Consider the following 110999-nt stretch of genomic DNA (forward strand, 5'->3'; position numbering starts at 1 on the left):
CCGACGTCAATCCGCTGCGCATCATCGGCGACAGCAAGGTCAAGAACAAAACCGTCTACCTCAACGGCGACATGCCGCTCGGTGAATCCAGCGAGGCCTATCTCACCGCCGGCATCCAGAGCCGCGCCGCGTCCTCGGCGGCGTTCGCGCGTGGCGGTATCGGTTCCGACGACATTCCTTCGCGCAACTCGGCGGCGATGTATCCTGATGGCTTCGTGCCCTTCATCGACGGTGACCTGGAGGACCGCTACGCCATCCTCGGCGCGCGCGGTGACGCCGGTGCCTGGCATTGGGATCTGTCGCATACCTACGGCTACAACGAGCTGCGCTACACCATCAACCACACGATCAACGCTTCCATCGCCAATCTCGATCTGCAGAACGGCGGTCGCGGCGTCAGCCCCGACAGTTTCGACGCGGGCGGGTTTTCGTTCGAGCAGAACACCACCAACTTCGATGTCTCGCGCTATTTCGATGGCGTGATGAAAGGATTGAACGTGGCCTTCGGCGTCGAGCGTCGCGAGGAGAATTACCGCATTCGCGCCGGCGTTCCGGGTTCCTATGCCGATTACGACGGTGCCGGCGGTGGCAATCCGGGAAGCCAGGGATTTCCTGGGTTCCAGCCGGGCGACGTCACGGACAAGAGCCGCGACAGCTGGGCGGGATATGTCGACGTCGAACTCGACGCCACCGAACGTTTGCTGATCGCCGCCGCGGTGCGCTACGAGGACTACAGCGACTTCGGCTCCACGGTCAACGGCAAGCTGGCGCTGGCGTTTCGTGCCACCGACAATTTGTTGCTACGCGGCTCGGTGAGCACCGGTTTCCGCGCGCCGTCGCTGCAGCAGAAGTATTTCTCCTCGACGATCACCGAGTTCGCCAGCGGCACGCCTGAGGACATCGTGATCGCGGCCAATGACAGCGAACTGGTGCGGTTGGCCGGCCTTCCGCAGCTCAAGGAGGAAACCTCCGAGAGCGCCACGCTCGGCTTCACCTGGACGCCGAACGACAACCTGTCGCTGACACTGGACGCCTATCGCATCGACATCGACGATCGCGTGGTGCTGGGTGGCGATTTCAGGGCGGATGACCCGGACAATCCGATTGCGCCGATCCTGCAGGAATTGCAGGTCGGCTCGGCGCGCTTCTTCGCCAATGCCGTGGACACCAAGACGCAAGGCGTGGACCTGACGCTGACGCACGATGCCGAGCTGTGGGGCGGCAAACTCAATAGCTACCTTGGCGCCAGCTACAACAAGACCGAGGTGACCAAGGTGAACCTGCCGGCGGCACTGGCTGGACGCGAGGACACCTTCCTGCCGGAGCGCGATCGTCTCTTCATCGAGAACGGTGCGCCGCGCACGAAGGCCGTGATCGGATTCGACTACACCTACGGTGCGTGGAATCCGAACCTGAAGGTGATCTATTTCGGATCGCAGACGCTGGGCACGTTCTCGGGCACGGCGGGTGGTGTGCCGAACCAGCACTACAAGGCCAAGACCTCGGCCGATCTCAGCCTCACCTATGCCTTCAACGAGCGGGCCAAGCTGACGGTGGGTGCGACCAACATCTTCGACGTGTTCCCGACCAAGCAGGATCCGAACGAGACCGACAACGGGCATGTCTACGAGAGCGTGCAATTCGGTCTCAATGGCCGGGCTTACTTCGCGCGCTTCTGGTACAAGTTCTGACGGTCTTGGCAAGACGTTTCATCGGGAGACTCGGGTGAAGCGGATGAAACTTCTCGTGGTGGCGATGCTTTCGTGCATCGCCACCACGGGATCGCTGCATGCGGAGAAGAAAACGTCCGCCGCCGCGCAACGGTGGACGCCGCCGGCGATTTCGACATCGGACTACGAATCCTCGCCGACGTTCACGCCGGATGGGCGCGAGATGTATTTCTTTCGAGCGGATCGCAATTTCGGCAATTACCATCTGTTGTGGTCGCGCTGTGTCGACGGTGCCTGGTCGACGCCAGTGGCACCGCCTTTCGCCGCGAAACCGCCGATCCTCGAATCCGATCCGTTCGTGACCGCGGACGGTAAGCGGCTCTACTACGTCTCGTCGCGACACAATCATGCGGCGAGCGGCGGCGAGGATCTGGATATCTGGTATGTCGAGCGCGAACGCAATGGCGCCTGGGGCGAGCCGCGGCGTCTGCCGGAGCCGGTGAACTCGCCGGGTTCCGAACTGTTGCCACGCGCGCTCGCAGATGGCCGTCTGGTGTTTGGTTCCAATCGTGCGGGCGGGTTGGGGCAGGGCGACATCTACTTCGCCATACCGAAGTCCGACGGAACATGGATGGTGGCCAACGCAGGCGCGCCGGTCAGCACATCCGCCTATGAATACGAAGCCGAAATCTCGCGTGACGGACGCGCAATGGTGGTCGTGGCCGATCGTGGCGATCGTTCGCACCTGTATCGCTTCGCGTTGCGCAAGGGCAAGTGGGTGGAACAGGGGCGCGTGCCCGCGCGAGGCGATGTTTTCCAGGTCGGGCCGCTGTTGTCGCCGAAAGGCGACCGGCTTCTGTTCGCGCAGGCTGACGGGGAGCGGTCAGGCGAGTTCTTCCTCGTCGATCTCGTACCGAACCCGCGAAAGGACTGGCCTCCGAACTGCCGCCGCTGAACGGCACGGCATTCTCCAAGCCGTCACAGCATTGCGCTAGAGTAGCGGACATGAGCAAGACCACTGCTCCGAAGATTTCACTGCGGCCGCTGGAACGCGGCGATCTGCACTTCGTGCACGAGCTCAACAACAATCGCAGCGCGATGGGCTACTGGTTCGAGGAACCGTACGAATCCTTCGTCGAGCTGGAACAGCTCTATAGCAAGCACATCCACGATCAGAGCGAACGCCGCTTCATCGTCGAGCTCGAGCCGCGCAGTCAGCGCGGCGAGGGCATGGGCGGCGAGGGCGAGCGTGCCGGCATGGTCGAGCTGGTGGAGATCGATCATCTGCATCGGCGTGCCGAATTCCTGGTGATGATCGCGCCCGAGCGTCAAGGCCGCGGCTACGGCAGTGTGGCGACACGGCTGGCGATCAACTATGCGTTCCGTGTGCTCAATCTCTACAAGTTGTATCTGCTCGTCGACATCGACAACGTCGCCGCGATCCGCATCTATGAGAAATGCGGTTTCCAGCGGGAAGGCGTGCTGATCGACGAATTCTTCAGCGACGGCCGCTACCACAGCGTGATCCGCATGTGCCTGTTCCAGCACCAGGTGCTCAACGGAACAGGCGACAAGCGCGGCGCCTGAGGCGCCGACGATTCCTCACGCGGGCGGCTTGCGTACCGGGGCACGCACGGGAATGGGCACGTTGCACAGGTCGATATGGCCGGCCGGGCGCTTGTACCAGTCGTCGCGGCGGTTGCGGCGGGATTCGACCACGCTGTCGAAGAAAGGCGTGTCGGTGCGCAGCACTTCGAGGGCGGTGCGCTCGGATTCCGGCACTTCGGAGGCCAGTTTGACCGCCTTGATCGGCGCGCGCTGCTCGGCCTTCTCGTAGAAGCCCAGCGGGCCGGTGCCGCGCGGCATCACGCTGAGCAGTTCCATGCCCTGCACGACGCGGCCGACGAGGGTGATGTTGCGATCGAGCGCGCGTGGTGATTGCCCCGTCACCACATAAAGTTCCGCGCCGGTGCTCGAATCGGCGGCGACGTCGCGGCCGGCGCCGACCGCGCCGTAGCAGTGAGCCAGCCAGATCTTCTTTTCCTTCGGATCGCGTGCCGCGGGGAAGCCTTCGGAGAATCCGACCTGGGCCGCCCATCCGTCCTTGTCTGGCAACGCGTGGAAGGCGATGCCGTCGCTGGCGCGTTCAAACTCGGCCGGCAGATGCGATTTGGCGCCACCAAGCGGTTTGTGCGGCTGTCCTTCCTCGGCGGGATCGCCCCATTGCACGACGTAGTTGTCCTGCGAGCGCAGGATGCTCAGGCCGTCCCAGTAGTGTTCCTTCGCCAGTGTGCGGATGTTGGCGACGTGTTCCGGCGCGAAATCGGATGCCAGCTCGATGATCACGCGGCCGCTGTCGAGTTCCAGGTACAGCGTGCGCGCCGGGTCGAGCGTGCGCCAGTCGCCGGGCTTCGAGGCTTCGAGCAGTTCCTGCATTGTCTTTGGCTTGGGCGGCGTTTCCTCCCGGGAAAGCGCGAGCACCGAGGTGGTGGTCAGCAGGGAAGCGATCAGCAAAGCGAGCGGGGCGAAACGCATCGACGGCACCTCGGACTGCGGGTGGTGAGAACTGGCGAGTGTAAACGCCGCGCCAGCGCCCGGTGAAACGCATCGCCCCGGCTTGTCGGGGCCGAATTGGGGCTTGAGGCCCGGAATCGACGGCTAAGTCGCTGATATGACTACCGGCACATTCGCTATACCGAAGTTAGCAATAGCATCCTCCCCAAGCCTGACAGGGGCAGGCTGGGTGAGGGACATGGGCGAAGCCGACGGCCAGTTGAAGAAGTTCCAGAAGGAGTTGAGCGCCGGCACCGTGTCGTTGGCCTTGCTCGCGGTACTGGGCACGGCGCGCGAGCCGATGTACGGCTACCAGATCGCCAAGCGGCTGGAACGTTTCGGTGATGGGGTGCTGAGCGGCAAGCAGAGCGCGTTGTATCCGGTGTTGCGCAATCTGGGCGCGGCCGGTCTGCTGGACAGCTTCGTCGAACCGTCCTTGTCCGGCCCGCCGCGCCGCTATTACCGCATCACCGACGCAGGACGCAGCACCTTGCATGATTGGGCCGAAGCCTGGCGCGCGACCCGTGATTCCGTCGATTCCATTCTTGGGGAACTGATTCCATGAACACCGCCAACTCAACACCTTCCGGCGAATCACTGCCGAGGAGCATCCCCGAATATCTCGAACAGCTGCGCCATGCACTGACGGGGGCCGATCCGGCACTGCTGCAGGACGCGCTGTACGACGCGGAGGAATATCTGCGCTCGGAACTGGCCGAGAACCCGGGCAAGTCGGAAGCCGAAGTGATCGCGGCGGTGGCCTCGAGCTATGGCGCGCCGGAGGAAGTGGCCGACATCTATCGCGACACCGAGGTGAAGGTGCAGGCGGCGCTGCGTCCGCCGCGGCCGCCGAAACAGCGTTCGCTGCTCGGGCGCTTCTTCGGCGTGGTGGCCGATCCGCGCGCCTATGCCGCGTTGTTCTACATGCTGTTGTCGCTGGTGACCGGCATTTTCTACTTCACCTGGGTGACGACGGGCGCCGCGCTGTCCCTGGGATTGGCGATCCTGATTATCGGCATTCCGTTCGTGATCCTGTTCTTCGCCTCGGTGCGGGTGCTGTCGCTGGTGGAAGGACGCATCGTCGAGGTGATGCTGGGCGAACGCATGCCGAGGCGCCCAGTCTACGTGGATCGCGAGAAGTCCTTATTAAGCCGCATCGGCGAGATGTTCACCGACCCGCGCACCTGGACGACGATGCTGTATTTCCTGTTGATGCAGCCGCTGGGCACGTTCTATTTCAGCGTCGCGATCATCCTGATCGCCCTGTCGCTGGCCTGCGTCGCGGTGCCGGTGCTGGTCTGGATCGGTTTCGGCTCCATTGATACCAGCGGCGGCTGGCCGCTGGCGCTCTTCTCGGGCGACGGTGTGACCACGACCTTGGCGGCCTGGATGCTGCCGCTGTGCCTGATCGTGGGCGTGTTGTTGTTCTTCCTCACGCTGCATCTGTCGCGCGGCATCGGCAAGGTGCATGGCTTGATCGCCAAGCATTTGCTGGTGCGCGCGTGAGCGAGCGGTTTCGGGTGCGCGGCATGAAGTTTGTTCTCATGTCGCTGCTGATCTCGTGCGCGATGGCGGCTGGTGCCAAAGAGCCGGCCGACGCGTCCCTCGCGCGAAAAAGTTTCGCCGAGACACGGCGCATCGTCACCGAGGATGGCCTCGACGAGCGGCGCATGGTGGAGATCGGCGGCATCCCGCAGGCGATCACGGTGCGTGGGCGCCATCGCGACGCCCCGATCCTGTTGTTCCTGCACGGCGGTCCGGGCTTCGTGATGTCACCGGTCGCCTACCGCTACACGGACACGTGGGAGGAGTTTTTCACCGTCGTGCATTGGGACCAGCGCGGCGCCGGTCGCACCTACGCGGCCAACGACGCCGCGGCGGTGACGCCGACGTTGACCATGCCGCGCATGATCACCGACGCAGAGGAAGTGGTGACGTACCTGCGACGCACCTATCATCGCGACCGCATCGTGCTACTGGGGCATTCCTGGGGCAGTGTGCTGGGTGCGGAACTCGCGCTGCGGCATCCGGAGTGGTTCAGCGTTTACGTCGGCATGGGGCAGGTGGTGGATATGCAGGCCAGCGAATCGCTGGGCTATCGCCAGCTGCTGGACATGGCGCGGCAGCGCAAGAATGCCGATGCCGTGCGCGAGCTGGAAGCGCTCGCGCCGTATCCCGGCGATGATCCGAAGCACGCACTGGAGAAACTGCGGTTGCAGCGCAAGCATCTGGAGAGCTGGGCGAACGGATTCTTTTGGCGCGGCCGCAGCAACGACTACATGGACACGGTCGCGCTCAGTCCCGATTACACGCTGGCGGAAGTGAAGGCGCTCGATGCCGGTCTCGAATCCAGCCTGGCGGCGCTATGGCCGCAACTGATGCAGTACTCGCTTCGCGACAAGACGACGCTGAAGGTGCCGCTGGTGCTTTTCGAAGGGCGGCACGACATGAGCGTATCGTCGGAGCTGGCCGCCGAATGGTTCAAGACGGTGCGCGCGCCGTTCAAGAAGCTGGTCTGGTTCGAGGATTCGGCGCATATGCCGCTGATGGAGGAGCCCGGGCGGGTGCTCATGCATCTGGTGCAGGATGTGTTGCCGCTGTCGCGTGACGATACGAAGCCGGTGGAGACGGTGAAGCCCTGAGGATTCCGGCTTGGCGGTAGTCTCGACCGTTCCAGAATCCGTCGTCCCAGCGAAAGCTGGGATCCATGTTGTTTTTCCTGCACCCAACATCCTCCAGGGGCATGAAGAAGCAACAGCAACGGCAAAATGGGTCCCAGCTTTCGCTGGGATGACGGGGGAAGGGACCCGGCTCAGCCCGTAGACTTGCGCTTGATCGGCGTCACCTTGCCATCGTCACTCGCGGCCTGCCGCTTGGCGGGCTGCGAAGAATGCGCGGCGATGAATTCCCGCACCTGCGGATAGACCTGCTCGCGCCAGCGGCGGCCGCTGAAGATGCCGTAATGTCCGGCGCCCTTCGCGGTGAGATGCAGGCGATCGCTTTCGGCGATGCCGGTGCAGAGCTTGTGCGCGGCGCGCGTCTGGCCCTGGCCGGAGATGTCGTCGAGTTCACCCTCGATGGTCATCAACGCGGTGCCGCGGATCGCCGACGGCTTCACGCGTTCGCCGTTCACGTCCCAGGCGCCGCGCGGCAGCTTGAATTCCTGGAACACGGTCTGGATGGTGTCGAGGTAATAGCGCGCCGGCATGTCGAGCACGGCGTTGTATTCGTCGTAGAAGCGGCGATGCGAAGCGGCGTCCTCGAGATCGCCCTTCACCAGATCCTGGTAGAAGTCCCAGTGCGACTGGAAGTGGCGTTCCGGGTTCATCGCCATGAAGCCGGCATGCTGCAGGAAGCCGGGATAGACGCGTCGTCCGCGGCCGGGATAGTTGGCCGGGACGGTGTGGATGACATTGGTCTCGAACCACCACAGCGGTTTCTCGGTGGCAAGGTTGTTCACCGCGGTCGGGTTCTCGCGCGGATCGATCGGGCCGCCCATCATCACCAGCGAATTCGGCGTCGGTTCGCCGCGCGCGGCCATCAGCGACACCGCGGCGAGCACCGGCACGGTCGGCTGGCACACGCTCATTACATGCAGGTCGTCGGTGCCGATGAAGCGGATGAATTCCTCGATGTAGGCGACGTAGTCGTCGAGCGAGAACGTGCCGTGTTCCTTCGGCACCATGCGCGCGTCGACCCAATCGGTGATGTAGACCTTGTGCTCCGGCAGCAGCGTGCGCACGGTGTCGCGCAGCAGGGTGGAGTGGTGGCCGGACAGCGGCGCGACCACCAGCACCGTGGGATCGTTCTTCATGTCCTTGATGTTGGACACATCGTCGGTGTAGCGCTTGAAGCGCAGCAGACGGCAGAACGGTTTCTCCAGCGCCACCTTTTCCATCACCGGCACGTCGAACTCGTCGACCTTGACGGCGTGGATGCCGAACTCCGGCTTCTCGTAATCCTTGCCCAGCCGGTACAGCAGCTCGTTGCCGGCGGCGATGCGCGAGGCGCCGGGCAGGGCCGAGAGCCAGCTGTCGGGTGCCGAGAACACGCGTGCGTTGGCTTCGGCCCAGTAGGTAAGCGGGGCCATCCAGGCGCGGTTGAGTTCATGCAGCTGATAGAGCATGGGCAACTCTTTGGTGGATGCTGCATCGCAGCATAACGGATCGGGTCCGGGATGTCGCGGATACGAGGAGGCGTATTCAGGTTGGTGGGACGCCGACAGGATCGCACTATTCATGCTTTCAAGAACCTGTCAGGACTTTCAGCCCGGCACTTCCAGCGCCGTGGCGCCCTCCGCCAGGGTCGGGGAGAGCCAGCAATGGGAGCCGAGCGGCTTGAACCCGAGCGCGGCGAAATGCCTCCGATAGAAAGAAGCCGGGCGCGGCTGGTAGTCGTGGTTGTCGCCCTCGGTCTCGTCCTCGCGCGCGAAGATTTCGAGGAAGGCGACGCCGCCGCACAGCTCGGCCAGGCCGGGCAGGCCGCGGGCCAGTTCGCGCGTGTCGAGGTAATGCATGACGTCGCTGCAGATCAGCAGGTCGACCGGCGCGCACGGACGCAGTTGCGCGAAGTCGCCGAACTGCGCGAAGCGCAGGTTGCGGCGGCGCCCGTAGCGCGTGATCGCGTATTCGCTGCTGTCGAAGCCGAGGTAGCTCGCCTTCGGCCGCAGCTTGAGCAGCGGCGCGCGCCAGGCGCCTTCGCCGCAACCGATGTCGAGCACGGTGCGCAGCGGCCGTTCGAGATGGTATTCGGCGGTGGCGACGGCCACGGCCACCTTGCGCGCGAGGCGTTGTTTTCCGCCGATGCCGCCGCGGCGGTACCAGCGATCGAAGTAGTTGCGGTCGTAGCGTTTGGTCATCGCGACAAGATACCTTGTCGCGCGGGTTCGTTATCGCGCGACCTGATTATCGCGAGCCTTGCGTGCCCGTGAACGAGCGCCGCAATCCGAAGGCGGCCGCCACCCCGACCACCGCCGCCGCGACGACGGGAATCGATGCCGCCGGCCAGCCCGTGCTCTGCACGATGCTGCCGAACAGCGCGGGGCCACTGACCTGGCCGAGATAGTTGCCTTGCAATGCCAGCCCCGTGGCGACCGCGACCATAGCCGGGCTCGGCATCAACTGCGCCACGCCGCCCATCACATTGGACGGCAGCATTCCGCCGACCGCCATGAACAGCACGGCCAGTGCGAACAGGGTGATTGGTGGCAGGCCGGAGGCAAAGACGCCGATCGCGCACACAGCCATCGTCGCGCTCGCGATGGCCATCAGCGACCAGCGCGGCACGCCGCGACGCAGCAGCAATCCGCTGGCGAGATTGCCGATCACGTTGGAGCCGACGGCGATCGCGCTCAGCAGTCCCGCCGTGAACGTCGAGGCCTGCATGCGCTCCATCAGCAGCGTCGGCAGGAAGCTCAGCATCGCGTAGAACTGCAGCGCGTACATCGCGAACGCCAGCGCCAGCAGCAGCGGGCCACGCGCGGTGGCGACGGTGAGGGTGTCGCGCGCGATCGCACGCCACCGTGGCGGCTTGATCGTAGCCTGTTGCGCGCGCACACCGAAGGCGAGCAGCACGGCGGCGGCGGCGCACAGCGCCGCGTTGATGATCCAGAAACCGCGCCAGCCGTCGAGCAGGGCGCCGGTGGCGAGCGCGATCGCCATGCCGGCCGGCATGTAGCAACTCCAGATCGAGAACACGAGGTTGCGATCCTCCGGTCGCGACAGCCGTTGCAGCACGCTGGCGCCGGCCACCGCGAACAGCAGGAAGCCCGCGCCTTCGAGCACTCGCGAGGCGAGCAGCATCGGCAACGTGTGCGCGAAACTGCCGAGCAGGCTGCCGAAGGCCATCGCCAACAGGCCGACGACCTGCAGCGTCTTGTCGCCCAGGCGCGCCGCCAGCGAGCCCGCAGGCACGCTGGCGACGAGGCCGAGCACGCCGAACACCGCCATCACCCAGCCGCCGGCGCGCAGATCCAGGCCGAGATCGGCACTGAGCGCGGGCAATGCGATCGCGGTCTTGCCGACCTGCAGCGCGGCGACGAGGCCGGCGGTGAACACCGTGGCGACAGCCGTCCAGTCGGTGCGCGCGACGATCACAGACGCGGGCCCGGCAGCACGTGCTGTGGGGGCGGCGGGGATTGGGGCGTTGTTGCGCAAATTCATGGCGATGGGATTCATGGCGAAAGACGCGGCGTCGTAACGATGCGCGGCATTCTGCGACCTCAAGTGCGCTTGAGGTAAAGGACGATCCCTGGAACGATCCGATCCGCAGGCCTCCCGATTTCAGAGCGGCTGCAGTACGGCCGCAATGCGGCGCGATGCGGATGGCGTGCACGACCGCATCGATCGGCTCATGTCATGCTAATGCATGCACTATTGTGGAAAACCGCCATGCAACACGCCTATTTCCTCGTCAAGACCTTCCACATGCTGTTCGTGATCGCCTGGATGTCGGCGGTGTTCTATCTGCCGCGCATCCTGGTCAATCTGGCCGAGGTCGGCGATTCGGCCGCGGTGCGCGAACGTCTGCTGCTGATGGGGCAGCGGTTGTACCGCTTCGGCCACATGATGTTCGGCTTCGCCGTCGTGCTGGGGCTGGTGTTGTGGCTGTATTTCCACATCACCGGCGGATGGCTGCATGCCAAGCTCGCGGTGGTGGTGTTGCTGCTGGGGCATTACATTTTCGCCGGACGCTGGTTGAAAGGCGCGGCGGCGGGCAAGTCGCTGCCGTCGTCGAAGACGCTGCGGTGGTTCAACGAGCTGCCGGTGGTGCTGGTGCTGGTCGTGATCTATCTGGTGCTCGCCAAACCGTTCTGAGCACTATTACGGCAGGCAAAAAGAAACCCGCGCCGAAATGACGGCGCGGGCCCGGAAAGAAAGCATCAATCGAACGGATTGACGAAGTCGATGACGGCTTCGGCACCATCCCCGATCTTGTCGGCGATATTGCTGATCAGGTCGCCAGCGGAATCGAAGGCGTCCTGGATCGTGTCGCCGCCGGGAATGTTGAGATAGTCGAACGCGGTATCGATGCCGCTGCCGAGACCGTCGACGCCGAAGTTGGCCAGCTCGCCGACCACATCGACGCCGACATCCGCGGCATTGCCCGGGTCCTTGATCACGTTGCCCAGGGCCTGGCCCCAGGATTCGAGCAGGTTGCCCGGCGAGAAATCGGTGCCGATGCCCTTGAAGTCGGGATCGCCGTTGAACTGTCCGTAGATTTCCTGATGCGCGTTCTGCCAGGCGATGTGCTGGCCGGTGGCGATGGGCGTGATCTGCTGCAGTTCCTCCGGCAGGCGCGAACTGGCCTGGAAGCGGGCGTCCTGCGTCAGCACCGCGCCGCCGTTGCCGTCATCGGTGAAGGTGAAGGTCTGTTCGCCGCGCAGCACGTGGCCGTCGAGCGTCTGGATGCTGATCGCGTTGCTGGCCGGATCGAGATTGATCTGCACCGGCAGCCACGTCGGCACCGGCGTGCCGATCTCCAGCATGTAGCGTCCGCCATCCTCGAGGCGATCGGTCGGCGGACGGATTTCCATGCCGCCGGCATTGAAGACTTCGTTGGGATTGTTGACGAAGTGGTCGTAGCCTTCCGCGGCGGTCGCGTTCGGAATCTGGCTCTGATAGACCGCATGGGTGACTTCCTCGCCATCGGTGCCGATCGGCGGGTTCGGATTGAGTCCGTTGAGGATGTCCTCGACCTGCCCATCGTTGGGCACGCGCGGCGTGGCGGGTGTGTGGCCGGTGGTGTAGCTGCCTAGCGCCAGCGTCGCCAGCGCCAGCAGTTTGTCGCGCTGGCCTTCCTGCTGATCATGGCTGCCGCCGACGGCCAGATTCGGGTCCGGCCCTTCGATGCCGAGCTGGAACTGGTTGTCGCCGCGCTGCACGTCGTCGCTGGGGCTGAGCCCGGGCGCGTAGGGGCTGGTGGGCGGATCTTCGCGCGGGGGCGGCGGAGGTGGGGGCGGAGGTGGCTGCTGCGGGAAATAACTCGGAGGGACGGACATGGCGGGCACCCGGAGGCATTGGATGCCATGAACCTACCGCGATCCTTTACCCCACGTAATCTGGGGCCGACCCTAGTGAAATGACTGGAGAAACGGCTTGGCGGCGGCGCATCAGCCGCCGTCCGCAAAGGCCGATCCGTTCTGCTCCAGGCGGTCCATCACGCGATGGACGTCGTGCGTGGCGACGCCGCGCCTGCGATCGGGCAGGGCGAAGAACGCCGGATGCTCGAGCGTCCGCGTCATGTCCTGCAGGCCGCTGTCCCAGTGCTGGCGCATGGTGGTGGTCGCGAAGGCGTAGTCCTTGAACTGCTCCTCGAGCGGCTTGGCCTGATAGATCAGCTGGATGATGTTGTAGACGCGGTCGTCGAGATAGGGCGCGAGCGTGTTCTGCAGGTGTTCCGGCACCTTGCCGTCGGGCAGGGTCTGGATCAGTTCCGTCAACGCTGCGCGCAATTGCTGGATGCGTGCGACCAGATCGGTGCCGCGACGGGTGCGGCTGGAGTACTGGATGTCCTTCACGCGTTCCAGCACGTCCATGACGGTTTGCGGTCGTGAGCCGCGTGCGCTCCACAGATCGACCTGCAGCGCGAGCGTGTCCTGCCGCGGCCATTCGCCGAGGATGCGTTCCAGCGGCGTGTTCGAGACCAGGCCGCCGTCCCAGTAGCGCTTGCCGTCGATCTCGATGGCGGCGAAGGCGGGCGGCAACGCGCCGGACGCCATGATGTGTTCGGGCCGGATACGCGTGCGGGCGCTGTCGAAATATTCGAAATTGCCGGTGTCGGATTCGGTGGCGCCGACGGTCAGGCGCACGGACTTGTCGGCGTGGATGCGGTCGAAATCGACCAGGCGCTCGAGCGTTTCGCGCAACGGCGTGGTGTCGTAGAAACTCACCGCGGCATCGCTGCCATCCTGATAGAGGAAGGGCGATAGATGGCGCGCGACGAAGAATCCGCGCTGCCCTTGCAGCAGCGCCGCCATCGCGCTCATCCAGCCGACCCAGGCATCGCGCTGCGCATTGTTCGGCGACGTACTGTTTGGCAGCAGGCCCAGCGCGAGGCGAATGACATCGGCGGGCAGGCCGAGCGCGCCCGTGGGCCGGCAGATCAGTTCCCAGAATTCGCGCAGCCGGTCCAGACGATGCTCGGGCGCGTTGCCGGCGAGGATCGCCGCGTTGATCGCGCCGATAGAGATGCCGGCGAACCAGTTGGGACGGATGCCGGCGGTGTGCAGGCCTTCGTAGACGCCGCACTGATAGGCGCCGAGCGCGCCACCGCCCTGCAGGACGAGGGCGACGGAAGGATACTTCGCGACGGATGCACGGACCGCTGCGAGCGGATCGCGCGCGGAGGTGATATTCACCGTCGTGCGCCCCGCAACTTTGGCTTTCACTTTTTTGTTTTTCACTGCGTTCCGGAGAAAAGCCCCCTTTGGTAAAGGGGGCGCCGCGAAGCGGCGGGGATTCGGGGGTAAAGTGCCTGGGGCCCGAAGTTTGCGTAGCAAACTTTGGGGCTTTAGCTGGCGCAAGCGCCGGCTAAAGCAGTTTCATTGCATGTACCAGCCGTGGCTGACCACCAGGCTCTGCCCGGTCAATGCATTGGTCTCGAACGCGGCCAGGAACAGCGCGGTATTGGCGACGTCGTCGACGGTGGTGAATTCACCATCCACGGTGTCCTTGAGCATCACGTTCTTCACCACTTCCTGCTCGGTGATGCCGAACTCCTTGGCCTGTTCGGGAATCTGCTTCTCCACCAGCGGCGTACGCACGAAGCCGGGGCAGATGACATTGGCGCGAACACCATATTCGGCGGCTTCCTTGGCCACCACGCGGGCGAGGCCGAGCAGGCCGTGCTTCGCGGTGACGTAGGGCGCCTTCAGCTTGGAGGCTTCGTGCGAATGCACCGAACCCATGTAGATGATCGCGCCGCCCCCGCCGTTGCCTTGCGCGTGGCGCTTCTGCATGTCCTTCAGGCACTCGCGCGTGGTGAGAAAGGCGCCGTCGAGATGGATGGCGAGCATCTTCTTCCAGTCGGCGAGACTGAAGTCGGTGATGCGGTTGACGATCTGGATGCCGGCGTTGGACACCAGCACATCGACGCGGCCGTAGTGCGCGACCGCCTTGGCGACGCCGTCCACGACCTGCTGCTCGTCGGTGACGTCCATCGCCACCGCGAGCGCGTCGCCGCCGGCGTTGCGGATTTCGGTGGCCGTGGCTTCGGCGGCGTCGAGTTTGAGATCGGCGATCACCACCTTGCCGCCGTTGGCGGCGTACACCTCGGCGATGCGCTTGCCGATGCCGCTGGCGGCGCCGGTGACTAGGCAGACTTTGTTGTCGAGACGGGACATGGGGGTTCTCCGGGTAGTCCTGCGGTTGTTTTTGCTCGTCATTCCTGCGAAAGCAGGAATCCAGCGCCTCTTGCTCCACGATTGGCAGTTAACGATAAAGTCACTGGATTCCTGCTTTCGCAGGAATGACGAACCGAGAGTTCAAAGGCCGTAATGTAGGGGCATAGACGTTCAAGCACGGTCGCGGTTGCAAGCAAGGCCGCAACGATCCGTTTCACTTGCCCTCGCGCACGAAGCTGGAAGGGTCCGGCAATTCCACCGGCACGCCGTCGCCATTGCAGCCGCCGGCCGCGCACAGGCGCGCGCGCAGCGTCGGCATGGCCTGCACGATGAAGTGGTAGATCGTGTTCTGTTCCACCGAACCACGCACCGCGTCGCTGCCCGGGCCGCGCGCCCAGATGCCGACGTCGTCGCCGCCGTGCGATTCGGCCTTCGTCGGTACCAGCGCTTCCTGCAGGTAGTCGGGATCTTCAGTGTTGACGTTGGTGAGATCGGGGCGGCCTTGCACGGGTTCGAAGCTGCTGGCGACGTGATCGTAGCGCTTGGGCCCGGCCGGCTGCTGGTTGCTGGCGCCGGTGTTGCCGGGACCGTTGCTGTAGTTGAGCGTGGTGTAGGGCAAGCCGGTGGCATCGCGTGCGTAGTCGCCCGCGTTGTCGTCCTCTCCGCTGCTGCCGCGCACCTTGCCGAGGATGGGATTGCCGCGCACCGGATAGCCGACGAAGCTCAGCGTGTGCGAATGATCGGCGGTGACGATGATCAGCGTGTCGTCGTTCGAAGTCGCATCCACCGCTGCCTGCACCGCTTCGGACATCGCGATCGTGTCGGTGAGCGCGCGGTAGGCGTTGCCGTAGTGGTTGGCGTGGTCGATGCGGCCCCCTTCGACCATCAGCACGTAGCCGTTCGGATTGCGCGACAGGATGCGGATGGCATCGCGCGTCATCTCGGCGAGGCTGGGTTCGCCGCCCTTGTCCTGCGGACGATCGTATTCGAACTGCATGTGATCGTAGTTGAACAGGCCGAGCAGCGATGACGCGTTTTGCACGGCCTGCAACTGCTTCGCGTTCCAGACGTACTGGCCTTGCGGATGCGCGCGCTGCCATTCCTCGATCAGGTCACGACCGTCGAGGCGCTGACCGACCTTGTCGTCGTCTTCGGCATCCTGTCGCGTCGCGGGCGCGAATTCGCCGCGGCCGCCGCCCATGGCCACGGTCGGGCCTGAGCCGAAGCGCGGTGCCAGCAACTGCTGCGCGATGTCCTTGCAGCCTTGCTCGATGGCGGCCGCGGGCATCTCGGCGTCGTTCTCCCAGTTGCGCTCCGGTACGTGCGCATAGGTGGCAGCGGGCGTGGCGTGAGTAAGGCGCGCGGTGGTGACGACGCCGGTGCTGAGGCCGGCGCTGTCGGCCAGTTCCAGCCAGGTGAGCCTGGGATGCTGCAACGCCGTCGCGCAGTCGCCGCGCTTGCCGGTGCCGTCGACGCTGATCACGCCGGCGCGCGTTTTCACGCCTGTCATGATCGCGCTCATGGTGCCGGCCGAATCCGGCGTCTGCGCGTCGGTGTTGTAGGTGTGGCTAAATGCCGTCGCGGGGAAGCGCTCCCACGAGAGCTGGTTCTCCTCGCCCGACTGGCCCTTGCGCTGGCCGTCGAGGATGCGCGCGGCGGCGACCGTGGTGAGGCTCATGCCGTCGCCGAGGAACAGGATCACGTTCTTGGCGCGAGCGCGCATGGCGCCGTTGGCCGCCGCGCGCGCCGCGCCGTTGCGATACCACCAGGCCGGGGTTTCGCCTTGCGGGTGTTTCACGGCGGGGACTTCGATTGCCGCCACGTTGGCCGTGGCCGGCGTGGGGCCATTTTCGCGTACGTTGCCGCTGCAGGCGGCCAGCAGGGTGGTGAGACAGGCGATCGGCAGCGTGCGCATGCAAGGGTCCTGGATTGCGAGCACGCCATTATGCCGCCTGGAGATGACATTCCAGCCTTTTGGACGCTGTGTCGCGCCGGCAACGCTGCGCCGCGGCCGGGGCTGCGCTATCGTGCAGCGTCCCCGTCTGCGGCGTGCGGAAACAAGAATGATGAAGCTGGTCTCGGCCTGGTTGAGGATCCCGTTCTGGCAGCGCGTGGTCGGCGGTTTCGTGCTCGGTGCGCTGGCCGGGTGGCTGCTCGGGCCGGCGGCGAAGACCTGGCTGGAGCCGCTCGGCGATCTCTACGTCACGCTGATCAAGATGATCGCGATCCCGCTGGTGTTCTTCGCGGTGATCAATGCCGTGTCGTCGCTGCACGGGCAGAAGTCGGTGGCGGCGCTGGGCGGACGCACCTTCCTGTGGTTCGTCATCACCGCCGTCTTCGCCGTTGCCGTGGGATTGGCGATCGGCACACTGCTGCAGCCGGGCGTCGGTGTGATGAATCTGAGCGTCGACGCCAACTACACGCCGCGCGATGTTCCGAGCATCGCGAAGGTGTTGCTGGATGTGGTGCCCTCGAACCCGTTCTACGCCCTGGCCGGCATCGGCACCAAGACCAATGCCGCGGGCGAGACCGTGCTGGCGGCGGGCCGCGGTTCGATCCTGCCGGTGATCTTCTTCGCCGCACTGCTCGGTTTCGCCATGGTCAAGCTCGGCGATCGCGTGGCCGGCGCGCGCAAGCTCACCGCGGAGATGAGCGAGATCATGGTGCAGGTCACGCGCTTCGTGCTCGAAGTGACGCCGATCGGCACCTTCGGCCTGATCGCGGGGCTGGTGGGCGCCTACGGCTTCGGCAAGCTGCTGCCGCTCGGCAATTTCGTGTTCGCGCTGTATCTGGCCTGCGCGCTGCACATCATCGTGGTGTACAGCGGTTTGCTGCTCGCGCATGGATTGAATCCGCTGAAGTTCTTCCGTGGCGCGGCGCCGGCGATGCAGGTGGGTTTCGTCGCTTCGTCGAGTTTCGCGGCGATGCCGGCGGCGATCCGCTCGGTCACCCACAACCTCGGCGTCAACAAGGATTACGCGTCCTTCGCCGTGCCGCTCGGCGCCAGCATCAAGATGGATGGCTGCGGCGCGATCTATCCGGCGCTGTGCGCGGTCTTCATCTCGCAGTACACGGGCACGCCTCTGACCGCTGATCAATACCTGATCGTGCTGATTGCCTCGGTACTGGGCAGTTTCGGCACCGCCGGCGTTCCGGGCACGGCGGTGGTGATGGCGACCGTGGTGCTGAGCGCGGCTGGATTGCCGCTGGAAACGATCGGTTATCTGTACGCGATCGATCGTGTCCTCGACATGATGCGCACGATGACGAACGTGACAGGTCAGATGCTGGTACCGGTGCTGGTGGCGAAGGAGACCGGATTGCTCGACCGGCAGGTCTACGATGCGGCGTCGAGCAACATCGGTCTGGTCGAGGGCGACCAGGCCGATCCGGATAGGAAAACGTCGTGAGTCTGGAAGAGATCGTGCTGATCGAACAGTTTCCCGATGCGGAGACCTATTGCCGCATGCGCGTCGCGGCTGGACTGTCACCCAAAACCTTGGAAGCGGCGCGACGCGGGCTTCCCAACACGCTCTACGGCGTGAGCCTGTTGCGCGAGGACGAAGTGGTCGGCATGGGCCGGATCATCGGCGACAACGGCACCGTGTTCACGGTGGCGGATATCGCGGTGCAGCCCGCGTTGCAGGGCAAAGGGTTGGGGAAACGCATCCTCGCGGCGCTGGATGCGTGGTTGCGGGCCAACGTGCCCGAATCGGCATACGTGACCCTGGTCGCCGACGGCGATGCGAAACATCTCTACGCCAAGTTCGGCTTCGTCGAGTCCGCGCCGTATTCGGTGAACATGGAATACGTGATGGGTGCGGGCGGGAAGCGCCTCAGCGGCCCCGGGTATACCTGACGGGACAGCCGGCTTCTGTCAGAGGCGGGAATAGCGCCACGACACCATGCGCCTGTCGCGATACGGCATCGCGCGTGGAAGAAAGCAAAGCGAAACCCGGAGGGTAGCCGTCGGCGCAGCCCGATCTGCGTTTGACCTCTCGAATTGCAGACGCTTGCCTACTGACCGGCACCGTGGGAAGTCGTTGGCTCGTCGTACATCGTTTCGCCGATGGCCTTGAGCAGGAACCAGTCGTAGTCCGTCTTCGCCAGCGTCTCGTGGAGTTGCGCGGTGAACGTGGCGATATGGGGTTCCTTCACATGCTGGTCGAACGCCGCTTGATCGACAAAGCCCTGGAAAATGACGAATTGCAAGGGATTGTCCGCCGAGCGATAGATGTTGTAGCCAAGATTGCCGGGCTCGCCGCGCGTGCCTTTGCGGATGGCGCGCAGCTGGTCCAGCAGGGCCTCGGCTTTGCCTTCTTTGGCGAGCAGAATGGCTTGGGCATAGACGCGTTTGGCCCTGTCGGCGGCATTGGTTTTGCCTGTTGGCCGGAGGGTATCGAAGACGAGATCGTCGATCGGTTGCAGCACGATGGCGTCGAAGCGGCCACCCTGTAACGTCTCGTGCGACTCGCGACCGACGAAGTCGGTGATCAGCGGAGTCCTGATATGCCGCTGCAGCGCTCCCGCATCGCGCCAGGCTTCGATGACGATGAAGGTGTCCGGAGTTTTGACCGCGCGGAAGATGTCGTAGGCAAGATTTCCTTCCTCGGCACGAGTGGCGTGTTGAATGGATTGCAGTCGCGCCGAGAGTTGCTCGGCCTTGCCCGATTGCGCGCGCAGGAGGGGCGTGGCGAATACGGTGGCGCTGTCAGTTCTTTTCGTTTGATGCATCGAGGTGTTCTCCGCTCGCGCTGTCGTATGGGCCGCTGCCGTACACAGGGAGAGCACGATGGCTGCTGTGGCAAGACAAGTCAGGTTCCGCATGTCGGAGGGCTCCTATCGCGTCCTGGGAGGCGTCGCCGCCTTGATTCATCGAGTTCCGCTGGATATTTCGAGGTGGCCTGGCTTGCATGGTCTCGAACGGAATGCACTATAGTTGAATGAAAGGCAGTGATAACCTAGGATTTTCCCCATAGATTGATGCCAATAGGCCATTAATGCGCGGATTCGAGTTCGCGGAGCTGACAGCCTTCGTGGCGATTGCCGAAGAGCGCAGCTTTCGGCGCGCGGCGGCGCGGCTTGGCCTGATGCCGTCGACGCTGAGCCATGCTTTGCGGGATCTGGAGGAGCGCCTGGGCGTCCGACTCATCAACCGCACCACGCGCAGCGTGTCGCCGACCGAGGCCGGGGAGCGCCTGCTACTGACATTGGCACCCGCGCTCCGTGACGTCAGGCATGCGGTCGAGACCGTCAACGATTTTCGCGAGACCCCGGCGGGCACTGTGCGCCTGAGCGTGCCGCGCATGGCCGCGATGATGATTCTTGCTCCGGCCTTTGAGCGCTTCGCCCGCAATTATCCGGACGTTGTTTTGGAAGTGGCCCTTGAGGAAGGTTTCGTCGACATCGTCGAGCGCGGATTCGATGCAGGTATCCGGCTGCGCGAAAGTGTCGCGGCCAATATGATCGCGGTTCCGGTCTCGCCCGATCAGCGCATTGCCGTGGTGGCATCGCCGGCGTATCTCGCCGATCATCCGCCGCCGCAGACTCCCTTCGATCTCGCGCATCACCGCTGCATCGGCTATCGCCAGGTCGCCAGCGGCGCGCTCTATCGCTGGGAGTTCGAGAAGCAACGGGAGGAAATCGCCGTCCCCGTGCCGGGTGCTTTCATCCTCGACGATCCCGAATTGATGGTCGCGGCGGCGTTGGCCGGAGCGGGGCTCACCTATACCACGCAGGCATATGTGGCCCAGCACTTGCAGGATGGCCGTCTCGTGCGCGTGCTTGAGGACTGGTGTCCGTTCTTTCCGGGCTTCGTGCTCTATTACCCCAGCCGTCGGCAGGTGCCGGGGGCATTGCGAGCGCTGATCGAAGTGCTGCGGATCTGATCGCCGGAGCGAATATCGGGCGTCACGCCCGCGAGTACCGCCACGACACCATGCGCCCATTGTGATACGGCATCACGCCGTGGAACGGGCGCGGATCGTCGTCGAAGACCAGTGGCAGGAAATTGCGGTCGCCTTCCCACATCGGCAGGGTGGAGAGTTCTTCGATCGCGACCCACTCCAGCGTGCCTTCCGGATTGCGCTCGAACGGCGTGCCGGAGAAATGCGTCACCACGAACACGAAGCCCAGCCAGTCCTCGCCGTGCTTGCCGAAGCCCGGCCAGCTGATCGTGCCGCGCAGCGACATCGCCTCGCATTCGATGCCGGCCTCTTCCAGGATTTCGCGACGCATGCCGGCGAGCACGTCCTCGTCCGGCTCGATCTTGCCGCCGAGGCCGTTGTATTTGCCGAGATGGTGATCGTCGACGCGCGTGTTGCGATGGAGCATCAACACGCGCTTGCCATCGGGCGAGAGCACATAACCGAGGGTGGCGACGATCGGGGTATAGGGCATCAGGGCTTGTTTTGCTTGCGTTGTTCGGACAGTTGCGCGTCGAACTTGCGCTCGGCATTGTCGACGAGAGTGCGACAGGATATCGGAGACGGATGTGGATGGGCGGTGTTGGTGAAATCCCAGCCGCTGAGATCGGCATGCGGCGTGATCAAGATGTCGCAGGGCAGGTCGCGCACGGTGGCGAAGCTGCGGCGGAAGTCGTCGACGATGTGCGGATAGCGCGGGTTGCCGATCAGCTGGTAGCCGGGGGCGCTGAGGCTGTCGATGTACGCAATGCGTGTCGGCTTGCCGTCCTGGGTGTCGGTCCAAGTCCAGCTCATGCTGCCCGGTGTGTGTCCCGGTGTGAAATGCACGGTGAAGGTGATGGTGCCGAGCGTGACGGTTTCGCCGTCCTGGAGGAGGCGATCAGGTTGTGCCGGCGGATAGAGAATGCCATCACCGTAGTGGATGTCGTCGGTTCCGCCGTGCGTGAGCAGGACGGCGGACTCGGCATTGGTGAGCAGCCGTGCGCCGGTCGCGCGTTTGATCGCGGCCAACGGTCCGACGTGATCGCCGTGCGCGTGGCTGTGCAGGATCAGCTTGAGATCGCCGGGTTCGACGCCGAGTTCGCGCATGTGCGCGAGCAGCATGTCGGATGCCTGCGTCAGGCCGCCGTCGATCAGGACGGCGCCCGCATCGGTCTTCACCAGCAGCGAAGTGATCGCGGCCGTGCCGATCTGCCAAGTATGGTCGGCGATGCGCACCGGTGCGACCGGCTGTCGCCAGGATTCATCCGTTTCGTAGCGCTGGCCCTGCGGCAAGGGCGCTTCGGCGGCGAGGGAGAACGAGGAAACCAACAACAGGCCGCATGCGGCGAGGAACGAGGGCAGTCTGGGCATGTGCGACGGAGACGTGTGCGCGAAGAGGAGCGCTAGTGTCGACGGTCGTGAGGCTCAGAAACCAGTGGCGATGTCCCTTTGCGTCGCATCCGCGACGTAACCGCCGTCACCTGCATCACGCGCGGAAACGATGCGAACAATGAAAGTGTTGCGTGATGCGCGAGGCGATCAGAACTCGCGTCGCGGCATCGCCAGTCGGCCGCCGAGCAATGCGAACGGCATCGGCAGCAACAGGCCGAGGACGGTGACCCAGGGCGGTCCGGGAATCAGCATGCCGTACACGATCACGAGCACGGTGAGCAGCGCGCCGATCAGGGTCGCCGTGCTGCCGCGATGCGGTTTGGCGATGGCCGCGCCGAGCCAGCCGCCGAGCAGAGCCGCCAGTGCCCAGCCGGCGAGAAGACTGGAGAGGGCTTCCGTCGGCGCCGTGTTGACGTAATTCAGCACGTCGCCCGGTCTCCCGTTCGTGATGAACGAGGCCACCGCTTCAGGGGTGCCCGGCGCCGTTCCGGGCGGGGAGGGATGGAAATAGGCGTAACCGTACTGCGCGCCGTACAAAGCCAGCGCGGCCAGGATGACGCCGGCCAGAATCCCCAGGGTGGTGCGTAGCATCGCGCTTCCTCTGCGTTGATTGCTTTATAAGCATGGCGCGCACGGGTCGAACTGGCAACTATTTAGTGTCGTCCCGATCCGCATGCCGGCGGCGCGATGGGCGAGGCTGTCCGCAATTGCGTGCATCCGTCACAATGACAGCACAGCTATCCCCCGCCGCATTCCGGAGCCCGCATGAGCGGTCGTCAGCGCGAACTCAATTTCCGTTTCCTCGCCGAACCGGCCGACGTCAACTACGGTGGCAAGGTGCACGGCGGCGTGGTGATGAAGTGGATCGACCAGGCCGGCTACGCCGCAGCCGTGGGCTGGAGTGGGCATTACAGCGTCACCGTCGCCGTCGGCGGCATCCGCTTCGTGGCGCCGATCCGCATCGGCGATCTGGTGACGGTCTCGGCCAAGCTGGTGCACACCGGCACGACCAGCATGCATTTCGCCATCGACGTGCGCGCCCGCGATCCGATGCACGAAGGCAGCGACCGCCTGTGCACGCATTGCGTGATCGTGTTCGTCGCGATGGATGCGGTCGAGGGCAAGCCGACGCCGGTTCCGGCCTGGGCGCCGCAGAACGACGAGGATCGGCGTCTGGCCGAATACGCCACCCAGGTGATGGCGCTGAGCAAGGACATCGAGGAAACCGTCGCCCGCTATCGCAACGTCGGCGAATAAGAAAACAGGGCCGCCGTTTTAGGCGACCCTGTCGGATCTCACGGCTTCATCCGTGATTACTCGACCGGCGGCTCTCCGTTGGTGTTCGGGCAGTCCAGCACCTCAACGGTGCTATAGGGAGCGCTCTGCGCGCCCCAGGTGAGGTGATAGATCTGGCACTGCGAGCCCTTCGCCACGTTCCTGACGCCGATGACGTTCGTGCGCGCGGCATCGCTGTAGTACGTGACGATCGTTTCCTGCCCCGGCCCGGGCATCGGATATGCCCAGCAGGCCAGCGACACCAGGATCCCCCCTGCGAAGGTGCTCAATGCGACAACCTTCTTCGTTCGACTCATGCTGCTTCTCCTTCGGTTAGATGATTCAACGATTTGTTTCACCTACACCTCGGCGCGCCCATGGAAAGCAGGAGCGGCCGGGCTGCGTCCATCGCACAGCAGCCGGAGCATAAAAGGGCGGAAAAAAGAAAACCGCCACATAGGGCGGTTTTTTCAATGCTGCGGTAGCAGCGAAACTCAGATGCCGGACACGCGTCGCGCCTGCATGAACTTGCGGCTCCAGTAGCCCTCGGTGAGGCTGGAGATCGTCACGTCCTTGCCGGTGCGCGGGGCGTGCAAGAAGTTGCCGTTGCCGACGTAGATGCCGACGTGGTCGACGCGGCGGCCACGGCGGCTGAAGAACACGAGGTCGCCGGCGCTGAGCGAATCGCGGTCGATCTTCTCGCCGCTGGTCGCCATCTCGCGCGAGACGCGCGGTAGCTCGATGCCGAGCGCGCTGCGGAACACGTAGCCGACCAGTCCGCTGCAGTCGAAGCCTTCGGTCGAGGTGCCGCCCCAGCGATAGGGTGTGCCGAGCAGGGCGAGGGCGCGCTTGAGCACGTTCTGCACACGACCGCCGGTTTCGGCCGGTCCGGCCAGGGCGGGGGTGACGGCGCTGGACTGGGTGGCGGCGATCTGACGGCTGACGTCGTTCGCGAACAGACCACGGTCGGGCGCAGCGGCTTGCAGCACCGGAACCGGTGTGGTGGCCGTCTGGCTGAGGGAGGTATCGGGGGTCGGCTGATCGGCCGAGTCACCAGTCAGGCCGGTGCTGGCCATAGCCGGCGCGGCGGCCAGAAGACCGATGAGAAGAAGGGGAAATGTTCTCGCGAGGGGGGGAGTCGAGACGGCGCGGCGGCCTGAGGATGGGTCGTTAGTCGTCACGCGCAATTAATGAATGAATCGATGAGCAGGGATAGTGCCTTAGCAAACCGTTGATTTGGTTCAAAATTCGTTAGAAATACGTAAAGCGGGGCGTCAATTTGTAATAAAATTACTTCAGCACCCGTTTAGCTCCGCTGTAATGGTCGCGCCAGTAATAGCCGTCCAGGTAGTCCAGCCGGACGGTGCCGCCGGTGCTCGGGGCGTGCACGAAGCGCCCCTCGCCGACGTAGATTCCGACGTGGCTGACCTGACCGCCGCTGCCGAAGAACACCAGATCGCCACTGGCCAGCCGCTCGGGCGGGATGCGGGGCCCCTGATAGGCGGCGAGCTCGCGCGAGGTGCGGGGCAGGCGCAGGTCGAGCATGTCGCGATAGACGTAGTTGACCAGCCCGCTGCAGTCGAAGCCGCCTTCCGGCGTGTTGCCGCCGTAGCGATAGGGCGTGCCCACCAGTCCCAGCGCCCGCATCAGCACGGCGTTCGCGGCGACCGGATTGTCTGGCTGCACGGTCGCCCACGTGCGCGAGGGCGGCGGGGGCGCGTGCGGCCGCGCCTTGCGGACCTGCTTGTGCCCGCCGCAGCCGGCCAGTGCCAACAGAACGGCGCCGACAAGCAGCCACCTGAGAAGTCGAGACGGGGACACGCGGAAGCGGCGTGCGGGAGCCCCTTGCATGCCGCCTTGGTCGCCGAGGATTGGCGTCGGGTCGGCGGAGCCGGGATAATGCGCGGCATGATTCGTCACGGCCGCATCTTGGCCGAATCCCCTTCACGTTCACAAGCGGCGGTCGCGCCGCCTCAGCGAGTTGCCTGCCCATGAAAATAGCGAAAGACAGCGTCGTCCGTTTCCACTACACCGTGTCCGAGCAAGGGCAGGAGCCACTCGAGACCTCGAAGGAGCGCGATCCGCTGGCGATCCTGATCGGCCACGGCAACATCATCCCCGGCCTGGAGAACGCCCTCGACGGCCACGAGGCCGGCGACAGCTTCGGCGTCGACGTCCCCGCCGCGGAAGCCTACGGCGAGCGCCGCGAAGGACTCACCCAGCGCGTGCCGAAGAAGCATTTCGGCGAGCAGAAGCTGGCGCCGGGCCAGCAGGTCGTGCTCAACACCAACTTCGGCCCGCGCGCGGTCACCATCGAGAAGGTTGGCATGAGCGTGGTCGACGTCGACCTCAACCATCCGATGGCCGGCAAGGACCTGCATTTCGACATCGAGATCGTCGACGTGCGCGAGGCCAGCCAGGAAGAGCTCGAGCATGGCCACGTGCATGGCGACGGTGGTCACGCCCACTGAGCCCGTCTCACCCGGCGAATGAAAAACGGCCCGCTCGCGCGGGCCGTTTTCTTTTGCATGCCGCCGAAGGCGGGTGGATCAGTTGACGCTGACCGCGCTCCATGCGCGACCCACCGCGTTGTACTCCGCCGAGCCGGTGCCATAGAGATCACGCGCGGCGTTGAGCGTCGCCGTGCGGGCGCCCGGATAGTTCGTGGTGGACGTCATGTAGACGGTCAGGGCGCGATACCAGATCTTGCCGGCCTTCTCGCGTCCGATGCCGGTGATCGTGGAGTCGCCGTTGCAGACCAGGCTCGAAGCCGTCAGGTTGTAGCTCGTGCCCGAGCCGAAACCAGCCGGTACCACCGCGCCTTCGGCCAACAGATAGAAGAAGTGGTTGGCGACGCCCGAAGAGTAGTGATTGTTGGTGTTGGTGAAGCCGCGCTTGGGATAGCAGTCGGACGACCTGGTGTCGATCGACGGCTTGAACATGTAGCGAAGCGCCTTGGTGCCGTTCGGATTGTTGAGATAGATCTTTTCACCGACCAGGTAGTCGCCGGTATCGGCGCTGTTGTTGGCGTAGTACTCCACCAGGGCGCCGATGATGTCGGAAGTGCCTTCGTTCAGACCGCCGGAGTCCCGGGTGTTGTAGGCCAGGCCGGCCGTGGCACCGGTCACGCCGTGGGTCATTTCATGTCCGGCGACGTCGATGGCGACGACCGGTGCAATGCCCTGCGCGGCATTGCCGACGCCGTACTTCATGCTGGATCCAGTCCAGGAAGCGTTGACGCCGCTGTAGGCGGCGAAGGCGACATGGGTGTAGCTCTTCACGCCGACACCGTCGTTGAAGATGCCGTTACGGCCATGCACGTTCTTGTAGTAGTCCCAGGTGGTGGCGACGCCGAAATGCGCGTCCGCGGCTTCGCTGGCGCGATCGGACGTGGTGTTGTTGCCCCAGTTGTTGTCGGCATCGGTGAACAGCGTGGCGCCGGTGAGCGTGTCCGAATCGTGGGCGTCGTAGGTGGCGCCGCCGCCGCGGGTCGGATCAACCAGCTGATAGCCGCTGCTCGTCGAGTCGGTGGTGATGTTGATGTCGCCCAGGAGCAGGCTCTGGCCGACGCCGGTGACGGCGGCCGTCTGGATCTGGTTCCACGCATCCAGCACGCGGCCGTTCTGCGCGTCGATGAAGTAGCGGATGTTCGATTCGCCCTGCGACTTCGACACGCCTTGCACATTGATTTCATACGCGAGCACTGGCTTTTCACCGCCCGCATAGACCACCAGGCCCTTGCTGCTGATGCTGCTGATGCTTCCGTCGAAGTCGGTGCCGGCTTCCACCTTGGCCTGGTCGGCATCGATGCGCGGCGTCACGTCGGGACGTCCCTTGGTTTTCAGCGCCTGGCTGGCTTCCTTGAACTTGCCGTTCCGGGAGTGCACCACCACATCGCCGCCGATCACCGGCAGGCCACGGAAAGTGCGGCCGAAGCGCACGTGCTCGGTGCCGTCGGCGTCGATGATGGTGTCCTTGGCGGCGAAACCATCCTGGTCGGCACGCTGCAGGGCGTTGGCATTGGCGGGGCTGTCGATCAACCCTTGCGCGCGTTGCGCGACTGCGGAATGCACGTTGGGGGAAGCGGCGAAGGCGGAAAGCGGCAGCGCGATCGCGGACAGGATGGCGAGCTTCAACGGATGGACTGACATTTGCATTTCGTAGGCCCTGTGAAAGAAAGAAACATCGAACATGCCAGTCGCGGTTCGTGCCCGAGAGCGTCACGGCCGCACTTGCATTGCGTTAGGAGGTTGCTTGCACCAAGCGCGCTCTATTCACGGAACTGTCGTCTTGGTTTCGGCGGAAACGAACTTAGGAGAAATGATCGATCGCTGTCATGTTGCGAATGCAGCAGCGATGACTCGTGCTGCGGACGCAGCAACGCATGCATTTGTTCTGTTTTCGACGGCCGCATTCGCATGCGGTGCGATGGCCGTGCAAAAAAAGAACGGCCGGCGAATGCCGGCCGTCTTTTGCGCATGAAGAAATAAATAAAAGTGATCAGTTCACGTTCGCCGCGCTCCAGGCACGCGCCACGGTGTTGTACTCGGCCGAGCCTGCGCCATACAGCTCGCTTGCTGCTTCCAGCGTCAGCGCGCGCGCCTGCGGATAGGTGGTGCTGGAGGTGAATTTCGTGGTCAGGGCGCGATACCAGATCTTGCCGGCCTTGTCGCGTCCGATGCCGGCGATGGTGGTATCGCCGTTGCAGACCAGTTGCGACGGCGTAAGGCCGGAACCGGCGGGCACGACTACGCCTTCGGCGAGCAGATAGAAGAAGCGGTTGGCAACACCGGAGGTGTAGTGCGGGTTGTGCGCGCCGTCGGACTGGTTCGGATCGAAGCCGCCCGTGATGTAGCAGTTGAACGATCTGCCGTCGGCGGCCTGGTTGTACATGTCGCGCAATGCGGTGCCATCGGTGCGCAGCTTCTCGCCGATGCGGTAGTCGCCAGGATCGGCGGCGTTGTTGGTGTAGTACTCGACCAGGGTGCCGAAGATGTCGGAATTGGCCTCGTTGAGGCCACCCGCGTCGCCGGAGTAGGCGAGGTTGGCCGTGGCGGCGTTCACGCCATGCGACATCTCGTGGCCGGCGACGTCGATGGCGACCACCGGGCCGTATCCGCGCGAGGCGTCGCCGTCGCCGTAGAACATCGACTTGAACAGGGCGACATAGGCGGCATTGACGCCGGAGGTGCCGCCGCTGGAGGTCCGGAAGGTGGTGTGGGCATAACTCTTGATGCCCTTGCCGTCGTTGTACAGGCCACTGCGGCCGTGGATGTTCTTGAAGTAGTCCCAGGTCACGCCGACGCCGTAATGGATGTCGGTGGCGACCGTGGCGCGATCGCTGGTGGTGTTGTTGCCCCAGACGTTGTCGCTGTCGGTGTACAGGGTCGCGCCGAGCGTGGCGAGCAGGATGTCGAGCACGTTGGAGACGGTCGCGCCCTTGGCGTCGTAGACACTGCCGTTGCCGCGCGTGGTGTCGATGAGGTCGTACTTGGTCGTGCTCTTCTGATCGGTGGGGATGCTCAGGTTGCCGTAGTAGTACGACTTGCCGGTGCCGACCGCCGCGGCGGTCTGGATCTGGTCCTGCAGATCGAGCACCTTGCCGTTGTTCGCGTCGATGTAATAGGTCACGAATCCCGAGTGCTGGCGAGTGTCGTCGCCTTGCAGCGTCACCTCATAGGCCAGCACCGGCTTGGCGCCGCGCGCGTAGACCACCAGCTCGTTGCTGAAGACCTGCTGCACCTTGCCATTGAAGCGCGCGCCGGCTTCCACGGCGGCATCGTCCTTGTCGATGCGCGCGGCCAGCGAGGGGCGCAGCTTGGTGCGCAAGGTCATTTGCGCCGATTTCATCAGGCCGCGTTGCGAGGTGACCACCGTGTCGCCGCCGATGACGCGCAGGCCACGATAGGTGCGATCGAAACGCACGTGTTCGGTGCCGTCGGCGTCGACGACGCTGTCCTTGGCGATGAAGCCGTCGTCATCGGCGCGCTGCAGGACTTTGGTGTTGGCGGGAACGCCGATCAACCCCTGCGCACGCTGCGCGGCGGCGGATGACATGCCCGGCGAGGCGGCGACGGCGGAGAGCGGCAGTGCCAGTACGGTCAGGATGGCGAGCTTGAGCGGGCGGACTTGCATGTGCATGAGAATCTCCTTCGGAAGAGTGATGCGGGACATGCGGTTCGCGATCGGCGCGGCGATACGTTGCGGTCGCGTTCGTGCTTGTGTTGCGGGGGATCGCCTTGGCCAAAATGCCTGCGGGACAGGCATGGATCGATCGGAGGGCCAGGCCCGATCGACCTTAGGACAATCCTGAGACGTCTGTCATGTTGCGCACGCAGCAGCCCCGGATGTGTCCGCGAATGCCAGCGCACCTGGCGGCGCGATGGCCGAAATCCCCTTCGCGCCCGCCGGTTTCGCACCGGGTCGGTCTGGGCCACACGCGGCCCTCGCCATCGGGGCGATACGCAGCGATGCGCGAATGAACGGCGAAACTCCCACGCGGCCCATTAAACTGGCGTCATGAACCAACCCGATGACGTCCTGATCATTGGCGGTGGGGTGATCGGGCTGACCAGCGCGCTGGCATTGCTCGACGCCGGCCGCAGCGTGCGCGTGCTGGAAGCGAAGACCGTCGGCAGCGGCAGTTCGCACGGCAACTGCGGCACCATCACGCCCAGCCATGCCGCGCCGCTGGCGGCACCCGGCGCGATCGCCAAGGCGCTGCGCTGGATGCTGACACCGGATGCGCCGTTCTACCTGAAGCCGAGACTCGACACCGCGTTGTGGTCGTGGGCGCTGCACTTCGCCTCGCGCTGCAACGCGCGCGACTGGCGCGCGGCGATGGTCGCGCGCGCGGCGATCCTGAAAGCATCCCGGCAATCGCTGCCGCAATGGATTGAGCGTTACGGACTGGATTGCGAATACGCCGAGCAGGGCGTGGACTACGTGTTCCGCGATCCGCATGCGCTGGAGCACCTGGCGCAGGAGCTGCCGTCATTGGCCGAACTGGGCATCGCCTCCGAGGTCATCGATGGCGCCGCCTATTTGCGCAACGAGCCCGCCTTGCGCGAGGGCGTACACGGCGCGATCCGTTTTCCCGGCGATGCGCGGTTGCGTCCCGACCGTTACGTGGCGCAGCTGGCCCGCGCGGTGCGCGAGGCCGGCGGCGTGATCGAGGAGCAATGCCAGGTGCATGGCCTGCGCGAGGAAGGCGGCCGTGTGCGGGTTGCGACGTCGCGTGGCAATTTTGACGGCCGCGAACTGATCATCGCCACCGGCGCCTGGTCGCCGCTGCTGGCGAAGATGACTGGCCTGGCGCGGATTCCGCTGCAGCCCGGCAAGGGTTACTCGATCACCTACGATCGCCCGGCGCTGACACCGAAGCAGCCGATCGTGCTGTACGAGCGCAGCGTCTGCGTCACCGTGTGGGACAGCGGTTATCGTCTTGGCAGCACGATGGAATTCTCCGGCTACGACGACACGCTCAACCGCCGCCGCCTCGATGCGCTCGAACGCGGGGCGCGCGAATACCTGCACGACCCGGTCGGGCCGGTGAAGCGGGAGGAATGGTTTGGCTGGCGTCCGATCTCCGCCGACGACATCCCGATCATCGGCCGTGCGCCGCACCGTGATCGCATCTGGCTCGCCACCGGACACGGCATGCTGGGCGTGAGCATGAGCACCGGTACCGCGGAACTCGTCGCCGACCTGATCTGCGGCCGCACACCGCGATTCGATCCGAAACCCTACGCACCGGAGCGTTTCGCATGAGCGCACGAAAGAATGGCGGTGTCTTCGATTTTGATCTGATCGTGATCGGCGGCGGCTCCGGCGGTCTCGCCGCGGCCTTCCGCGCCAGCGAGCACGGCGCGCGCGTGGCGATGCTGGAACCGGGCGAACTCGGCGGCACCTGCGTCAACGTCGGCTGCGTTCCCAAGAAGGCGATGTGGCTGGCGGCGCAGCTGTCCGAGCACATCGAGCTGGCGCAGCAGGTGGGGTTCGACGTCGCGCGGCCGCAACTGGACTGGTGCGAATTCGTCGCCCACCGCCAGCGCTACATCAACAACATCCATGCCAGTTACCGCCGCCGCCTCGACAACAGCGGGATCGTCACGATACAGGCGCGCGGAAAGTTGGCTGATGCGCACACCGTGGTCGCCGACGACGGCGCGCGCCTGTCGGCACCGCATGTGGTGATCGCCACCGGTGCGCGCCCGCAGCGGCCACAGATTCCGGGCGCGGAGCTCGGGCTGGTGTCCGACGATTTCTTCCATCTGGTCGAAGCACCGAAGCGCGTGGCCGTCGTGGGCGGTGGTTACATCGGCGTGGAGTTGTCCGGTGTCCTGCAGGCACTCGGCAGCAACGTGGAGCTGTTCGTGCGCGGCGAGCGCGTGCTCGGTTATTTCGAGGCCGAACTGGCGACGCGTCTGGAGGAAAACTATCGCCAGTCTGGCGTGACCCTGCATCACGGATTTGCACCGGCCGGCGTCGAGCGCGCTGCGGATGGCCGCATCAGGATGACTGCCGGCAGCGGCAAGACGGCGGAAGGGTTCGATGCCTTGATCTTCGCGACCGGGCGAACGCCGAACAGCGGAAATCTGGGCCTCGAAACCGTCGGTGTCGCGCTTGACGAAGGCGGGCACATCCATGTCGACGATTGGCAGAACACCACGGTGGATGGGATCTATGCGATCGGCGACATCACCAACCGCCTCGCGTTGACGCCGGTGGCGATCGCCGCTTCGCGGCGCCTGATGGATCGTGTATTCGGCGGCAAGACGGAATCGCGGCTGGATTACAGCAACGTGCCGACCGTGGTGTTCGCGCATCCGCCGCTAGGCGGCGTCGGCTTGACCGAAGCCGAGGCGCGAGCGCGTCACGGTGACGAGGTGCATGCCTATCGCGCCGATTTCCGTACCATGCTGCATGCCCTGGCCGATTCACCGCAGCGCAGCCTGTTCAAACTGGTTTGCGTGGGGGCGGAGCGACGCGTGGTCGGCATCCATCTGCTCGGCGATGGTGCCGACGAGATCCTGCAAGGCTTCGCCGTAGCGCTCAAGCGCGGCATCGTGCTCGACGATCTGCGCGACACGGTGGCGATCCATCCCACCTCGGCGGAAGAAGTAGTACTGATGAAATGACGGGATTTCGATTCCGCATCGTGCGATCCGGTTGCAAGTCGGCTGCTGTCCGGCAGCGTTTATCTGGCGAGTTTTGAATCATGACCGACTCCATCTTCCATTTGCATCGCGGCACCGCGCCTTTGCTGATCAGCATTCCGCACAATGGCACGCAGGTGCCAGCGGAGATTGCCGCGCGCCTCACCGACAGCGCGCGCCGCGTGCCCGATACCGATTGGCACGTGGCCGATCTCTATGCGATCGCGCGCGAACGGCTGGGTGCATCGATGATCGTGCCGACGCATTCGCGCTACGTCATCGATCTCAATCGCCCCGAGGACGACGTGTCGCTGTATCCCGGCCAGAACACCACCGGTCTGTGCCCGGTGGTGCAGTTCACCGGCGAACCGGTGTATCGCGAAGGACAAGCGCCTTCGGAAGACGAAGTGCGCGCACGCGTCGAGACGTACTGGCGGCCCTATCACATCGCGCTGCGCGAGGAGCTCGATCGTCTTCTGGCTGCGCACGGTCGCGTCGTGTTGTGGGAAGCGCATTCGATCCGCAGCGTGGTGCCGTTCCTGTTCGAGGGACGATTGCCCGATCTCAATCTCGGCACCGCCGGCGGCACGAGTTGTTCGCTGGCGCTGCAGGAACGATTGACGGGGCTGTTGAAGAGTCAGAACGACTACAGCCATATCGTCAACGGCCGCTTCAAGGGCGGTTACATCACGCGGCATTACGGCAATCCGGCGGCCGGCATTCAAGCCGTGCAGTTGGAACTGGCGCAGCTCAACTACATGGACGAGGACAGTTTCGCCTGGGCGCCCGAGCGCGCGGAAAAACTTCAGGAACTGATCGGTCGATTGCTGGAAGCCACGCTGGAATGAAGCGGAAGCTGGCATGACCCGGCTGGAGGAGCCTCAGGCGAACACGGAACAGACGCCGGGCGCACCGATCGTCGAATCTCCGGGTCAGCCCGGCGCGACACCGCCTGTCCCGCACCGCCTCGATGCCGTCGGCATGCTGCTGGCGGCGTTCGGTGCCATCGCGTTCTCGGGCAAGGCGATCATCGTCAAGCTCGGTTATCGCTACGGCGTCGACGCGGTGACACTGCTGGCCCTGCGCATGCTGGTGGCGATGCCGTTCTTTCTGTTGATGGGCGTATGGGCGGCGCGGCGCGTACAGCCATTGTCGGGCGGCGATCGCTGGCGCATCCTGATGCTGGGGTTCTTCGGCTATTACCTGGCCAGCTTTCTCGATTTCGCCGGACTGGAATACATCACGGCGACGCTGGAACGCCTGATTCTCTATCTCACGCCGACCCTGGTGCTGCTGATCGGCGTGGTGATGTCCAAGCGCCGTCCGACGCGATTGCAATTGCTGGCGCTGGCGATCAGCTATGTCGGCGTGCTGCTCGCCTTCGGTCATGATCTGCAGGCCGGGAACGGCAGCATCGTGCTCGGAAGCGCGCTGGTGTTCGGCAGCGCACTGGCTTACGCGATCTATCTGTTCGGCAGCGGCGAGATCGTCGCGCGCGTGGGTGCGGTGCGCCTGACCGCGTATGCGAGCGTGGTGGCGAGCGTGCTGTGCATCGTCCAGTTCCTGTTGACGCGACCGCTGGAAGCGTTGCGGTTGCCGTTCGAGGTTTACTGGCTGTCGCTGCTCAACGGCACCGTCTGCACGGTGTTGCCGGTGCTGGCGGTGATGATGGGTGTGGCGCGGATCGGTTCGTCGCTGGCCTCGCAGATCGGCATGATCGGGCCGGTGTCGACGATCGTGCTCAGTCTGTTGATCCTGCACGAGCCGATGGGGCCGTGGCAGGTGGCCGGGACCGTGCTGGTGATGCTGGGCGTGCTGACGGTGACGCGGGTCCGTTCGACCTGAAGCCTGTTCTCAGGCCTTGGCGAGCGCTTGCAGCTTGCAGGCCGTCGCCCAATTGCGTGTGGTGAGGGCATCGCGGAATTTCGCGCCGACCAGGGCATTGGCGACGGTGCTTTCCAGAATCCCGTCCGGGCACCAGAGATAGAAAGCATGCAGGCCGAGCGAGCAATAAGTCTTGTCCGTATCGGCGAGGGCACGCAACGGCGCCGGGTCGGCATCGGCAGTCAGGAAGCCGAGCAGCATCCGCGAGGGATCGTCCATGCGCGCCACGAACGGATTGCCGGCGATGGCCGCGTCCAGTTCCTGCACGGTCAGCACCAGTACGTTGGCGGTGACGCCGGTGCGTTCGATCAATGCCGCGGCGATGCGTTTCGCGTTGGCGGCCGGCGCCGTGTGTCCGGCCTCGAATACCGCGTTGCCGCTGTTGAGCAGCGTCCGCACCTGCGTGAAACCGAGTGCTTCCAGCAGCGCGCGCAGATCGGCCATGGCGACGCGCTTGGCCTTGCCGACGTTGATGCCGCGGAACAGGGCGACCTGGACCGCCAACTCAGACCTCCAGCGTCGCCAGATCGCCCTTCGTTTCCAGCCAGGTCTTGCGGTCGCCGGCGCGCTTCTTGGCGAGCAGCATGTCCATCAGCGAGCGCGTTTCCGCATCGTCGTCGACGGTGAGTTGCACCAGGCGGCGCGTATCCGGATGGATCGTGGATTCGCGCAGCTGCAGGGGATTCATTTCGCCGAGCCCCTTGAAGCGGGTGACGTTGACGGCGCCCTTGAGCTTCTCGCGTTCGATGCGTTCCAGCAGCAGGCGCTTTTCTTCCTCGTCGAGCGCGTAGAACACCTGCTTGCCCACATCGACGCGGAACAGCGGCGGCATCGCCACGAAGACGTGGCCGGCCGCGACCAGCGCCGGGAAGTGGCGCAGGAACAACGCGGTGAGCAGCGTGGCGATGTGCAGGCCGTCGGAGTCGGCATCGGCGAGGATCACGACCTTGCCGTAGCGCAGGCCGGAGATATCGTCCTTGCCGGGATCGCAGCCGATTGCCACGGCGAGGTCGTGCACTTCGGTCGATGCCAGCACGCCCCCGGAGGCGACTTCCCAGGTGTTGAGGATCTTGCCGCGCAACGGCAGGATCGCCTGGAAATCCTTGTCGCGCGCCTGCTTGGCCGAGCCGCCGGCCGAATCGCCTTCCACCAGGAAGAGTTCCGTGCGCGAGAGATCCTGCGAGATGCAGTCGGCGAGTTTGCCGGGCAGGGCGGGGCCTTGCGTAACCTTCTTGCGGACGATCTGTTTCTCGGTCTTCAGGCGCGCGCTGGCGCGCTCGATGGCGAGCTGGGCGATGCGCTCTCCCAGATCGGTGTGCTGGTTCAGCCACAGCGAGAAGGCGTCATGCGCGGCGCTTTCGACGAAACCGGCAGCCTGGCGCGAGGACAGGCGCTCCTTGGTCTGGCCGCTGAACTGCGGGTCGGTCATCTTCACGCTGAGCACGAAGGCAACGCGGTCCCACACGTCCTCGGGCGCGAGCTTGATGCCGCGCGGCAGCAGGTTGCGGAAGTCGCAGAACTCGCGCAGCGCGTCGGTGAAGCCGGTGCGCAGGCCGTTGACGTGGGTGCCGTGCTGCGCGGTCGGGATCAGGTTGACGTAGCTTTCCTGCACCAGATCGCCTTCCGGCACCCAGGCCACGGCCCAGTCGGCGATTTCGGTGTCCTTTTTCTGTCCGCCGACGAACAGGTCCGCCGGCAACAGTTCGCGATCGACCAGCTCCCCCTTCAGGTAATCGCGCAGGCCGTCCTCGTAATACCACTCCTCGCGTTCCTTGGTGGCCTCGTCGTACAGCTTGACGGTGAGGCCAGGGCACAGCACGGCTTTTGCACGCAGCAGATGCTTGAGCGCGCGCAGGCCGAACTTAGGCGTGTCGAAATATTTTGGATCGGGCCAGAAGTGCAGGCGAGTGCCGGTGTTCTTCTTGCCGACGGTGCCGACGATTTCCAGCTTGGAAGCGCGGTCGCCGTCCTTGAACGACATCTTGTATTCGTTGCCGTCACGCTTGATGTACACGTCCACGCGCTTGGACAGCGCGTTCACCACGCTCACGCCGACGCCGTGCAGGCCGCCGCTGAAGGTGTAGTTCTTGTTGCTGAACTTGCCGCCGGCGTGCAGGCGGGTGAGGATCAGCTCGACGCCGGGAATCTTTTCTTCCGGATGGATGTCCACCGGCATGCCGCGACCGTCGTCGGAGACCTCGCAGCTGCCGTCGGCGAACACGGTGACCTCGATCTCGCGGGCGTGCCCGGCCAGCGCCTCGTCGACGGCGTTGTCGACGACTTCCTGGGCCAGATGGTTGGGGCGCGCCGTGTCGGTGTACATGCCGGGGCGGCGTTTGACCGGATCCAGCCCGGACAGGACTTCGATGTCTGCGGCGTTGTAGCGTGAACTCATTTACGGATTGAGACAGGTTTGTGAGGCGGCGCATAGCTTAGGCGATGTCGTCGCCGGCCGTCGTAGTGCGATCGGTCGTCGTGGGATCGAGCGGACGGGATTCAGTGTGCCGTGACTCGTTCAGCCGCGAGCCGATCCGGACGGGGTAGGGTGGGCGCGTCGCAAAAGGGGCTCCCCATTTCCCGATCCGCGACTACAGGAGAACTCCATGACCCATCGCAAAATCCTGCTGACCGCCGCCATCGCCGCTGCATTCGCGGCTCCGATCGCGTTCGCGCAGCCGCAGGACGCCGCCGACCAGGCCGCCAAGGCCGAACAGGCGAAGAAGTCCGCCGAGGCCGCGGAAGCCAAGGCCCGCGAAGCCGAGCAGAAAGCGAAGGACGCCGAACGCAAGGCCGCCAAGGCGCAGGCCGCGCAGCCGGAGGAAGAGGAAGAAGAGGAACGCAAGAAGCCGTTCTGATCACCTTCCCGTCCTTCCGTCACATTTCGCTGTTCTGATCCGAATGCCCCGGCCGGCCTGGCCGGGGCATTTTCGTGATTGCGGAGGTCACGCAAGGCCAGTATCGTGACCACAGAGCCGACAGGGCGGCATCTCGCTCCGTTCGCGTCAACCTTTTCATGGAGTGAATGCGATGAACCGTTCGATCGCTTTTGTCAGTGTTTCCTTGGCTCTTTCCGTTCTGGGCATGTCGCAGGCCGCCGCGCAGAGCCTGCCCCCGCAATTGCAGATGGATTCCCAGCGCGCCGGCGTGGCGAGCGAGGGGTATCAGCAGGGCATGACCGATTCGGAACGTTACGAGGATCGTGCCTCGATCCAGGCCGAGAAGATGAAGGAACAGCAGGCAAGCATGGCGGCGGCCTACGGCCAAGGCGGCGGCCCGGGCTATCCCGGCGGTGCCGATGATGGTTATGACGGCCGCGAGACGTACGGCACCACCGTGGGCAGGGCGGCGGCCGTCGACCTCGTCAACGCGGCGGCGGGAATCGCCAATCGCGCGATCCTGACCCGTGGAGACAACCGTGGCGCGGATCTTTATGTCGACCAGGACGGCATGATCCGGAACCGGGAACGGAACGAGAACGGCAGCCGGTGATTCTTTGAAACCTGCCGCTGCATCAGCGGCAGGTTTCGGATGAAAGACATTCGATCGAGCGTCGCTCGATTCTGCAACCTGAAGCGCAGCTTTCAACGATATCGCGCTGCCTACATGGTTCGATTTCCAGATGCAGCCATTCTGGCTGTCTGACATCTAAGTCGTTCATCAGCGCTTTCCTGCGCATCGAGCCGCCGATTGGCGGCTTTCCTTTTGCCGCACCGGATCGAAAGTGAATGAAGCGGCCGTTCATTCACCCGCGATACGACACCGGCTGCGTAGCGTGCGCCGCGTTGTCGAACAGCTGCCTTGCGGCTTCGCAACATTTCCCTTCGCATTCGCAGGAGATGGTACGAATGAATACTCGCAAGTTGATTCTGGCCAGCGTGGTCGCCTCGGTGCTGATGATGCCTTCCGCCTTCGCGCAATCGGTCGGCGTGGAAGCGAAGACGGGTGTCGGTGTCGGCGCTGACGCCGCCAAGGCAGGCGCGCAAGCCGACGTTGGCGTCGGCGTGGATACGGGCGCGGTCGGAGATGCCGCGCGCGGTGCCGTGAACACGGGCGGCAAGATCGGCAAGAAGGCGCTCAAGGCCGGCAAGCGCGTCGGCAAGAAGGCCGTGAAGACGGCGCACGACGGGGCCGACGCGACCGGCAAGCTGGTCGACAGGACCACGGGCGCGGTCTCGGGCGGTGTGGATGCCAAGACCGGCGTGAGCGCGGGTGTGGCCGGTCATGAAGTCAAGGCTGGCGTGGCCGCTGGCGCCGATGCAGGCGCGGGTGCCAGCTCAATCGGGCAGACGGCGGCCGGCGCGGTCGGCGGCGTGACCCGGGGCGCAGCGGGCATCGCCGGCTCCGCCCTCGACACGACGACCGATGTGGGCGCCGCCGCGACCGGCAAGGCCACCGATACGGCCGGCAAGGTCATCGGCGCCGCGGGCAACACCTCGATCTCGGCCGGCGCGGATACGTCCGTCGGCGCGAATGCCGCGACGGACGCGGCCAAGGCCGGTGCCGCGGTCGATGCCGAGGCCCGTCTGAAGGCCGGCAGCGCCGCCGAACCGGGCCGCTAAACCCGCACGTTCCCGACGCAAGACGCACCACACGCCCCGGCCCGCCCGGGGCGTTTTTTTGGTCTGCGGCGCAGGGCGGTTAGAATATGGCTTTACGGCAGCGGCCTTGCCCATGACTCCCCTGATTTTCGTGACCGGCGGCGTGGTCTCCTCCCTCGGGAAGGGCATCGCGGCCGCATCCCTGGCTGCCATCCTCGAAGCGCGCGGACTGCGCGTGACGATGATGAAGCTCGACCCCTACATCAACGTCGATCCGGGCACGATGAGCCCGTTCCAGCACGGCGAGGTCTACGTCACCGACGACGGTGCCGAGACCGATCTGGACCTCGGCCACTACGAGCGGTTCGTCAACGTTCGCCTGTCCGGCAAGAACTCGATCACCACCGGCAAGATCTACGAGAACGTGATCCGCAAGGAGCGCCGCGGCGACTACCTCGGCGCCACCGTGCAGGTGATCCCGCACATCACCGACGAGATCAAGCGCTGCATCGATGCCGCCACCGAGGGCTACGACGTGGCCCTGGTCGAGATCGGCGGCACCGTCGGCGACATCGAATCGCTGCCGTTCCTGGAAGCGATCCGCCAGATCCGCACCGATCGCGGCCCCGACAAGGCGCTGTTCATGCACCTGACCCTGGTGCCGTACATCGCCGCGGCCGGCGAGCTGAAGACCAAGCCGACCCAGCACTCGGTGAAGGAACTGCGCTCGATCGGTATCCAGCCCGACGTGCTGCTGTGCCGCAGCGAACAGCCGCTGCCCGACGGCGAGCGCCGCAAGATCGCCTCCTTCACCAACGTGTCGGAGAAGGCCGTCATCTCGGCGGTCGATCTCGACAATATCCACAAGATCCCGATGTGGCTGCACGCCCAGGGCCTGGACCAGATCGTGGTCGAGCGCTTGCGCCTGGAAGACAAGGCGCTGCGTTCGGCGAATCTGTCGGAATGGCTGGGCGTGGTCGATGCCGCCGAGCATCCGATCGACGAGGTCACCATCGCCGTGGTCGGCAAGTACGTCGACCACAAGGACGCCTACAAATCGGTCGGCGAGGCGCTCAAGCACGGCGGCATCCGCCAGCGCACACGCGTGCAGCTGAAATGGCTGGAATCGCAGGACATCGAACGCGACGGCGCCGAGGCAACGCTGGCCGGCGTCGATGGCATCCTGGTGCCAGGCGGCTTCGGTGATCGTGGTTTCGAGGGCAAGGTGCTCACCGCGCAGTACGCGCGTGAGCGCAACGTCCCGTACTTCGGCATCTGTTACGGCATGCAGGCGGCCGTGGTCGATGTGGCGCGCAACCTAGCCGGCCTGGAAGGCGCCAACAGCACCGAGAACGACAAGCAGTCGCCGCATCCGGTGATCGGCCTGATCACCGAGTGGCGCACGCAGGCGGGTGAAGTCGAGCGCCGCAGCGAGGAAAGCGACCTTGGCGGCACCATGCGCCTGGGCCTGCAGGAGCAGCGCCTGAAACCCGGCACCAAGGCGCGCGAACTGTACGGCAAGGACGTGGTCGGCGAACGTCATCGCCACCGTTACGAATTCAACAACCGCTACCGCACGCAGCTCGAGGACGTCGGCCTGGTGATCTCGGCCAAGTCGATGGACGATCTGCTGGTGGAGATGATCGAGCTTCCCCACCATCCCTGGTTCATCGCCTGCCAGGCGCATCCGGAATTCCTGTCCACGCCGCGTCACGGTCATCCGCTGTTCGTCGGCTTCATCCGCGCCGCGCGCGAGCACAAGGCCGGCGGACGCCTGCTCAAGGAGGCGAGCGCTTGAACCAGGGCGATCGACAACGACCCAATGCCAGCGGCGGCCTGCGCGGGCGGACTATCTCGTAAAGGACACCGACCGTGCATCACTCGCGCCTTTGCTCCATCCAGATCGATTGCAATGCCTCCGATGTCGACGAGGCGGCGCGGTTCTGGGCCGGCGCATTGGGCTTCCCCGTCGATCTCGATCACCCGGGCAGCCGCGCGAACTATCGCCAGCTGACCACCCCGGCCGGCGAACCGATGGTGCAGATCCAATTGGTGAACCACGAAAGCCGCGTGCACCTGGATATCGAAACCGACGATCTTCCTGCCGAAGTCGCGCGTCTGGAAAAGCTCGGTGCTACGGTACACAAACACCTGGAACGCTGGACCGTGATGCAGGCGCCGACCGGCCAGCGCTTCTGCGTCGTGCGTGTGCAGCGCGCCGGATTCTCACAGAACGCCAATCGTTGGAGCTGATTTCATCCTATGAACCTTTGTGGCTTTGAAGTCGGTCTCGACCAGCCGTTCTTTCTCATCGCCGGCCCGTGCGTGGTCGAGTCCGAGCAGTTGCAGCTCGACGTCGCCGGACAGCTGAAGGAGATCACCTCCCAGCTCGGCATCAATTTCATCTTCAAGTCGAGCTTCGACAAGGCCAACCGCACCTCCGGCAGCAGCTTCCGCGGCCCCGGCATGGAGGAAGGCCTGCGCGTGCTCGCCGAGGTGAAGCGCCAGATCGGCGTGCCGGTGCTTACCGACGTGCACGAATACACGCCGATGGATGAAGTCGCCGCGGTCGTCGATGTGCTGCAGACGCCGGCCTTCCTCGTGCGCCAGACCGATTTCATCAAGAAGGTCTGCTCGGCGGGCAAGCCGGTGAACATCAAGAAGGGCCAGTTCCTCTCGCCGTGGGACATGAAGCCGGTGGTGGAGAAGGCCAAATCGACAGGCAACCAGGACATCCTGGTGTGCGAGCGCGGCGCCAGCTTCGGCTACAACAACCTCGTCAGCGACATGCGCTCGCTGAGCGTGATGCGCGATACCGGCTGCCCCGTCGTGTTCGACGCCACCCATTCGGTGCAATTGCCCGGCGGGCAGGGTACCTCCAGCGGCGGCCAGCGCGAGTTCGTGCCGGTGCTGTCGCGCGCCGCGGTCGCGGTGGGCGTGGCCGGTGTGTTCATGGAGACGCACCCCAGGCCGGAAGAGGCGCTGAGCGACGGGCCGAATGCCTGGCCGTTGCCGAAGATGCGCGCGCTGTTGGAGACGCTGTTGGAATTGGACCGCGCCAGCAAACGCAGTGGGTTCCTCGAAGCATCACTTTGACGGAGTCGACGATGTCACCCGAAGAAGGCAAAGTCGCTGTTCTTGAGTTGAAATTGGAAATGCTCGAACGCAAGCTCACCAACTTGAAGCGCGAGATGGGTCTGATTGGCGTCTTTTTCGGAGTGAGCCTGCCTTTTTTGCTACGCCAGTCCAGTACGAACGGGCAGCTTGAAATGAGTGTACTCATGGTCAACGCTGTCGTGATTCTCGGGATTGCGTTGATTGCCATCCTGCGCGACCGCCGCGATGCCAAGCGCGACGCAGAACGCATGCAAAACATCTATCTTTCCATTCGCCCGACATCCCAATGACAAAAATCGCCAAGATCCACGCCCGCGAAATCCTCGACAGTCGCGGCAACCCCACCCTCGAAGCGGAAGTGACCCTCGACGACGGCAGTTTCGGCCGCGCGATGGTGCCCTCGGGCGCGTCCACCGGCACCAAGGAGGCCGTCGAACTGCGCGACGGCGACAAGACGCGCTACCTCGGCAAGGGCGTTTCGAGGGCGGTCGCCAACGTCAACGGCGCGATCGCGCAGGCGCTCTCAGGTTACGAGGCCGAGGATCAGGCCGGCCTCGACAAGCGCCTCATCGATCTCGACGGCACCGAGAACAAGGGTCGCCTCGGCGCCAACGCATTGCTCGGCGTCTCGCTGGCGAACGCGCACGCGGTGGCGGCATCGAAGAAGCTGCCGCTGTGGCGCTGGCTCGCCGGTGACCGCGCGCCGGTGCTGCCGGTGCCGATGATGAACATCATCAACGGTGGCGCGCACGCCGACAACAATGTCGACCTGCAGGAATTCATGGTGCTGCCGGTGGGCTTCGACTCGTTCTCCGAAGCACTGCGCGCCGGCACCGAGATCTTCCACGCACTGAAGTCGGTGCTGAAGGGCAAGGGCCTGAGCACGGCGGTGGGCGACGAAGGCGGTTTCGCGCCGGATCTGCGCAGCAATTCCGAAGCGCTCGACACGATTCTCGAAGCGATCGGCAAGGCCGGTTATCACGCCGGCGAAGACGTGCTGCTCGGTCTCGACGTCGCCTCCAGCGAATTCTACGACAACGGCAAATACCATCTGGTGGGCGAGAACAAGCGCCTGACCAGCGAACAGTTCGTCGATTTCCTCGCTGACTGGTGCGCCGAATACCCCATCATCACCATCGAGGACGGCATGGCCGAGGACGACTGGACGGGCTGGAAGCAGCTCACCCAGCGCCTGGGCAACAAGGTGCAGTTGGTCGGCGACGATCTGTTCGTCACCAATCCGAAGATCTTCAAGGAAGGCATCGATCAGGGCGTGGCCAACGCGATCCTGATCAAGGTCAACCAGATCGGCACGCTGAGCGAGACGCTCGAGGCCATCGCGATGGCCGACGCGGCGAAGTACGCATCCATCGTCTCGCATCGTTCTGGCGAAACCGAGGACACCACCATCGCCGACATCGCGGTGGCGACCACGGCCACGCAGATCAAGACCGGCTCGCTTTGCCGCAGCGACCGTGTCGCCAAGTACAACCAGCTGCTGCGCATCGAGGAAGCATTGGGGGCGAACGCCCGCTATGCCGGCCGCGACGCTTTCATCTCGTTGAAGCGCTGACGGCGGATGCGGGCGCTGCGTATCGTCGCATTGCTGCTGGTGCTGCTGCTGGCATGGCTGCAGTACCGCCTCTGGTTCGGCCATGGCGGCGCGGGTGACGTTGCGGATCTGCAGAAGCAGGTGCAGCAGCAGGAACGCGACAACAGCGGTCTGCAGCAACGCAACGACGCATTGGCGGCGGAAGTGAAGGACCTCAAGAGCGCCGACGGCGGTGCCGCGGTCGAGGAGCGCGCGCGCAGCGAGCTCGGCATGATCAAGCCGGGCGAGACTTTCTACCGCATCGTCGAGCAGCGTCCGCAGCAACCACCACAGGACGCGCCGACGCAGGAGGCCAAGCCATGACCTGGGCGGTCGTGCCCGCCGCGGGCAGCGGCAGCCGTTTCGGCGGCGACATGCCGAAGCAATATCTCACTGTCGCCGGCAGAACGTTGCTGGCACATACGTTGCAGGCTTTGCTGGCGCATCCGAATGTCGAGGGCGCGGTCGTGGTGCTGGCCGACGGCGATCTGCACTGGTCGGGCTGGTCTTCGTTCGAGGGCAAGCCGTTGCTCACCTGCATCGGCGGACAGGCGCGCGCGGATTCGGTGCTGGCGGGTCTCGCCGCGCTGCCGGATTCGGTGCGCATGGACGATTTCGTGCTGGTGCACGATGCCGCGCGGCCGAACCTGCAGCTGGCCGATCTCGATCAGCTGCTCGAACGCGGCCGCAACGATCCGGTCGGCGCGATCCTGGCTTCGCCCGTGCGCGACACGCTCAAGCGCGCGGGTGACGACGGCGGCATCGATCGCACCGAGCCGCGCGAACGATTGTGGCGCGCGCTGACCCCGCAACTGTTCCGGCGCCTGCAGCTCACGCGCGCGCTCGAAGGCGCGCGCGATGCCGGCGTGAACGTGACCGACGAATCGATGGCGATGGAGCGGCAGGGCCTGCGTCCGTTGCTGGTCGAAGGCGCCGAGGATAATTTCAAGATCACGACACCGGCCGATCTGGCGCGGTTCGAATTCATCCTCTCCCAGCGATCCTGAGAAGCACAGTCACGACGATGGATATCAGGATCGGACAGGGCTACGACGTGCATGCCTTCGGCGAAGGCGATCACGTCATGCTCGGTGGCGTACGGGTACCGCACACGAAAGGCGTCCTCGCCCACAGCGACGGCGACGTGGTGCTGCACGCCCTGTGCGATGCGATGCTCGGCGCGCTGGCGCTGGGCGATATCGGCAAGCATTTCCCGCCGTCCGATCCGCAGTGGAAGGGCGCCGACAGCCGGGCGTTCCTGCGCCATTGCAACGCGCTGCTGCGCGAGCGCGGCTGGCGTCTCGGCAATGCCGACATCACCGTGATCTGCGAGCGGCCGAAGGTCGGGCCGCATGCCGATGCGATGCGCGCGCTCATCGCAGGCGATCTCGGCGTCGCCGAGGACGCCGTCAGCATCAAGGCCACCACCAGCGAGAAGCTCGGGTTCACCGGTCGCGAGGAAGGCATCGCGGCGCAGGCCGTTTGTCTGCTCGTTCGCGCGTGAGCCGGATTCCAGGGCGAAGCATCGATGTCGGATGAGTCCAATACGCTTCCGCGTGCCGCGGGGACGCCGGTCTTGTCGGCGCGCATCCGAACCGTGCCCGAGGATTTCTTCGTCGAGGAGATCGACGGTTTCGAGGCGAGCGGCAGCGGCGAACATCTGCTGCTGACGATCGAGAAGCGCGGCATGAACACCGCGTTCGCCGCGAAACGGATCGCCGCATGGGCGGGCGTGGGCGAGGCGGCGATCGGCTATGCCGGGCTCAAGGATCGCCATGCCGTCACGCGGCAGCGTTTCAGCGTGCATCTGCCCAAACGCGTCGCGCCTGATATCGACTCGCTGCAGTCCGACGATCTGCGCGTGCTCGCGCACGCGTGGCATGCGAAGAAGCTGCCGCGTGGCGCGTTGGCCGGAAACCGGTTCGTTCTGCGGTTGCGCGAGGTGGCGGGCGATCGCGCGGTCATCGAAGACCGGCTGCGCACCATTGCGGATCAAGGTGTGCCGAACTACTTCGGCGAGCAGCGCTTCGGGCGCGGCGGCGGCAACGTCGTCAATGCCCTGGCCATGTTCGCCGGACGGCGCGTGCATCGCGATCAGCGCACGCATCTGCTGTCGGCCGCGCGTTCGGAATTGTTCAATCGTGTGCTGGCCGTGCGCGTGGCGGAGGGTTCATGGAATCGCCCGCTTGCCGGCGAGGTATGGATTCTCGATGGCAGCCGCAGCGTGTTCGGTCCGGAGCCGTGGAACGAAACGCTTGCCGAACGCCTGGCGTGTTTCGACATCCATCCCAGCGCGCCGCTGTGGGGGGAGGGGGCGCTGCGTTCGACGGAAGATGCCCTGGAGTTGGAGCAACGCGTGCTTTCCGACGAGATGTCGTTAAAGCTTCGATCCGGCCTGGAAAAGGCGGGGCTCAGGCAGGAACGACGCGCGACGCGTCTTCGTCCGCAGGCGCTGCATTGGGAGTGGCGGGAAGACGGGAGTTTGCAGCTGACCTTCGCGCTGCCGTCTGGCGCGTATGCGACGACCGTGTTGGCCGAGTTGGGCGAGTTCGCAGATGCGCATGATGCCTAAGGGCGTCTAGCAAAGACCTGCGCACGGCGTTTCGAAGTGCGACGCGCGATTTCAACGCGGCTTGAGCAATACCAGCACCGCGCCATTGCCACCTTGCGCCGCGGGCGCCGAGTGAAACGCCAGCACATCGGCGCGCTGGCGCAGCAAACGATCGACGAGATTCTTGAGCACCGGCACACGGCTGTCGCCGTGCAATCCTTTGCCATGAATGACGCGCACGCAGCCGATGCCGGCATCCCGCGCTTCCTTGAGAAACCGGCGCAGCAAGGCCTCGGCCTGCGCGCTGTCGGCATGATGCAGATCGAGTTCGTCCTGCGCGGCGTAATCGCCTTGTCCGAGCCGTCGCAGTACACGCGGCGGCACTTCGTCGCGGCGATAGCGCATCGCGTCGCCGGCCTCCAGGAACGAAGCGTCGAGCGCGCGCTGGAATTCGCTGCGCGCGTCCTCCTCGTCGCGCCGCGCCATGCTCGGGACCGGCGCCGGCTTCGTCGCCGTTGGCGGTGCCGGCACGGCGGGCAGTTCGCGCACGGGCCCGATGGCCGCGCGGAATAGGGCGGCATCGTCCTCGGATTCCGGGCCGGGCGGCGGTTCGGGGCTCCGTTTGGGTTTGGAGGGCTTGCCTGATGCGGCCATGCCCCAGCCTAGAAAATTTCCGCGCGGGTGTCAGCCAATGGCCGACATCCCGGCGCGTTTCGGGCGTCGGCGCCCGGAATGGCGGGCGGAAGCGAAAAAGGGCGGCGTTCGGGAAGCAGTTCCATTCAAACGCCCGTGTCCGTCTGGACTTCCCGAACACCGCGTGGAGCCAGTTCAGCACAGGCGGGCCCGGGGCGGCCGTCCCCCCTGTCAGAAATGACAGGGGCGCGAACGGCAAAAATGCGTTACATGCGGCGTTACATGGCGATCAGCCCCAGCGCCACCGCCCGTGCGCAGGCGGCGCGGCGGCCTTTCACCTGCAATTTGCGCGCCGCCTGCTGCAGGTGGAAGTTCACCGTGCGCTCGCTTAGATGCAGGATCACCGAGATTTCCCACGAGGTCTTGCCGGCCGCCGACCAGCACAGCACCTCGCGCTCGCGCAGGCTCAGCTGCGGGATCGGCTGCCGGTTGCGCACCAGCCGGTCGAGCGAGGCCTGCAGGCAGCTGACGAAATAGACCATCGCGCCGATATCGCGGCCGATTTCGTTCAGATCGTGGGTGGAATTGGTGGAGAAGGTGATGAAGGCCCAGTCGAGGCCGCGCGACCAGCTCGGGATCGTGATCCCGGCCGTCATGTCGAATTCGCTGGCGACCTGCACCTGCCGCCGCGCGCGTTGCAGCAGCGAGGGCATCGGGCGGATGTAGCCGAACTGCCCGCGCGTGTTCCACGAAATCGCCGGCAGCCCGGTCCGCGCATGCAGGATGCGGGCATCGTTGCGCGCCACTTCAGGCCGGTGCAGGGTGGTGTAGTTGTCACCCCATTCGTTGTCGTAGTTCTGGAAGTAGTGATAGCCGACACGATCCGTCGTCGGGCGCAGCAGTTTCGCCGCGAAGCCGTGGTGTTCGAAGCCCAGCGCCGACGCGAAATCCGAGGTGGTCCGCTGCAGCTCCTCCATCGAACCAGCGTTCAATACACGCTGGATGTGATCCCCGTGTTGCATGAACTCGTCCAGGGCGATCCTTGAGGATTCATCTTAGTCGTTTTCGTGCTCCCGACCAGAGACGCATATCCGTTATCATTCACACTTTCCACGGAAAGCCCATGCGCATACTCGTCAGCAACGACGACGGCGTCGACGCCCCCGGCATCCGCGTTCTGGCGGAAGGCTTGCGTAACGCAGGTCACGATGTACGGGTGGTCGCGCCTGATCGCGATCGTTCCGGCGCCAGCAATTCGCTGACGCTGGACATGCCGGTGCGCGTGACGCGCCTGGATCAGCACACCTGGCGTGTGGCCGGGACACCCACCGATTGCGTGCATCTCGCCTTGACGGGCATGTTCGACGACACCGCGTTCGACGGTGCCGCCGAGCCCGACATCGTGGTCTCCGGCATCAACAACAGCGCCAACCTCGGCGACGACGTGATCTATTCCGGCACCGTCTCGGCGGCGATGGAAGGTCGCTTCCTCGGTTTGCCCGCGGTGGCGGTGTCGCTGGTCACGGTCGATCACGATGCGCATCACTACGAGACGGCGGCGCGCGCGGCGATGGAGATCGTGGCGCGGCTGAAGTCCGATCCGCTGCCGGCCGACACCATCCTCAACGTCAACGTGCCCGATCTGCCCTGGCACGAGATCCGCGGCTTCGAAGTGACACGGCTCGGCAATCGTCATCGTTCCGAACCTTGCGTGCCGGCGCAGGACCCACGCGGCCGTAGCGTGTACTGGATCGGTCCGGCGGGCCGCGAGCAGGATGCGGGACCGGGCACGGATTTCCATGCGGTGCGCACCGGACATATCTCGATCACGCCGATCCACGTCGATCTCACCCGCTACCAGGCGCTCGATCAGGTGGCGAGCTGGGTCGGCAGCCTGGCCGCCGAATTGCGCGGGGAGGCGGGCGCATGACCGCGCGGATGCGTCTGGATCCCCAGGCGATCGGCCTGGGCATGACCTCGCAGCGCGTGCGCGATCGCCTGATCGAGCGCTTGCGCGAAGGTGCTCCCAACGGCGGGGGTATCCGCGACGAACGCGTGCTCAACGCGATCCGCACCGTGCCGCGCCATTTGTTCGTCGACGAAGCGCTCGCCACGCGCGCCTACGAGGACACCGCGCTGCCGATCGGTTTCGGCCAGACCATCTCGCAACCCTGGGTGGTTGCGAAGATGACCGAGGCCCTGTTCGTGGATGGCGCGCAGCCGAAGAAGGTGCTGGAAGTCGGGACCGGTTCCGGCTATCAGGCCGCGATCCTGGCCGCGCTCGGGCTGGAAGTGCATACGGTGGAACGCATCGGCGAACTGCTGCGCACCGCGCGCAAGCGTTTCCGCACGCTCGGCCTGAACGTCCGCAGCAAGCATGACGACGGCCGCATCGGCTGGCCCGAGAACGGCCCGTTCGACGCCATCGTCGTCACCGCCGCGGCGCCGGCGCTAGTCGACGCGTTGACCGAGCAATTGGCTCCGGGCGGCACGCTGGTCGCGCCCGTCGGTGGCGGCAACGCGCAATCGCTGCTGCGTCTGCGCAAGGATGCCAACGGCGTGATCGAGCAGACCACTCTGGCGCCGGTGGTATTCGTGCCGCTGCTTTCCGGGCTCGTCGATTGATGCGGGTGTCTCCCGCGGCGGTTTTCGCTCGTCATTCCCGCGAAAGCGGGAATTCAGCGACTTTCGTACTACTCCCGATAGTTCAGCAAAAGGCAAAGACACTGGATTCCCGCTTTCGCGGGAATGACGGCCTCGAGAACACGCTCGCATGAAGCTCTTCGCACCGCTCTACGAGCGCGCACTCGTCTGGGCGCGCCATCCGCGCGCGCAATCCCTGCTCGTCGGGCTGAGTTTCATCGAAGCGATCATCTTCCCGGTGATGCCGGAGGTGATGCTGGCGCCGATGTGCCTGTCGCAGCCGCGTCGTGGCTTCTGGTTCGCCGCGCTGAGCCTGGCGGGATCGATGGCGGGCGCGGTGGTCGGTTATCTGCTCGGTCATTACGCCTTCGAACTGGTCAAGCCGCTGTTCGAGACGCTGGGCTGGATGGATGCCATCAATCAGGGCATCCAGACCGTGCAGACGAAAATGCAGGAGTCGCCCTGGTCGGTCTTCTGGTTCCTCGTGCTCGGCGGGTTCGCGCCGATCCCGATGAAGGTCTTCACCTGGGCCTCCGGCGTGGTCGGCGTGCCCTGGCTGCCGTATCTCGCCAGCATGGCGATCGGCCGCGGCAAGCGCGTGTTCCTGATCGCGCTGGCGATCCGGCTGGGCGGCGAACGCGCCGAGCGCGCGCTGCATCGCTACATCGAGCCGATCGGCTGGGCCGCGCTGGGACTCATCGTGATCGGTATCGTCTACGTTGTATTCAGGGCGCATGCGGCATGAAGTGCCGTCGGAGACCGCAAGGGACGAGTATGTCGCGCAGGGTGTGGGTACGGATCGCGATCGCACTATTGACGGCCGTGGTGCTGGCCGGATGCAGCAGCACGGTCGTGCGCGACAAGCGCTCGGGCCGCGTGGTGTCGACGCCGAAGTACGGCGCCACCGCGGTCGTCAATCGCGGTGAGACGCTCTACCGCATCGCCACCAACAACGGCATCAGCCCGCTCGATCTGGCCACCTGGAACAACATCCCGCCGCCGTACACCATCTATCCGGGCCAGCGCCTGCGCCTGTATCCGGGCAGCGGACGGCGGCCGACCGCGTCGGTGCCGCCGCGCCGGCCCGGGACCTCGGCGCCCTCGCGTCCACCGACGCCATCCACGCCCGCGCCGGCTCCGGTGTCCGCCACGCCAGCCACCAGTCCTTTCGCCTGGCGCTGGCCGACCGATGGCCAACTCGTCGGCAGTTATGTCACCGGCGACCCCACGAAACAGGGGGTCGACATCGCCGGCAACAGCGGCCAGCCGGTGCGCGCCGCGGGTGATGGCGTGGTCGTGTATTCCGGTTCCGGCCTGGTCGGTTACGGCGAACTGATCATCGTCAAGCACAACGAGGAATGGCTGTCGGCCTACGGCCACAACCGCGCGCGACTGGTCAACGAAGGCCAGATCGTCAAGGCCGGCCAGCAGATCGCCGAGATGGGCCGCAGCGGCGCCACGCGCGACATGCTGCACTTCGAGATCCGCTACAACGGCAGGCCGGTGGATCCGATGCAGTACCTTCCGAGGCGGTAAGCGCCCGCGCGATGCGGTCACTCGCGCTTGTTGGAGACGCTCATGCGGTATCGGTGGATGTTCCTGCTTGTGTTGTTGTCGTCGGGAATGATCGCGTGCAATTCCATTCCACATGCCAATCAGGGGAAAAGCACCGATCCGGCGAAGGAGACCGCGACGCTCACCGTCGTCACCCTCAACCTCTGGCACGACAAAGGGGATTGGCCGCACCGGCGCGCGATCATCGTTGAGTCGCTACGCAAATCGCGGCCGGACGCGATTTTCCTGCAGGAAGTCTTGCAGGACGAAAAGCTGCAGAACCAGGCTGCCGATCTCGCGCAACTGCTCGGCTACGAACACCACTTCGTTTCGATCGATCCGCCGACGAAAACGCGCCGCTACGGCAATGCGGTGCTGACGCGCCATCCGGTGCTGGCGAAGGACGGCATTCCGCTCCAGCCGCCCGAGGATTATCGCGTCGCCGGACTGGTACGCGCCGACATCGACGGGCGTCCCGTGAATTTCTATGTGACCCATCTGAATTTCACCGACAAGACCGGCGCGACGCGGGCGCAGCAGATACGCGATCTGTTGGCCTTCGTCGATGCCACGCGCGGCGATGCGCCTTCGGTGATCGCGGGCGACTTCAACATCGCCGCCGATGCGCCGGAGCTCGCGCCGCTGCGCGCACGCTTCACCGACGCCTTCGCCGCGACGCATCCCGATGCGAATGCGCCGGCGAACACCACGCTCAATCTGCGCTACGACCATCCGCCCCAACGGATCGATCACGTTTTCCTGGAAACCGCCGCGTTCGAGCCGATGGAGACGAGGATCATCCTCGACCAGCCCGACAAGGCGGGCGTCTGGGCGTCCGACCACTTCGGGATGTGGGCGCGATTCCGGCGGAAGTGAAGCCGAATGCAGCGCATCCGGGAATGCCGGGATTACAGCTAGAGATTGGATCGCCGAATGATCATCGGCATGGCGAGGAACGCCCGCTGTAATCGCCGCCCCAGGTGCGATGTCCCGCAGTGTCCACGTGGATGTGCCGATCGTCGTAAAGCCCAAGCCCGAAACGACTCGCCGCACCGGACGCACGCCAGAACGCGCAAAGCCTGGCCACGCGAGTGGAATCTTCCGGCAGATCGAAATCGAGCGCGCTGTTGCGCAGATGCTGGCTGCGCGTGCTGCCACCTTCGCAGCGATTGAACTCGGCATCGCGATAGACCGATCCGACTTGGGCGTCTTCGAGCAATCCTCGGTGTCGCAGTTCCCGCACCAGGCGCAGGGTCGGAATCATGCGATCTCATGCCTCGCGCGGCGGCACCACGAATTCCGACGCATCGCAGGATCGCCAGTGGCGGCCGCTGCGCAGCAATTCCTGCATCGGCACCACATCGGCCACGCCCGCTTCGCGCAGATGTGCCGCGTAGGCATCAGCCGCGCGTACATGTCCCGCCTTGCGCCACGCGTCGTAGCGTTCCGCGGGCGAGGGCGCGAACCGGTCGCATGCCGCCAACAGCATGGGCAGCGCGACGAGACAGACAGCGACGCGAATCAGATGGCGGGAAATATGAACCCGGCGACGACGCGCCGGCCTTCGCTGGCCAGCACGTTGAACGTGCGCGCGGCCGCGGCGTTAGTCATGGTTTCCAGACCGATCCCTCGCGACAGGCAGGCGGCCTGCGCCTCCGGCGGCGGGAACGCTTGCGTGGCGCCGCTGCCGAGGATGATCAGTTCCGGCTTGAGTTCCAGCAGTGCGTCGAGATCGGCGGGCGTGAGCCGCGCGACGTCGGTCACCGACCATTGCTCGATCAGCGCGTTCGGCGAGATGACGAAGCTGGCGTGCAGCGTGCGTTCGTTGACCAGAGCGTGGCGCCCATCGGCGCCGCGCAGAAAATAGTCGTAGTCCGGGCGTTCCAGCAGCAATTGCACGGAGGGTCTCCTCGCGTTGACAGGCCCGAAGGCGGTTCAGGCGCGCGGCAGCACGATCTGGCGCTTGTCCTTGCTCGGCCGGTACAGGATGGCGACATGGCCGATCCGCTGCACCAGGGCGGCGCCGCTACGCTGGGCGAGTTGTTCGATCATGGCGTCGCGTGCTTCGCGGTCCTCGGCGGCCACCTTCACCTTGATCAGCTCGTGGTGCTCGAGCGCACCGTCGAGTTCGGCCACCAGGGCGTCGGTGATGCCCTTGCCACCGACCTGCAGCAGGGGCTTGAGGCCGTGCGCCTGGCCGCGCAGGAAACGGTTCTGGGCAGCGGTCAGGGCGAGCGACATGCGACGACAATCATCAGAGAGGGTGCTCAGAGTATCATGTCGCCCCGCAAAGCCCTGATTTGCAGGCATTTCCCCTCATCGCCCCATGGCCACCCGCAGCAAAAGCAGCCATCGCTGGTTGCAGGAGCATTTCTCCGACCCCTACGTGAAAAAGGCGCAGGCGGAAGGGATGCGTTCGCGCGCGGCCTACAAGCTGGAGGAACTGGTCGCCCGTGACCGGCTGCTCAAACCGGGGATGGTGGTCGTCGACCTCGGCGCCGCCCCGGGCGGTTGGTCGCAGTGGGTGCGGCAGGAGCTGGACCGCCTCGACGCCAAACATCCCGGGCGCGTGGTGGCCCTCGACATCCTGGAGATGCCGGCACTGGCCGGCGTCGAGTTCCTTCATGGCGATTTCAGGGAAGATGCCGTCTTATCGAATCTTGAGACCAGCCTGCACGGACAGCCCGTCGACCTTGTCCTGTCCGATATGGCCCCCAATAAGAGTGGCGTGGATGCTGTGGATCAGCCCCGCGCCATGCATCTGGCGGAACTGGCGATGGACTTCGCCGACCGTCACCTGCGGATCGATGGCGCGTTCCTGATCAAACTGTTCCAAGGCGTGGGATTCGACGAATACGTGCGGGAGCTGCGGCGGCGCTATGCCAAGGTGGTGATCCGCAAGCCGGCGGCCTCGCGCAAGCGGTCGCCGGAAGTGTATGCCCTGGCACAGGGCAAGCTGGCGCAGATGAAGTAAGGTAGCGGCGGTGCCGCGGAGCGAAATTGGATGAACGATTTAGTGAAAAACCTGCTGCTCTGGGTGGTGGTCGCCGTCGTATTGATGATGGTGTTCCAGAGCTTCAACCAGAAGGGAAGCAGGGCGGGCGACGAAGTCGACTATTCGTCGTTCATCACCGATGTGCGCAGCGACCGCATGAAGCAGGTCAAGATCGCCAGCGACGAACGCCATATCGAGTTCACGCGCAGCGACAATACCCAGGGCAAGACCATCGCGCCGTTGCGCGACGACAAGCTCATGGACGACCTGGTGATGCACAAGGTCGACATCGAGCAGGCGCCGCCGGAATCGGGCAACCTGCTGTGGACGCTGCTGCTCAACTTCCTGCCGGTGCTGCTGATCATCGGTTTCTGGTTCTTCATGATGCGGCAGATGCAGCAGGGCGGCAGCAAGGGCGCCATGTCCTTCGGCCGTTCGCGCGCCAAGCTGCTCAACGAAGACCAGACCAAGGCCACCTTCGCCGACGTCGCCGGTTGCGACGAGGCCAAGGAAGAAGTGGCCGAACTGGTCGAATTCCTGCGTGATCCGGGCAAGTTCCAGAAACTCGGCGGCAAGATCCCGCGCGGCGTGCTGATGGTCGGCCCGCCCGGCACCGGCAAGACGCTGCTCGCCAAGGCGATCGCCGGCGAGGCCAAGGTGCCGTTCTTCTCGATTTCCGGTTCCGACTTCGTCGAGATGTTCGTCGGCGTCGGCGCCTCGCGCGTGCGCGACATGTTCGAGCAGGCCAAGAAGCATGCGCCGTGCATCATCTTCATCGACGAGATCGACGCGGTCGGCCGCCATCGCGGCGCCGGCCTCGGCGGCGGTCACGACGAGCGCGAGCAGACGCTGAACCAGCTGCTGGTCGAAATGGACGGCTTCGAGGGTGGCGAGGGCGTGATCGTGATCGCCGCGACCAACCGCCCCGACGTGCTTGACCCGGCGCTGCTGCGTCCGGGCCGCTTCGACCGCCAAGTCGTGGTCGGCCTGCCGGACGTGAAAGGCCGCGAGCAGATCCTGCGCGTGCACATGCGCAAGGTGCCGCTGGCCGACAACGTCGAGCCGATGGTGGTGGCACGCGGCACGCCGGGCTTCAGCGGTGCGGACCTGGCCAACCTCGTCAACGAGGCGGCACTGTTCGCCGCGCGCGAGAACGCCCGCGAAGTGCGCATGGACCACTTCGACAAGGCCCGCGACAAGATCATGATGGGCGCCGAACGCCGCTCGATGGCGATGAGCGAGGAAGAGAAGACGCTCACCGCCTATCACGAGGCTGGCCACGCCATCGTCGGCCGCCTGGTGCCGGAGCACGATCCGGTCTACAAGGTCACGATCATTCCGCGCGGCCGCGCGCTCGGCGTGACCATGTATCTGCCGGAAGGCGACAAGTACAGCTTCAACCGCACCGCGATCGAATCGCAGCTGTGCTCGCTGTACGGCGGCCGCGTTGCCGAGGAGCTGATCTTCGGCGTCGACAAGGTCACCACCGGTGCGTCGAACGACATCGAGCGCGCCACCAAGATGGCCCGCAACATGGTCACCAAGTGGGGTCTGTCGGACGAGCTCGGCCCGATCGCCTACGGCGAGGAAGAGGACGAGGTTTTCCTCGGTCGTTCGGTGACGCAGCACAAGAACGTCTCCGACGACACCGCGCGCAAGATCGACGAAGTGGTGCGCAGCATCCTCGACAAGGCCTATGGCCGCACCACGAAGATTCTCACCGAGAACATCGACAAGCTGCACACGATGGCGAAACTGCTGCTGCAGTACGAAACCATCGACGCGCCGCAGATCGATGCCATCATGGAAGAGCGCGAACCGCCGCCGCCGGCCGGGTGGACCAAGCCCAACGGCAAGGAGCCGCGGCCGCTGCCGCCGATCGGCGGTCCTGCGGAGCAGACCTGATCCGGGGCTGCCGGACCATCGACCATTGCGGTCGAAGCACGAAAAGGCCAGAGTCCGCTCTGGCCTTTTTTTGTGAGAGTCCGGATGGATCAGGATAAGAGCGCGGAGGATAAGCGCCTGGACGATCAGGGCGCGGATCGGAAAGCTTCGAAGATCGGTGCCGGGATCGCCATCGGTATCGCGATCGGGGCCGGGTTCGGTGTGGTGCTCAAGAACATTGCCTTAGGCATCAGCATCGGCACGGCGTTGGGCATTGCCCTCGGAGCAGGTATGACTGGAATGAAGAAACAATAGGCGGACTCATGTTCGATGCCTCACCACAACTCGATTGCGCGGGGCGCGTGCTCCGGCTCGATCGTCCCCGCGTGCTCGGCATCGTCAACGTGACGCCGGATTCCTTCTCCGACGGCGGCGCGCATGACACGACGGAAGCCGCCGTCGCGCATGGCCTCAGGCTGGCGGAGGAGGGCTCGGACGTGCTGGACGTCGGCGGCGAATCGACGCGTCCGGGCGCGGACGAAGTGTCCGTGGAGGAGGAGTTGCGGCGGATCGTGCCCGTGATCGAGCGCCTCGCGCGCGAGACCGCATTGCCGGTCAGCGTCGACACCTCGAAACCGGAGGTGATGCGCGCGGCGGTCGCCGCCGGTGCCGGCATGATCAATGACGTCTACGCGCTGCGTCGCGAGGGCGCACTGGACACCGCCGCCGAACTCGGCGTGCCGGTGGTGCTGATGCACATGCTGGGCGAGCCGCGCTCGATGCAGGAGGCGCCCGAATACGATGACGTGGTCGGCGACGTGCATCGATTCCTTGCCGAGCGCATCTTCGCCGCCGAGATGGCGGGCATTCCCAAGAAGCGCATCGTCATCGATCCAGGTTTCGGATTTGGGAAAACGCGCGAGCACAATCTCGCATTGCTGGCGCGACTGGAGCGTTTCACCGAACTCGGCGTGCCGGTGCTGGCGGGGTTGTCGCGCAAGCGGACCATCGGCGATCTGACCGGTCGCGCGACGCCCGCCGAGCGCGTGCACGGCTCGGTCGCCGCTGCGCTCATCGCCGCGCAGCGCGGCGCGATGCTGTTGCGCGTGCACGATGTGGCGGCGACGGTGGATGCGCTGAAGGTCTGGAGCGCGGTCGCGGCCGTGCCGATGCCGCGCGGGAAGCCCGCAGCACCAACGATTGTCTGGCCCGATGACTAATTTGTTCGTTGCGATCGGCTTGTTGTTGATGATGGGTGCCACGGTCCGGTTCGTGGCGACTGGCCTGCGTAAGAACCAGATTCCTCTGCGACGGAGATTCAAGAAGTGGCGGGGATTGGTACCCGATGGATTCTGGGGGTTGGGCTAGGCATCCGGCGAAAGTCGTGAATCCAGGCCGCTTGGTTTTTCAATGCACATCGATTCCCGCCCACCCGCGATCGCCCTCATGGGCCCGACTGCTTCCGGCAAGACCGCGCTGGCGCTGGAATGGGCGCGGCGCTTCGATGGCGAGATCGTCAGCGTCGATTCGGCGCTGGTCTATCGCGGGCTCGACATCGGCGCGGCGAAGCCCGACGCGGAGGAGCGCGCGAGCGTTCCCCATCATCTGATCGACGTGCGCGATCCGTGGCAGACCTATTCGGCCGCGGAATTCGCCGAGGACGCACGCAAGGCCGTCGAGGACATCACCTCCCGCGGCAAGCTGCCTATCCTCGCGGGCGGCACCGGCCTGTACTTCCGTGCGCTGTTGCACGGCCTGTCGCCGATGCCGGAAGCCGATGCGGAAACGCGTGCCGGCATCGAAGCGGAAGCGAACGCGCGCGGCTGGCCCGCCATGCATGCCGAACTCGCGCGCATCGATCCGCCCGCGGCGGCGAAGATCCGGCCGAGCGATCCACAGCGCATCCAGCGCGCGCTGGAGGTGTACCGGCTGAGCGGCAGGCCGATCAGCGAATGGCAGCGTGAGGCCGTGGCGCCGGCGCGTTTGCCGTGCCGCGTGCTGAAGATCGTGGTGGCGCCGGCCGATCGCGCGGTGCTGCACGCGCGTATCGCGGCGCGCTTCGACGCCATGCTCGCGGCCGGTTTCCTCGACGAGGTGCGGCGGCTGCGCGCATTGCCGGAACTGCGGTCGCACCCGCGCCCGCGCGACCTGCCGGCGATCCGCGCGGTCGGCTACCGGCAGGCCTGGGAGTATCTCGATGGCGAGCGTCTCGATGGGAAGTCCCCGGCCGAGGAGTTCCGCGATCGCGCGATCTTCGCCACCCGTCAGCTCGCCAAGCGTCAGATCACCTGGCTGCGTGGCGAGCTGGATGCGCGCTGGTTCGATCCGGCCACGGACCGGGTGCGTCTGGAGGATGCGGTCAACCTGTTCTTGGGGTGAGGGCCGCGTGAGCCTCGCGATGCCATCCAGGCATCCGCTGTGAGGCCGAAACGCCCGGTCATGGGTGGTGGGGCGGGCAGTCCATTAGCCGGGAAAGTCGTGCCAGGGGCGGCAATCGCGTCAATTCACGCTCCTGAGCCCTCCACCCAGGGTACAAAAGAATTATTCCGCGACACGCGTCACCATCATGCCGCCAACATCGCTCAACTGTTGTATAACATCGTCAGCGCCGCCGTAGGGGTACGGGTCGGGCGTTGGGGGCGTAAGCCATAACAACAATAACCAAGCTGGGAAAAATTCAAATGTCTAAGGGGCAATCTCTGCAGGATCCTTTCCTGAATGCGCTGCGGCGCGAACGTGTGCCGGTCTCGATCTACTTGGTCAACGGCATCAAATTGCAGGGCACGGTAGAATCGTTCGACCAGTTCGTCGTGCTGCTGCGCAATACCGTCAGCCAGATGGTCTACAAGCACGCGATTTCGACCGTGGTGCCGGCCCGCAACGTGCGGGTGGGACCGGGCGGTGGTTACGTCCAGTCGGGTGAAGGCGGCTCCGCCGAAGGCGACGGCGACGGCGACGAATCGGAATAAACAAGGCAGCGCTGATGACGTCAGCGTTGCTTCAATCCGAACACCGAGAGGTTTGAACGCTCTTGTTTGAACGTTCCCGCAAGGGCGAACACGCATTGCTGATCCAACCCCACGCCGGCGGTCCGCCGGACGAGGGGATTCTGGAAGAATTCGCCGATCTCGCCCGTTCCGCCGGCGCGGGCGTCGCGGCGATACTCACCGCGCGCATCGATCGTCCCAATCCGGCCACGCTGATCGGCAGCGGCAAGCTCGCCGAGGTGAAGGCCGCGGCCGACGCCAGCGGTGCCGATCTGGTGCTGGTGAATCATCCGCTCACGCCGGGCCAGGAACGCAACCTGGAGAAGGCGCTCGAGCGGCGCGTGGTCGATCGCACCGGCCTGATCCTCGACATCTTCGCGCAGCGCGCGCGCAGCTTCGAGGGCAAGCTGCAGGTGGAACTGGCGCAGCTACGCCACATGGCTACGCGCCTGGTGCGCGGATGGACGCACTTGGAACGCCAGCGCGGTGGTTCCATCGGCTTGCGCGGTCCCGGCGAAACCCAGCTCGAAACCGACCGCCGCCTGCTGCAGAAACGCGTCGAACAATTGCAGAAGCGCCTCGACAAAGTCGAAGTGCAGCGCACGCAGATGCGCCGCGCGCGCGTGCGCAGCGAGATGCCACGCGTGGCGCTGGTCGGCTACACCAACGCCGGCAAGTCGACGCTGTTCAACGCGCTCACCGGCGCGGAGGCCTACGCCGCCGATCAGTTGTTCGCCACGCTCGATCCCACCGTGCGCCGCGTGGTGTTGCCGGGCGGAGACATCGTGCTCGCGGACACCGTCGGTTTCGTGCGCGATCTGCCGCACGAACTCGTCGCGGCGTTCCGTTCGACGCTGTCGGAAGCGCGCGAAGCCGATCTGCTGCTGCATGTCATCGACGCCGCCGATCCGCTGCGCGAGGAGCGGATCGCCCAGGTCGATGCGGTACTGCATGAAATCGGCGCTGGCGAGATTCCGCAACTGCTCGTCTACAACAAGATCGACCGGATCGGCGTGCCGGATGAAGGCGGCGATCATCCGGAAAGCGGCGATCGCCTCAACAGCATCCGGCCGCGCCATGATCGTCTCGGCGGCGAGGATGCGGATGCCGCGGTGCGCGATCGTGTCTGGATTTCCGCGCGCGACGGTCTCGGTCTCGACCTGCTGCGCGGCGCGCTGGCCGCGCGCCTCGGACTGCGCCGCGTCCAGGCCGAGTTGCGTCTCCCGCCTTCGGCCGGACGCCTGCGCGCGCGCCTGCATGCGCTCGATGCGATCCGCGAGGAGGCCCATGACGAGCACGGCTGGACGCTGTCCGTCGATCTCGCCCTCGCCGATGCCGAGCGTCTGGCCGGACAGGCCGATGGCGCGCCGCTGCGAACATTGTTGACCGAGGTCGGCGCGGACCCCGCCTAATCCGAGCCGGCGTGTTCCAAACCGCATGACCCGCGCCGGGAACTTGCAACCGGGCGGTCGCGCCCCGACATTCCAGTAGAATGCCGCGACCCGCCGCTCTGCGGAGACGGGCGTGGCGACTTCCCAGATTTGGAGCAGGCATGGCCTGGAATACCCCCGGCAGCCCCGGCAAGAAAGACGAGGACGGGTCCGGCAAGAACGGGCAACGCAACCCCTGGCAATCCAGGCGCGGCAGCGGAAACAGCGGCGGCGGTGGATTCGGCGATTGGTTCAACAACCTGCGCGGGTTCCCGGGCGGCACTCCCTGGCGCTGGCTTGGCCTGATCGTGCTGTTGTGGCTGGCCTACAGCAGCTTCGTACTGATCGCCGAGCAGCAGCGCGGCGTGGTGCTGCGCTTCGGCCTGTTCTCGCGCGTGCTGCAGCCCGGCCCGCACTTCAAGCTGCCGTGGCCGATCGAGAGCGTCTCCAAGGTCGAGGCCACGAAGATTCAGAGCTTCAGTGACACCAACGTCCTGGTGCTGACCGCCGACGAGAACATCGTGCGGGTCGAGGTCAACGTGCAGTACCGGATCAACGATCCGCGTCTGTACCTGTTCGGCACGCGCAACAGCAAGGAAGTGCTGGAGCAGGCCGCACTGTCTACCGTCCGTGAACAGATCGGTCGCTCCAACCTCGACACCGTGCTGGGCGCGCGCGAAGCGCTGGCGGTGTCGGCGAAGACACAGCTGCAGAAATCGCTGGATGCCTATCGCACGGGCCTGGTCGTGACCGAGCTCAACCTGCCCAACGCACGTCCGCCCGAAGAGGTGAAACCCGCCTTCGACGACGTCAACAGCGCGCAGCAGGACAAGGACCGCTCGATCAGCGAGGCGCAGGCCTACGCGGCCAAGCTCGTCCCCGAGGCGCGCGGCCAGGCCTCGCGCGTGCGCACCGTCTCCGAAGGCTACAAGACCGCCGCCATCGCGCGCGCGACCGGTGATGCCGAGCGCTTCTCGCTGCTGGTCGATCAATACCGCAACGCGCCGGACGTCACGCGCAAGCGCCTGTGGCTGGAAACCGTGCAGCAGGTGCTGTCCGGCAATCGCAAGGTGGTCGGCGGCGACAGCCGTCAGTTGATCTACGTGCCGATGTCCGGGCAGAGCAACGCGGCTGCCGCCACGACGCTGCCGGTCGTGTCCTCCGACATGATCGCGCCGACGGTCAGCGCCACGCCCGCCGACAGTGATCCACGCGGGGATCGCACACCACGTACGGGTCGCGACCAGGAGCCGGGCCGATGAAACTCAATGCCGTGATTCTGACGATCGTGCTCGCCCTGCTGGGGCTAATGAGTTCGGTCTACGTCGTGGCCGAGGGCCACACCGCCATCGTCCTGAACCTGGGACGGGTGACCCGCACCGATATCGAGCCCGGCCTGCACTTCAAGTGGCCGCTGGTGGAAACCGTGCGCGTCTTCGACCGTCGCCTGCAGGTGATCCCGGCCGATCCCGAGCGCTATCTGACATCCGAGCGCAAGGACGTGAGCGTCGACTTCTTCGCCGTCGGCATGATCCAGGACGTGCGCGCGTTCTATCGCGCCACCGGCGGCGACGAGGAGATGGCGGTGAAGACGCTGTCGCCGATCATCACCGACTCGCTGCGCAACGAGATCAACTCGCGCACGTTGTCGCAGGTGGTGTCCGGCAATCGTTCGCAAGTGATCGGCCCTCAGCTCGACACCATCAACAAGGGCGCGGCCAACATCGGCATGCGCATCGTCGATCTGCGCATCAAGCAGGTCGACCTGCCCACCGACAGCGATGTCATCAAGCAGGTATACCGCCGCATGAGTGCGCAGCGCCAGCAGGTCGCCAGCCGCCTGCGCGCGGAAGGCGAGGAGCAGGCGCAGGGGATTCGCGCCAAGGCCGACCGCGACAGCGCCGTGATCATGGCGGAAGCCGAACGCGACGCCCAGAAACTGCGCGGCGAAGGCGACGCGGAAGCGGCGCGCATCTACGGCGTGGCGGCCAACAAGGATGCTGCCTTCTACGCATTCCAGCGCAGCCTCGATGCCTATCGCGAGACCTTCAAGGACGGCAACGCCGTGATCGTGCTCGATCGCAACGATCCCTTCCTGCAATACCTGCGCAGCGACAAGTAAGAGCGACGGGATGCGAGACGGGTTCACGCGATGAAGGATCTGCTGGCGGCGTTGTGCATCGCCGCCGTTCTCGAAGGCCTGCTGCTGTTCGCCTTTCCCGACATGTGGCGGCGCATGGCCGAACAATTGCATGCGCTCGACAATCGCAGACTGCGTCAGGCGGGCGCGATCCTGCTGATCATCGGCTTGATCGCGCTGTACCTCGTTCGCAGCTGAAGCAAGGACAGTGGTGCTGGGGCGCCGCTGTCTGCCGCCATCGACCACGATGGCCGAATCGTTGAGATAGCGCGACGCCTGCGCGGTCCTTGCAGGGTTTTATCCTGCCCGTTGCTCATCGAGCCGCATCTGCCGTTGCCGCATCCGCGTTCTCGTCGACCGGCATGGAGCATTGCTTCGCGGCAAGTTCCGCATCCAGCAACTCGCCACGCTTGCGCGCGTCGCTCGCGATGCCGGCCGCGCGGCCGTAACGCACAGCCACCATCACCGGAAGGATGCCGCGCCAGGCCTTGCGTCGTTGTGCCTGTGCGAGGGTTTCTGTTTGACGTGCCTGTTCCCGCTCCCGCGCGAGTTGCTCGCAGCTCAGGGAGGGGAAATTGGCGACGGGAATCGAGCTGTGCGGGATCGAGGCGCACGCGCCGAGCATGCCGGCGGCAGCGATGGTGAGGCCGGTCCGACTCAGGTCGCGCCAAGACGGTACCTCTCTGGCGAACCTGATCGGGGAGGGGAAGGGGATCGGCATGGGTGCGCTCTTGGAAGGCCGCAAGCACGCTAACCGCCTTGATTGCGCTGAAAAAGAACAATAATCTGCATGAAGAGTGCAGAATGGCCACGCAATCGGACGGGTCGATCGCGATCACTTCGAAGGTGTCGTGGTCTTCCTCCGCGTCGCCGAGCGCCTGTCGTTTCGCGCGGCGGCCGAGGAACTCGGCCTCTCGCCATCGGCCGTCGGCCAGATCGTGCGCGCACTCGAACGCCGTGTCGGTGCGCCCCTGCTGGTCCGCACCACGCGTCGCGTCGGGCTGACCGAAGCGGGCGAGCAATTCCTGCGCGGCGCTCGACTGGCCGTGCAGGCGATGGGTGATGCCGCTCACTCGGCGCGCACGCTGGCCGATGTTCCGAGTGGTCTGTTGCGGCTCAGCGTGCCGCGCGCGGTCGCTTATCTGATCGTGGACGCGGTCGTGACGGAGTTCTGCAGGCGCCATCCGGCCCTGGATGTGGAGCTCTATGCCGACGATGGGGTCGCCGATCTGGTGGCTGACGGGTTCGACGCCGGCATCCGGTTTGGTGAGCTGATCGCCCAGGACATGGTCGCGGTCCGGCTGACACCGCCATTTCCGTTCACGGTGGTCGCCAGCCCGGACTATCTGGAAGCGCATGGGACGCCACGACATCCCGAGGACCTGTCCAGCCACCGCTGCATCCGTTTCCGGCAAGCGTCCTCGCATGGCCTCTATCGATGGGAATTCGCGCACGACGGCCGCAATTTCGCCGTGAACGTCGACGGCGACCTGATCGTCAACGACTCGCGGCTCAACGTGCTGGCCGCGGAATCCGGCGCCGGGCTCGCCTACAGCGCTTGGCCGCTGGTCGCCGGGCAGATCGCCGATGGCCGGCTCGTCCCCGTGCTGGCGCCTTACCTGCCGAGGACCGAGGGGATGTTCCTGTGCTATCCCAGCCGTGCGCAGTCGCTGCCGAAATTGCGCGCTTTCGCGGAATTCGCGCGGAATCACTTCCAGGTCTGATGCGAGGGCGGCCCTTTCAGGGTGGCGACGGCCCGACAAAACCCGGATAATGCACAAAAGCCGGATGGGCCGCTTCGCAGCTGGAGCAGCCCACCGGCTTTTTCCGTGCATGGCCTCCCGGTCGTGCATTCCCCTACGGGCAGGAGTTGAAGTGATGGGTCAATCAGTCGTGGTCTTGGGCGCCCAATGGGGTGATGAAGGCAAGGGCAAGATCGTCGATCTGCTCACCGAGGTGATCGGTGCCGTCGTTCGTTTCCAGGGCGGACACAATGCCGGCCATACCCTGGTCATCAACGGCAAGAAGACCGTGCTGCACCTGATTCCCTCCGGCATCCTGCGCCCCGATGCGCTGTGCCTGATCGGTAACGGCGTGGTGATCAGCCCGGCGGCGCTGAAGAAGGAAATCGAGGAGCTGGAGAGCGGCGGCGTCGACGTGCGCTCGCGCCTGAAGATATCCCCGGCCGCCCCACTGATCATGCCGTACCACATCGCGCTGGATCAGGCGCGCGAGAAGGCCGCCGGCGGCAAGGCCATCGGCACCACCGGCCGCGGCATCGGGCCGGCGTATGAAGACAAGGTGGCGCGCCGCGGCATCCGCGTCGCCGATCTGCATTACCCCGACCAGTTGGCCGAGAAGCTGCGCGCTGCGCTCGACTATCACAACTTCGTGCTGACCAAGTATCTGGGCGTCGACGCCGTCGACTACCAGGAAACCTACGACGAAGCCCTGGCCTTCGGCGAATACGTGCAGCCGATGAAGTCCGACGTCGCCGGCATCCTTCATGACCTGCGCAAGCAGGGCAAGCGTGTTCTGTTCGAAGGCGCGCAGGGTTCGCTGCTCGACATCGACCACGGCACCTATCCCTACGTCACGTCCAGCAACACCACGGTGGGCGGCGCGCTCGCCGGCACCGGCGTCGGCGCCGACGCCATCGACTACGTCCTCGGCATCGCCAAGGCCTATGCCACGCGCGTCGGCGGCGGCCCGTTCCCGACCGAACTCGACGACGAAGTCGGGCAGGGCATCCGCGACCGCGGCCAGGAATACGGCGCCACCACCGGCCGTCCGCGCCGCTGCGGATGGATCGACCTCGTCGCCCTCAAGCGCGCCGTCGCCATCAACGGCATCAGCGGCCTGTGCATCACCAAGCTCGACGTGCTCGACGGCATGGACAAGCTGAAGATGTGCATCGCCTACCGCTACCGCGGCAAGGAAACCGAGTACGCCCCGCTCGACGCCCAGGGCTGGGACGAGTGCGAGCCGGTGTACCTCGAATTCCCCGGCTGGAAGGAAACCACCCATGGCATCACCGAATGGGACAGGCTGCCGCCCGCGGCGCGCGCCTACCTGCGCGCGCTGGAGGAACTCTCCGGATGCCCGCTGGCGATCGTGTCCACGGGGCCGGATCGCGAGCACACGATGACGTTGCAGGATCCGTTTGCGTGATGCATGTCGCCTTGCGCGGAACCTTGGTTCCTCACAGGCCACGAAAAACCCCGCGCTGCGGGGTTTTTCTTTGAGAAGAATCCAATCTCGAAGACTCGAACAAATAACAGCAGGCTCTTCCAAGAGCCGCACTTACGATTGAGTGTGGATAGGTGATATCTACTATCTACCTACATCTGTTTTCACTCTGTTCTCGCTGATGCAGGAGATGCGATGTTCATTCCATTGCATCTTAATTTTGCGCAGTGATACGACTATGGATGCAAGGGATTGCTTATTTGACAGTCGTTGAAATTCATGTATAGAGTGCCAGCGCGGCATCACCTGAGAATGTTGCTGATGCAAGTCGGCTCACAATGGAGAGGCCGCGAGGCTTGAAATCGAGGTCCGGTGCGGCGGCGGTTTCAATATGCGAAGCAGCCGCTCGCCGGGTTCCAGTTCAGAACTCAAGGAGAGGACCAGGCAATGCAAAGCAACGATATCGTCTCGGGCTGGCTCACTGGCGCGGATAGCGTCGACGGCTACGAGAATCCAGCCGGGCCGCTGTATATCGAAGGCGAAGGCGCGGTTGACGAAGCCATGATGTATCCGGAGACGCACTCCACGTCCGTATCGACCTGTCCGAACGGCCGCTGCTACTGCTGCATTTGAGCGAACCGCAGAACCACCGACGCGCATCCTTCCTGGGGTGCGCGTTGTTTTTGCGCGACGCATAAGTCGCTTCCCACATCCTAAACACGAGACACGATGACCGAAGGCCATATCCCCGAGGGCTTCCGTCCGATCATCGAGCATTTCACGGCGGCCGCACGCGAGGAATTCGCGGCCAAGCTTGCGGAGCTCTCCTCCGGTATCGATGCAGAAGAGTCGCAGCTGATCCGTTCGGCTGCCGGACAAGCGCTGTATGCCAATGCGCGACTCAAGCTCAATCGTGTTCTGCTGGTGGAATTGCATGCCGCGAAGCACGAAGGCGAACTGACCGCGGAGGACGAGGCGGGCCGTTTCGGACAGTTCGTTGCCAAAGCATTACGCGATGAATTCGTGGAGCATTTGCGTCGCCGCTATCCACCGCTGATGCCGCGCCTGCAGCGGACGCTGAGCCAGCAGCGCGCCGCGATCGAAGCGCTTGTCGTACGCCTGGTCGCCGACCGTGCGGCATTCGCCGAGCTGCTCGGCCAAACACCCGGTCGTCTGATCGGAATCGCTCTGGATCAAGGTGATCTGCATGCGGGCGGGCAGACCGTGGTGCGGCTCACGTTCGAAGCCGGGCAGGTCATGTACAAGCCGCGTTCGCTTCGTATCGATGCGGTGCTCGACGGATTTCTCGCGCGCGTATTCGGCGACGCGGAACGCATCCGCGTGCCTGCGGTGCTCGATCGCGGTGATTATGGCTGGGCCGCTTTCGTCGAACACCGCTATTGCGATGGCGACGATGAATTGCGCAGGTTCTATCGTGGTCTTGGGCACTGGCTGGCGATACTGCGTCTGCTCGGTGGTACGGATATCCATCTCGAGAACCTGATCGCCGCGGGGCCGGTACCGGTAGCGGTCGACGTGGAAAGCCTGTTTGCCCTCGTCAAGCCGGTGGCAGCTTCGAATTACGGGCAGGCCTACGAGCTTGCCCAGACACTGATCCATAGTTCCGTCCTGCGCACAGGCATCGTGCCGTTTCGCACGCGAGCCTTGGGCTTCGGCCGCGCGGACCTTTCCGCCGCCGGCGCGCTGCCCGGTGAGCAGCCCCAACTGCATATTCCCGTCATCGCCGACGACGGTACGACCGATGCACGCGTGAAGATGGTCGAGTCGGACATGGCAACGTCGAAGAACCATCCCAGTCCGAACCCCGATGTTTCGCGTTACTGGGATGACATCAGCAATGCCTTCCTCGAAGCCTCGCAGCAACTGCGCCGGCTCGATGCCAATGGCGAACTCGAACCCTTGCTCTCTGCTTTCGAAGGCTGTCGGGCGCGCGAGGTTCGGCGCGCGACTCAGATCTATGTGGAAATCGGCCGCATGCTCTGGCATCCGGCTTCGTTGCACGAAGAAGACAAGGCGATCGAACGCGCCCGCGCGCTGTTCTCCCGCAGTGTCTCTGGCGTGGCGCCGTCGCACGAGGAGGTCGCCGGCGAAATCGAAGATTTGCGTCATGGCGATATTCCGATTTTTGTCGCGTCGCTGACGCGCGAGCGCATTGCCGAAACCCTGGCCAATTGGCGCGCGATGCGGATCGAGCTCGAGGAAATGACGATCCGCAGTTCGCTGGTCGTCACCCAGCTCAACAGCGGCACCGACGGGCCGAGCGAACGCGACAGCCGTTCGCACTTCGCCCGCCAGCCGCACGGTGCAAGGCTTGACGCGCGAAGGCGGGAGTTGGCCGCCGACACATTCGAGCGTCTGTTGCGATTGGCCGTGCGCGGCAATGACGGCTCGGCGACCTGGATCACGCCGGAAAGCTTCGGTACCAAGGGCTGGCATGTGCAGCCGTTGCGGGGAGATGTTTATTTCGGTCTTGGCGGCATGGCCGTCGCCTTGGCGGGTTATCGCCATGAAGTCGAAAGTGGGCGCGCCGACGCGGTGTCGGGTGTCGACGAGGCGCTCGAGGGTGCCTTGCGCGTCTTGCAGGCGATGACCGAACACGAGACGCCGCCGACCGTGGGCGGCTTTACCGGCTATGGCGGCCGCATTTGGGCCTGGCTGGTGTTGCATGATTTGTTGGGGCGGCCCGAGTCGCTCGCCAATGCACGCATGTGCGCGGAAGCGCTCGAGCAAAAGGGCTTCGAAGAAGACCGGCACCTCGACATCACCGACGGCACCTGCGGCGCCATCGTGCCCTTGCTCGGTCTTGCCGAGGCGACCGCCGATCCGCGTTGGCTGGCGTTGGCCGCACGGGCTGCCAGGCGTCTGGAGTCGACGGCACGCGTCGACGAACGGGGAGCGCATTGGTATACGCTGGATCTCCCCGATCCGATCGGTGGTTTCGCGCACGGTACCTACGGCATCGGATGGGCATTGGCGCGTCTGGCGCTGACCGGCGCCGGTGATGAAGTCGAACGTCAGCGCTGGAGCGAGCTCGCGGATGCCGCGTTCGCATTCCAGGATTCGCTGTTCGAAGAATCCGTAGGCAACTGGCGTGACGTTCGCATGCAAGCGGCGGTGAATTTTCCCACCTGGTGCAATGGGGGCGTCGGCATCGGCCTGGCTGCTGCCGATTTGTATGCGCGTAGTGGCGATCCTCGCCATCTGCGGGATTTACGCCGCGCGGTGGCGGCGGCGCGAGGGCAGTGGGGTTTCACGCACACACTCTGCCACGGCGATTTCTCCTTGTGGGAGTTGCTGGCGCGCGCATCGGTGCTCGATCCGGAAGCCTCGGACATCGATCGCGATGAGGCGACCGCGCAAGTCGTGTCGGGGATCGAGGAGCACGGCATCGTCGGCGGCATCACTCGCAAGGCGTTCACCCCTGGCCTGATGACGGGCCTGGCCGGCGCGATTCATGGGCTCAACCGCATGCATCCCGAATGCGATCTCGCTTCGCCGCTGTTGCTCGAATGCAGGCGGCAATCAGTGTCTTGAACGAACGATGTGATTTGATGGAAACGGCGATCTGAAGATCGGATCGCCGATTCCTTTGTTCTGGATCGCTTCTGCCTGAGCCGAGCATGCATGGGCTCGGCTTCAGTCGAGCTTCACCAGGTTCAGCACTGACGCGTGGCGGGATCAGCGGGATGCAAGCGCCGCGGAGAGTTTCTGCAATTGCTCTTTGCTCAATGGCTCAACCGGCTTGCGCTCCATCGGGAGTGAAGTGCTGCCAAACTTTGATTCCGCGGGGCCGATAGGATCGAAACAGATCCTTCCACAGTGCTGGCGGCAGAGTGCTCCGTCCTCCCACGCTGTTCCGTCATTGGGACAGATGTAGTAACCCGGTGGCCATTCTTGAGCGGACGCCGGGATGGAGAGGAATGCGGTTGAAAGCACGAACGCGATTGTGGCGAGACGAACAAGCGGTCTAAGCATGGCGACATCCTATGTGCGTTGGTGAGAGTGGCCCGAACCTGGTGCCACATGGCCGATTCTGTAATGGCCACAAACCGCGGATGCATAAGATAATCACAAATCAGATGTCGGAGATTGCGATGCCGATTGGCGATGTATGAGCGGGTAGGGTGGGAGGCTTCTCAGGTGTTTTCACAAGGATCGGTTGCGCCTGGGGAAGCGCAGTCATCAGGAAGACCAAAGCCGCTTAGAGTGAGCCAGCATCGGGAGCATTAGCCGCGCCGAGCTGCTTCGATCGCCGCGATATCGATCTTTGTCATCTCCATCATGGCGTCGAATGCGCGCTTGGCTGCCGCTCGATCAGGATCGGTGATCGCGTCCATCAGAACGCGAGGCGTGATCTGCCACGACAGTCCCCATTTGTCCTTGCACCAGCCGCACGCACTTTCCTGGCCGCCGTTTCCGATGATCGCATTCCACAAGCGGTCCGTTTCGGCCTGATCGTCGGTCGCAACCTGGAACGAGAAGGCCTCGGTGTGCTTGAACGCCGGCCCGCCGTTCAAGCCGAGACAAGGAATGCCCATCACGGTGAACTCGACCGTCAAGACATCGCCCTGCTTGCCGTCGGGATAGTCACCAGGTGCGCGATGGACCGCTCCCACCGCGCTGTCCGGGAACGTCTTGGCGTAGAACTCCGCGGCGTCCAGTGCGGTGCCGTTGTACCAGAGACAAATCGTGTTCTTGCTGACCATCTCAGTTCTCCTATGCTCGACGGTTGCGTGCGTTCAAATTGCGCAGTAATTGGACTGCTTCGACGCTTGCGTGCCAAGGTGGCACGACTGCACGATCGCTCCGTGGCGCAGAAGCGGCGGCGCAGATCGGATCGCGGTGGCCATTCTGCTCCTGATGCCTGCTTTAAGGCTATATTTAGCGTTAAGCGGCTCAACAAACTGGGGACTACAGTGGCAAGGATTACCGGGATCGGTGGAGTCTTCTTGAAGTGCAAGGGCGATAGCGCCGCGCTGGCGGCGTGGTATCAAAAGCACTTGGGCATGCAACTGGAAAGTTTTGGTGGCGCCGTGCTCAGATGGCCGGATGACAAGGCTGAAGACCAAGGCCTCACCGTGTGGCATCTTGCGAGTCATGACAGCCAATGGTTCAGTCCGAGCGACTCGGCCTTCATGATCAATTATCGGGTCGATGACCTCGATGAAATGCTTGCGCAACTGCGAGCGGCCGATGTGGCGGTGATCGCGGGCCCAGAGTCACACGAGAACGGCAAGTTCGCGTGGATCATGGACCCGGATGGAAACAAGGTGGAGCTTTGGGAGCCGATGCTCTGGGACGACAAGAACAAGGGTGCCTGAAGCCATTGCCCGTGTCGTCTGACAATTCATTCAAGCCGACGCCACTTCGTGGCGCGGTTTGATTCAGGCGTTGTGGATGTCTGTCCTATCGGGACCGGGTATCCAAAGTCTTAGCCCTCCTTTTCGCCAACACTCACATTCGCCAGCTCGCCACCACCCGGCACGACGGTGATGCTGATCTGCGAAGGATTCCGGGCGTCGTGGTGAACCGTGTTGTGCGCGACCACGCTCTCGGTCTCGTCGTAATTGTTGCCGCCCGTGTTCAAATTGCGATCGAAGCGCGGGAAGTTGCTGCTGGAGATCGCTACCCGCAGCTTGTGTCCTGACTTGAAGTAATTGCTGGTGTCGATCGGCTGGAACGTGACCTTGTAGATATTGTCCGGTTGCATCCATGCGAGCGGCTTGTCGTAGCCGTCTCGATAACGCATGCGCTGGATGTTCTCCGTAATGTTGTAGGCCTTGCCGTCCGGATGCACGTCGATGATCTGGAAGGTGAAATCCGTGTCCTTGGCGCTTGAGGACACGTATAGCGTCACCGTGATCGGCCCGCTGACTTCCACGCCTTCCTTGAAGGGTTCCGTGTCGTAGACCAGGATGTCGTTGCGCGTCTCATGAGCGCGTTGGTCGAACGCCCCGAATTTCACCGCATTGCCTTGGCAGCAGCCCCCGCCGCCGAAAGTCGGTACGGGGTTCGAAGGGTCATAAACAATGGTATCCGGTCGGTCCTCGGTGTCGGGCTGCGACGTCAGCTTGCCGTCGCCGTACAGCGTGTTCGCCTTGCCGCCGCTGCTGAAGTGATAGGTGCGTGTCTCCGCGCCCTTCGGTGGCCAGGTGGAGGATTTCCGCCACTTGTTCTCGCCCATCACGTAGTAGAGCACCTTCGGCTGTTTCTTCAGCAGGCCGTTGTTCTCGCCTTTCAGGAAGTGATCGAACCAGCCATAGACCAGATTGTCGTAGTCGAGACGTGGGTCGCCCACGCTCAAGTCGCCGATCTTCGTCTCCTCCGTGTCGCGCGTGTATCCGCAATGCAACGAAGGCGAAATCACCGCGTACTGCTGCTCCGCGATGTCTTGGGGGGCGGTGCGGCGCACCCAGTTGTATGCCGCGAGATTCGGTGAGACCGATACGTCGTACCAGCTCATGAACCATAGCCCCGGCCGATTGACCTTCATGCCTTCGTGCCACAGACCGCCCTTGCGCCAAGCCGGATCGTTGGGCATGCGCGCGACCATGTTGCCGCCGGTCGGGATCGGCATCGGATCGGCAAACATGCCCGACGGGCCGTCCACGGATTTCAGGATGTCCTTCAAGGGCAGGTGCCGGAATGCCTTTTCCCAATCCACGTATGGCGTCAGCGGTTCCAGATCGAACATCTTCGATGCACGGATCAATTCGCTTTGCGGTGTGTTCGGCGGAAATACCGGCCGCACCTGGTTCTGCTGGTCATACAGCCAAGAAAGGAACAGCAGTTGCACGGCGCCACCGCGATACCAGTTGCCTTGTTCCCAGTAGGGGCCGACCTGGCCCACGCCAGCACCGAAGCCCTGGACATTGAAAGTGGTGAAGGCGGGATCGTCTTCCGAGACCACCGCCAGTTGCCATTCCGCGGTCGACGAGCAGCCGGTGGTACCGATCTTGCCGTTGGACCAGGGTTGCGAAGCCAGCCAGCGGATCGCATCGACGCCGTCGCTGACCGGCGCGCCCAGGATTTCGTAGTTGCCTTCGGAAAAGAAGTGGCCGCGCTCGTTCATCTCGACGTAGGCGTAGCCGCGCTTCACCGCTGCCAATTCGTCGCTCATGTCGTTCGGCGCGCCCAGCCTTACGTTCCAGAAATTGAAGTTGTATGGCGTGCGCACGAAGATGATCGGCACCTTGCCCTTGGCATTCTTGGGGCGGTAGATGTCGGCGGCCATGTGTTTGCCGTCGCGCATCGGCACCATGACCTTACGTTCGACGATGGCGATGTCCTGCAGCTGTTTCTCGGCATCGTTGCGCTGTTGGATCAGTTTGGCATTGGCGCTTTGCTGTTGCGCCAAAGCCGGTGCGCCGGCGGTCAGAGTCAAGCCAATTGCGGCAGCGGTGTGGACGAAATGCCGGCAAAGAGCAGCGTGTCGCATGCGGGTTTCCCTTCCTGTCCAGGACTGCCGAGTATCCATGATCCGGGCGTTTGAAAAATGTGCCATTTTTCCTGCCTTCGGCGGGCTTCTAGCCGCGTTGATCGCAAGGATCTCATTGGGTCCGGTTGATAGAGAACGAGCCACGAATAGCCGGATCCCAACAGCCAAGCGGATTTCAGGAGTCCTTACTCATTGGGTCGCATTGTCGCCAACCGTAAAAAGGCTTCGTGCTGATAGCGGCTCATGCGCAATTGCTGTCCCGTATCCATGGTGACGACGTGGTGGCCGTTGAACCAGGGATGGATGGTCTTGACCCGACGCACGTTGATGATCGCCGAGCGGTGGATGCGGGCGAAATGACGAGGATCCAGCCGGGTGGCGAGCGTCGTCATGGTCTCGCGCATTTCGTGAACGCGGTCGGCGAGATGAAGTTCGACGATATTGCGATTGGCCTTGATCCAGACGATGTCGTCGACGTTGATGAAAACGACGTGTTCGTCGATGCGAACAGGGATGCGTTCCAGATATTGGTCGCGCTGGCGCAGGGCGTCCAGGGCTTGCAAGATGCGAGCGGAATCGTCGCTGGCGGTTTGCAAGCGCGCCTTCGCGCGCCGCAGGGTCGCGGCGAAGCGGTCGCGGCTGAAGGGTTTGACGAGGTAGTCGACGGCATTGGCTTCGAACGCCCGCACGGCGTATTGCTCGTAGGCGGTGACGAAGATGACGGCCGGCATGCGTTCCGCCCCGATTTCGGCGACGACGTCCAGACCGGTCATCGCCGGCATCTGGATGTCCAGGAAAACCAGGTCGGGTGATTGGCCGCGGATCGCCGCGACCGCGGAGACGCCGTCGCCACATTCGCCAAGCAATGCGATGTCCCGATCCTCGCGCAGCAGTCGCACGATCGCGCGGCGCGCGATCGGTTCGTCGTCGACCACCAGCGCGGTGATGCTCATGCGGTGACGTGCTCCGGCATCTCGTCCGGTTCCTCGAGTTCACGAAAAGGCAATCGGATGCGGCAGGCCACGCCTTCCGGCCAAATCATATCCAGGCGGATTTCCGCATGATCGCCGTACAGTTCCTTCAGACGCAGCCGTGTGTTGGAGAGGCCGATCCCATGACCCGAGGCTGCGCTGTCAGATTCCAGCATGCTGTTGCGATTGCGCACTTCGATGCACAGGACGTCTCCTTCGCGACGACTTTCGATCTCGATACGATCGGCGCCGACGCGTTGACCGATCCCATGACGAATGGCGTTCTCGACAATCGGCTGCAGCATCAGGCTGGGAACGGCGCAATTCAAGGTGTCCGGTGCGACGTAGACCTGGGTGGTGAGGCGGTCCTTGAAGCGATTGCGCTGGATGCCAAGGTAGAGGTCGAGTAGATCCAGTTCGCGTCGCAAGGTGATTTCCTGGCCGTCGTAGTCTTCCAGGAAGGCGCGCAGCAGTTCGCTGAGGCGCAGCAGCATGTCCTCCGCGGACCGTTTGTCCTCGTCGAGCAGGGTGACGATGGCGTGCAACGTGTTGAAGAGGAAGTGTGGTTGCAGCTGCGTTTTCAACACTTGCAGCCGCGATTGCGCGAGTTCGGTGGCGAGATGGCTCGCTTCGACTTCCCGGCGCGATTTCTCCGCCTGGAAATGCAGCGAGTGCTGGAGCAGGACCAATGCCCAGTAGGTCAGCAGGCCGGTGGCCATGTGCTGGCCGATGAATTGCTGGATCTGCTCGAAGAACGAACTCGGTTCGAACAGGATTGAAACGCCGGCTCCGATGATGACGGCGATTACGGTCACACCAATGCCTGCAACCAGATGGAAGCGAATCGCGGACAAGCGTCCAGACGATTGGATCGGATGGCTTGCGGCAAGACGGAATACCAGCGGCGCGAGCGCGGCCCAGGTGTACCACTGGATCATCGACCAGCGCAGATAGACGAACGCCGACCAGACCTGTCCGCCGAGCAATGCGTCGTGAATCATTCTTTGCACGGCAAATGCCAGCACGATCAACGACCACAGTGCGAGGTAGCGGGTCGCGTCTATTTCCATGTCGCCGAGGCGGATCTTCATTGCGTCTTCCCATGTGGGACGCCTCATCGTAAGCGTATGAATCCGTGGATGAAAAGCGCCAAAGGGCATGGCTACGATTCGTGGCGCCGTGACGACGATTCGTCCCGGATTGATTGCCGGCCTTGTCGGAAGCGGGCCAGATGAAGGTGCCGGCGCAAGCGTCAGAAGTCTCTGCGGCCGGTCGTTGATAACCGACCCGGAGGCCGTTGCCATGCGAATGATCGCCGTTTCCTTCCTTGCCCTGTTGTCGCTCGCCGATATCGCGCACGCATATGCAGAGCCGTCTACCCGCTATCTGGAACTGATCAATCGTGCCCGCGACAGCATCGTCTCGCTGGCGATCGCTGATGAGGGAAGCGACGCGTTCCGCGATTTGCCCATCGATACGCCCTTGCAGGGTGGTGGTAACGCAACCACTTTGGCCGTCGCTGGTGAAGCCTGTCGTTACGACATCCGCGTCTCATTCCGGGATGGCAGGTCATCGCTCTACAAAGGCTTCGACGTTTGCCGCTACCGTAGTTTGCGTGTCCGCGCGCCATGAGTGGGCAGGACCGGGCAACATGTTGAAGACTCCCAGTGGCGTTTGTTCGCCATCGCGGGCGGATATCACTGTCTGTCCGCGTTTTTTTGATTCGGCTTTAACGGCTGTCTGCGCATGGTGGGACAAAAGCCAGGAGCGCGACATGCGATACAAGCACTTTCGTTTCGGCAAGGGATTCCGCGTGGCGTTCACCGTGCGCAAGACGCAGGCGGCGGAAATGATCATCGCGCCGGGCGACAGCGAAGGCGGGCCGGACAATCGCCATCGCGGCGCGGACCAATGGCTTTATGTGGTATCGGGAACCGGGCTGGCGATCGTCGAAGGCGCGAGGCAAAAACTTCGCGCGGGAAGTCTGCTGGTGATCGAGCGTGGCGAGCGTCACGAGATCCGTAATGTCGGGCGCACCTTGCTGAAGACGGTCAATATCTACTCTCCGCCGGCCTACCGGAGCGACGAGAATCCGCTTCCGGCGGGAAAGGGTTAACTCTCCGCAAAAAAGAAGGGGCGCCGGAGCGCCCCTTCTGGATCATGCTTCTTCCGCTTCTTCCTTGTACGCGTCTACCGGGATGCAGGCGCACATGACGTTTTTGTCGCCGTAGACGTTATCCACGCGCGCCACCGGCGACCAATATTTCTGCAGCTTGAGCACCGGCAACGGGAAGGCGGCCAGTTCGCGCGGGTAGGCGTGGGTCCACTCGCTGCCCGCCACCATCGTGGCGGTGTGCGGCGCGTTGCGAAGCGGGTTGTCCTCGCGGTCGAGACGCCCATCCTCGATGGCGCGGATTTCCTCGCGGATCTCGATCATGGCGTCGATGAAGCGGTCGAGTTCGTGCAGGGATTCGGACTCGGTCGGTTCCACCATCAGCGTACCGGCCACGGGGAAGCTGAGCGTCGGCGCGTGGAAGCCGAAGTCGATCAGGCGCTTGGCGACGTCCTCGGCGCTGATGCCGGTGCTGTCCTTGAGTGGCCGCAGGTCGAGGATGCACTCGTGCGCGACCAGGCCATTGCGACCGGTGTAGAGCGTCTTGTAATGCGGCGCGAGACGCTTGGCGATGTAGTTCGCGTTGAGCAAGGCCACCTGTGTTGCCTTGCGCAGGCCTGCGGTGCCCATCAGGGTGATGTACATCCAGCTGATCGGCAGGATCGAGGCGGAGCCGAAGCTGGCCGCGCTGACCATGCCGACGTCGCCTTCGCCGCCAAGGGTGCGCGGCAGGAACGGAGCGAGATGCGACTTCACCGCGCACGGGCCGACACCGGGGCCGCCACCGCCGTGCGGAATGCAGAAGGTCTTGTGCAGGTTGAGGTGCGAAACGTCCGACCCCCACTTGCCCGGCTTGGCGACGCCGACGAGGGCGTTCATGTTGGCGCCGTCGGTGTATACCTGACCGCCGTGCTGGTGGACGATGTCGCAGATCGCGACGACGTCTTCCTCGAACACGCCATGCGTGGACGGGTAGGTGATCATCAGCGCGGCGAGTCGGTCGGAGTACTTCTCGGCCTTGGCGCGGATGTCGTCGAGGTCGACGTTGCCGTTGCTGTCGCACTTGGTCACGACCACGGTCATGCCACACATGTGCGCGGATGCCGGGTTGGTGCCATGCGCGGATTCGGGGATCAGGCAGACGTCGCGATGGTTTTCGCCGCGCGAGCGGTGATAGGCGCGAATGGCGAGCAGGCCGGCGAATTCGCCTTGCGCGCCGGAGTTCGGCTGCAGGCTGACGGCATCGTAGCCGGTGCATTCGACCAGCATCGCTTCGAGTTCGTCGATGAGCTGCTTGTAACCTGCGGTCTGTTCGACCGGCGCGAGCGGATGGATGTTGGCGAACTCGGGCCAGGTCACCGGGATCATCTCGGCGGTGGCGTTGAGCTTCATGGTGCAGGAGCCGAGCGGGATCATGGTGCGATCCATCGCCAGGTCCTTGTCGGCGAGCTGGCGCATGTAGCGCAGCAGTTCGTGCTCGCTGTGATGGGTGTTGAAGACCGGGTGCTGCAGGAACGCGCTCTTGCGCGCCGATGTGGCGGGGATCGCGTCGGCGGTGTCGACGTCGAGCGCGTCGATGTCTTCAATTTTCGCGTCGAAGAGACCGGCCAGCACGATCACGTCGCTGCGGGTAGTGGTTTCGTCGAGGCTGATGCTCAAGCTGCCGCCGTCGATGCGGCGCAGGTTGACGCGCTGCGCCTGGGCCTTGGCGTGGATCGCACCGGCGTCGACGCCGGTGACATGCAGCGTGTCGAAGAAATCGTCGCCAACGGTGACGCCGGCCTTGCGCAGCGCGGCGGCCAGGATCGCGGTCAGACGATGCGTGCGGCGTGCGATGCGCGCCAGGCCATCAGGGCCGTGGTAGACGGCGTACATGCTCGCCATCACCGCCAGCAGCACCTGCGCGGTGCAGATGTTGGACGTCGCCTTCTCGCGACGGATGTGCTGTTCGCGCGTCTGCAGCGTGAGGCGATAGGCAGGCTTGCCTTCGGCGTCGATCGAGACGCCGATCAGGCGGCCCGGCATCGAGCGCTTGTAGGCATCTCGGCAGGCCATGAAGCCGGCATGCGGACCGCCGAAGCCGAACGGCACGCCGAAGCGCTGGCTGTTGCCGACGACGATGTCCGCGCCCCATTCGCCGGGCGAGGCCAGCAGGGTGAGGGCGAGCAGGTCGGTGGCGACAGCGACGAGCGCGCCGCGTGCGTGCGCGGCTTCGGTGAGCGCGGCGTAGTCGCGGATCGTGCCGCGCGTGTCGGGATACTGCAGCAGCAGGCCGAAGGCGTCGACGCTGGCGGCCTCGGCGTCGTCGCCGATGTGCAGGACGATGTCGAGCGGTTCGGCGCGGGTCTTGAGCACTTCGATCGTCTGCGGATGCACGCCGTTCGATACAAAGAACACGTCGGACTTCGATTTCGCCGAACGCTTGGCCAGCGTCATCGCCTCGGCGGCGGCGGTGGCTTCATCGAGCAGCGAGGCGTTGGCGATCTCCATGCCGGTGAGATCGGCCACCATGGTCTGGAAGTTGATCAGCGCTTCCATGCGGCCTTGCGAGATTTCCGCCTGGTAGGGCGTGTACGCGGTGTACCAGGCCGGGTTTTCGAGGATGTTGCGCAGGATGACGTTCGGCGTGTGCGTGCCGGAATAGCCCTGGCCGATGAAGCTCTTGAACACCTGGTTCTTGTCGGCGATGGCGCGGATCTTCGCCAGCGCCTCGACTTCGGTGATCGCCTCGGGCAGCGCCAGCGGCGCGGGCGACTTGATCTTGCCCGGCACGATCGCATCGGTCATCGCATCGAGCGAGTCGTGGCCGATCGCGTGCAGCATCTGCGCGATCTCGGCGTCGTTGGGGCCGATATGGCGCTCGACGAAGGCGGAGTGATATTCGAGTTCGCGCAGGGAAGGCGAGGTGCGCTGGGGCGGATTGTGATGGGGCAGGCCGTTGTTCGACATGGCAGGGGTCCGGAAGGGCTTCAGGAACATGACCGACAACGACAGCCGGGCCGATGACGGCCAGGCGTGCGTCGCCGCACGTTGGATGCCCCTCTGTCCTTTTGCCTGAGAGTTTGGAAGCGGTCCGCTTTGGACCCGCCTCGTGCCCCTTCGGCGCCGGTTCCGCGCCTGTGACGGCGGGGTCGGTCTCTCCAGAGTTTGCCGCGTGTGTTGCGTGTGGTCTTTGGGCCTGAGCGATTACGGGCGTTGCGCCTTCGGCAGCGGGTCCGCGCCCCGTCGAGGGCCGGCCCACTTCTCCCACGGGACTGCGGGCGAATTATAGCCTGCGCCAGGGGCGTCCCGGGCCCCAGCCGTCTGGGCGGCGTGACGCGGCCTTTCAGACGGGAATTCGTGCAACGGAACGTCCCAGCCGGGCAGCGGGGCCGGCAATTCTTTAACATATGCGGTCTGCGTTGTTCCTCACGTGTCTTCTCAAGGCCGCCATGTCCGCGCCGCCGCTCCAGGCTCCCTTTCAGCTTCGCCAGATCGACCACATCGTGCTGCGCGTGCGCGACAGCGCGCGCATGCAGGCCTTCTACTGCGCGGTGCTCGGCTGCACCGTCGAACGGCGCCAGGACGAGATCGGGCTGGTGCAGCTGCGGGCCGGACAGTCGCTGATCGATCTGGTGGACGTCGCCGGCAAGCTCGGCCGTGCCGGTGGTGCCGCGCCGGGAGCGGAAGGTCACAATCTCGATCATCTGTGCCTGCGCGTCGAACCGTTCGACCGCGAGGCGATCGTCGCGCACCTGCAGGCGCATGGCGTGCCGGTCGGCGATTTCGGCTCGCGCTACGGCGCCGAAGGCGAGGGGCCATCGCAATATCTGTCCGATCCCGAAGGGAACACGGTCGAGCTGAAGGGGCCGCCGGATACCGCCAGCGCCTCCGTCGCGAATTCCGCCTGACATGACGCCTTCAACGATACCGACGCGACGGCTCGCGGTGCTGCTGGCCGGGCTGGCGATGTTCGGCCCGTTCTCCATCGACACCATCTTCCCGGCGTTCCCACAGATCGGTGCGCAGTTCGGTGCCGACAAGCTGGTGATGCAGCAGACCATCAGCGCCTATCTGATCGCCTATGCGGCGATGAGCGTGATCCACGGTCCGCTGTCGGATGCATTGGGTCGGCGACGGGTGATCCTCACGGGGCTCGTGATCTACGTGATCGCCTCGATCGGCTGCGCATTGGCGACCGATCTGCCGATGCTGCTCGCGTTCCGCGTGCTGCAGGGCCTGTCGGCGGGCGTGGGCCTGATCGTCGGACGCGCGGTGATCCGCGACGTGCTGCACGGCGACGACGCGCAGCGCTTGATGAGCCAGGTGTCGATGATCTTCGGCATCGCGCCGGCGATCGCGCCGATCATCGGTGGCTGGCTGCTTGGCTGGGGCCGCTGGCCGATGATCTTCTGGTTCCTGGTCGCGTTCGCGTTGTTGCTGATCGCGACGACCTCGCTGTGGCTGCCGGAAACACATCCGAAGCAGGCGCGATTGCCGCTGCAGCCAAAGCCATTGCTACGCGGCTATCTGGGGATTTTCGTCAATCCGCGCTTCCAGCGCCTCGCCGCGGCGGGTGCGTTCAACTTCGCCGCGCTGTTCCTGTACATCGCCTCGGCGCCGGCGTTCGTGCTCGATCTGCTGAAATTGAACGAGCGCCAGTTCGCCTGGTTCTTCGTGCCGATGATCGGCGGCATGATGGTGGGTGCATTCCTGTCGGGGCGCGCGGCCGGACGTATCAGCGGTTCGCGGCTGGCCGGTATCGGCTTCGCCTGCTGCGGTGTGGCAGTGACCGCCAACATTCTCTACAACGTGTTCGCGCCACAGCTGAGCGTGCCGTGGGCGGTGCTGCCGGTGATGCTGAATTCCTTTGGCGTCGCGCTGGTGTTCCCGATCCTGACATTGGCAATCCTCGATATGTATCCGCGCCAGCGTGGTTCGGCGTCGTCGTTGCAGGCGTTCACGGGGCTGGCGATGAATGCCCTGGTGGCTGGCGTGCTGTCGCCGTTGCTGAGCGACAACGGATTGCATCTCGCCCTTGGCGCGGCCGTGTTCACCTTGCTCGGATGGCTGTGCTGGCGCTGGGAGATGGTGCGCAAGCATCATCAGGTGCCGGAAGTGCCGGCGGAACCCGCGGCGCTCGAGCCGACGGAGCGTTTGTAGACGCAAACACGGAATCGTCAGCGTTTTCGCGGCGGGCGATTCGCTGGTTTCCTTACAGCCTGACTAGCGTCTTGGCGATGATAAGCATCGAAAACAGCGACGACATGGTCGACGAACGCGCGCACCTTCGGCACATGCTGTCGATCGGGCGGCCACAGCAACCAGTTGTCGTTTTCGTCCTGCGCAACTAGCGCGTCCGCGAGCACGGGTTGCAAGGAACCGTTGGCGAAAGCCGGGAGCGCCGCGTAGCGTGCGATGGCGGCGATGCCGATGCCGGCCAATGCGGACAGCCGCACGGCTTCGGGATCGCTGAGCACGATCGTCTGCGGCACCTCGACACTGCATCCGCTCGATAGGGGCGGCAGCGGCCAGGGACGGATGCGGCCCTTGGTCGGGCTGCGATAGCGGATGCAGCGGTGGTGCGCGAGGTCGGCGGGTGTGTTTGGCGCGCCTTTCTCTTGCAGGTAGCTCGGTGACGCGCACAACAACGAGCGTTCTGGTCCAAGGTTGCGGCCGCGCAGACTGGAATCGGGTGGCGCGACGCCTCCGCGTAGTACCAGGTCGTAGCCTTCGGCGACCAGATCGACCTGGCGGCTGTCGAAATCAATGTCGAGCAGGATGTCGGGATAGGCGCGCATGAATTCGCGCAGCGACGGCAGCACGAGCGCGCGGCCGATGCCGGGTGCGAGGCTGATCTTCAGACGTCCGCGTGGCCCGGCATCCGCGTGCGCGAGCGAGGCTTCCGCCTGCGCGATCGCGTCGAGAATGCGGTCGGCATGTTCGAGCAGGAGCAGGCCGGTTTCAGTGAGGCTGAGCTTGCGCGTGGTGCGCGCGAACAGCGTGGTGCCGAGTCGGTCCTCCATGCGCCGCACCGCCTTCGCCACACCCGAGGGCGTGCCGCCCATGCGTTCGGCGGCCTTGGCGAAGCTGCCGGCGCGCGCGGTCTGCACGAAGGCGACGAGACCGCTGCTGGCGCGGTCACCGAAGACTTAATTCAGGATATTTTGTCGCGAATTATCCGACATGGCGGGTATTCAAGCAGGTATTGGGGACAAATTAGGCTGTTCGAACTTCCCAGGCAAGCCCACCGCCATGAACCGAGAAGTCGCTGCCGCCACCCTGATCGAGTCGGAATCCCGTTCCCGTCTGTTTTCGCCCGCGATGCTGGGACGACTGCGATTGCGCAATCGCGTGGTGATGTCGCCGATGCAGCAATACCAGGGAACCGCCGACGCGAGCGCTACGACGTATCACGCGCACCACTACGCACGCCGTGCTCGTGGTGGTGTCGGGCTGGTGATGGTCGAGTCGACCGCGGTCGCGCCCGAGGGCCGACTGTTCGGCGATGACATCGGTCTCTACAGCGCTGCGCATGTGGCGCCACTGCGCGCGGTGGTCGATGCCGTGCACGCCGAAGGCGCGGCGATCGCGGTGCAGCTCAGCCATGGCGGGCGCAAGTCCTTCCGCGGCGCGGGCGCGCTGCTGGCACCGAGTGCGATCGCTTATGACGACACTTACGGTGTGCCGGAGGCGATGACGCAGGCACAGATCGCGAAGGCCATCGCCGACTACGAACGCGCGACCCGATACGCGCTCGACGCCGGTTTCGACGCCATCGAACTGCATGCCGCGCACGGCTTTCTGGTCCATCAGTTCATGTCGCAGATCAGCAATCATCGCGACGATGAGTACGGCGGCTCGGCGCACAATCGTGGCCGTTTCTTGCGCGAAGTATTCGCGGCGATTCGCGGCGTGGTCGGGCCGGATTACCCGCTGCTGGTACGCGTGTCCGGCAGTGATTTCGATCCGGATGGACTGACGCCCGAGGCGGTGGCGGAACTGCTGCTGCCGTTGCGTGAGCTGGGGCTGCAGGCGGTGGACGTATCGGCCGGTGGCCTGTCGCCGAAGGTGCCTTACGGTATCGGTGTGGAATACCAGGTGCCGTTCGCGTCGACGATCCGCCGCGCGCTGGACGTGCCGACCATCGCCGTCGGCCTGATCCGCGGCGCCGATCGCGCCGAGGCGATCCTGCGCGAAGAACATGCGGACTTCATCGCCATCGGGAGGCCACTGCTGGAGCGTCCCGACTATGCCGATGATCTGTGTCGCGATCTGTCCGGGCGCGCGCTCGCGGCGTGATCCGAAACATGTGCTGACAGGTCGACGATTACTACGCCCAGGCCCGTCATTCCCGCCTTCGCGGGAATGACGAGAGGGTTCCAGATTCAGCCTTTCTTGGGCGCGGGTTTGGCCTTGTCCGACTTCGCCGCGGTTTGCGAGTTGTCCGCCGGCATCGTCCAGCCACAGGTCTGGCCTTCGTTCTCTTTCTTCAGCCATTCCTGCAGTGGGCTGAAATATTCCAGCATCGGCGCGGCGTCGAACTTGCCGCTTCCGGTGAGCTCCTGCATCGTCGCTTGCCAGGGTTGACTCGCGCCTTTGCTCAGCATCGCCCAGAATTTCTGCCCGGCGACCTTGTTGCCGTAGAAGCTGCAGTTGTACAGCGGCCCGTTGTAGCCGGCGGCGTTGCACAGCGCCTTGTAGAACTGGAACTGCAGGATGTGTGACAGGAAGTACCGGGTGTAAGGCGTGTTGCCGGGAACGTGGTATTTGGCGCCCGCATCGAAGAATTCCTCGCCGCGTGGCGTCACCGGCGCCACGCCCTGGTATTGCGCCTTCAAACGCCACCAGGCCTTGTTGTACTCGTTCGGCTTGATCGTGCCGTCGAACACGCCCCAGCGCCAGCGGTCGATCATCAGGCCAAAGGGCAGGAACGACACTTTCGCCAGCGCCATGCGCATCTGCGAATTGATCAGTGCTTCCTGGCTCTGTTGCTGCTCGCCGACCAGATCGATGGTATGCAGGTATTGCGGCGTCATCGCCAGCACGATGGTGTCGCCGATGGCTTCATGGAAGCCATCGTTGGCGCCGTTCTGGAATAGCGGCGGCTGCTTGTTGTAGGCGAGGTCGTAATAGATGTGGCCGAGCTCGTGGTAGATCGTGGTGAAGTCTTCCTCGTTCGCCTTGATGCACATCTTGATGCGCACGTCACCGGACATGTCCATGTCCCAGGCGCTGGCGTGGCAGACCACGTCGCGATCACGCGGTTTGATCAGCTGCGACTTCTCCCAATAGCTGGCGGGAAGCTTGGGCATGCCGAGAGAGACGTAGAAATCCTGCGCGCGCTCGTTCATGCGCCGCGCCTGCGCGAACTCGGCCTGATGCACGATGTCGGCTTCGCGGCCGGCGGGAATGGTTTCGTTTTCCTTGATCAGCAGATCGTTGAGGCCGGCTTCGTATTGCTTCTTCAGCGTGGCGGTGATGTCCAGATCGCCGGCATCCGGATAGGGTTCGAGGAAACCCCACAGGTTGCTCCAATCCTGCTGCCACATGTTGCCCATCAGGTGTGCCGGCAGCAGGCCGCCGCTCACCGAGCCCTTGCCGGGGTATTGCGTTTCCAGCTTGGTGCGTGCGTAGCAATGCAGCTGTTCGTACAGCGGCTTGACCTGTCCCCAAAGGCGATCGGTTTCGGCGGCGAATTCCGTCGGCGACATGTCGTAGCCGGAGCGCCACATCTCACCGGCGTCGGCATAGCCCATGTCGTGCGCGCCTTCGTTGACGAGTTCGACGAAACGCTGGTATTCGCCGCGCATCGGCTTGGCGATGGTGTGCCAGCCCTGCCAGGCTTCCAGTTGCTGGTTGTAGTCGCGGTTGTTGCGCAGCACGTCCTCGAGGTCGCCGAGCTGGCGGCAGCTCTTCGGATCGTTCGTGTCGCGACACCAGGTGCCCGCGCCGTACTGGCCTTCCAGATCGGTGGCGATGGCCGTGAGTTCGGTCAGCTTGGCCGGGTCCTTCGGCGGCGGCATCGCCGTGTTGAGCTTGAGCAGGTTGATGGCGCGCGCGGTCTGCGGCGACATCTTCTGGCCTTCGAAACGCTTGGCCTGTTCGAGCCAGCGGTTGAGCTGCGTGAGGAAACGTTCGTTGCCCTTGGCGGCCAGGAGTTTGGTGTCGTCGTTGATGTAGGTGCTCGACAGCCATTGCGAGGCGGTGAATTCCGGGTACATCTCCTTGTACTCGCGGTTGACGCGTTCGATGAACTCGTCGGCGGTCTCGTCCTTCGGGACGTTGTCGGCGCTCTGCTCGGTCTTGGACGAGTCCTTGCAGCCGGCGATCGTCAACGCGCAGGCAAGGGCGAGGAAGGCGGTGCGGGCGGCGAACGGGAGGTTGCGGCGATGGCTCACTGGCGAGTCTCGGGCACGCGCTACGAGGGCGCAGGTGCGGGCAGGCTAGTGGGCCAGGGAAGGGATCGCAAGTGTTGGAAGGTGGGGGAAATGCTTTCCTTGTTCTATATCAACAATTGTGTCGCGGCTGATATCGATGCGTATCGATCGGCTTCGGTCGGTGATGTGCTGCCATCCGTCGCGCGACTGCGCTGGCTTCGGGATGTCCGGCCCGGCCACCTCACCGCGCTGACGGCGCGGTTCGATGGCCGGGCGTTCGGGAGCGCGGCAGACGCCCTGAAGGCGTCCGCTAGCATGTGCTCCCTCATCCAAACGCCGGGTCGCTGAAGCTGGCTGTACCGGTCTCGACATGACCAGCGAGCCGGCGCAGATAGCCACTGTCACTGCTGGACGTGATGCTGAGGTCATACCAGTGATCGCTGCCGGCGATCGACCAGACGTCGTCCACGCTGGCGCCCGCGCCCAGCGCGTGCGTGCGCGCGGGTTCGCTGCTGTAGCGGTTCGGTTTCACCGTCAGCGTGCAGGTCGCGGTTCCTTTATTGCGCAGGCGCAGCAAAAGTCGGCCGTTGGCGGCGTCGTAGATCGTTTCCACTTCCGGCTGTGCCTTGCCGGTGCCGGCCAGGAGGATGTCACCCTTGAATTCACGCAGGAATCCATTCGGCCCGAAGGCGCGCAGATCGTATTTGCCGGCGGTGTACTGCACCGAGCTCCAGTAGTCGGACAACTGCTTGCCCGCTTCCACGGTGTAGAACCACGGGCCGTCGCTACGGTTCTGCGAATAGACGTTGAAACCGGCGCCACTCGCGCCGCTGTTGACGAAGTCGAGCCAGTACTTGCCGGCGGCGATATCGACGCGGCCATGCACGTGCAGCGCATAGGGCAGGGCGCAGGCGGGGCGGCGGCCGCTTTCCTGGTTCGGCATGACTTGCTTGCTGGGCACGCGCGGCGGACTGAGCGCGCAACTGGCATCGGCGTCACCGATGCTGCCGCTGGTGTCGGGGAGCGCGGGCCATGCCGTCTCGGGATCCGCGAATTCGAGCGCGGTGGTGAGATCGCCGCAGACCGCGCGGCGCCAGGCGCTGATGTTGGGTTCCGGCACGTTGAAGCGCTGTTCGAGGAACCGGATCACGGAGGTGTGATCGAACACCTGCGAGTTCACCCAGCCGCCCTTGCTCCACGGCGAGATCACCAGCATCGGCACGCGCACGCCGAGGCCGACGGGCACGCCGTTGTAGTTTTCCGTGGCGGTGTCGACGGTGCTCAGGCCGAGGTTGCGATCGATCGCCGGCAGGTGCGGCGCGGCGTGATCGAAGAAGCCGCCGTTCTCGTCGTAGTTGATGATGAACACCGTCTTCGACCAGACCTCGGGATTGGATGCCAGCACTTCCAGCAGGCGCGCGGTCAGCGACTCGCCGTAGGCCGGCGTCGCGGACGGGTGCTCGCTCATGATGTAGGACGGCACGATCCACGAGACCTGCGGCAGCGTGCCGTTGCGGACGTCGTTGGCGAAGGCTTCGATCAGGTATTCGCCGCGCGAGCTGTCCTTGTTGCTGGCGTTGGAGCCGGGCACGACGGCGCGGCCGCGCTTGTACAGTTCGGAGGACGTGTCGAGCTTGCGGAAGTTCTTGAAGTACGCCAGCGAGTTGTCGCCGTAGTTGTCGTACTCCTGATACACCTTCCAGCCGACGCCGGCGTTCTGCAGGCGTTCGGCATAGGTGGTCCAGGTATGGCCGACGAAGTTCGGATTGTCCTTCGTCATGTCGCCGGTCCAGTTGCCGTCGTCGGCGTTGTTGACGGCCTGCGGGCCGTAATCGCCGACGGTCATGCCGCTGGTGCCGGTGAACAGATGCATGCGGTTCGGGTTGGTGGGGCCGTGATGCGAGCAGTAGTAGGCGTCGCACACCGTGAACGCGTCGGCCAGCGCGTAGTAGAACGGCAGATCTGCGCGAGTGAAGTGGCCCATGCAGAACTGGCCCTTGACCTGGATCCAGGCGTCGTAGTTCTTCCACAGCGAGTGCGAACCTTTCCAGCTGTGGTCGATGTCGGACAGGCACTGCGCCGCTGTCTTGTCGGTATCGAGATGGAACGGCAGCGTGGTGGTCTTGCTGCCGATCCTGTTCGGCTGCTGCCATACATTCTTGCCGCCGGGCAGCGGGATCGGGCGCGGATCACCGAAGCCGCGCACGCCGCGCAGGGCGCCGAAGTAGTGATCGAAGGAGCGGTTCTCCTGCATCAGAATCACCACGTGCTGCACATCGTTGATGGTGCCGGTGACGTAGGCGGCCGGTACCGCGAGCGCATCGCGGATCACCTGCGGCAGAAATTGCATGCCGGCCACGGCACCCGCCGAAGTGGCGGCCATTTTCAGGAAGTGACGCCGACGTTCAGACACCATGGGTTCGCCCTCGCGGATTGCGCAAAGGCGAAAGTATCAGGAAGTCGGTTTACAAAGGAGTGACGAGTTTCATCAGCCAAGGCGTTCGCGTCGCAACGAAAGAATTCCGCTGCGTATGGTTTCGAATTGACGTCTTTGTTTTCACGCTTTCGTGACGCGCCCGGTGCATCCGGCGAACAGATCGAATTCGGGCTGGTAGAGATTCGTGTGCACCTGCATCAATCCGAGCACGGAGTGGAACAGGTTGTCGTGGCTGGCCGGTTGCTGCGCTGTTTTCCGCAGGCAATTCGGGTCGAGCTTCTGATCGCGAAGGAAGTCCGGGGAGAACCACATCACCATCGGGATGTGGGTCTGTTCCTTGGGAGCGATCGCATACGGCACGCCGTGCAGGAACAGTCCTTTCTCGCCCAGTGATTCGCCGTGATCGGACGCGTAGATCAGCGCGGTGTCGTAGGCGTCCTGCTTCCTCAAGAACCCGATCGTTTCGGCGACAAGGTGATCGGTGTAAAGCAACGCATTGTCGTAGCTGTTGACGATTTGTTCGCGGTTGCAGTCGCCGAGTTCGTCGGTGTCGCAGGTGGGAACGAAACGGCGGAAGCGCGGCGGATACCGCTCGAAATATGCCGGCCCGTGGTTGCCGAGCGTGTGCAGCACGACGACGCGGTCGCGGCCATTGGGCGCGATGCGCGCGCCGAGGTCCTGCAGGAGGATTTCGTCGAAGCAGCGCTTGGCGTTGCACAACGCGGGATCCTTGCCATCGACGACGGATTCGAACGGCAGCCCATCGCAGACACCCTTGCAGCCGGTCTGATTGTCGCGCCAGAGTGTCGTCACGCCGGCACGATCGAGTACGTGCAGCAGCGATTGATGGCGGCGGATCGTGCTCTCGTTGTAATCGTGACGGCCCCATGGCGAGAACAGGCAGGGCACGGAGACTTCCGTGCTGGTGCCACAGGATTCGGTCTGCGGGAAGCTGATCAGATCAGGCAGCGACGCGAGTTCTGGCGTTGTCTGGCGTGCATATCCATCCAAACCCCAGTTCGCCGCCCGCGCGGTTTCGCCGAGGACGAAGACCAGCAGCCGCGGTTTGCTGCCGGGTGCACGCGATGCCTGTTTCGCGTCCTCTCCGATCGGCAGCAGCGGTGCATGCGCCTGTCGTTCGTCGACGAGCAGGACCTTGCTCGTAGACACGATGTAGTTGGCGGGCGTGACCAGATACCGTACTTCGCGCTGATTACGGATCAGCGCCGACAGATCCTTGAACGCGAACATCGCGCCCGCCACGCCAAGCAGCACCATCGCGACGAGGAAGCCGGCGCGGATCGCGAGCGCGCGCGGCCACGTCCGCTCGGGGAACCGCAGACGCCAGACGAGCAGACTGGGCAGCACGCCGAGCAGCAACAGGTAGGGCAGCAATCCGGGAACGATGAGTTCGCTGGCCTCGCGGGTCTCGGTATGCAGCACGTTGCGGAGCATGTCCGCATCGAGATAGAGGTTGTAGGCGTTCATGTAGTACGCCGCGCCCGCGCTGACCAGGAACAGCAGGGTCAGCAGCGGTTTCGCCGTCCAGCGACTGAGCACGAGACCGAGCAGGAACGCCTGCAGCGCGACGATCAGGATGATCAGCGTGACGACCAGACGCCAGGAGGCATCGAGATGCGCGATCGCGCGCCAGAAGCTGAAGTTGTAGCAGGCCAGGAAGAAGACGCTGACAAGCAGGGCCAACACTTCCAGGCGCATCGTCAGTCTGAAGGTGAGCCATTTCGGCATGGCGATGCGAGGCAATGCACTGCGGGGGAGCGTGCTCATCGCGAAGCCTCCTGCACAGGCTCGCTTCGCGTGATCGCAGCCGAGGCATTGCGTCGCGCGGCGAGGGCCGCGCGTGCCAGCGACCATCGCACTGTCACCCGATGCAACAGCAATGCCGTCAGCCAGCACAGCATCAGCGACCACACGTCATGCGAGAGGAAGTGCGCGCCACGCAGCTGCTGCGAGATGCCGAAGATCAACCCGGCCGCGAGGCCGACGCCGAGCCCGAACCATCGCCATGCAGGTCGCGTGCTCTGGAAGAAGAAATACAACGCCACCCAGGCATAGCCGGCGCTGGCATGGCCGGCGGGGAAGCAGCCACTGGAACGCAGCGAGGCGGGACGGGCGTCGAACAGGCCGAAGTAGGGGCGACCGCCGCCGTAGGCCGTGAGGTCCCACGGGCAGTCCATGTGCGTCGCGTGCTTCAGGTACGACACCAGCAGGGTCGAAACGGCCACGGACAAGGCCAGGCAGACGAGCGGGCGGCGCAGATGGGTCCAGTCGTCCCTGCGCCACGCCGCGATCGCGAGTGCCACCACCACCAGCCAGGCCAGCGCGCTGAGGCGCTTGCCGCCGACATGGATGATCTCGGTGGTGAGCACGATGTGTTGCAAGGCCCAGCGATGGCCTTCGAGGGCGAAAACCTGGTCCGCCAGCCAGCGGTCGCCGCCGAGTCCGAGCAACACGAAGTTGGCCGCCACGAAAGCGAGCAGAGGAAGCAGCAGTTGCCGTGTCACCCACGTGGGGGGCAGCCAGGCGGGCGCGACGCCGTCGGCGAAGCCGCGGCGTTGCGAGATGCTGCCACCGAGCGCCGAAAGCCGCGCTCCGGACAGGAAGGGGAAGTGCCTTGCGCTCCGCAAGGCGGGGATGGATTCGGACACGCTCGTTGACTCTGCCGGTCGTTCTTCGCGGCGGCATGTTGGTCAGCGCGCTGTCGGAGAGCGGTCGGAACGGTGTTGGCCGGGCGTTAAACGGCGGCCGCGGCGCGAAACGGTGGCGATTCGTTCAGCGGAGCTTGTGCGAACATGGCATTCCCACGTTTTTTCGACATGCGCCATGCACAGTAGGTGGGCTCGACGGAAGGGACGGCTGCGGGCCGATCAGGAGGTGGCGGGTCATGCGGCTGTTGGTCGTTGAAGACAACCAGAATCTGGTGGCGAACCTCTTCGACTATTTCGAGTCGCGCGGCCACACCCTCGATGCCGCGCCGGACGGGGTCACCGGCCTGCACCTGGCCGTCACCCAGGCCTACGACGCGGCGATCCTCGATTGGATGCTGCCGCGCATCGATGGACAGGAAGTCCTGCGCCGCCTGCGCGACGAGTACGGCAGCGGCCTGCCGGTGCTGATGCTCACCGCGCGCGACGAGTTGCCGGACAAGATCGCCGGCTTCCGCGCCGGTGCCGACGATTACCTGACCAAGCCGTTCGCGCTGCCGGAACTGGAAGTGCGCCTGGAGGCGCTGGTCGCGCGCGCCGCCGGCCGTGGCCGCAGCCGCACGCTGGAAGTGCGTGATCTCAAGCTCGACCTCGCCACGCTCGAGGCCACCCGCGCCGGCAAGCCGCTGCATCTGTATCCGGCCTGCCGCAAGTTGTTGGAGACGCTGATGAAGGCGAGCCCGGCGGTGGTGACCCGCGAGCAGCTGGAATACGCCCTCTGGGGCGACGACCCGCCGGATCGCGACATGCTGCGGTCCCACATCTACGAACTGCGGCGCAGCGTCGACGGGCCGTTCGACGTCAAGCTGATCCAGACCGTGCCGCGGGTCGGCTACCGGCTCGCACCCGAAGGCGGCGGCGCGGGTGCGTAGGGCGAGTCTCCAGCTTCGCATCACGGTCGGCGTGATCGTCTACATGCTGCTGCTGTCGCTGGCGGTGGTCTACCACGGCAACACGATCAACGAACGCGCGGAGCGGTTGTTGTGGCGTTCGCTGCTGCAATCCGAACTCGACCATTACCTGGCCAGGCATAAGGAAGATCCCGACTATCACTGGCGCGATACCGACGACGTCATCCTTTACGACAGCAACGAGCCGCGCACGATCCCGCATCGATTGACCACACTGTCTCCGGGGCTGCACGACGACATCAAGGTCGATGGCCGCGAACGCGTCGCGTTGGTCAAGGACCAGGCCGGTCGGCGCTTCATCGTTTCGCTCGACATCACCAGTTTCGAGGACGAGGAGCGCCATCTGTCCACGCTGATGGTGGGCTCCGCGTTGGGCGGATTGCTGCTGTCCGGCATTATCGTCGCCTGGGGATTGCGGCGCCTGGCCAAGCCGCTGTCGAAGCTCGCCACGGACATCGCCACCTTGCAGCCGGACCGTCCCGAGCAACGCATCGAACCGGGCCCACGAGCCAGCTCCGAACTGGTGGTGATCGCCGACGCGGTCAACGGCTACATCGAGCGCAACGCACGCTTCGTCGAACGCGAGCGTGCGTTCATCGACAGCGCCAGCCACGAGCTACGCACGCCGATCGCGGTGATCGCCGGCGCCAGCGAGATCGCTCTGGATCAGCTGACGCTGGCACCGTCGGATACCCCCGTCGCCACGCGCCAGCAGCTGCAGCGCATCCTGCATACCGCGCGCGGCGTGGAGCAGCTGATTTCGCTCTTGTTGGTGCTGGCGAAGGATCCACGGCGGCTGGCCGGCATCAGCGATCGTTTCCGCCTCGACCAGCTGCTGCCCGAGATCATGGAGGATCATCGCCACCTGTGTGCCGACAAGAACCTCACGCTCGAGCTGGCGCCGCTGCCGGCCTGCGAAGTGGTCGCGCCGCTGACGATCGTGCAGGCGGCGATCGGCAACCTGTTGCGCAACGCGATCGAGAACAGCGACCGCGGCACGATCGTGATTACGCTGCGGCCGGAAGCCGTCGTGGTGATCGACGATCCGGGGCACGGCATGTCGCCGGAGGAGATCAGCGCGATCTACGCGCGCATGGCGCGCGGTGGCGGACGCGAGGGGAATGGCATCGGCCTCGACCTGATCGCAAGGCTCTGCGAGCACCTGGGTTGGAATCTGAAGCTCGAACCGCGCGCGGAACGCGGGACGCGCGCGACACTGGATCTCGGGCGCACCTTGGCGACAGTGGGCAAGTCGCGCTAGTTTCGCGCTTCAAGCCGCGAGCGCGGGCAGCAATCCACGCTGCTGCAGCCAGCTTCGCGCATCCTCGGCATCGCGTTCGAACCACGCCCGCGTGGAGCCGAGACGGAAGGAATAACCCCAGGCATCCATGTCGCCCATCAGGCGCTCGCTGCCGACGCCGGGCAGCGCGTCGGCGAGCACGATCTGCAGATAGCAGGTCGCGTCTTCCTCTTCGACCGAATCGGTGGCGTCGGTATGCACCAGGACGCGCCGCTGCGGCGGCAGCACGATGAGATGGCAGGCCTCGTGCAGCAGCGAATGCACCGGTGTGTCATCGCGTGCATAGACCGTCGCACCGATCACGCCGGCTTCGGGATCGCCCCAGTAGCTGCCGGGAATCGGCGTATCCGCTTCCACGTGCGCCAACTGCAAGTCGTAGCGGGCGAGCAGGGCGCTGACGTCGCCGAAAGCGACGTCGCGCAGGCACAGCACGGCGCCATCGCCCTCGTCAGTGGTTGCGGGTTGTACGGTTCGCATGGAATTGCGCATCGTCTTCGCGTCAGGACCGGCGCACGATGAATGCTGTGACCGATGCCCTTCGAATGGTGCGTTCACTTCGAGTGGTGCGGCGCCGGCGGTGTTTTCTTACGAGGAAGCGGGAATGCGCTCTTCCGGAAGCGCCACGGAAATATCGAGCACGTCGTGCTCGCCTTCCTTGACCAGGTCGACCTTGATCGCGTCGACATCGATGCTGACGTACTTGCGGATCACTTCCAGCAGTTCGCGCTGCAGCAGCGGCAGGTAGTCGGGGCCGCCGCGCTTGGTGCGTTCCTGCGCGACGATGATGCGCAGGCGCTCCTTGGCGATCGAGGCTGTGTTCTTCTTGGTTTTCAGGAAGTCGAACAGTCCCATGCTCAACCTCCGAAGAGCTTGCTGAAGAAGCCCTTCTTCTCGAACTGGGTAAAGCGCATCGGCCGGCTCTCGCCGAGCAGGCGCGCGACGGCGTCGTCGTAGGCTTGGCCAGCCTCGGATTCGAGGTCGAGGATGACCGGTTCGCCCTTGTTGGAAGCGTTGAGCACGTCGCCGGATTCCGGGATCACGCCGATCGTTTTCAGGCCGAGCACTTCCTCCACGTCCTTGATCGACAGCATCTCGCCTTCCTCGACGCGCCGCGGGTTATAGCGCGTCAGCAGCAGGTTGGCCTTGGGCGATTCGCCGGCTTCGGCCTTGCGGGTCTTGGAGTCGAGCAGGCCGAGGATGCGGTCGGAGTCGCGCACGCTGGAGACTTCCGGATTCACCACCACGATCGCCTGGTCGGCGAAGTACATCGCCAGGAACGCGCCCTTCTCGATGCCGGCGGGGGAGTCGCAGACGATGAAGTCGAAGCCGTCCTCGCCGAGGTCGTTGAGCACCTTCTCCACGCCTTCCTTGGTCAGCGCGTCCTTGTCGCGGGTCTGCGAGGCGGCCAGGATGAAGAGGGTCTCGAAGCGCTTGTCCTTGATCAACGCCTGCTTCAGCGTTGCCTCGCCCTGCGTGACGTTGACGAAATCGTAGACCACGCGCCGTTCGCACCCCATGATCAGGTCGAGGTTGCGCAGGCCGACGTCGAAGTCGATCACCGCGACCTTCTTGCCGTGGCGCGCGAGACCGCAAGCGATGCTGGCGCTGGTGGTGGTTTTGCCGACGCCGCCCTTGCCGGACGTGACTACGATGATTTCTGCCAAAGCCTTATCTCCTGTTGATCGATGTGCCGCGCCCTCGCCAAGCCTGCGGGAGAACCCGCGGATTTTGTGAAGGGCTCCGCATTATTGCAGAGCGGCTATTTTGAGTTCTTCTTTTTCGAGCCAGACCTGCACGGCCTTGCCATGCAGGTCCTTGGGAATTTCGTCCAGCACTTTGTAGTGCCCGGCGACGGCGACGAGTTCGGCATGGAACTCGCGGCAGAAGATACGCGCCTTCTCGTTGCCCTGGGCGCCGGCCAGCGCGCGCCCGCGCAGGGCGCCGTAAATGTGAACGGAGCCGTCGGCGATCACCTCGGCACCGGCACCGACCGTGGTCAGGACGGTGAGATCGCGGTTGTCCGCGTAGATCTGCTGACCTGAGCGGACGGGGGTGGCTTGGATCATGCCGGGCTCGCCGCCGGGGGCGGGGGCCGCGGACCGGGGGGGCGGGGCGGCGGGTTCCGGAGCGGCCTGCGGCGATGGCGCGGAGGCCGCCTGCGGGGCCGGGGCCGGCGCGGCCGCCTCGGCCGAGGATTCGTACTGGGCGCGGAACTTGGCCAGCAGCGGCAGGCCGAGCTCGACGGCGAGCTTCTCGTTGTCGCTGCTGCCGTAGGCCAGGGCGACCGGCAGCACGCCGGCGTCCTTCAGGCCTTCGAGCAGGGCACGGGCGGTGGCGGCGTCGGGCGTGGCGGCGAGGCCGCCGAAATCGACGATCACGGCGGCGCGCGCGAACAGCTTCGGCGCGCGGGCGACGCGTTCGCGCATTTCCTGGGCCAGCTGGGCCACGTCGAGCGTGCGCACGCGCAGGTTGGCGATGCCGACCTGGCCGATCTTCAGTTCGCCGGCGAGTTCGTAGTTCGGGATTTGGGAAGAGGGTGTCGCTGCCATGCTCAGGTTCCCGTCGCGCGTCGGGCCTGCGACAGGTCGCGCGGGCGGGTGAGCCAGGGAGCGTTGGGCAATTCGTCGCCGTAATGCTCGCGCACCCAGGCGTAGCTGCACAGCTCTTTCATCAGCATCGAGGCGCGCACGCCGTTCTCGGGCATCACGTGCTGGCCGACTTCCTGGAAGCCGAAGCTGCCGTGGAACACGCGTGCCGGGTCGCTGTCGTGCTCGATGAAGACCTCGCAGGTCAGCAGCGGATAGCGCAGCTCGGCATAGCTCTGCACGTCGGCATAGAACGCGCGGCCCACGCCGCCGCCACGGCGGCGGCTGGCGACCACGATGCGGTCGATGTAGAAGAAGCGCTCGTGGCGCTGGCGGAACCAGTCGTAGTTGCTGCTGTCGTGGCCGGGATCATATTCGGGAGTGCGACCGAACCCCACCAGAAAACCGGCCATCAGCCCATCGCGCTCGGCGACGCGGAAATATTCGGCCGTATCGAAGAAACGGCGCAGCCGCGTCGCTTCGAGCGGCAGGATCACGGGGCCGGCGGCATTGTTCAGGGCAAGGATGGAATCCAGCTCGTGCTCGCGCACGTCGCGGATGACAATCGACATTCCAGAGTTCCTCGCTGCTTAAAAACGTCCTGGGCCGGTGGGACGCAAATGCATCGCACGACCGGGGCGGGATTATCGCATATGGACGAAGAAGCGCGTGCTTAGCGGACGCCTTCAAGGCGTCTGCTGCGCTTCTGAATGCCCGGCCATGGATGGCCGGGCCGGGCGGTCCGAAGCCGTGATGTCGCGCCATGGATGGCGACGGTGGAACACTCCGAAGCTGAAGCTCCACGTGCAAGCTCATTCAAACCGAAACCCAATCCAAAATCACCCTTCACCCGGCACTCCGACACATCAAAACCCAGCCGACAACTGCACAACCCACCCGGATTTGTTTCAAACTCGTAAAACAGACATGACTTTCGGTGGGGTCCTCACCCGCCGTTTGCGCCTAACATGTCAAGATGTTCGCCCGTCTCGACCACCGACGCCTGCTGCGCTACGCGGGCCTGTTCACCTGGATCGTGGTGGGCGTGCCGTTGCTCGTGTTGTCACAGCCGGCCGAACAGACGATCGAACTCGCGGTGCAGGCCGGTCCCAGTGCCGGTGAACCGATCTGGCAAGCCTGGATCGCCTGGGGATTGTTTGGTGCGAGCTACGCCTGGCTGACGCAGGCGCTGGGAGCACGCCGGGTCCGCATCTTCGATTTCATCGCGCTGCTATTGCTCACCATCAGCGCGGTGGCCGTCAGTTACTACACCAACAGCGGACTAGGCAGCATTCTGCTGATGGTGGTGGCCTGCGTGCTGCCGTGGCTGCTGCCATTGCCGGCGGGGATCGCCTGGCTGATCCTCAGCCAGTTGATGGTCATGCCGATGTTCCTCGGGATCGGCTTCTCGTGGGCGGAGGCGCTGTTGCAGTCGATCCTGTACGGCGGCTTCTGCGTCTTCATCTTCGTCACCAGCATGGTGGCGCGACAGCAGTCACTGGCGCGCGAGGACCAGCGCCGACTCAACGCCGAACTGCGCGCCACGCGCGCGCTGCTGGCCGAGAGCGCGCGCGTCAACGAGCGCACCCGCATCTCGCGTGAGCTGCACGATCTGCTCGGCCATCATCTGACCGCGCTGAGCTTGAACCTGGAAGTGGCCAGCCATCTCACCGAAGGACAGGCGCATGAGCACGTCGATCAGGCGCACACGCTGGCGCGGCTGCTGCTGAGCGACGTGCGCGAGGCGGTCAGCCAGATCCGCGACAACGACGCCATCGACATGGCCGCGACGTTGCTGCCGCTGGCCGACAACGTCCCCGGCCTGCATATCGACATGGCCATGCCAAGGCCATTTCTGATCGACGATCCCGAGCGCGCGCACGTCCTGCTGCGCTGCACACAGGAGATCATCACCAACGCCGTCCGCCATGCCCAGGCCCAGGTATTGCGCCTGCGCTACAGCTGGGACGGCCACGCCATCCGGCTGCACGCGCGCGACGACGGCCGCGGCGCCGAGGATGCCGCCGCGGTCGGTAACGGCCTGCGCGGCATCCGCGAGCGCCTGGCTGAGTATGGTGGCGAACTGGAAACCGAAACGGCTGCGGGGCAGGGCTTCGTCCTGCGCTTGCGGCTGCCGCTGGAACCCGGGACTCCGGTCCCCGCCGAGCCGCCGGCACCCGAGCCGGCTGTCAGGCTCGATAACGACATGGCGGCGGCGCCATGAACACCGTCGCGTGCGGATCGGCGCACTGCCTGCGTCATTCCGCGATCGAAACGCGAACAAAGTCTTCCAAGGAGTAGTGAGCATGATCCGTGTGTGTCTGGTCGATGATCAAACGCTGGTGCGGCAGGGGATCCGCTCGCTGTTGGCCCTCGACGGCGGCATCGAAGTGGTTGCCGAGGCCGGTGACGGGCGGCAGGCGGTCGAACTGATCCCGCAGGTGAAGCCCGACGTGGTGCTGATGGATATGCGCATGCCGGCGATGTCCGGCCTCGAGGCGTTGCAGGCGCTGGCGCGCCTCAATGCCTTGCCGCCAACCATCATCCTGACCACGTTCGACGACGACCAGCTCGTGCTGGCCGGACTGAAGGCCGGTGCCAAGGGCTATCTGCTCAAGGACGTCTCGCTGGAGCAACTGGTCGGCGCGATCCGCGCCGTGGCCGATGGCGGCTCGCTGGTGCAGCCGGCGGTGACCCAGCGCTTGCTCTCGGGCCTGGAACACATGCGTAACGATTTCGTCAGCCTCGATCGGCCCGATCCGCTCACCGATCGCGAAACCGAGATCCTGCGGCTGATGGCCAGCGGCTTCTCCAACAAGGAGATCGCCAATTCGCTGGGCGTGGCCGAGGGCACGATCAAGAACCACGTCTCGAACATCCTTTCGAAGCTGGGCGTGCGCGACCGCACGCGGGCCGTGTTGAAGGCCTTCGAGCTGCAATTGGTCTGATGCAAGGGCGATTGTGCGCCGCAACTCGCCCCGCGCCCCGAAAAACAAGGGCGGAACGGGGGGATGACGGGCTATGCCCTTGATTTCATTCCAGCCATTTGGCGTTGATCGATGCCGCGATCGGCTCCGCGGTTCCAAAACTTGCTACGATTGCCGGTCTGTGCCCGCCCCAGCCGGATAAGGTCCTGGAGAACCCTGAATGACCCGCCTCATCGAGATTCTGATTTCGTTCGCAATCGTGGCCGCCCTGATGCTGATCGTCGGCCTTGTGTTGCCGTCCGAGCGTCACTTGAGCGAAAGCGTCGAAACCAATCGCAAGATGAATATCGTTTTCGACACGATCAACAGCCTGCGCCGCTTCAAGGATTGGAATCCGCTGTTCCTGCGTGATCCCCGCCTCAAGACCGAATTGTCGGGCCCCGGTTCCGGCGTCGGTGCCAAGCTGAGCTACAGCTCCGATGTGAGGCAGATCGGCAACGGCAGCTGGGAGATCGTCGAGTCCGAGCCCGGCAAGAAGGTCAAGTACGCGCTCGATAATCCGCAGCGCGGCAGCGACAAGTTCATGACCTTCACCCTCAAGCCCACCGGTAAGGGCGCGGTGAAGCGCAACATCGAGATCACCCAGGAATACGACGTCAACTACGGCTGGAACCTGTTCGGCCGCTACGCTGGCCTCTACGTCAAGCGTCACGTCGGCGACGACATCAAGCTCGGCCTCGCGCGCCTGACCACGATGCTGGCCACCGTGCCGAACGTCGACTGGGCCGTGCCGGGCACCAAGATGCGCGGCATGCAGGTGGTCGAGCGTCCCGCCGAGGACCTGCTGGTGGTCAAGGCCGGTTCGATCGAGCGCAACAACGAGAAGATCAAGGGCTCGATGAAGGCCAACATGGAGTGGATCAAGCGCACCATGGACGCCAACGGCCTGGTCGCCGCCGGTCCGATGCGCATCATCTCCACCGAACTCGGCCGCGAGAACTACACCTTCGACATTGCCCAGCCCGTCCGTAAGGCCGGCGTCGGCGAGAAGCCGAAGACCGAGGAAGCCAAGCCCGAGGCCGACAAGCCGGCCGCCGATGCCGCCACCGCCGAGGCAGCCGCACCGAAAGCGGACAGCCTGACCCCGATCAGCGCCGCCGGCGACAAGCTCGACATCAAGATTCCGGCCGGCGCCCCGGTCGAATACGTGCAGACCAAGGCCGGCCGCGTTTCCGTGGCGTACTACACCGGCTTCATGGCCGAACTCGACAACGTCCGCAACGCGCTGCGCGCCTGGACGCTGACCCAGGGCTACGAAGTCGCGGATCGTCCGTACGAGATCTACAAGAACGGCATCGACAAGGCGTTCACCGCCGAGGGCGAGTACGAGGTCCTGTGGACCCTGAAGTAAGCGTTCGCACTCATCGATGAAGATCGACCGACGCGCCGCATCCTTGTGATGCGGCGCGTTGCGTTTGTGGAGGGCGGGAACATGTCGAACGAAGGGAACGGTGCGCGATGGCTGGTATCGGCGGGCGCCGTGCTCGCCGCCGCGGCCGTGGCGCTGTCGGCGTATGCCGCGCATGGCGCCGAAGGCGAGGCGCAGACGCGTTTGCAGACGGCGGCCGTGTTCGCCTTCGGCCACGGCATCGCGCTCGCGGCGTTGGCGCGCGGATCATTGCGCCGGCTGGCGTGGATCGCCCTGGTCGCGATCCTGTGCGGGACGCTGCTGTTCTCGGGCGCGCTGGCCCTGGCCGAGATTGCCGGCGTGCGCACGCGCACGGCGCCGTTCGGCGGCACGCTGCTGATTATCGCCTGGCTGCTTTACGCGATCGATGCTTTGAGGAAATAGGGCAGAAATTGCCCGCTTTTTCTGGTCTTATTGCCGGCGACTACGCTCGCCATTCACGACACCACACGCCATGCCACGACACGCCAGAGGATTCGATACTGACGCCGCCTTCGCGCACCTGACCAAGCGCGACCGCAAGCTCGGCACCTGGATGAAGCGCATCGGCGCGATCGAACCCGATCCGCGCTGGCGCAAGTCCTTCGATCCGGTCGACGCGCTGGCGCGCGCGATCCTCTATCAGCAGCTCAGCGGCAAGGCTGCATCGACGATCGTCGGGCGGGTGGAGGCGGCGATCGGCAGCAATCGCTTCCATTGCGACACGCTCGGCCGCATCGACGACGCCGGACTGCGCGCGTGTGGTGTTTCCGGCAACAAGACGCTGGCGCTACGCGATCTGGCCTTGCGTGAATCGCGCGGCGAAATCCCCGATCTGCGCCGCATGTCGACGATGCACCACGACGACATCGTCGCCGCGCTCATCCCGGTCCGCGGCATCGGCCGCTGGACGGTGGAAATGATGCTGATGTTCCGCCTCGGTCGGCCCGATCTGTTGCCGGTCGATGATCTTGGTGTCCGCAAAGGCGCGCAGGTCGTCGACAAGCTCGACGAGATGCCGACGCCCAAGGAACTGGTCGAGCGCGGCGAACGCTGGGGCCCGTATCGCACCTACGCCAGCCTCTATTTGTGGCGCATCGCCGATTTCGGTTCGCAAGCGAAAGAGCCCACGAAACGCTCGCAAGAATAGTCCGGCGGATCCCTAAGCCGCGGGCCGCAGCGTCGTCAGCAACCCGCGCGCGGCATTGAAGCGCGTGGCCGCATCGGGCAATTCCAGTTTGATGCGCAGCTTGTCCGGGCCATCCATCTGATAGAGCTTCGGTTGGCCCTGGATCATGCGGATGATCGCCATCGGGTCGACGTTCGGCTTCTCCACGAACTGCACGCGGCCGCCGCCCGGCCCGAGATCGAGCTTGCGGATGCCAAGTTCAGTGGCCTGCAGCTTGAGTTCGGCCGTGGCGAACAGATGCTTGGCCGCATCCGGCAACAGGCCGAAACGGTCGATCATCTCCACCTGCAGTTCGCGCAATTCATCGGCCGTGCGCGCGGAGCTGATGCGCTTGTAGAGTGTCAGGCGCGTGTGCACGTCGGGCAAGTAGTCGTCGGGGATCAGCGCGGGTACGTTCATCACCACGTCGGCGCCGCGTTCCTCGGGCATGTCGATGTCGGGCAGCTTGCCCTGCTTGATCGAGCGCACCGCGCGCTCCAGCAGCTCGGTGTAGAGGCTGAAGCCGACTTCCGCCATCTGACCGCTTTGATCCTCGCCCAGCAACTCGCCGGCACCGCGGATTTCCAGATCGTGCGTTGCAAGCGTGAAGCCCGCGCCCAGCTCGTCCATTGCCGAGATTGCATCGAGGCGCTTGCGCGCGTCGGCCGTGATCGAGCGCTGGTCCGGAATCACCAGATAGGCGTAAGCGCGGTGATGCGAGCGCCCGACGCGGCCACGCAACTGGTGCAACTGCGCCAGGCCGAACTTGTCGGCGCGATTGATGATGATCGTGTTGGCGTTCGGGATGTCGATGCCGGATTCGATGATCGTCGAGCACAGCAGCACATTGGTGCGCTGCTTGTGGAAATCGAGCATCACCCGTTCCAGTTCGCGCTCCGGCATCTGGCCGTGGGCGACGCCGATGCGGGCGTCCGGAACAAGCTCCTGCAGCTGGCGCTGCATGCGCTGGATGCTTTCGACATCGTTGTGCAGGAAATACACCTGGCCGCCGCGCGCGAGTTCGCGCTGGAAAGCCTCCCGCAGTTGCGCATCGTCCCAGGGCACGACGAAGGTCTGCACGGCCAGCCGGTGCGCGGGCGGCGTGGCGATGATGGCCAGATCGCGCAGACCCGCCATCGCCATGTTGAGCGTGCGCGGAATGGGCGTGGCCGTCAGCGTGAGCAGGTGCACGTTGGCGCGCAGCGCCTTCAACGCTTCCTTCTGGCGCACGCCGAAGCGCTGCTCCTCGTCGACGATCACCAGGCCGAGATCCTTGAATCGCACGTCCGGCTGCAGCAGGCGATGCGTGCCGACGATGACGTCGATCTTGCCCTCGGCAAGCTTGTCGAGCTCGGCCTTGATCTCCTTCGTGCTCTTGAAGCGCGACAGCACTTCCACGCGGATCGGCCAGTCGGCGAAGCGGTCGCGCATCGTGCGGTAGTGCTGTTCGGCCAGCAGTGTGGTCGGCACCAGCACCGCGACCTGCTTGCTGGCGGTGGCGGCGACAAAAGCGGCGCGCACGGCGACTTCGGTCTTGCCGAAGCCGACGTCGCCGCAGACCACGCGATCCATCGGTTGCGAGGAGGACAGATCGCGGATCACCGCCTCGATCGCGCTGTGCTGATCCGGCGTTTCCTCGAACGGGAAGGTGGCGGCGAACGGTTCGTACAGCGAGCGATCGACATCGAGCGCGAGCCCGGCGCGAGCCTGGCGCTTGGCCTGGATTTCCAGCAGCTCGGCGGCGACGTCGCGCACCTTCTCGGCGGCCCTGCGCCTGGCCTTGGTCCATTGCTCGCCGCCGAGCGAATGCAGCGGCGCGGTTTCCGGCGATGCGCCGGAGTAGCGGCTGATCAGATGCAGCTGCGCGACCGGTACGTAGAGGCGGTCGCCCTTGGCGTATTCGATTTCGAGGTATTCGCCGGGCTGGCCGCCGGCTTCGAGCGTGATGAGCCCGCGATAACGGCCGACGCCGTGGTCCTCGTGGACGATCGGCGCGCCTTCGCTCAACTCGCCGAGATCGCGAATGATCGCTTCCGGTTCGCGACCCGCGCGCTTGCGTCGGCGTGGCTGCGAAGCGCGCTCGGGGAACAGCTGGCGTTCGGTGAGGATGGCGATCGGCCCGCCGTCGATGCTGTCCGCATCGAGCGCGAATCCGTTGTCGAGCGGCGCGACCGCGATGGAGAACTTCGCGGCTTTCTTCGTGGCGCTGCCGCCGCGGATAAAGCTCTGGAAATCCAACAGCACTTCCGGCTGTAATCCCGCTGCCTGCAGCACTTCCAGAAGCGCTTCGCGCCGACCCGCCGAATCCGTGGCGATCAGCGTGCGGCCGGGGTAGGTGGCGAGGAAGGATTTCAGCGCGGCGGCGGGCGCGACGTCCTTGGCAGCGACGGGCAGATCGGGCGCGGGCTGGTCGCCGAGCGGCATCGCCTGCGCATGGCGGGGATGCTGCGCATTGCAGACTTCCACGCGCTCGGACAGGTTGAGCCGCTCGCGCAGCGCATCGGGAGACAGATAAAGCTCGTTCGGCGGCAGCAGCGGGCGTTCGATGTCGTGCCGGCGCTGCTCGTAGCGATCGCCGGTCTGCTTCCAGAAATGATCGGCCGCTTCCGAGACGCCATCGCACAGCAGCGGCATCGCCGCGGCGTCGAAATAGTCGAACAGCGTGGCGGTTGACTGCTTGTCCTTGCCGGAAGGCGCGAAGAACAGCGGCAGGTAGTATTCGATGCCGGCGGGCGCATGTCCCGACTTCAAATCCTGGAACAGCGCGCTGCGTCGCGTATCGATGTCGAAGCGCTCGCGCAGCGTGTCCATCGCGCGTTCGAGTGAGTCATCGTCCATCGGTACTTCGCGTCCTGGCAGCAGCTGCACGGCGTCGACCTTGTCGAGCGAGCGCTGGCTTTCCGGATCGAAGGCGCGAATGGTGTCGATGCTGTCGTCGAACAGCTCCACGCGATAGGGCGTTTCCGCGCCCATCGGATAGACGTCGAGCAGCGCGCCGCGCACGGCGAAATCGCCGGGATCGAACACCTGCGGCACGTTGCGGTAGCCGGCCGCTTCCAGGCGGCGTTTCTCGACATCGAGATCGAGTTTCTGTCCCACCTTCACGTCGAAGGCGCTGCCGACCACGTACGACAGCGGTGGCAGGCGCTGCATGAGCGTCTGCACAGGCACCACGACAATGCCGCGTCTGAGCGTCGGCAGGCGATACAGCGTGGCCAGGCGCTGCGACACGATGTCCGGATGCGGACTGAACTGGTCGTAGGGGAGGGTTTCCCAGTCCGGGAAAGGCAGGACGGGGAGCGTGTCGTCGTGGCCGATCAGCGTGTGCAGATCGGATTCGAGCTGATGCGCGCTCTGGTTGTCGCGCGCGACCACCAGCAGGGGGCCGTTATGCGCGGCGGCGGTGCGGGCGATGCTCCAGGCGAGCGCGCTGGCGCTGGCTGGCGCACGCCACCAGGCGCGCGGCCGGCCCGGTGAGGGCAGCAGGTCGGAAAGGGGGGCGGATGTCATGGAGTCCGATAGTTTAGCGGTACCGCACATCGGAGGCTGCAATGGCGTGCTATACAAACCGCGCCGGTTGCCATGCGGCCTCCATGCGGAGTGCGGATCGGATCGCGGCTTGCTGGATCATGGCTTGCCCGATCGCCGCACGCCCGATTGCAGCATGCGGGGCGTATGGACAACCGTTGCGTCGTCAATCAAACCAATCAAAGGAATCGAGCACATGAAGAGTATGAGGAAGGGCATGCGCAACGTGACCAAGCTGGCGCTGGCAAGTGGCGTCTTTGCACTGGGAACGCTGTTCTCGGCTATGGCGATCCCGCCTGTGCCGGCCAATGGCTGGATCACCTACACCTACTACAACGGTGAAGGCGAAGTGGTGGGCGAGCGTTCGGAAGTGGCCGGCTACTGCAACGGCATGCAACCCTTCGAATGGGGCGAGAGGACGCGGATCATGACGTGGCGTACGGGCAGCTGCGGTCCGATCGAGTAAATTCCAATCGAACAGATGGACGCCCCTTCGGGCGTTCCATGCAATCGGGCGCCGGCGGATGGGAATCCATGTGCCGGCGCCGCCATTTCACTCCAGATCCAGCACCACGTGGATCAGGCCCGGGGTGTCGGCGACTTCGCGGCGAAAGCCCAGTGATTGCACCAGCGAGAGCATCGGCAGGTTGCTCTCCAGCACGTCGCCGTAGAGATGCTTCAGCTTCTTGCCGCGCGCCCAGCGCACGAGGCGGCGCATCAGATGGCGGCCCAGGCCCATGCCGGCGATGTAACGGCTCACCAGGATCGCGAATTCGGCGTCCTGCGTGCCAGGAGCGATCGAGGCGCGGGCCACCGCGCCGATCAGCGCTTCTCCAGGCGGCAGCGGCTCGGCGGCGACCAGGGCGAATTCGGTCTTGGGATGCGGCTGGGTCAGGCGCTGCGCCATCTCAGGCGAGAGCTCCTTGAGCGCGTAGAGGAAGCGCTGGCGGATCTCGTCCGGCTGCAGCAGCCCAAAGCCGGCCTGTAACGGGCCGGCGTCATCGGCCCGAATCGGTCGGATCAGGAGGTCACGCCCGTTGGCGAGCCGGACTTCTTCATGCCAGGGCGGAAGACGGTTGCGAGCAGCCATTTGGCCATGCTCGCATAGGGAAAGTGAAGACGGACTCTAGACGGCATGCTGTGGGCGGCATGCTCAAGATGGCATGCCCTAGATGGCACATGGCCCATCTCATGCGGGACTAGGTTCGCGCTACGCACGTGGGCCCTGTCCCGTTCGTTAAGCCAGTGCGCCCTAGGCGTGCTTGGGCTTGCGCAGACGCGTGATCGCGGCAACCACGGCCAGCACGATGATGCCCGTCACGATGCCGACGACCGCATCGAAGAGCAGGCTCACCACCGTTCCCAGTGCGCCGCCGGTATACGGCTCGATCAGATGATGGAGCGCCGCGATGCCGTGGACGAGGATGCCACCGCCGACCAGGAACATCGCGGCGGTGCCGGCGATGGACAGCGTCTTCATCAGATACGGGGCGGTGCGCAGGATCAGCGCGCCGAAGCCATGCTTGAATCGCGCCCATGCGCTCTGGCGCGCGTCGCGGCTCAGCAGCAGGCCGAGATCGTCGAGCTTGACGATGCCGGCGACCAGGCCATAGACGCCGACCGTCATGATCAGCGCGATCGCGACCAGCACCGAGATCTGGCGCGTCAAATCCTGTCCGGCGACGCTGCCGAGCGAGATGACGATGATTTCCGCGGAGAGGATGAAGTCGGTGCGGATCGCGCCTTTGATCTTGTCCTTCTCGAACGCGATGATGTCGACCTTCTCGTCCTGCACCGCATGCACCAGTTGCGCATGGTGCTGCTCGTCCTCGGCCTTGCTGTGCAGGAACTTGTGCGCGAGCTTTTCCACGCCTTCATAGCAGAGGAATCCGCCGCCGAGCATCAGTAGCGGCGTGATCGCCCAGGGCGCGAACGCGCTGATCGCGATCGCGGCCGGAACGAGGATCGCCTTGTTGAGCAGCGAGCCTCTCGCCACCGCCCAGACCACGGGCAATTCGCGGTCGGCTTTGACGCCGGACACCTGCTGCGCGTTGAGCGCGAGATCGTCGCCGAGCACGCCGGCGGTCTTCTTCGCGGCCACCTTGGTCATCACCGACACGTCGTCGAGCAAAGTGGCGATATCGTCGATGAGGGCGAACAGGCTGGATCCGGCCATGGGATTGATGATTGTGCGGTTGTCACATTCTGGCATACCGCGGCGATCGCCAGTGGGGCGGATCAAGCCGGAAGCGAGCGGCTATCCAGGGGTGCGCAAATATTCCAGCCGCCAGGAAGCGCCGTCTTCTCCCAGTGCATCACACAGGATCGGCAGGGCGGGCGAGAGCCGCTCGTCGATCTTCCACGGCGGGTTCAAGAGCAGCATGCCACTGCCGTTCAAGCGTAGTGGCGAATCGTCCGGGCGCACCAGCAATTCGGCCAGCAATGCGGATTTGACGGGTAAGGCGGCGGCCTTGCGCAGGAACGGCAACAGGCTGCGCCGCTGCTTGATCGGGTACCACACGGCGCAGATCGCCTGCGGCCAGCGTGTCAGGATTTCTTCCAGCGCTTGGAGGACGCGGGGATATTCGGCCTCCTGCGCCTCGTAGGGCGGATCGATCAGCACCAGGCCGCGTGCGTAGCGCGTCGGCCCGATCCGGGGCGGCAACAGCGCCTTGATCGCGTCGTAGCCGTCGCGCGCATGCACGGCCACGCGCGCGTCGCCGGCGAACAGTGATTTCAGGGCGGCCGCTTCCCCGGGCTCGAGTTCGCAAGCGGCCAGGCGGTCCTGCGCGCGCAGGGCATCCGCCGTCAGCAGCGGCGAACCCGGATAGATGTCCCATGTTCCCGGCGAGTTGTGCGCCGCCACGGCACGCAGATAGCGCGTGATCGCTGGCGGCGTCGAACCGCCGTCGGCCAGGCGCAGGATGCCGAGATCGGATTCGCCGGTCTTGCGGCTCGCCTCGTCGGCCAGCACGTAACGGCCGCGCCCGGCATGCGTGTCGAGCACGAAGAAGGCAGCATCCTTTTCCCGCAAAGCATCCAGGATCGCCAGCAGCACGACGTGCTTGAGCACATCGGCGTGATTGCCGGCGTGGAAGGCGTGGCGATAGTTCACAGGGACGGATGCGCGGGAGACGGGAAAAGTATGGAGGTTTTACCGTTGCCCGTCATGCCCGCACCGGGGCGCGCTGCCGGTCTGCCGAGGCGGGAATGACGGAAAGGGGTTACGCTTTTCCCATCCCGGATCCGTCGTCCCAATGCCCAACATCCTGCTCGTCGAAGACGAAAGCGCGATTGCCGACACCGTGCTGTATGCCCTGCGCGCGGAAGGATTCGCGGCGACGCACTGTCTGGCCGGACACGAGGCGCTGCAGGTCGCGCGAGAACACACCTTCGACCTGGCCATCCTGGACGTCGGTCTGCCCGACATCGGTGGATTCGCCCTGTGCCGGGAACTGCGCCGCGATCGCGACCTGCCGGTGATCTTCCTCACCGCGCGTGATGCCGAGATGGATCGCGTGCTGGGTCTCGAACTCGGCGCCGACGACTACGTCGTGAAGCCATTTTCGCCGCGCGAGCTGGTCGCGCGCGTGCGCGTGGTGCTGCGGCGGGTCACGACGAGCGTGGGCATGACGAGCGCGGGCATGACGAGCGCGGGTGCATCGCAGCGACACGGCGATTTCGAACACGACAGCGAGGGTAAGCGCATCCGCTACCGTGGACGAGTGCTGGATTTGACCCGATACGAATACGGCTTGCTGGCCGCGCTGCTGTCACGCCCCGGCGCGGTGCTGTCGCGCGGACAATTGATGGACCGCGTCTGGGGCGACGCTCTGGAAAGCGGTGACCGCACCGTCGACACCCACGTCAAGACGTTGCGCGCGAAACTCAAGGCGATCGCGCCGGAGGTCGATCCGATCCACACGCATCGCAGCCTGGGCTATTCGCTGGAGATCAGCTGAGGCCGCGTCATGAAGATCGGTCTGCGCATCCTGCTCGGTTACTTCCTCATCGTCGCGCTGGCGGGGATTCTGCTGGCGCGGGTGTTCGTCCAGGAAGTGAAGCCCGGCGTGCGCCAGGCGGTGGAAGACACCCTGGCCGACACCGCCAACGTTCTGGCCGAACTCGTCCGCGACGATTTCATCGGCGGCAGCATCAACGACGGACGATTCGCCGAACGCATGCATGCGCTGGCGAAGCGGCAGGTGGGTGCCAACATCTGGGGGTTCAAGAAGGGCAAGGTGAGCTATCGCGTCTACATCACCGACGCGCGAGGCATGGTCGTGTTCGATTCGACCGGGCGCGACGTCGGCAAGGACTATTCGCGCTGGAACGATGTCTATCTCACCTTGCGCGGAAAGTACGGCGCGCGCTCCACGCGCGCCGATCCCAATGACGACAACACCAGCGTCATGCATGTCGCCGCGCCGATCCGCGATGTCGACGGCCGCATCATTGGTGTATTGACGGTCGCCAAGCCCAATCAGGTGCTCGCGCCATTCATCGCCCGCAGCCAGCAGGTGGTGATGAGATGGGGGTTGGTGTTGTTGGGGACGGCATTGCTCGTGGGCTTGATGGCCTCCTGGTGGCTCTCACGTCAGCTCGGAGGATTGCGCCGCTACGCCAATGCGGTCACCGCGGGCGAGCGTGCGCAGCTTCCCGAACGCGGCTTCGAAGTGCCGGCAGGCGAGTTCGCGGACCTGGGGCGCGCGCTCGAGACGATGCGCACGCGCCTGGAAGGCAAGCAGTACGTCGAGCAGTACGTGCATGCATTGACGCACGAGTTGAAGAGCCCGCTCTCGGCGATCCGTGGTTCCGCGGAATTGCTGGAACCGCATCCCGGTCAGCCGCCATTGCCTGAAGCGGACCGCGCGCGATTCGTGGCCGCGATCCGCGCACAGGGAGAGCGGATGGCGCAGACGATCGACAAGCTGCTGGCGCTGGCGGCAGTCGAGCATCGCCAGCGCATCGAAGAACCGGAAACCATCGATCTGGAAGAACTGCTGATGGATGCCGCAGCACAAGTCGAACAGAAGACCACCGATGCCGGCGTCACGATCATCCTGCCCGTCACGAACGATGCCACGATACGCGGCGATCGTTTCCTGTTGCGCCAGGCGCTGGTCAACCTGCTCGACAACGCGATCGATTTCGCACCGCGCGATTCCCGGATCGAAGTCAGCGTCGACGGCAACGACGAGACATCCCGCATCACCGTGGCCGATCGCGGCCCGGGCATTCCGGACTATGCCATCGGCCGTGTCTTCGAACGTTTCTATTCCCTGCCGCGTCCCGGCGGCGGCAGTCGCAGCAGTGGGCTGGGCCTGTGTTTCGTCGCACAGGTGGCGGATCTGCATGGTGGGCACGCAGTCCTGGCCAATCGCGATGGTGGCGGGGCTTTGGCAACTCTCGAACTGCCCAGGCGGTGACTTCACCCTGACTTCACCATGCCGCCATCGCGGCCCCGCACGCCTGCGGAATCCTGTCCTGCAACACGACAGAGGAGGATTCCCGTGCAACTCGTTTCCAGGATTTCGTCGATTTTCAAGATAGCCGTCGTTGTGGTGTTGACGCTGCTGATCCTGATCCCATTGAGCATGATCCGCAGCACGATCTCGGAACGTCAGACCTACCGCGAACAGGCGGTGGCGACCATCGCGCGCAGTGAAGCGGGAGCGCAAGGCGTGGCCGGTCCCGTGCTGGTGGTGCCTTACACCGAGACCGTTGAAGTCGAGGAAACCAACAAGGCCGGCGAAGTGGTGCGCAAGGTGAAGCGTGACGGCGAGAGCGGGCAGTGGGTCTTCTTCCCGAAATCGCTGGCGCTCTCCGGACAGATGACGCCCTACACGCGCCGCCTCGGCCTGCACGAAGTGCGGATGTTTTCGCTTGCCGGCACGATGGCGGCACGGTTCGACGTCATGATCCCACGCGATGTCGATCCCAACCTGCCGCGCAAGATCGGGCGGCCTTGGCTGGCCTACGGCATCGCCGACGTGCGCGGATTGCGCGGAATGCCGAAGCTACGGGTCGATGGCAAGGAAGTCTCGCTGGAGCGGGGGCTGGGTGCGAGCGATGCCCCGGGGCTGCATACACGTTTCGGAGCGCCGGCTGCGGGAGCACAAATGGCATTTTCGACACAATTGCAGATCGAGGTCGGAGGCAGCGAAGCCTTTGCCTTCGCGCCGCTCGGCGACAGCAACAAACTCGAAATCGATTCGCGCTGGCCGCATCCACAATTCAACGGCGCTTTTCTGCCGCGGACGCGTAAGGTGGATGGCACCGGCTTCAAGGCGACATGGGAAGTGTCATCGCTGGCAAGCAATGCGCAGGCGCAGTACCTGCGTGGCAGCCGCATCGGATCCGATCAGATTTCCGCGCTTGCTACCGGTGCTCCCGGCACGTTCGATCTGATGGGTGTCTCGCTCGTGGAGCCTGTCAACGTTTATTCCCAGGCCGATCGTGCCACCAAGTACGGGCTGCTGTTCGTGATGCTGACGTTCGTTGGATTCTTCATGTTCGAGTTGATCAAGCAACTGCGCATACATCCGATCCAATACGGTTTGGTTGGGCTGGCGCTGGCGATTTTCTTTCTGCTGCTGGTCAGTCTGTCCGAACACATCGCTTTTGGGCGGGCGT

110 protein-coding genes and 2 riboswitches (2 of these 112 running past the window's edge) are annotated in these 110999 nt (G+C 64.7%); of the genes, 64 read left to right on the plus strand and 46 right to left on the minus strand.

Translation table 11 applies throughout. The annotated features are described in order from the left end of the window. The 3 genes in view from LG367_RS13335 to speG are tightly spaced (at most 50 nt apart) and all read left to right on the plus strand, a layout consistent with a single transcriptional unit that may run on beyond the window. Nucleotides 1–1691, plus strand: the 3' portion of a protein-coding gene (locus LG367_RS13335; protein WP_226469752.1) for a TonB-dependent receptor plug domain-containing protein. The gene continues 733 nt to the left of window position 1, outside the view; only the last 1691 of its 2424 coding nucleotides appear in the window; its start codon lies beyond the left edge, outside the window; it ends in the stop codon at nucleotides 1689–1691. Between the two features lie 43 nt (nucleotides 1692–1734). Then, complete coding sequence (locus LG367_RS13340; protein ID WP_226469753.1) at nucleotides 1735–2625, plus strand: TolB family protein; 891 nt, start codon at nucleotides 1735–1737, stop codon at nucleotides 2623–2625. 50 nt (nucleotides 2626–2675) lie between these two features. Further along, complete coding sequence (gene speG, locus LG367_RS13345; RefSeq protein ID WP_226469754.1) at nucleotides 2676–3257, plus strand: spermidine N1-acetyltransferase; 582 nt, start codon at nucleotides 2676–2678, stop codon at nucleotides 3255–3257. 15 nt (nucleotides 3258–3272) lie between these two features. On the opposite strand, the gene LG367_RS13350 is transcribed toward speG, so the two are convergent. After that, entirely contained in the window at nucleotides 3273–4205 is a 933-nt protein-coding gene (locus LG367_RS13350) for a peptidylprolyl isomerase (protein WP_425490971.1), read from the minus strand. Nucleotides 4206–4422: 217 nt separating this feature from the next. On the opposite strand from LG367_RS13350, the gene LG367_RS13355 reads away from it, so the two are divergent. The 3 genes from LG367_RS13355 to LG367_RS13365 are packed head-to-tail and all read left to right on the plus strand — an operon-like array spanning nucleotide 4423 to nucleotide 6865. Beyond that, nucleotides 4423–4788: a PadR family transcriptional regulator gene (locus LG367_RS13355; protein WP_226469755.1), complete on the plus strand. Its 366-nt coding sequence runs from the start codon at nucleotides 4423–4425 to the stop codon at nucleotides 4786–4788. Continuing rightward, nucleotides 4785–5729: a sensor domain-containing protein gene (locus tag LG367_RS13360; RefSeq protein WP_226469756.1), complete on the plus strand. Its 945-nt coding sequence runs from the start codon at nucleotides 4785–4787 to the stop codon at nucleotides 5727–5729. The genes LG367_RS13355 and LG367_RS13360 overlap by 4 nt, the downstream gene beginning before the upstream one ends. 23 nt (nucleotides 5730–5752) lie before the next feature. Further along, entirely contained in the window at nucleotides 5753–6865 is a 1113-nt protein-coding gene (locus LG367_RS13365) for an alpha/beta fold hydrolase (protein WP_226469757.1), read from the plus strand. A 170-nt stretch (nucleotides 6866–7035) separates the two neighbouring features. On the opposite strand, the gene LG367_RS13370 is transcribed toward LG367_RS13365, so the two are convergent. From LG367_RS13370 to LG367_RS13380, 3 genes are all read right to left on the minus strand, one after another. After that, a complete protein-coding gene (locus LG367_RS13370) occupies nucleotides 7036–8349 on the minus strand; it encodes a polyhydroxyalkanoate depolymerase (RefSeq protein WP_226469758.1) in 1314 nt (437 codons plus the stop codon). A gap of 138 nt (nucleotides 8350–8487) precedes the next feature. After that, nucleotides 8488–9081 carry a class I SAM-dependent DNA methyltransferase gene (locus tag LG367_RS13375; protein ID WP_226469759.1) on the minus strand — a complete coding sequence of 198 codons (594 nt, stop codon included), beginning with the start codon at nucleotides 9079–9081 and terminating at the stop codon, nucleotides 8488–8490. Between the two features lie 46 nt (nucleotides 9082–9127). Then, a complete protein-coding gene (locus LG367_RS13380; RefSeq protein WP_226469760.1) occupies nucleotides 9128–10384 on the minus strand; it encodes an MFS transporter in 1257 nt (418 codons plus the stop codon). Nucleotides 10385–10612: 228 nt separating this feature from the next. Here LG367_RS13380 and LG367_RS13385 point away from each other — a divergent pair, with 228 nt between their 5' ends. After that, nucleotides 10613–11038, plus strand: coding sequence for a CopD family protein (locus tag LG367_RS13385; protein WP_226469761.1), 426 nt, complete (start codon nucleotides 10613–10615; stop codon nucleotides 11036–11038). A gap of 65 nt (nucleotides 11039–11103) precedes the next feature. Here LG367_RS13385 and LG367_RS13390 read toward each other — a convergent pair whose 3' ends face one another. From LG367_RS13390 to LG367_RS13405, 4 genes are all read right to left on the minus strand, one after another. Beyond that, nucleotides 11104–12222 (minus strand): DUF1990 domain-containing protein, encoded by a 1119-nt coding sequence (locus tag LG367_RS13390; RefSeq protein ID WP_226469762.1) that lies wholly within the window; start codon nucleotides 12220–12222, stop codon nucleotides 11104–11106. A 111-nt stretch (nucleotides 12223–12333) separates the two neighbouring features. After that, nucleotides 12334–13581: a patatin-like phospholipase family protein gene (locus tag LG367_RS13395; protein ID WP_226469763.1), complete on the minus strand. Its 1248-nt coding sequence runs from the start codon at nucleotides 13579–13581 to the stop codon at nucleotides 12334–12336. Nucleotides 13582–13764: 183 nt separating this feature from the next. Next, entirely contained in the window at nucleotides 13765–14565 is an 801-nt protein-coding gene (locus tag LG367_RS13400; RefSeq protein ID WP_226469764.1) for a 3-hydroxybutyrate dehydrogenase, read from the minus strand. A 214-nt stretch (nucleotides 14566–14779) separates the two neighbouring features. Then, nucleotides 14780–16480, minus strand: coding sequence for an alkaline phosphatase family protein (locus LG367_RS13405; RefSeq protein WP_226469765.1), 1701 nt, complete (start codon nucleotides 16478–16480; stop codon nucleotides 14780–14782). A 151-nt stretch (nucleotides 16481–16631) separates the two neighbouring features. Between LG367_RS13405 and LG367_RS13410 the strand changes: the two genes are divergently transcribed. Together LG367_RS13410 and LG367_RS13415 are read left to right on the plus strand one after the other, a co-directional pair. Beyond that, nucleotides 16632–17975: a dicarboxylate/amino acid:cation symporter gene (locus LG367_RS13410; protein ID WP_226469918.1), complete on the plus strand. Its 1344-nt coding sequence runs from the start codon at nucleotides 16632–16634 to the stop codon at nucleotides 17973–17975. Continuing rightward, nucleotides 17972–18424: a GNAT family N-acetyltransferase gene (locus LG367_RS13415; RefSeq protein ID WP_425490972.1), complete on the plus strand. Its 453-nt coding sequence runs from the start codon at nucleotides 17972–17974 to the stop codon at nucleotides 18422–18424. Before LG367_RS13410 ends, LG367_RS13415 begins: the two co-directional genes overlap by 4 nt. Before the next feature lie 158 nt (nucleotides 18425–18582). On the opposite strand, the gene LG367_RS13420 is transcribed toward LG367_RS13415, so the two are convergent. Continuing rightward, nucleotides 18583–19392: a putative quinol monooxygenase gene (locus LG367_RS13420; protein ID WP_226469766.1), complete on the minus strand. Its 810-nt coding sequence runs from the start codon at nucleotides 19390–19392 to the stop codon at nucleotides 18583–18585. Nucleotides 19393–19565: 173 nt separating this feature from the next. Here LG367_RS13420 and LG367_RS13425 point away from each other — a divergent pair, with 173 nt between their 5' ends. Then, nucleotides 19566–20453 (plus strand): LysR family transcriptional regulator, encoded by an 888-nt coding sequence (locus LG367_RS13425; protein WP_226469767.1) that lies wholly within the window; start codon nucleotides 19566–19568, stop codon nucleotides 20451–20453. Nucleotides 20454–20475: 22 nt separating this feature from the next. Here the strand turns inward: LG367_RS13425 and LG367_RS13430 are convergent, their stop codons facing one another. From LG367_RS13430 to LG367_RS13440, 3 genes are all read right to left on the minus strand, one after another. Next, nucleotides 20476–20964 (minus strand): NUDIX hydrolase, encoded by a 489-nt coding sequence (locus LG367_RS13430; RefSeq protein ID WP_226469768.1) that lies wholly within the window; start codon nucleotides 20962–20964, stop codon nucleotides 20476–20478. Beyond that, nucleotides 20964–21842: a subclass B3 metallo-beta-lactamase gene (gene bla, locus LG367_RS13435; RefSeq protein WP_226469769.1), complete on the minus strand. Its 879-nt coding sequence runs from the start codon at nucleotides 21840–21842 to the stop codon at nucleotides 20964–20966. Before bla ends, LG367_RS13430 begins: the two co-directional genes overlap by 1 nt. Nucleotides 21843–22010: 168 nt before the next feature. Next, complete coding sequence (locus tag LG367_RS13440) at nucleotides 22011–22454, minus strand: hypothetical protein (protein WP_226469770.1); 444 nt, start codon at nucleotides 22452–22454, stop codon at nucleotides 22011–22013. A 174-nt stretch (nucleotides 22455–22628) separates the two neighbouring features. Here LG367_RS13440 and LG367_RS13445 point away from each other — a divergent pair, with 174 nt between their 5' ends. Beyond that, nucleotides 22629–23120, plus strand: a complete 492-nt coding sequence (locus tag LG367_RS13445; protein WP_226469771.1) for an acyl-CoA thioesterase — start codon at nucleotides 22629–22631, stop codon at nucleotides 23118–23120. Nucleotides 23121–23176: 56 nt separating this feature from the next. Here the strand turns inward: LG367_RS13445 and LG367_RS13450 are convergent, their stop codons facing one another. From LG367_RS13450 to LG367_RS13460, 3 genes are all read right to left on the minus strand, one after another. After that, nucleotides 23177–23455 (minus strand): hypothetical protein, encoded by a 279-nt coding sequence (locus LG367_RS13450; protein WP_226469772.1) that lies wholly within the window; start codon nucleotides 23453–23455, stop codon nucleotides 23177–23179. Nucleotides 23456–23632: 177 nt separating this feature from the next. Next, nucleotides 23633–24214 carry a C40 family peptidase gene (locus LG367_RS13455; RefSeq protein WP_425490973.1) on the minus strand — a complete coding sequence of 194 codons (582 nt, stop codon included), beginning with the start codon at nucleotides 24212–24214 and terminating at the stop codon, nucleotides 23633–23635. A gap of 214 nt (nucleotides 24215–24428) precedes the next feature. Next, entirely contained in the window at nucleotides 24429–24989 is a 561-nt protein-coding gene (locus tag LG367_RS13460; RefSeq protein ID WP_226469920.1) for a C40 family peptidase, read from the minus strand. Between the two features lie 140 nt (nucleotides 24990–25129). Here LG367_RS13460 and LG367_RS13465 point away from each other — a divergent pair, with 140 nt between their 5' ends. Beyond that, nucleotides 25130–25609: an FKBP-type peptidyl-prolyl cis-trans isomerase gene (locus LG367_RS13465; RefSeq protein ID WP_226469774.1), complete on the plus strand. Its 480-nt coding sequence runs from the start codon at nucleotides 25130–25132 to the stop codon at nucleotides 25607–25609. Nucleotides 25610–25687: 78 nt separating this feature from the next. On the opposite strand, the gene LG367_RS13470 is transcribed toward LG367_RS13465, so the two are convergent. Next, nucleotides 25688–27289: a M4 family metallopeptidase gene (locus LG367_RS13470; protein WP_226469775.1), complete on the minus strand. Its 1602-nt coding sequence runs from the start codon at nucleotides 27287–27289 to the stop codon at nucleotides 25688–25690. 349 nt (nucleotides 27290–27638) lie between these two features. After that, entirely contained in the window at nucleotides 27639–29279 is a 1641-nt protein-coding gene (locus LG367_RS13475) for a M4 family metallopeptidase (RefSeq protein ID WP_226469776.1), read from the minus strand. Between the two features lie 378 nt (nucleotides 29280–29657). Here LG367_RS13475 and LG367_RS13480 point away from each other — a divergent pair, with 378 nt between their 5' ends. The 4 genes from LG367_RS13480 (at nucleotide 29658) to LG367_RS13495 (ending at nucleotide 34141) form a co-directional block, all read left to right on the plus strand. Continuing rightward, entirely contained in the window at nucleotides 29658–30908 is a 1251-nt protein-coding gene (locus LG367_RS13480) for an NAD(P)/FAD-dependent oxidoreductase (RefSeq protein WP_226469777.1), read from the plus strand. Next, the gene (gene gorA, locus LG367_RS13485; protein WP_226469778.1) at nucleotides 30905–32278 is read left to right on the plus strand and encodes a glutathione-disulfide reductase; all 1374 of its coding nucleotides are present in this window, start codon (nucleotides 30905–30907) and stop codon (nucleotides 32276–32278) included. The genes LG367_RS13480 and gorA overlap by 4 nt, the downstream gene beginning before the upstream one ends. Before the next feature lie 80 nt (nucleotides 32279–32358). Continuing rightward, entirely contained in the window at nucleotides 32359–33144 is a 786-nt protein-coding gene (gene hutG / locus LG367_RS13490) for an N-formylglutamate deformylase (RefSeq protein ID WP_226469779.1), read from the plus strand. A 133-nt stretch (nucleotides 33145–33277) separates the two neighbouring features. Then, nucleotides 33278–34141, plus strand: a complete 864-nt coding sequence (locus tag LG367_RS13495; protein ID WP_226469921.1) for a DMT family transporter — start codon at nucleotides 33278–33280, stop codon at nucleotides 34139–34141. A gap of 9 nt (nucleotides 34142–34150) precedes the next feature. On the opposite strand, the gene LG367_RS13500 is transcribed toward LG367_RS13495, so the two are convergent. Then, on the minus strand, nucleotides 34151–34684 hold the full coding sequence (locus LG367_RS13500; protein WP_226469780.1) for a DUF1697 domain-containing protein: 534 nt from the start codon (nucleotides 34682–34684) through the stop codon (nucleotides 34151–34153). A gap of 1 nt (nucleotide 34685) precedes the next feature. After that, nucleotides 34686–36575 carry a DNA topoisomerase IV subunit B gene (parE, locus tag LG367_RS13505; protein ID WP_226469781.1) on the minus strand — a complete coding sequence of 630 codons (1890 nt, stop codon included), beginning with the start codon at nucleotides 36573–36575 and terminating at the stop codon, nucleotides 34686–34688. A 208-nt stretch (nucleotides 36576–36783) separates the two neighbouring features. On the opposite strand from parE, the gene LG367_RS13510 reads away from it, so the two are divergent. Both LG367_RS13510 and LG367_RS13515 read left to right on the plus strand, forming a co-directional pair. Beyond that, complete coding sequence (locus tag LG367_RS13510; RefSeq protein WP_226469782.1) at nucleotides 36784–37035, plus strand: hypothetical protein; 252 nt, start codon at nucleotides 36784–36786, stop codon at nucleotides 37033–37035. A gap of 172 nt (nucleotides 37036–37207) precedes the next feature. Beyond that, the gene (locus tag LG367_RS13515; protein WP_226469783.1) at nucleotides 37208–37669 is read left to right on the plus strand and encodes a hypothetical protein; all 462 of its coding nucleotides are present in this window, start codon (nucleotides 37208–37210) and stop codon (nucleotides 37667–37669) included. A 22-nt stretch (nucleotides 37670–37691) separates the two neighbouring features. On the opposite strand, the gene LG367_RS13520 is transcribed toward LG367_RS13515, so the two are convergent. After that, nucleotides 37692–37922, minus strand: coding sequence for a hypothetical protein (locus LG367_RS13520; protein WP_226469784.1), 231 nt, complete (start codon nucleotides 37920–37922; stop codon nucleotides 37692–37694). Nucleotides 37923–38025: 103 nt separating this feature from the next. Between LG367_RS13520 and LG367_RS13525 the strand changes: the two genes are divergently transcribed. From LG367_RS13525 to truD, 10 genes are all read left to right on the plus strand, one after another. Continuing rightward, on the plus strand, nucleotides 38026–38739 hold the full coding sequence (locus LG367_RS13525; protein WP_226469785.1) for a hypothetical protein: 714 nt from the start codon (nucleotides 38026–38028) through the stop codon (nucleotides 38737–38739). A 112-nt stretch (nucleotides 38740–38851) separates the two neighbouring features. Further along, nucleotides 38852–40516, plus strand: a complete 1665-nt coding sequence (gene pyrG / locus LG367_RS13530; protein WP_226469786.1) for a CTP synthase — start codon at nucleotides 38852–38854, stop codon at nucleotides 40514–40516. A 74-nt stretch (nucleotides 40517–40590) separates the two neighbouring features. Further along, entirely contained in the window at nucleotides 40591–40971 is a 381-nt protein-coding gene (locus tag LG367_RS13535) for a VOC family protein (protein ID WP_226469787.1), read from the plus strand. A gap of 9 nt (nucleotides 40972–40980) precedes the next feature. Further along, on the plus strand, nucleotides 40981–41814 hold the full coding sequence (gene kdsA, locus LG367_RS13540; RefSeq protein ID WP_226469788.1) for a 3-deoxy-8-phosphooctulonate synthase: 834 nt from the start codon (nucleotides 40981–40983) through the stop codon (nucleotides 41812–41814). An 11-nt stretch (nucleotides 41815–41825) separates the two neighbouring features. Further along, nucleotides 41826–42125, plus strand: a complete 300-nt coding sequence (locus tag LG367_RS13545; protein ID WP_226469789.1) for a hypothetical protein — start codon at nucleotides 41826–41828, stop codon at nucleotides 42123–42125. Beyond that, a complete protein-coding gene (eno, locus tag LG367_RS13550) occupies nucleotides 42122–43408 on the plus strand; it encodes a phosphopyruvate hydratase (protein WP_226469790.1) in 1287 nt (428 codons plus the stop codon). The genes LG367_RS13545 and eno overlap by 4 nt, the downstream gene beginning before the upstream one ends. Before the next feature lie 6 nt (nucleotides 43409–43414). After that, on the plus strand, nucleotides 43415–43750 hold the full coding sequence (gene ftsB / locus LG367_RS13555) for a cell division protein FtsB (RefSeq protein WP_226469791.1): 336 nt from the start codon (nucleotides 43415–43417) through the stop codon (nucleotides 43748–43750). Then, nucleotides 43747–44433, plus strand: coding sequence for a 2-C-methyl-D-erythritol 4-phosphate cytidylyltransferase (ispD, locus tag LG367_RS13560; RefSeq protein ID WP_226469792.1), 687 nt, complete (start codon nucleotides 43747–43749; stop codon nucleotides 44431–44433). The genes ftsB and ispD overlap by 4 nt, the downstream gene beginning before the upstream one ends. Before the next feature lie 17 nt (nucleotides 44434–44450). Next, nucleotides 44451–44930: a 2-C-methyl-D-erythritol 2,4-cyclodiphosphate synthase gene (ispF, locus tag LG367_RS13565; protein ID WP_226469793.1), complete on the plus strand. Its 480-nt coding sequence runs from the start codon at nucleotides 44451–44453 to the stop codon at nucleotides 44928–44930. Nucleotides 44931–44954: 24 nt separating this feature from the next. Then, nucleotides 44955–45998, plus strand: coding sequence for a tRNA pseudouridine(13) synthase TruD (gene truD / locus LG367_RS13570; RefSeq protein WP_226469794.1), 1044 nt, complete (start codon nucleotides 44955–44957; stop codon nucleotides 45996–45998). A gap of 51 nt (nucleotides 45999–46049) precedes the next feature. Here the strand turns inward: truD and LG367_RS13575 are convergent, their stop codons facing one another. Continuing rightward, complete coding sequence (locus tag LG367_RS13575; protein WP_226469795.1) at nucleotides 46050–46631, minus strand: Smr/MutS family protein; 582 nt, start codon at nucleotides 46629–46631, stop codon at nucleotides 46050–46052. 257 nt (nucleotides 46632–46888) lie between these two features. Next, nucleotides 46889–47632 carry a helix-turn-helix transcriptional regulator gene (locus tag LG367_RS13580; protein ID WP_226469796.1) on the minus strand — a complete coding sequence of 248 codons (744 nt, stop codon included), beginning with the start codon at nucleotides 47630–47632 and terminating at the stop codon, nucleotides 46889–46891. Between the two features lie 101 nt (nucleotides 47633–47733). Here LG367_RS13580 and surE point away from each other — a divergent pair, with 101 nt between their 5' ends. The 5 genes from surE to LG367_RS13605 all read left to right on the plus strand — a co-directional run bounded on the left by surE (nucleotide 47734) and on the right by LG367_RS13605 (nucleotide 51683). Continuing rightward, nucleotides 47734–48540 carry a 5'/3'-nucleotidase SurE gene (surE, locus tag LG367_RS13585; RefSeq protein ID WP_226469797.1) on the plus strand — a complete coding sequence of 269 codons (807 nt, stop codon included), beginning with the start codon at nucleotides 47734–47736 and terminating at the stop codon, nucleotides 48538–48540. Then, complete coding sequence (locus LG367_RS13590) at nucleotides 48537–49235, plus strand: protein-L-isoaspartate(D-aspartate) O-methyltransferase (RefSeq protein WP_226469798.1); 699 nt, start codon at nucleotides 48537–48539, stop codon at nucleotides 49233–49235. The genes surE and LG367_RS13590 overlap by 4 nt, the downstream gene beginning before the upstream one ends. Nucleotides 49236–49383: 148 nt before the next feature. Beyond that, the gene (locus LG367_RS13595) at nucleotides 49384–49998 is read left to right on the plus strand and encodes a YqaA family protein (RefSeq protein WP_226469799.1); all 615 of its coding nucleotides are present in this window, start codon (nucleotides 49384–49386) and stop codon (nucleotides 49996–49998) included. Then, the gene (locus tag LG367_RS13600) at nucleotides 49995–50789 is read left to right on the plus strand and encodes a peptidoglycan DD-metalloendopeptidase family protein (protein WP_425490974.1); all 795 of its coding nucleotides are present in this window, start codon (nucleotides 49995–49997) and stop codon (nucleotides 50787–50789) included. Before LG367_RS13595 ends, LG367_RS13600 begins: the two co-directional genes overlap by 4 nt. A 42-nt stretch (nucleotides 50790–50831) precedes the next feature. Next, entirely contained in the window at nucleotides 50832–51683 is an 852-nt protein-coding gene (locus tag LG367_RS13605; protein ID WP_226469801.1) for an endonuclease/exonuclease/phosphatase family protein, read from the plus strand. Between the two features lie 61 nt (nucleotides 51684–51744). Here LG367_RS13605 and LG367_RS13610 read toward each other — a convergent pair whose 3' ends face one another. The 4 genes from LG367_RS13610 to yhbY are packed head-to-tail and all read right to left on the minus strand — an operon-like array spanning nucleotide 51745 to nucleotide 53048. Then, the gene (locus LG367_RS13610) at nucleotides 51745–52071 is read right to left on the minus strand and encodes a D-Ala-D-Ala carboxypeptidase family metallohydrolase (protein ID WP_226469802.1); all 327 of its coding nucleotides are present in this window, start codon (nucleotides 52069–52071) and stop codon (nucleotides 51745–51747) included. Between the two features lie 6 nt (nucleotides 52072–52077). Beyond that, nucleotides 52078–52296 (minus strand): hypothetical protein, encoded by a 219-nt coding sequence (locus LG367_RS13615; protein WP_226469803.1) that lies wholly within the window; start codon nucleotides 52294–52296, stop codon nucleotides 52078–52080. Nucleotides 52297–52328: 32 nt separating this feature from the next. Further along, nucleotides 52329–52706: an Mth938-like domain-containing protein gene (locus LG367_RS13620; protein WP_226469804.1), complete on the minus strand. Its 378-nt coding sequence runs from the start codon at nucleotides 52704–52706 to the stop codon at nucleotides 52329–52331. Between the two features lie 36 nt (nucleotides 52707–52742). Further along, nucleotides 52743–53048, minus strand: coding sequence for a ribosome assembly RNA-binding protein YhbY (gene yhbY / locus LG367_RS13625; RefSeq protein WP_226469805.1), 306 nt, complete (start codon nucleotides 53046–53048; stop codon nucleotides 52743–52745). A gap of 85 nt (nucleotides 53049–53133) precedes the next feature. Here yhbY and rlmE point away from each other — a divergent pair, with 85 nt between their 5' ends. From rlmE to LG367_RS13675, 10 genes are all read left to right on the plus strand, one after another. After that, nucleotides 53134–53781, plus strand: coding sequence for a 23S rRNA (uridine(2552)-2'-O)-methyltransferase RlmE (gene rlmE, locus LG367_RS13630; RefSeq protein ID WP_226469806.1), 648 nt, complete (start codon nucleotides 53134–53136; stop codon nucleotides 53779–53781). A gap of 30 nt (nucleotides 53782–53811) precedes the next feature. Continuing rightward, nucleotides 53812–55707, plus strand: coding sequence for an ATP-dependent zinc metalloprotease FtsH (ftsH, locus tag LG367_RS13635; protein ID WP_226469807.1), 1896 nt, complete (start codon nucleotides 53812–53814; stop codon nucleotides 55705–55707). 84 nt (nucleotides 55708–55791) lie between these two features. Continuing rightward, entirely contained in the window at nucleotides 55792–56001 is a 210-nt protein-coding gene (locus LG367_RS13640; RefSeq protein WP_226469808.1) for a glycine zipper domain-containing protein, read from the plus strand. Nucleotides 56002–56009: 8 nt separating this feature from the next. Further along, entirely contained in the window at nucleotides 56010–56906 is an 897-nt protein-coding gene (gene folP / locus LG367_RS13645; protein WP_226469809.1) for a dihydropteroate synthase, read from the plus strand. Between the two features lie 190 nt (nucleotides 56907–57096). Continuing rightward, entirely contained in the window at nucleotides 57097–58065 is a 969-nt protein-coding gene (gene miaA / locus LG367_RS13650) for a tRNA (adenosine(37)-N6)-dimethylallyltransferase MiaA (RefSeq protein WP_226469810.1), read from the plus strand. A gap of 302 nt (nucleotides 58066–58367) precedes the next feature. Then, nucleotides 58368–58655 carry an RNA chaperone Hfq gene (gene hfq, locus LG367_RS13655; RefSeq protein ID WP_226469811.1) on the plus strand — a complete coding sequence of 96 codons (288 nt, stop codon included), beginning with the start codon at nucleotides 58368–58370 and terminating at the stop codon, nucleotides 58653–58655. Between the two features lie 62 nt (nucleotides 58656–58717). Further along, on the plus strand, nucleotides 58718–60085 hold the full coding sequence (gene hflX, locus LG367_RS13660; RefSeq protein WP_226469812.1) for a ribosome rescue GTPase HflX: 1368 nt from the start codon (nucleotides 58718–58720) through the stop codon (nucleotides 60083–60085). 140 nt (nucleotides 60086–60225) lie between these two features. Further along, nucleotides 60226–61365: an FtsH protease activity modulator HflK gene (hflK, locus tag LG367_RS13665; protein WP_226469813.1), complete on the plus strand. Its 1140-nt coding sequence runs from the start codon at nucleotides 60226–60228 to the stop codon at nucleotides 61363–61365. Then, a complete protein-coding gene (gene hflC, locus LG367_RS13670) occupies nucleotides 61362–62225 on the plus strand; it encodes a protease modulator HflC (protein ID WP_226469814.1) in 864 nt (287 codons plus the stop codon). The genes hflK and hflC overlap by 4 nt, the downstream gene beginning before the upstream one ends. A 30-nt stretch (nucleotides 62226–62255) precedes the next feature. Then, a complete protein-coding gene (locus LG367_RS13675) occupies nucleotides 62256–62441 on the plus strand; it encodes a DUF2065 domain-containing protein (protein ID WP_226469815.1) in 186 nt (61 codons plus the stop codon). Nucleotides 62442–62556: 115 nt separating this feature from the next. On the opposite strand, the gene LG367_RS13680 is transcribed toward LG367_RS13675, so the two are convergent. Further along, entirely contained in the window at nucleotides 62557–62964 is a 408-nt protein-coding gene (locus LG367_RS13680) for a hypothetical protein (RefSeq protein WP_226469816.1), read from the minus strand. A 130-nt stretch (nucleotides 62965–63094) separates the two neighbouring features. On the opposite strand from LG367_RS13680, the gene LG367_RS13685 reads away from it, so the two are divergent. The 4 genes from LG367_RS13685 to LG367_RS13700 all read left to right on the plus strand — a co-directional run bounded on the left by LG367_RS13685 (nucleotide 63095) and on the right by LG367_RS13700 (nucleotide 68987). Then, entirely contained in the window at nucleotides 63095–63967 is an 873-nt protein-coding gene (locus tag LG367_RS13685; protein WP_226469817.1) for a LysR family transcriptional regulator, read from the plus strand. A 154-nt stretch (nucleotides 63968–64121) separates the two neighbouring features. After that, complete coding sequence (locus LG367_RS13690) at nucleotides 64122–65414, plus strand: adenylosuccinate synthase (protein ID WP_226469818.1); 1293 nt, start codon at nucleotides 64122–64124, stop codon at nucleotides 65412–65414. Between the two features lie 465 nt (nucleotides 65415–65879). Beyond that, the gene (locus tag LG367_RS13695; RefSeq protein ID WP_226469819.1) at nucleotides 65880–66065 is read left to right on the plus strand and encodes a DUF6229 family protein; all 186 of its coding nucleotides are present in this window, start codon (nucleotides 65880–65882) and stop codon (nucleotides 66063–66065) included. Between the two features lie 96 nt (nucleotides 66066–66161). Beyond that, nucleotides 66162–68987, plus strand: a complete 2826-nt coding sequence (locus LG367_RS13700) for a type 2 lanthipeptide synthetase LanM family protein (RefSeq protein WP_226469820.1) — start codon at nucleotides 66162–66164, stop codon at nucleotides 68985–68987. A gap of 692 nt (nucleotides 68988–69679) precedes the next feature. Here the strand turns inward: LG367_RS13700 and LG367_RS13705 are convergent. Beyond that, nucleotides 69680–70159, minus strand: a complete 480-nt coding sequence (locus tag LG367_RS13705) for a VOC family protein (protein WP_226469821.1) — start codon at nucleotides 70157–70159, stop codon at nucleotides 69680–69682. Nucleotides 70160–70402: 243 nt separating this feature from the next. Between LG367_RS13705 and LG367_RS13710 the strand changes: the two genes are divergently transcribed. Next, nucleotides 70403–70774, plus strand: a complete 372-nt coding sequence (locus LG367_RS13710; RefSeq protein ID WP_226469822.1) for a VOC family protein — start codon at nucleotides 70403–70405, stop codon at nucleotides 70772–70774. Nucleotides 70775–70884: 110 nt separating this feature from the next. Here the strand turns inward: LG367_RS13710 and LG367_RS13715 are convergent, their stop codons facing one another. The 3 genes from LG367_RS13715 to LG367_RS13725 form a co-directional block, all read right to left on the minus strand. Further along, a complete protein-coding gene (locus tag LG367_RS13715) occupies nucleotides 70885–72837 on the minus strand; it encodes a CocE/NonD family hydrolase (protein ID WP_226469823.1) in 1953 nt (650 codons plus the stop codon). Nucleotides 72838–73076: 239 nt separating this feature from the next. Next, nucleotides 73077–73844, minus strand: coding sequence for a LytR/AlgR family response regulator transcription factor (locus tag LG367_RS13720; RefSeq protein WP_226469824.1), 768 nt, complete (start codon nucleotides 73842–73844; stop codon nucleotides 73077–73079). Further along, entirely contained in the window at nucleotides 73841–75166 is a 1326-nt protein-coding gene (locus tag LG367_RS13725; protein WP_226469825.1) for a sensor histidine kinase, read from the minus strand. Before LG367_RS13725 ends, LG367_RS13720 begins: the two co-directional genes overlap by 4 nt. On the opposite strand from LG367_RS13725, the gene LG367_RS13730 reads away from it, so the two are divergent. Further along, on the plus strand, nucleotides 75165–75494 hold the full coding sequence (locus tag LG367_RS13730) for a hypothetical protein (protein ID WP_226469826.1): 330 nt from the start codon (nucleotides 75165–75167) through the stop codon (nucleotides 75492–75494). The genes LG367_RS13725 and LG367_RS13730 overlap by 2 nt on opposite strands. A 142-nt stretch (nucleotides 75495–75636) precedes the next feature. Beyond that, nucleotides 75637–75978: a cupin domain-containing protein gene (locus tag LG367_RS13735; protein ID WP_226469922.1), complete on the plus strand. Its 342-nt coding sequence runs from the start codon at nucleotides 75637–75639 to the stop codon at nucleotides 75976–75978. Nucleotides 75979–76020: 42 nt separating this feature from the next. Here LG367_RS13735 and gcvP read toward each other — a convergent pair whose 3' ends face one another. Beyond that, entirely contained in the window at nucleotides 76021–78924 is a 2904-nt protein-coding gene (gene gcvP / locus LG367_RS13740) for an aminomethyl-transferring glycine dehydrogenase (RefSeq protein WP_226469827.1), read from the minus strand. Between the two features lie 83 nt (nucleotides 78925–79007). Next, nucleotides 79008–79129, minus strand: a riboswitch (glycine riboswitch). 2 nt (nucleotides 79130–79131) lie between these two features. Further along, a riboswitch (glycine riboswitch) is annotated at nucleotides 79132–79234 on the minus strand. A gap of 172 nt (nucleotides 79235–79406) precedes the next feature. On the opposite strand from gcvP, the gene LG367_RS13745 reads away from it, so the two are divergent. After that, a complete protein-coding gene (locus tag LG367_RS13745; protein WP_226469828.1) occupies nucleotides 79407–79865 on the plus strand; it encodes a VOC family protein in 459 nt (152 codons plus the stop codon). Nucleotide 79866: 1 nt separating this feature from the next. Continuing rightward, complete coding sequence (locus tag LG367_RS13750; RefSeq protein ID WP_319004026.1) at nucleotides 79867–81117, plus strand: multidrug effflux MFS transporter; 1251 nt, start codon at nucleotides 79867–79869, stop codon at nucleotides 81115–81117. 17 nt (nucleotides 81118–81134) lie between these two features. Here LG367_RS13750 and LG367_RS13755 read toward each other — a convergent pair whose 3' ends face one another. Continuing rightward, nucleotides 81135–82067, minus strand: coding sequence for a LysR family transcriptional regulator (locus LG367_RS13755; protein ID WP_226469829.1), 933 nt, complete (start codon nucleotides 82065–82067; stop codon nucleotides 81135–81137). A gap of 142 nt (nucleotides 82068–82209) precedes the next feature. Here LG367_RS13755 and LG367_RS13760 point away from each other — a divergent pair, with 142 nt between their 5' ends. Continuing rightward, nucleotides 82210–83256 (plus strand): oxidoreductase, encoded by a 1047-nt coding sequence (locus LG367_RS13760; protein ID WP_226469830.1) that lies wholly within the window; start codon nucleotides 82210–82212, stop codon nucleotides 83254–83256. A gap of 86 nt (nucleotides 83257–83342) precedes the next feature. On the opposite strand, the gene LG367_RS13765 is transcribed toward LG367_RS13760, so the two are convergent. From LG367_RS13765 to LG367_RS13780, 4 genes are all read right to left on the minus strand, one after another. Next, nucleotides 83343–85355, minus strand: a complete 2013-nt coding sequence (locus LG367_RS13765) for a M2 family metallopeptidase (protein WP_425490975.1) — start codon at nucleotides 85353–85355, stop codon at nucleotides 83343–83345. 304 nt (nucleotides 85356–85659) lie between these two features. After that, complete coding sequence (locus LG367_RS13770; protein WP_226469831.1) at nucleotides 85660–87750, minus strand: phosphocholine-specific phospholipase C; 2091 nt, start codon at nucleotides 87748–87750, stop codon at nucleotides 85660–85662. A 141-nt stretch (nucleotides 87751–87891) separates the two neighbouring features. Then, a complete protein-coding gene (locus LG367_RS13775) occupies nucleotides 87892–89559 on the minus strand; it encodes a phosphoethanolamine transferase (RefSeq protein ID WP_226469832.1) in 1668 nt (555 codons plus the stop codon). Next, complete coding sequence (locus LG367_RS13780; RefSeq protein ID WP_425490977.1) at nucleotides 89556–90272, minus strand: phosphatase PAP2 family protein; 717 nt, start codon at nucleotides 90270–90272, stop codon at nucleotides 89556–89558. The genes LG367_RS13775 and LG367_RS13780 overlap by 4 nt, the downstream gene beginning before the upstream one ends. 404 nt (nucleotides 90273–90676) lie before the next feature. Here LG367_RS13780 and LG367_RS13785 point away from each other — a divergent pair, with 404 nt between their 5' ends. Further along, nucleotides 90677–91369: a response regulator transcription factor gene (locus LG367_RS13785; RefSeq protein WP_226469834.1), complete on the plus strand. Its 693-nt coding sequence runs from the start codon at nucleotides 90677–90679 to the stop codon at nucleotides 91367–91369. A gap of 43 nt (nucleotides 91370–91412) precedes the next feature. Next, a complete protein-coding gene (locus tag LG367_RS13790) occupies nucleotides 91413–92669 on the plus strand; it encodes a sensor histidine kinase (protein ID WP_226469924.1) in 1257 nt (418 codons plus the stop codon). A 9-nt stretch (nucleotides 92670–92678) separates the two neighbouring features. On the opposite strand, the gene LG367_RS13795 is transcribed toward LG367_RS13790, so the two are convergent. The 5 genes from LG367_RS13795 to LG367_RS13815 form a co-directional block, all read right to left on the minus strand. Next, nucleotides 92679–93185 (minus strand): hypothetical protein, encoded by a 507-nt coding sequence (locus LG367_RS13795; protein WP_226469835.1) that lies wholly within the window; start codon nucleotides 93183–93185, stop codon nucleotides 92679–92681. Nucleotides 93186–93293: 108 nt separating this feature from the next. Continuing rightward, nucleotides 93294–93560: a cell division topological specificity factor MinE gene (minE, locus tag LG367_RS13800; RefSeq protein ID WP_226469836.1), complete on the minus strand. Its 267-nt coding sequence runs from the start codon at nucleotides 93558–93560 to the stop codon at nucleotides 93294–93296. Between the two features lie 2 nt (nucleotides 93561–93562). Continuing rightward, nucleotides 93563–94372, minus strand: coding sequence for a septum site-determining protein MinD (gene minD, locus LG367_RS13805; protein WP_226469837.1), 810 nt, complete (start codon nucleotides 94370–94372; stop codon nucleotides 93563–93565). 81 nt (nucleotides 94373–94453) lie between these two features. Continuing rightward, the gene (minC, locus tag LG367_RS13810) at nucleotides 94454–95257 is read right to left on the minus strand and encodes a septum site-determining protein MinC (protein WP_226469838.1); all 804 of its coding nucleotides are present in this window, start codon (nucleotides 95255–95257) and stop codon (nucleotides 94454–94456) included. A gap of 2 nt (nucleotides 95258–95259) precedes the next feature. After that, a complete protein-coding gene (locus LG367_RS13815) occupies nucleotides 95260–95865 on the minus strand; it encodes a GNAT family N-acetyltransferase (protein ID WP_226469839.1) in 606 nt (201 codons plus the stop codon). Between the two features lie 404 nt (nucleotides 95866–96269). Here LG367_RS13815 and LG367_RS13820 point away from each other — a divergent pair, with 404 nt between their 5' ends. From LG367_RS13820 to LG367_RS13840, 5 genes are all read left to right on the plus strand, one after another. Continuing rightward, complete coding sequence (locus LG367_RS13820; protein WP_226469840.1) at nucleotides 96270–97517, plus strand: sensor histidine kinase; 1248 nt, start codon at nucleotides 96270–96272, stop codon at nucleotides 97515–97517. Between the two features lie 82 nt (nucleotides 97518–97599). Next, nucleotides 97600–98241, plus strand: a complete 642-nt coding sequence (locus LG367_RS13825; protein ID WP_226469841.1) for a response regulator — start codon at nucleotides 97600–97602, stop codon at nucleotides 98239–98241. A gap of 199 nt (nucleotides 98242–98440) precedes the next feature. Further along, nucleotides 98441–99631, plus strand: a complete 1191-nt coding sequence (locus LG367_RS13830; RefSeq protein ID WP_226469842.1) for a polyketide cyclase — start codon at nucleotides 98441–98443, stop codon at nucleotides 99629–99631. Nucleotides 99632–99712: 81 nt separating this feature from the next. Continuing rightward, nucleotides 99713–100072 (plus strand): DUF423 domain-containing protein, encoded by a 360-nt coding sequence (locus tag LG367_RS13835; protein ID WP_226469843.1) that lies wholly within the window; start codon nucleotides 99713–99715, stop codon nucleotides 100070–100072. Nucleotides 100073–100142: 70 nt separating this feature from the next. Then, a complete protein-coding gene (locus LG367_RS13840; RefSeq protein WP_226469844.1) occupies nucleotides 100143–100817 on the plus strand; it encodes a DNA-3-methyladenine glycosylase family protein in 675 nt (224 codons plus the stop codon). Nucleotides 100818–100829: 12 nt separating this feature from the next. Here LG367_RS13840 and mfd read toward each other — a convergent pair whose 3' ends face one another. Beyond that, entirely contained in the window at nucleotides 100830–104345 is a 3516-nt protein-coding gene (mfd, locus tag LG367_RS13845; RefSeq protein WP_226469845.1) for a transcription-repair coupling factor, read from the minus strand. A gap of 214 nt (nucleotides 104346–104559) precedes the next feature. Between mfd and LG367_RS13850 the strand changes: the two genes are divergently transcribed. Next, nucleotides 104560–104829 carry a hypothetical protein gene (locus LG367_RS13850; RefSeq protein WP_226469846.1) on the plus strand — a complete coding sequence of 90 codons (270 nt, stop codon included), beginning with the start codon at nucleotides 104560–104562 and terminating at the stop codon, nucleotides 104827–104829. Nucleotides 104830–104916: 87 nt separating this feature from the next. Here the strand turns inward: LG367_RS13850 and LG367_RS13855 are convergent, their stop codons facing one another. From LG367_RS13855 to LG367_RS13865, 3 genes are all read right to left on the minus strand, one after another. Continuing rightward, nucleotides 104917–105453, minus strand: a complete 537-nt coding sequence (locus tag LG367_RS13855; protein WP_226469847.1) for a GNAT family N-acetyltransferase — start codon at nucleotides 105451–105453, stop codon at nucleotides 104917–104919. A 162-nt stretch (nucleotides 105454–105615) separates the two neighbouring features. Further along, a complete protein-coding gene (locus LG367_RS13860) occupies nucleotides 105616–106539 on the minus strand; it encodes a DUF808 domain-containing protein (protein WP_226469848.1) in 924 nt (307 codons plus the stop codon). 81 nt (nucleotides 106540–106620) lie between these two features. Continuing rightward, complete coding sequence (locus tag LG367_RS13865; RefSeq protein ID WP_226469849.1) at nucleotides 106621–107478, minus strand: 23S rRNA (adenine(2030)-N(6))-methyltransferase RlmJ; 858 nt, start codon at nucleotides 107476–107478, stop codon at nucleotides 106621–106623. 142 nt (nucleotides 107479–107620) lie between these two features. Between LG367_RS13865 and creB the strand changes: the two genes are divergently transcribed. The 3 genes from creB to creD form a co-directional block, all read left to right on the plus strand. Then, nucleotides 107621–108325 (plus strand): two-component system response regulator CreB, encoded by a 705-nt coding sequence (gene creB, locus LG367_RS13870; RefSeq protein ID WP_226469850.1) that lies wholly within the window; start codon nucleotides 107621–107623, stop codon nucleotides 108323–108325. A gap of 9 nt (nucleotides 108326–108334) precedes the next feature. Then, nucleotides 108335–109792: a two-component system sensor histidine kinase CreC gene (gene creC / locus LG367_RS13875; protein WP_226469851.1), complete on the plus strand. Its 1458-nt coding sequence runs from the start codon at nucleotides 108335–108337 to the stop codon at nucleotides 109790–109792. A gap of 84 nt (nucleotides 109793–109876) precedes the next feature. Then, nucleotides 109877–110999 carry the 5' portion of a cell envelope integrity protein CreD gene (gene creD / locus LG367_RS13880; RefSeq protein WP_226469852.1) on the plus strand. 248 nt of this gene lie beyond the right edge of the window, so 1123 of the gene's 1371 nt are visible here — the first part of the coding sequence; the start codon lies at nucleotides 109877–109879; its stop codon lies off the right edge, out of view.

The sequence above is a fragment of the Luteimonas panaciterrae genome, from assembly GCF_020511115.1.
GTDB classification, from domain to species: Bacteria; Pseudomonadota; Gammaproteobacteria; order Xanthomonadales; family Xanthomonadaceae; genus Luteimonas; species Luteimonas panaciterrae.

Excerpts from the sequence above, each read along its gene's own strand:
- LG367_RS13705 (WP_226469821.1), bottom strand. The coding sequence starts at position 70,159 with ATGGTCAGCAAGAACACGATTTGTCTCTGGTACAACGGCACCGCACTG.
- LG367_RS13770 (WP_226469831.1), bottom strand. The coding sequence starts at position 87,750 with ATGGTGTCTGAACGTCGGCGTCACTTCCTGAAAATGGCCGCCACTTCG.
- LG367_RS13495 (WP_226469921.1), top strand. The coding sequence starts at position 33,278 with ATGCTGCTGGCGGCGTTCGGTGCCATCGCGTTCTCGGGCAAGGCGATC.
- LG367_RS13785 (WP_226469834.1), top strand. The coding sequence starts at position 90,677 with ATGCGGCTGTTGGTCGTTGAAGACAACCAGAATCTGGTGGCGAACCTC.
- LG367_RS13795 (WP_226469835.1), bottom strand. The coding sequence starts at position 93,185 with ATGCGAACCGTACAACCCGCAACCACTGACGAGGGCGATGGCGCCGTG.
- LG367_RS13855 (WP_226469847.1), bottom strand. The coding sequence starts at position 105,453 with ATGGCTGCTCGCAACCGTCTTCCGCCCTGGCATGAAGAAGTCCGGCTC.
- LG367_RS13680 (WP_226469816.1), bottom strand. The coding sequence starts at position 62,964 with ATGCCGATCCCCTTCCCCTCCCCGATCAGGTTCGCCAGAGAGGTACCG.
- LG367_RS13820 (WP_226469840.1), top strand. The coding sequence starts at position 96,270 with ATGTTCGCCCGTCTCGACCACCGACGCCTGCTGCGCTACGCGGGCCTG.
- LG367_RS13640 (WP_226469808.1), top strand. The coding sequence starts at position 55,792 with ATGGATCAGGATAAGAGCGCGGAGGATAAGCGCCTGGACGATCAGGGC.
- minC (WP_226469838.1), bottom strand. The coding sequence starts at position 95,257 with ATGGCAGCGACACCCTCTTCCCAAATCCCGAACTACGAACTCGCCGGC.
- LG367_RS13580 (WP_226469796.1), bottom strand. The coding sequence starts at position 47,632 with ATGCAACACGGGGATCACATCCAGCGTGTATTGAACGCTGGTTCGATG.
- LG367_RS13360 (WP_226469756.1), top strand. The coding sequence starts at position 4,785 with ATGAACACCGCCAACTCAACACCTTCCGGCGAATCACTGCCGAGGAGC.
- LG367_RS13545 (WP_226469789.1), top strand. The coding sequence starts at position 41,826 with ATGTCACCCGAAGAAGGCAAAGTCGCTGTTCTTGAGTTGAAATTGGAA.
- LG367_RS13420 (WP_226469766.1), bottom strand. The coding sequence starts at position 19,392 with ATGCGGAACCTGACTTGTCTTGCCACAGCAGCCATCGTGCTCTCCCTG.
- LG367_RS13480 (WP_226469777.1), top strand. The coding sequence starts at position 29,658 with ATGAACCAACCCGATGACGTCCTGATCATTGGCGGTGGGGTGATCGGG.
- LG367_RS13445 (WP_226469771.1), top strand. The coding sequence starts at position 22,629 with ATGAGCGGTCGTCAGCGCGAACTCAATTTCCGTTTCCTCGCCGAACCG.
- LG367_RS13745 (WP_226469828.1), top strand. The coding sequence starts at position 79,407 with ATGTCCGCGCCGCCGCTCCAGGCTCCCTTTCAGCTTCGCCAGATCGAC.
- LG367_RS13375 (WP_226469759.1), bottom strand. The coding sequence starts at position 9,081 with ATGACCAAACGCTACGACCGCAACTACTTCGATCGCTGGTACCGCCGC.
- LG367_RS13430 (WP_226469768.1), bottom strand. The coding sequence starts at position 20,964 with ATGCCCTATACCCCGATCGTCGCCACCCTCGGTTATGTGCTCTCGCCC.
- LG367_RS13455 (WP_425490973.1), bottom strand. The coding sequence starts at position 24,214 with ATGGCCAGCACCGGCCTGACTGGTGACTCGGCCGATCAGCCGACCCCC.
- ftsB (WP_226469791.1), top strand. The coding sequence starts at position 43,415 with ATGCGGGCGCTGCGTATCGTCGCATTGCTGCTGGTGCTGCTGCTGGCA.
- LG367_RS13750 (WP_319004026.1), top strand. The coding sequence starts at position 79,867 with ATGACGCCTTCAACGATACCGACGCGACGGCTCGCGGTGCTGCTGGCC.
- LG367_RS13675 (WP_226469815.1), top strand. The coding sequence starts at position 62,256 with ATGAAGGATCTGCTGGCGGCGTTGTGCATCGCCGCCGTTCTCGAAGGC.
- LG367_RS13610 (WP_226469802.1), bottom strand. The coding sequence starts at position 52,071 with ATGATTCCGACCCTGCGCCTGGTGCGGGAACTGCGACACCGAGGATTG.
- LG367_RS13595 (WP_226469799.1), top strand. The coding sequence starts at position 49,384 with ATGAAGCTCTTCGCACCGCTCTACGAGCGCGCACTCGTCTGGGCGCGC.
- LG367_RS13815 (WP_226469839.1), bottom strand. The coding sequence starts at position 95,865 with ATGTCGATTGTCATCCGCGACGTGCGCGAGCACGAGCTGGATTCCATC.
- LG367_RS13735 (WP_226469922.1), top strand. The coding sequence starts at position 75,637 with ATGCGATACAAGCACTTTCGTTTCGGCAAGGGATTCCGCGTGGCGTTC.
- parE (WP_226469781.1), bottom strand. The coding sequence starts at position 36,575 with ATGAGTTCACGCTACAACGCCGCAGACATCGAAGTCCTGTCCGGGCTG.
- speG (WP_226469754.1), top strand. The coding sequence starts at position 2,676 with ATGAGCAAGACCACTGCTCCGAAGATTTCACTGCGGCCGCTGGAACGC.
- LG367_RS13615 (WP_226469803.1), bottom strand. The coding sequence starts at position 52,296 with ATGCTGTTGGCGGCATGCGACCGGTTCGCGCCCTCGCCCGCGGAACGC.
- LG367_RS13520 (WP_226469784.1), bottom strand. The coding sequence starts at position 37,922 with ATGAACGGCCGCTTCATTCACTTTCGATCCGGTGCGGCAAAAGGAAAG.
- LG367_RS13725 (WP_226469825.1), bottom strand. The coding sequence starts at position 75,166 with ATGGCAACGGCCTCCGGGTCGGTTATCAACGACCGGCCGCAGAGACTT.
- LG367_RS13720 (WP_226469824.1), bottom strand. The coding sequence starts at position 73,844 with ATGAGCATCACCGCGCTGGTGGTCGACGACGAACCGATCGCGCGCCGC.
- LG367_RS13700 (WP_226469820.1), top strand. The coding sequence starts at position 66,162 with ATGACCGAAGGCCATATCCCCGAGGGCTTCCGTCCGATCATCGAGCAT.
- creC (WP_226469851.1), top strand. The coding sequence starts at position 108,335 with ATGAAGATCGGTCTGCGCATCCTGCTCGGTTACTTCCTCATCGTCGCG.
- LG367_RS13690 (WP_226469818.1), top strand. The coding sequence starts at position 64,122 with ATGGGTCAATCAGTCGTGGTCTTGGGCGCCCAATGGGGTGATGAAGGC.
- LG367_RS13465 (WP_226469774.1), top strand. The coding sequence starts at position 25,130 with ATGAAAATAGCGAAAGACAGCGTCGTCCGTTTCCACTACACCGTGTCC.
- LG367_RS13590 (WP_226469798.1), top strand. The coding sequence starts at position 48,537 with ATGACCGCGCGGATGCGTCTGGATCCCCAGGCGATCGGCCTGGGCATG.
- ispD (WP_226469792.1), top strand. The coding sequence starts at position 43,747 with ATGACCTGGGCGGTCGTGCCCGCCGCGGGCAGCGGCAGCCGTTTCGGC.
- creB (WP_226469850.1), top strand. The coding sequence starts at position 107,621 with ATGCCCAACATCCTGCTCGTCGAAGACGAAAGCGCGATTGCCGACACC.
- LG367_RS13835 (WP_226469843.1), top strand. The coding sequence starts at position 99,713 with ATGTCGAACGAAGGGAACGGTGCGCGATGGCTGGTATCGGCGGGCGCC.
- LG367_RS13830 (WP_226469842.1), top strand. The coding sequence starts at position 98,441 with ATGACCCGCCTCATCGAGATTCTGATTTCGTTCGCAATCGTGGCCGCC.
- LG367_RS13525 (WP_226469785.1), top strand. The coding sequence starts at position 38,026 with ATGAATACTCGCAAGTTGATTCTGGCCAGCGTGGTCGCCTCGGTGCTG.
- LG367_RS13440 (WP_226469770.1), bottom strand. The coding sequence starts at position 22,454 with ATGCTACGCACCACCCTGGGGATTCTGGCCGGCGTCATCCTGGCCGCG.
- hfq (WP_226469811.1), top strand. The coding sequence starts at position 58,368 with ATGTCTAAGGGGCAATCTCTGCAGGATCCTTTCCTGAATGCGCTGCGG.
- bla (WP_226469769.1), bottom strand. The coding sequence starts at position 21,842 with ATGCCCAGACTGCCCTCGTTCCTCGCCGCATGCGGCCTGTTGTTGGTT.
- LG367_RS13400 (WP_226469764.1), bottom strand. The coding sequence starts at position 14,565 with ATGTCCCGTCTCGACAACAAAGTCTGCCTAGTCACCGGCGCCGCCAGC.
- LG367_RS13775 (WP_226469832.1), bottom strand. The coding sequence starts at position 89,559 with ATGAGCACGCTCCCCCGCAGTGCATTGCCTCGCATCGCCATGCCGAAA.
- rlmE (WP_226469806.1), top strand. The coding sequence starts at position 53,134 with ATGGCCACCCGCAGCAAAAGCAGCCATCGCTGGTTGCAGGAGCATTTC.
- hutG (WP_226469779.1), top strand. The coding sequence starts at position 32,359 with ATGACCGACTCCATCTTCCATTTGCATCGCGGCACCGCGCCTTTGCTG.
- eno (WP_226469790.1), top strand. The coding sequence starts at position 42,122 with ATGACAAAAATCGCCAAGATCCACGCCCGCGAAATCCTCGACAGTCGC.
- ispF (WP_226469793.1), top strand. The coding sequence starts at position 44,451 with ATGGATATCAGGATCGGACAGGGCTACGACGTGCATGCCTTCGGCGAA.
- LG367_RS13385 (WP_226469761.1), top strand. The coding sequence starts at position 10,613 with ATGCAACACGCCTATTTCCTCGTCAAGACCTTCCACATGCTGTTCGTG.
- LG367_RS13390 (WP_226469762.1), bottom strand. The coding sequence starts at position 12,222 with ATGTCCGTCCCTCCGAGTTATTTCCCGCAGCAGCCACCTCCGCCCCCA.
- yhbY (WP_226469805.1), bottom strand. The coding sequence starts at position 53,048 with ATGTCGCTCGCCCTGACCGCTGCCCAGAACCGTTTCCTGCGCGGCCAG.
- truD (WP_226469794.1), top strand. The coding sequence starts at position 44,955 with ATGTCGGATGAGTCCAATACGCTTCCGCGTGCCGCGGGGACGCCGGTC.
- kdsA (WP_226469788.1), top strand. The coding sequence starts at position 40,981 with ATGAACCTTTGTGGCTTTGAAGTCGGTCTCGACCAGCCGTTCTTTCTC.
- minE (WP_226469836.1), bottom strand. The coding sequence starts at position 93,560 with ATGGGACTGTTCGACTTCCTGAAAACCAAGAAGAACACAGCCTCGATC.
- folP (WP_226469809.1), top strand. The coding sequence starts at position 56,010 with ATGTTCGATGCCTCACCACAACTCGATTGCGCGGGGCGCGTGCTCCGG.
- LG367_RS13450 (WP_226469772.1), bottom strand. The coding sequence starts at position 23,455 with ATGAGTCGAACGAAGAAGGTTGTCGCATTGAGCACCTTCGCAGGGGGG.
- ftsH (WP_226469807.1), top strand. The coding sequence starts at position 53,812 with ATGAACGATTTAGTGAAAAACCTGCTGCTCTGGGTGGTGGTCGCCGTC.
- LG367_RS13860 (WP_226469848.1), bottom strand. The coding sequence starts at position 106,539 with ATGGCCGGATCCAGCCTGTTCGCCCTCATCGACGATATCGCCACTTTG.
- miaA (WP_226469810.1), top strand. The coding sequence starts at position 57,097 with ATGCACATCGATTCCCGCCCACCCGCGATCGCCCTCATGGGCCCGACT.
- LG367_RS13470 (WP_226469775.1), bottom strand. The coding sequence starts at position 27,289 with ATGTCAGTCCATCCGTTGAAGCTCGCCATCCTGTCCGCGATCGCGCTG.
- LG367_RS13410 (WP_226469918.1), top strand. The coding sequence starts at position 16,632 with ATGAAGCTGGTCTCGGCCTGGTTGAGGATCCCGTTCTGGCAGCGCGTG.
- LG367_RS13730 (WP_226469826.1), top strand. The coding sequence starts at position 75,165 with ATGCGAATGATCGCCGTTTCCTTCCTTGCCCTGTTGTCGCTCGCCGAT.
- LG367_RS13840 (WP_226469844.1), top strand. The coding sequence starts at position 100,143 with ATGCCACGACACGCCAGAGGATTCGATACTGACGCCGCCTTCGCGCAC.
- LG367_RS13510 (WP_226469782.1), top strand. The coding sequence starts at position 36,784 with ATGACCCATCGCAAAATCCTGCTGACCGCCGCCATCGCCGCTGCATTC.
- mfd (WP_226469845.1), bottom strand. The coding sequence starts at position 104,345 with ATGACATCCGCCCCCCTTTCCGACCTGCTGCCCTCACCGGGCCGGCCG.
- LG367_RS13695 (WP_226469819.1), top strand. The coding sequence starts at position 65,880 with ATGCAAAGCAACGATATCGTCTCGGGCTGGCTCACTGGCGCGGATAGC.
- LG367_RS13850 (WP_226469846.1), top strand. The coding sequence starts at position 104,560 with ATGAAGAGTATGAGGAAGGGCATGCGCAACGTGACCAAGCTGGCGCTG.
- LG367_RS13475 (WP_226469776.1), bottom strand. The coding sequence starts at position 29,279 with ATGCACATGCAAGTCCGCCCGCTCAAGCTCGCCATCCTGACCGTACTG.
- LG367_RS13575 (WP_226469795.1), bottom strand. The coding sequence starts at position 46,631 with ATGGCCGCATCAGGCAAGCCCTCCAAACCCAAACGGAGCCCCGAACCG.
- LG367_RS13760 (WP_226469830.1), top strand. The coding sequence starts at position 82,210 with ATGAACCGAGAAGTCGCTGCCGCCACCCTGATCGAGTCGGAATCCCGT.
- hflK (WP_226469813.1), top strand. The coding sequence starts at position 60,226 with ATGGCCTGGAATACCCCCGGCAGCCCCGGCAAGAAAGACGAGGACGGG.
- gorA (WP_226469778.1), top strand. The coding sequence starts at position 30,905 with ATGAGCGCACGAAAGAATGGCGGTGTCTTCGATTTTGATCTGATCGTG.
- hflC (WP_226469814.1), top strand. The coding sequence starts at position 61,362 with ATGAAACTCAATGCCGTGATTCTGACGATCGTGCTCGCCCTGCTGGGG.
- LG367_RS13405 (WP_226469765.1), bottom strand. The coding sequence starts at position 16,480 with ATGCGCACGCTGCCGATCGCCTGTCTCACCACCCTGCTGGCCGCCTGC.
- surE (WP_226469797.1), top strand. The coding sequence starts at position 47,734 with ATGCGCATACTCGTCAGCAACGACGACGGCGTCGACGCCCCCGGCATC.
- gcvP (WP_226469827.1), bottom strand. The coding sequence starts at position 78,924 with ATGTCGAACAACGGCCTGCCCCATCACAATCCGCCCCAGCGCACCTCG.
- LG367_RS13600 (WP_425490974.1), top strand. The coding sequence starts at position 49,995 with ATGAAGTGCCGTCGGAGACCGCAAGGGACGAGTATGTCGCGCAGGGTG.
- pyrG (WP_226469786.1), top strand. The coding sequence starts at position 38,852 with ATGACTCCCCTGATTTTCGTGACCGGCGGCGTGGTCTCCTCCCTCGGG.
- LG367_RS13350 (WP_425490971.1), bottom strand. The coding sequence starts at position 4,205 with ATGCGTTTCGCCCCGCTCGCTTTGCTGATCGCTTCCCTGCTGACCACC.
- LG367_RS13825 (WP_226469841.1), top strand. The coding sequence starts at position 97,600 with ATGATCCGTGTGTGTCTGGTCGATGATCAAACGCTGGTGCGGCAGGGG.
- LG367_RS13605 (WP_226469801.1), top strand. The coding sequence starts at position 50,832 with ATGCGGTATCGGTGGATGTTCCTGCTTGTGTTGTTGTCGTCGGGAATG.
- LG367_RS13370 (WP_226469758.1), bottom strand. The coding sequence starts at position 8,349 with ATGCTCTATCAGCTGCATGAACTCAACCGCGCCTGGATGGCCCCGCTT.
- LG367_RS13515 (WP_226469783.1), top strand. The coding sequence starts at position 37,208 with ATGAACCGTTCGATCGCTTTTGTCAGTGTTTCCTTGGCTCTTTCCGTT.
- LG367_RS13380 (WP_226469760.1), bottom strand. The coding sequence starts at position 10,384 with ATGAATTTGCGCAACAACGCCCCAATCCCCGCCGCCCCCACAGCACGT.
- LG367_RS13790 (WP_226469924.1), top strand. The coding sequence starts at position 91,413 with ATGCTGCTGCTGTCGCTGGCGGTGGTCTACCACGGCAACACGATCAAC.
- LG367_RS13355 (WP_226469755.1), top strand. The coding sequence starts at position 4,423 with ATGGGCGAAGCCGACGGCCAGTTGAAGAAGTTCCAGAAGGAGTTGAGC.
- LG367_RS13460 (WP_226469920.1), bottom strand. The coding sequence starts at position 24,989 with ATGCAAGGGGCTCCCGCACGCCGCTTCCGCGTGTCCCCGTCTCGACTT.
- LG367_RS13425 (WP_226469767.1), top strand. The coding sequence starts at position 19,566 with ATGCGCGGATTCGAGTTCGCGGAGCTGACAGCCTTCGTGGCGATTGCC.
- LG367_RS13340 (WP_226469753.1), top strand. The coding sequence starts at position 1,735 with ATGAAACTTCTCGTGGTGGCGATGCTTTCGTGCATCGCCACCACGGGA.
- LG367_RS13365 (WP_226469757.1), top strand. The coding sequence starts at position 5,753 with ATGAAGTTTGTTCTCATGTCGCTGCTGATCTCGTGCGCGATGGCGGCT.